This window comes from Paenibacillus sp. cl141a (assembly GCF_900109305.1).
Taxonomy (GTDB): Bacteria; Bacillota; Bacilli; order Paenibacillales; family Paenibacillaceae; genus Paenibacillus_AQ; species Paenibacillus_AQ lautus_A.
This window is the reverse complement of the sequence record NZ_FNZO01000005.1, coordinates 173,015-288,357: the sequence shown is the minus strand read 5'-3', so window position 1 is coordinate 288,357 and position 115,343 is coordinate 173,015. Positions and strand designations below refer to the sequence as shown.

The window sequence follows — 115,343 nt, the reverse complement described above, 5'->3', positions numbered from 1 at the left end:
ACATTATATAGGACAAGTGTTAAGGAATGTGCCCGAATCGTGTTAATCCTTCGTAAAAATGGGATAGTCAATATTTTAGATTTTAAGCATTGCTTTAGGAAAACGCCGCTTCCGGCCTTCCATCCAATGAAAGGCAAGACATCATTAAAATGGTCAATACCCCTCATGCATTCGGGTCGTTTATGATGCAGACGTGGACCTTGGGACACAAAGGAGACGCATAGACGAAAGAGAGGGGATTGCCGATTTTGCAACGTCAGCTAAGCAATGTGGAAGCGCATTCAAAAATTCAAAGGAAAAGTGTCTGGCGAAGAACCATGATGCAGATGCGCAGAAACTGGCAGCTATACGCTTTATTTGCACCGGTTCTGTTGTACTTCATTGTATTTCATTATGTACCCATGTACGGCGTCCAGATTGCATTCAAGGATTTTATGGCCAACAAAGGGATCATGGATAGCCCATGGGTGGGCTTCAAACATTTTGAACGCTTTTTTGACAGCTTTTATTTCTGGCGCATTATTAAAAATACGATGGGTATCGGGTTATATGAGCTGGCGGTCGGATTTCCGATTCCGATCATTCTGGCCCTAATGATTAATGAAGCCAGATCGGGCCGGTTCCGCCGATTCGTACAAACGGTAACTTATGCACCTCATTTCTTGTCCACGGTCGTTGTTGTCGGAATGATCATGATGTTCCTGTCGCCGGTAAGCGGCCTCGTCAATTTGATTATCACCTCCTTCGGCGGAGAGCCGATTGCATTCATGACGGAGCCCTCCTGGTTCAAGAGCATCTATGTGTGGTCCGGCGTGTGGCAAGGCATGGGCTGGAGCTCCATCATCTATTTGGCGGCACTCGCCGGGATCGACCCGCAGCTGCATGAGGCGGCCAAGGTGGATGGTGCGGGCTGGCTCCGGCGAATCTGGCATATCAATCTGCCGGGGATCGCGCCCACGATGACGATACTGCTCATTCTGAACATCGGTTCCGTTCTTGGCGTCGGCTTCGAGAAGATCTTCCTGATGCAAAATTCGCTTAATATGGAAGCGTCCGACGTCATTGCCACGAACGTATACCGGAGCGGCATATTGGGCGCCCAGTACAGCTTTTCGGCTGCGGTCGGCCTGTTTAACTCCATCGTCAACTTTATCATGCTGATTACCGTAAACCGGATTGCCCGAAAAGTCAGCGAGAACAGCCTATGGTAAGGAGGAATGATGGCATATGCCGCAAAGCCGCAGTGAACGAATAGCCGGAGTATTTATTTACATTATACTATCATTTATTACGCTCCTTGTGCTCTATCCTTTATTTTTTGTTCTGATTGCTTCCATTAGCGCCCCGGAAACGGTGATGCGGGGGGAAGTATGGTTATGGCCGAAGGAATTGTCGTTTGTCGGTTACGAGCGGTTATTCGCCAATTCGGAGCTGATGCGGGGATTCTTGAACACGCTGCTGTATACCACGACCGGAACGGCCTTGAATGTACTGATGACGATCGCTGCCGCCTATCCGTTATCCAGGGCCGATTTTAACGGACGAGGCATTTTTACGGCGATCATCGTATTCACCATGTTCTTCAGCGGGGGGATGATCCCGAACTACTTGCTGGTGAAGGAACTGGGAATGCTCGATACGATCTGGGCAATGATCATCCCTTCGGCGGTCTCGGTATGGAACATCATTATCATGAGGACCTTCTTCCAGAGCTCCATTCCGAAGGAAATGCAGGAGGCGGCGTTTATTGACGGAGCTTCCAACATGCGGGTGCTTTGGCGCATTGTCCTGCCGTTATCCGGCCCCATTCTGGCCGTGATGGTGCTGTTCTATGCCGTGGGTCACTGGAATTCGTATTTCAGCGCGCTGATCTACTTGTCCGACCGAGCGAATTATCCGCTGCAGCTGTTCCTGCGCGAGATTCTGGTTCAAGGTCAGATGCAGGAAATGGTGGATATCAGCGATGATTCGCTGGCTCGCAGCCTGATGGATGCGGAGGCGATCAAATATGCGGCGGTCATCGTGACAAATCTGCCGATGCTGCTGCTGTATCCGTTCCTGCAAAAGCATTTTGTGAAGGGTGTTATGATTGGTGCAATTAAAGGTTGATTACGGACAATCGATGAGGGGGATATGAAATTTATGGTGATGAAAAAATGGACTTCGCTTACATTGGCTGCCGTGCTGGCCGCCGGATTGCTGGCTGGTTGTGGAAGCAAGAGCGGGGAAGGCGCAGCCGATAAGGGCGAAACGCCGCAGGCTAATGTTAACGAGACGGGTATGCCGATCGTGAACGAGCCCCTGAACCTGACGTTCTTCACCGGCAAATCGCCGACGAACGGAAGCAAATTCGAAGAAACCCTTGTATGGAAAACCTACCAAGAAATGTCGAACGTGAACGTGACTTGGAACCTCATTCCGTTCGAGACGCTGACCGAGAAGCGGAATCTCGCATTGGCCGGCGGCGATTACCCGGACGTATTTTATTCGGCAAGGGTCGGCTCCGCGGAATTGACGCGTTATGGCGAGCAAGGAGTATTTATACCGCTGAATGATCTGATCGACAAGTATGCGCCGAATTTCAAGAAGCTTATGGAGGAATACCCCGATATTCGCAAAGGACTGACGATGCCGGACGGCAACATCTATTCCCTGCCTTCCTTCTATGATCCTGCCCTGCTGTCCATGCTGATCGGCACCCCGCTGTGGATCAATCAGGAGTGGCTGGATCAGCTCGGAATGAAGGAGCCGCAGACGACGGAAGAGTTCTACGCCTATCTGAAGGCTGTGAAAGAAACCGATTTGAACGGTAACGGACAGCACGACGAAATTCCATTCTCCTCGGCGGGCATTACCGGAATCATCGACCATCTGAAAGGCTCATGGGGGCTTGGAACGAGCGGACTCGGCCATAAATTCGTGGACGTGGATCCGGATTCGGGAAAACTTCGCTTTACCAAAGCGCTGCCGGAGTATAAGGAAATGCTGGAATTCGTCAACAAGCTCTATAAGGAAGGACTGCTTGACAAAGAGATCTTCACCATTGAAGGCGGTGCGCTGAACGCGAAGGGACAAGAAGGCTTGCTCGGCTCCACGATCGTGCCCAACCCGGAGACCGTGATGGGACGCAAGGAGTACATCGGGCTTGGAGCCCTGAAGGGTCCTCATGGAGACCAGCTCTACTCCCATGTGAAAGTACCGATGGTTCACGTGGGCGCATTTGCGATTACCGATAAGAACCCGAATCCGGAAGCAACGATCCGCTGGATGGATTATTTCTACGGGGATGAGGGAGCCCAGTTCTATTTCATGGGCAAGGAAGGCGAGACCTATACGAAGAATGCGGACGGCCAGCTGGAATACGTGAAAGAGATTACCGAGAATTCCAATGGCTTGACGCAGGATCAGGCGCTTGCCAAGTACTTTACTTGGCTGGGCGGAAGCTACCCGGGACTGGTGCGCGAGAGCTGGTTCAAAGGCTCCGAGACGCTGCCAAGCGCGATGGCCGCTGCCGAAAAAGCAGAGCCTTATGCCGTGAAGGAAATTCTGTACAACTTCAACTTCACGCTTGAGGAAACCGACGTCATGTCCTCGATCGGCAAAGACATTCAGGACTACGTCACGGAGATGGAAGCCAAATTCGTGAACGGCTCGGCTTCGTTCAGCCAATGGGAAGAGTATGTGAACACGCTCAACAAAATGGGGCTGGACCGATACATGGAAGTCTACCAGGCTGCATATGACCGCTATCAAGCGGAGTAAACGCAAGATATGTAAATCCAAGGCGCGATTCGGGGAGATTCCCGGATCGCGTTATTTTATTCAGTTGGTGAAATCCCAAAAGTGATGATAAGGTCGCAGCAAGCGTATAACAAACTGGGAAAGCGGCCCGTTCAAGGAAAACATCCTTGCTAGCGGGCCGCTTTTGTCATGGTTTTAGTCGAGGTGAATCAGAGCTCTTCCACATGGATGGTACAGAACAGCAGGGCGCTCCTGCCGGGCCTCAGCACCTGCATGCCGGTGATTGCCGGATCCATCCCCAGGTTGAAGGCATTGGTAGCGCAAGTATAAGGCTCGGGACATAGGTAACCGCTCGCCCCATCGCCATTGTGCAGCACCCAATGCTTGAAGGCGTCATCCGCGCGGTAGGTAACCCTGAGGCCAGCCGCCGGATCCGTCAATACGGCTTCGTTACGGTCTTCCGGCATGGCAAGGAATAGATCATCGAGCGGGAACTGACTGACGGAAATTCCGTCCCGCAAGCCTCTGCTGCGGAAGTCATGAGCGAGCTCCCCGGTCGGCAGCACCCGGTTGTTAAGCACCCATCGTTTCCCGACAGGGGCCCGCAGCGTGCAGCGCTCCTGATCTTTCGCATCCCCGAAGGGAAAGCGGAAGGTGGTATGATACCCCAATCCCCATGGAAAAGAGTGTTGGCTTTTGTTGCGGATTTCTGCCGTCTGCCTGAACGAAGCGCCGTCAATGCTCATGCGCAGAAGGATCGAGAACTCATGCGGAAATTGCGACATGACCGCAGGGCGGCCTCTTGAAGAGAACACGGTTTCAATCACGGCCCGATTCCCCTTGGTCCAGCAGCGTCCGACTTCCCATGCTTCGTCATGAACAAGTCCGTGCGCATGATTGTGATGCTGCGGCTCATTGATGCGGAATTGATAGGGACGGCCTTCAAAGGTAAAGCTGCCATTCTCGATCCGGTTGGGCGGAAATAAGACAGGCATGCCGTATAAAAAGGGTGTCCGCTCATATTCCGTCATGGAAGGCGGCGTGCGCAGCAATTCGGTGTCCGATGGTTTCCAGCGCAGCGAGATGACGCTGCTCCCCCATCCCGGAACCACCGTCATGGATAAGCGATCATTTTCGGCCCTCACTGCAGGCATGTCAAGAAAAGTGCATGATTCAACCGCTGGGCATGCCTCCATGTCACACCTGCTCAACCTGTCCGCTTAAGACGGAGCGATGGATGGCATGTACCAGCTTGGTATTCAGCAGGCCGGCAGCTGCTCCGGATTCGGGCATCGTATCCAAACGGATATGATCGACAAAGGAATGGAGCATATAATGGGGCGCCGCGGTATATTGGCCGTTGATGGGCGTGCCGAGCGTATGGACATGACTGTAGACGCTGCCGCCCTTACGGACCATTTGATCGGATAAGTCGACATACAATGCCCCGTCCTCGCCGATGATCTCGACTTTGAAGTCGTAGATCAGCGGCATCGATTCGGGCAGCACCCAGCTGGTCGTGAATGTTGCATGCGTGCCATCGTCGAAGGATACGATCGTTTGCATGGAATCGTAGGTGTCGATCCCCATCCCGGCCAATTTCTTCTTCGTCCCTACCGCGTAGACGCTAACCGGCAGAACCCCGCTTTTGAGCCATAGGGCAATATCCGTCGCATGCGGGAATAGGAACCAGCCCGGCGTGGATTCCCCGGCCCATTTCAGCATTTTGGTAGGCACGTAGATGGTGTCATTCAAACGGGTGTTGATGGTCAGAATATGGCCGATGTCCCCATTCCGGACGGCTTCCTTAACCGCAACAAAAGGAGAATTCCAGCGATTCTCGAAAGCGACGAGGCATTTGATGCCCGCTTTCTCTACCGCGGCGTACATCTCCTTGGCCTCCTCGACGGAAGTGGAGAAGGGTTTTTCGACCATGATATGAATGCCTTGCCTTGCCGCGAGCATAACGGGCTTTTTATGCAGGAAATCCGGCGTGGCAATCACGATGGCATCCAAAGCCTCGCTTTCGAGCATATCCTCAACTTGCAAATAGCCGGGAACCCCGTATTTCTCTATGCTCGCGTTCAGGGTAGTTTCGTAAGCGTCGCTGACCGCGGCCAGCTCCGCATAAGGGTTTTGGCTGAGGGTATCGGCGAACATGCTGCCGCGAATCCCCATGCCTACGATTCCGAATTTGATCATTGTGACCCCTCCTTGAATGGTTATCTTTATTTAACGGCTCCGGCGGTCATTCCGCTGACCAGATGCTTTTGCAGCAGCCAGAACGCAATCACGATCGGAAGCGTGGTTATGACGGAGCCCGCCATGAGGTAATCCCAGTTGACGACATACTGTCCCTGAAAGCTGGCGATGCCGACTGACAGCGTCCATTTATCGTAATCGCTGATGAACGTCTGGGCGAACATAAACTCGTTCCAGCTGGTTAAGAAAGAGAAGATGCCGGTTACCACGAGTCCGGGAAGCGTGAGCGGAAGCAAAATCCGGATAAAGGTTGTGAAGCGGTTGGCCCCGTCAACGCTCGCAGCTTCATCGATGGACTGGGATACGCTGTCGAAGTAGCCCTTCAGCATCCAGGTACAGAACGGTACAGCAAAGGTGGTATAGGCTATGACGAGGCCCAGATGGGAGTTCAGCAAGTTGTAATCCTTCATGATCAGGTACAGCGGAATAATGAGCAGCGAGCCGGGGAGCATCTGCGTCAATAAAATGATATATCCGAGCGACATCCGTCCCCGGAAACCGAACCGGGACATCGCATAGCCGCCAAAGGCGGAGATGATAAGAGAGAATACCGTCGTTAGCAGCGAGACAAACGCCGTATTGCCGAACCATTTCATAAAGTTGGCGCTGTCGTCCGCATGGGGATTCAGCATGCCCTTGTAGCCCTCCCAATGAAGCTCTTGAGGAAGATATGTCAGCGGCGTACTGTAGATTTCGGCCTGAGGCTTCAACGAAGTCAGGATCATCCATAGGAAAGGGGATACGGCAAACAACGAAATGAGAATGGCGCATGCATATACGATGATTTTGCTGATCCCTTTGCTCATGACATCTCACCTGCCTTCGTTGCTTTCATGTACATTACGGTGAATACGATGGAGATGGCCAGCAGGATCATCCCCGCAGCGGAAGCCAAACCGAAGTCAAACGATTTGAACCCTGCCCTGTAGATAAAAATGGTGAGTATTTCGGTTACCCGGCTCGGTCCGCCCCCGGTGAGGACGTAGACGATGCCGAAATCCTTGATGGTCCAGATGATCAGCAGCAGGAAGACGATGACGGATACGGGCTTTAACATCGGGAAGGTAATGCTGAGAAACTGGCGCCATTTCGAGGCGCCGTCGATTTCCGCCGCTTCGTACAAGCTTTTGGATATGCTCTGCAGACCGGCGAGCAGCATGATGGCGGCGAACGGGAAGCCCTTCCATACATTGACGAACATGGCTGCCCAGAGCGCGGTGTCGGCTTCGCCGAGGAAAGCGACCGGATTGGACAACAGGTTGAGCTTCAGCAGGAGATCGTTGATCACGCCGAATTGGTAATCATACATCAGAATAAATACGAGACAAGCAACGACTTCAGGGACGGCCCATGGGATGATCACCAGCGCTCTTACGAGCCCTCGGCCCTTAAAGGGAATGTTCAGCAGGACGGCCGTACCGATTCCCAGCAGGAAACGCAGAACCACCGTCACGATAATGTATAGAAAGGTAATGCCCAACGATTTCAGGAAATGCCCCGACTGGATGGCGGCTGCATAGTTGTCCAAGCCTACATAGGGATTGCCTTCGGCAATCGGCTTCGCAACCTTCCAGTACTGCACGCTCATGAGCGCCGATTTCAAAATCGGATAGAGGAGTACAAGAGCAACGGTAATGGCCAGCGGCGCAATAAATAAATAGGCGGCTGTATTTTTTTTGAAATGCCGTTTTTCCTCCAGCCATAATCGCTTGGCCTTCGAAGCTCCCTTCAACGGCAAGGGAGTTTGCCTGCTTGTCACATCCGTTCGCGTTGGATTCATTCCCCCACCTCCTTATGATGTAAGTGCTGCCCGGCAGTGGAGCCGGGCAGCTTCAATCGTTTGATGTATTCGAATCCCTCTTAATGCATCGTGTCTTTCATCTGCTCAGCCGCGCTATCCAGCGCCGTCTTGGCGTCTTTCATGCCAACGAACATCTCCTGCGCGGCATTGATCAGGATTTGGGACAGGGAGCCGAGTTCAGGGATGGGCGGGTCCATCACGGCCGGGGCGTATACATTCTCCTGGAAATCGAAGAATTGGGCAGCCAGCGGATTCTCCGTTTTGTATTCTTCGGATTCGGCGTATTCCTTGCTGCTCGGGATCATGCCGGAACCGGCGATAATCTGCTGCGCTTCCCGGGAGGTCATCCATTCAAGGAACTCCCAAGCTTCGTCAGGATGCTTGCTGTCTTTGGAAATCATCGACACGATCGGATAATTGTGCGGGTTCGGTTTATAGGTTTGGCCTTCGTATTCGACGGAAGGCTGCGGCATGAGCCCCAGGTCGTCCATTAAAACTTCATCGCGTTCTTTGGTCATGCCGATAAACCAGGGACCATCCATCATCATGCCGGCCTGACCGTTCCAGAACATCTCGCGGCTGACCTTCTTGTCGCGGGTTCCCGGAGGCGTGGCCTGCGGGTTCTTGATCAGATCCTGCCACCACTCCGCTGCCCAAACGTTTGGTGCGGAATTGACGTTAATCCGGTCGGCCTCGTAAGGGCCAGCTTCGCCGTCCGGGAAGTAAATGCCTCCCGATACGGGACGGGCGAGCAGCCGGTACCATTCCGAGGCGATAAAGGGATGGGTGCCGATGACGCTGGAGAACCCGTATTGTCCGTCTTTAACACCGCCGAGCTGTATGGCGGCTTCTTTGAAATCATCCATCGTTTGAATGGAGGCCGGATCGATTCCGGCGGCTTCGAACATCGATTTGCTGTAGAAAATGCCGGTTGATCCCCATGCGTAATTGGATAAGGCATAATAAGAGCCGTCCACCTTGCTCAGTTCCTGTCCGACAAGCTTGTCCTCCAGTCCGCTCGCTTGAATCTTCTCGTCGAGATTCACGAAGGTGCCCCCGCTCTGCAGCGCATTATAGGTGGCAATATTCTCCGGGTATACCTGAACGATGTCGCCCTGCGTACCTGCCAGAATCTCGGTGGTCAGCTTATCCCAGTAATTCTCGTAGTCTGTTCCATGAACTTTGATGGTGACGTTAGGGTGGGTTTCATTGTATTTGGCAATGAGTGCATCGATTGCCTTCTTATGAGGTTCTTCGGCGTATACCGACGTCTCGAACGAGATCGTAATCGGATCGCCGTCGGACGGGGCGTTGCTTGCGGAGGCCGGTTCCTTGCCACCCGAGCAGGCGCTTAATACGGTTGATAACGTAACGGCTGCAGCGATCAGAGCCGTCCATCCCTTTTTCTTTCTGTTTCTGTCTACCATTGCTAGTTCATCCCCTTCTGGTTTTTTGGTTATGGTGGAAAGCGCGGTGAGGCGCCGTTCCTTGCCCTTAATAAAAACACCTGCTGCCAGGCCAGACAACAAACACTTTTCACTTAACAAACCGAAAGGCGAATCTAGTGTTAGTGTAAACGTTACCGCGATGGCAATTTAAATAACACTGGAAAATGTATGTAATATAAATCACAAAAAACTTTTCTCTACCCGGAACTATTTTCTACTTTGCGGCCGATGGGCATGGCTGCGCGGGCAGGAGCCGCTACGGCATAAACGGGAAAAGGCCGAGGGAACATATTATGTCCTTCTCGGCCTTCGTTTGATGTTTAGGTTCTGCGCCGTTTTATTTGCCTTTGCGGTAATCCATCGGGGGAACGCCGGTAATTTTTTTGAAAGTCCTGGCAAAAGAAATCGGGCTGCTGTAACCGACCCTCTCCGTAATTTCCTGTACAGACAATGCGCTTTCCGTAAGGAGCCGTTTCGCTTCCTGAATTCGTAAATCAATCAAAAAGTCCACGAATTTCAAGCCGTACTCTTCCTTGAACAATCTGCTCAAATATTTGCCGCTGATCCCGAACTTGTCCTGCAGGTAATCAAGGGATAGTTCCGCCTTCGTGTAATGCTCTTCAATATAAGCCTTAACCTCTTGGACGAGGTTTCCCTGGCTTCGCAGATTCCGCTGCGTATCCAGCCGTTCGGCAAATTGCTCCAGAAGCTGAAGCACCATCTGCGTCCAATCTTCCGGCAGGTCGATTTCTTTTTGAACCCGGTCGAGTGCCGGCATCGTTTCTGTTTTCCAGAGCAGGTAGTATTCGTCGTTCATTCCGGAAGCCGTTTTGTTCAGATGGTAGGTCAGGTAATGCAGCACGCTGCTTGCGCCGCGGCGCGATATGCCTTCTTCCAGCATGTTCTGAAAGAGCGCCTGCATTTCCGTCTTCCACTTGGCTTCTTGGAGTCGGAAGCCGTCAACGATCCGGTCAACCTTTTGAAAATAATGAAAGCTATGATCCCTCGACAAGGGATCGGACGAATAAGGAATGATCATGGCACTTCGATTGACGGGCTTCGTTTGCAGCGCATCCAATGCCTCATGGTAGGAATCATGCAGATTGTCCGGATGCTCGACCGGCTCCCCGAGGCCGACGGATACGGTGAACGATAAGGCATCGGCAAATCGGCGCTGGCATTCTTCCGCGAAGGAGAGTGGCTCGAAGGCCAGCTTCTCCGCTTCTGGCGATATGACCAGAATGCAAGCAAGCTGGTGCAAGGATACCCAGAGCAGCTTCACCTCGCAGGCATGATCCGATGCCGCTTCCAGAATGATGGTTTCAATGGCTTTTTGCTGAGTGCCATGCTGCATCTGACCGTAGTTTGCGCTCCACTCGGAACGGTGATCCACTTCGAGGACAAAAACCAGCTGCTTGCCAAACAGCACCGGCAGGCCGTGCTTGGCCGCTTCCTTCTCCCATTCCTTCAAATCGAAGGAGCGCGTCCCTTCCAGCAGCTCGTACATGAAAAAATTTTGCTGAGCCTTTAAATCCTCCTCGAACTGAAGCTGGAACCTTGCGTTCTGATCAATCATGTTTTGCAATTTGGAATTGATGAACGTAAATTCGTTTTTATGGATTTCCTCCGGGGCGTCCTCCTTGGAGGACAGCTGCTGCAGCTGGTTGACCAGGCGCTGAATGGGCCTGTAATTTTGAAGCGTCACGTAGACGATCCAGGCGACCGAAACGGCACAGAGGAGCAAGCCGGCAATAAACCATATATTCGATAGGCTGATGATAAAATTGAAGGTATCCGCTCCTTGAACGCTGCTGACGATGCGCCAGCCCGTATAGTCGGAATTCGCTTCCGACTGAAGGGCGCCGTTGCTGGTTCCGCTCTTGCTGCCGGAAGTCTCCGATTTTGCCATATCGAACACGCTGCTCCCTTGTGTATCATACAGGCTTAGTATGCGGGAAGATGGATCGTGCATTTGAAGAAGCATTCCCTGCAGGGCGTCAGCGCTTACATTAACGACGATTAACCCATGATGCTTCGAGAAGATGGAAACGCTGCGCGTCAATGAGACGACGGGGACCCCTTTGTCGGACGGCAGCTCCCTGTACAGCCTGGTATCCGACCAATGGCTGTTGGGTGCTTCCAGCTTGGAGCGAATGAAGGCGTTATCGGCATATTGGTCTAAGGAATAGCTTGTGCTTTCATTGAGGACTTGATTATGATCCGCTTGAACCATGTAAATGGAATGAATCAGGGGATTGGTCATTTTTAAATCGCGCAAAAGATTCATCACGTCCACCTGAAGGGGCAGATCCTTTTCCGTGCTTCTGGAGAAAAAGGAGATGACCTTTCGATTGCGCAGCATCTCAAGCGATATTTTCTGATCCAGCGAAGACAACGACGTATCGATCATCAGCATCGCTTGCTGGGTTACGAAAGCATTGGAGCGCTCGGCATCCTTCCGGTTGCTTTCGCTCAATGATTGGAAAAAGACGAAAAACAAAAAGGCGGGGACGATCAGAAAAGCAGGGATATACAGCATAAGCATCCGCGTAAACCAGTTACGATTCATGTTGGTTCCTCTTTCCTAGGCAAACATAAAGGATGTGCACAACGTTATGGCCTCGAATAGTCATGGATAGATCTTCAGCTGTTATTCTTGTGAAGTGTTTGTGTTACAAATAGCAATTATTTATGTTAGTTTATCAGACATCATGTCGATTTGACTACAATATTGTCGGAAATGTGACCAAGAAACATGATGTATGGTGAATTTTTCCATTAAACATGATAAAATTCAAGAAACGGTTCAACCGAAGACTTGCGTTGTATATCCGACATGCTAATCGATGGATAATGGAGGAGGACGCAGCCAATGGAGCCAAAGACAACTTTCAGCGATGTTCCCAAAGGATTCGCGGCGTGGTTTTTTAAGCAGAGGCGCAGATATACGTCAAACAAGAAGATCGAATGGATGGTTGAGCGACTGTTCCAAGGTCTTCTAATCGTTTGGGGGATCATTCTCATTCGGTGGTTCATCCTGATCACGATTGCAACGTTGCGGCATTTCGGGGTCTTTGATTGAAGGGGTGAGATGATCCGAGGCCAGGCGCATGTTATAAGCAGGATACCGGGATATGGAAGAAAAGATTAGGAAGCCGCCAGCTCGAATGCAGGGCTGCTCCGGGAAGCCCGACTTGGAGGTCGAGGCTTTTTTTGTTGCTTGGAGCCATTTTACATAAACCGCGACTGATATTGAGCATACGTTAACACTTCCTCCTTACACTTGAATGTAAATAAGGTAGAAGAGGGGATATGGAGTTGAAGCATAAAAGCATGAAAGTAGTCTCGCTGTTGATGGCAGCGGAAATCACGATGGCCTCTCTATTTTCGGGGGGCAGCGTGTATGCTGGCGAGGGGCAGGAATTGCTCCAGACCGCCAGCATGGAGACGACATCACAAGATGCAGCTATAGCTGCCGTGGATTTGGGCATTACCGATATGATCTTTCCGGATGCATATGCGGATGAGCCGTATGCGGTCACCGTAGATGTATATGGCGGACAAGCGCCGTATACGTTCTCGGCGACAGGTTTACCGTCAGGCTTGACCCTTGCTTCTGATACGGGAGCCATTTCAGGTACGCCTGCGGCTGGGCAAGAGGGTGAGCATACGGTTGAGGTAACGGTGCAGGATAGTGCAGCCTTACCTGCTACGGCCCAATCGGTTGTGAAATTGCAAATATTGGGCAAGCGTCCATCACCTGTGGCCGACAAGCTGGCGATGAAGATGATCGGACATTATTCCGTAGGTACTTCCAACAAGGATGGCGGCGTAGCGGAGATTGTAAAATACAACAAAGATAACGGGAAGCTCTATTTGGTTAACGGATCGACCCAGCCGGCCAGTCTCGAAATCGTGTCTTTAGGCGCCGATGGCAGCTTGGTTAAGGACAAGCAGATCTATGTAGAAGATTTGGCGAACACGGGCGGTTTCCTGTATGGAGATTTGACCAGCGTGGATATCAACACCATGACGAAGCAGGTCGCGGTTGCTGTTCAGGAGCAAGATCATACGAAAGCCGGCAAGGTCCTGGTGCTCGACTATGACGGCGGATTGATCGGATCCTATGAAACCGGCGTCCAGCCGGATATGGTCAAGTATACGTCCGATGGCCGTTATATCCTGACGGCGGATGAAGGCGAGCCCCGCACGGAGACCGCACCGGATCCGGAAGGAAGCATCACGATTATCGATGCTTTGGCTGGCGAAGTAAGCCATTTGAAGTTTGATGACCCGTCGATCATTGACGATCGGGTGCATATCCGCGGGAATGTGGAAGCGGACGGTCAAATTCGCAGCACCGGAACGAAAAACGATGCCGTCCATGATCTGGAGCCCGAATACATCGCATTGTCGGAAGACGAGCTGACAGCCTACGTGGCCCTGCAGGAAAACAACGCGATAGCCGTGGTCGATATCGCCTCGAAGCGGATTCAATCGGTCCGGGGACTCGGATATAAGGATTTCAATCAACCGGAGAATCAGCTCGACCTCCTGAAGGATGGACAAATCAAGTTTGAGAACGTTCCTTTTTACGGCATGTATATGCCGGACGGAATTGCGACCTACAGCGTGAACGGGCAGCAGTATATCCTGTCCGCGAACGAAGGGGACGCTACCGGCTGGGACGACCGAAGCAATGAAAGCGACATCGGCAAAATGAAATCCAATCTGGATCCATCGTCGCCGGCAGCCCAATTCCTGGCTGGCAAAGGGACAACCTATGACAAGGTTGAAGTTGCGAGCGATATGGGCAATGAAGGGCTGTATCTGTACGGGGGGCGTTCTTTCTCCATCTGGAACGCGGCGGATTTGTCCCAGGCATACGACAGCGGCAGTGATTTTGAGAAGATCACGGCGGAGCGCTTGCCGAATCATTTCAATGCAAGCAATGACAAAACCGATCTGGACAGCCGCAGCGCCAAGAAAGGCCCGGAGCCGGAATATGTTGCCGTGGGCACGGTCGGACAGAAGGCGCTGGCTTTTGTCGGACTGGAGCGCATTGGCGGCGTCATGACCTATGACGTAACGGATCCATCCGCGCCGGCGTTCCTGAACTACTTCAACTCGCGGGATTTCAACGGAGGCATCCAATCGGATTCCGGACCGGAGGGACTGGACTTCATTCCGGCTTCGGACAGCAAAACAGGACGCCCGCTGCTGCTGGTTGCGAATGAAGTTAGCGGAACGGTGGTGCTGCTGGAGCTTCAGGTGACCAAAATTACGGTGGATAAGCCATCGCTCAGGTTGAAAACGGGCGGGTCCCCGGAACCGTTGCAGGCAAGCGTTGAGCCCGTTCAGGGCGGATCGGCCGAGCTGGCTTGGCGTTCCTCCGACGAAACGGTAGTCGCGGTGGACCAGAACGGCCTGGTTACGCCGGTATCTGCAGGTGAAGCCGTGATCACCGTCCTGAGCAAGGATGGCTACGGTTCGGCGGAAGTATCGGTTAACGTAACGGACGGTTCGCCGGATGGAGAACCGTGGAAGTTAACAGTGATGCATACCAACGATACCCATGCGCATCTGGCGGAAGTGGCCAGACGGGCTACGCTGGTTCAGGAGATCCGCAGCGAAGGCGGAAACAGCCTGCTGCTGGATGCTGGGGACGTCTTCTCCGGCGATCTGTATTTCACCAAATGGTTTGGACTGGCTGATCTAGCCTTCATGAACTATATGGGTTATGACGCAATGACGTTCGGTAACCACGAATTCGATCAAGGCACCAAGACGCTTGCGGATTTCGTGAGCAAGGCGCATTTCCCGCTCGTCAGCGCGAACGTGGATCTTAGCCGAGACGGTAACATTTCACATTTGATTAATAAGCCGGCGGTTATCGATACCGATCAGCCCAAGACAACGGCAAATAGCGGGGTATACCCATACGTGACACTGCCGGTTGACGGCCAGAAGGTCGGGGTGTTCGGCTTAACGACCGAAGATACCGCGGAAACCTCCAGCCCGGGTAAAGACGTGGTCTTCCGTGATGCGGTGACCTCGGCTCAGGCTACCGTTGAGGCGATGGAGAAGGAAGGGCTAGACAAGATCATCGCACTGTCCCACCTGGGGTACGCCAAAGATCTGGCGCTGGCCGAAGCCGTCGAAGGCATCGACCTCATCGTCGGAGGTCATACCCATACGACGCTACACGCGCCGGAAGTGGTGACGGACAGTCAGCATCATACCCCTACCGTCATCGTTCAAGCGAATGAATGGGGCAAGTTCCTCGGCCGAGTAGATCTGCAGTTTGATAAAAACGGCGTCGTTCTCGTGGGAGAAGGGGAACTTGGCGGGAAGCTGATTCCGGTAGACAACACGGTCCAGGAAGACACGCAAGCGAAGGATATGCTGGTTCCGTACAAAGCGGAATTGGAAGAACTGATGAAGCAGGTTATCGGCATTGCCGGAGTCGAGCTTGACGGCAAACGCGAGAATGTCCGCTCCAAGGAAACGAACCTGGGCAATCTGATTGCCGACGGCATGCTGGCTAAAGCCAAAGAGCTGAAAAACGCCGATATTGCCCTCACGAATGGCGGAGGCATCCGCGCCGCGATTGATGAAGGTGATATTACGATGGGCGAGCTGCGTACGGTGATGCCTTTCGGAAATACGCTGTTTGTTATGGACGTCACCGGACAGCAGCTGAAAGACGGGCTGGAAAACGGAATAAGCGGTGCGAAACTGGCGGATCTGCCAGGGAAGTTCCCGCAAATCGCCGGGATGAAATTCAAGTGGGGTCCTAGCGCTCCGGCGGGAGATAAAGTGTTCGACGTACAGATCATGAAAGACGGAAGCTACAAACCTCTGGTATTGACCGAAACGTACCGGATGGCAACGAACAGCTTTGTAGCCAAGGGCGGAGATGGATATAAATCCTTTGCCGATGCAATTGCCGAAGGAAAATACAACGAGGATCTGGGTTACCCGGATTATGAAATTTTCATGGAATATGTGAACAAGCTGGGCGGTAAGGTATCGCCGAAGGTTGAGGGCCGAATTACGGAGCAGAAGAAACCGGCGAATCCTGGCGACGGCTCTTCTCCCGGATCAGGATCAGGCAGTTCGGGCGGCGGTTCGGTAACGCAGCCGACAACGCAGCCTAATCCTCCTGCTACTGGCGGAAATGCATCCGAGCCAAACGTGATGACAGGCAATAGTTTGAATATTAGCGCTGCTGCAGGCGGAACGATGGACCGCATTACGGTAAAGGAAGAGGCGTGGAAAAAGGCCGTGACCGGCTTGTCCGCGAACGGGCAGCGGGAACTGATTATTCGGGCTCCTGAATCGAACCGTGCCGCGGAGCTGTCCCTTCCGGCAGCAGGCCTGAAGCAGGCCGTGGAACGGAATCCGAATGCGGTCCTGGTGCTGGAGACCGCACTTGGAGCCTTCCGTCTTCCGATAACGGCTCTGCCTCTGGATGAGGCTCCGGAGACGGCGCAAGGGTCCGGCGGCATCCATGTGAAGGTGTCGGTGGCTCCGGCAGCAGGCAAGGTTGCGGATGCTATGACAAGAAAGGCAACTTCCATGGGCGCCTCGTTGGCAGCGAATGGAGGACTGCGGTTCGGTGCAGCGGTTGGAGCGCCTGGCGCAGAGCAGGAACTGAAGGATTTCGGAAAGCGCGTCATCAGCCGTATCATGCCGCTGCCGGCAGGGATGAATCCGGATTCGCTTGCTGCCGTCATTTATGACGAAGCGGCGGGGACTTTCCGGTTTGTACCGGCCGTAAGGACGACATGGAACGGTAATGCGGCGATCGAAGTCAAGCATGCCGGAAACGGCGTTTATGCGCTGCTGCAGTACAAGAAGACGTTTGCGGATCTTGACGGCCACTGGGCGAAAGCGGAAATCGAATCCATGGCTTCCAAGTTGCTCGTAAACGGCGTCGACGCTAGCTCGTATGCACCGGGCAAGGCGATCACGCGAGCCGAGTTCACGGCAATGCTGGTTCGTGCGATGGGACTTAGTCCGGCCATCGAAAGCGGCGCGTTCAAGGATGTCCGGGATGACTCCGCGTATGCCGGCGAGATTGGCGCAGCCTCGCGCTACGGCTTGATCGAGGGCGGCAACGGCGGTGCCTTCTCGCCGAATGCCAGCATGACCCGATCGGAAATGGCTGTAATGATCACCCGGGCCATGGAGGCGGTGAATCCGGCAGACCTATCCAACCAGGGCGCGAATGACCATGCTGGATTCAAGGATCAGGCATCCATCCCGGCATGGGCGGCTGCCCATGTGGCCAAGCTTTCCCGGCTAGGGATCGTGCAGGGTGACAACCATGGCAATTTCGCAGCATTCGATGCGGTTACCCGCGCACAAGCGGCGCTGGTTCTGAACCGTGCTCTGGTCCAACTGAAATTCGTGGACTAGAATGAATTGAAGCCATCAACCGAAAAGACCGTCCTTAAGGCTCTCCATGAGCCTTGGGACGGTCTTTTGTGATAGGTTTGACTAGAAAGCAGCCTGCAATATGAAATTAAGCATAAGAGCTGCCGGAAGACAGCAAGGAGATTAAATAGTTGATTGGCGCGGTAATATGTTTGTTTTTGGATAAGAGAATCTGCGAAAAGAAGGGCTGTATGGGTCCTTGTTTGATCGAAAAACCCGAAAGTGAATTGTGCTGCAGCTGCTCGGCCGCTGCAATCCTCGGAATCATGGCAATTCCCATCCCATAGATTACGCATTGCTTGATCCCCTCGATGCTTCCCATTTCTGAGACGGTTTCATAAGTCACGCCATTGTCGTTCATGGACCTCTCCAGCGCTTCCCTGTATGTACATCCTCTTTCCGTGAAAATAAACGAGCTGTTGTGCAGCTCATGAATCGATACATCGTTTCTTCCGCTTAATGGGTGATCCTTCGGGCATATGAATACGAAATCCTCGTGCCGGATCGGCAAGGAACGCAGATCAGGTGCCGTGATGGGCGTGTTCAGAACGATGGCTAGATCGATTTCCCCATTCTTCAGCTTACTGATATTTTTACCGTCTGATGTCGGGAAAAAGGTGACGTTGAGCTTGGGATATTTTTTACGGAACATTTGAAAATAGGGCGGCAGCAAGAAAGCAGCGAGAGTCTCCGTCGTCCCGATCGTTAAGTCCACAACCGCATCAGGGATAAACAGATTCTCCGCTCCTAGGTAGCCATCTACGATCTTGTCCGCATAACCCAGTAGTCGAAGTCCTTGCTCCGTAAGCTTGAGTTTGTTGCTGTGTCGCTCAAACAGCTTGGTTCCAAAATGGTTCTCGAGCTTCTTGATTTGAACGCTGACGGTAGGCTGAGCATAGTTCAGCTGTTCAGCAGCCTTGGTCAGGCTTTGGCAGCGGGCGGCTTCCCGGAAGGTGATGAAATACTGGATGTCCATATTATTCCTCCGCACGTTGAGATATTAATAATCGTAATAGACTCTATTACGTTCCTTAGAGATGAGTCTCGGTTAGCTTATGATATATTATTATATAATTCCAAGCGGAATACTAGTGTTTAAACAAAAATAATCGTTCATCAAGGAGTGGAGTCGAGGTATGAGATCAATAAACAGATGGATCGGCAAGGGATTGCTGATCGGTTTCATTGCTGTGCTTGCCGCTTGCGGCGGTAGTCCGGAATCGGGCAACGGGCCGGCCGCGGACCCTGGAACAGAACCGGCAAATCCGGTATCGGGCGGTACGCTGAATGTGGCGTATCCCGCAAATCCGGCAACGCTGGATCCCCATTTAACGACCAATCAGGCGACAAGGGACGTGTCGCGAAATATTTTCGAACAGCTGCTCACACTCAACAAAAACTATGAAGTCGTGCCTCAGTTGGCTGAATCGCTCGATATCAGCGATGATGGCAAAACCTACACGTTCCATCTGCGTCAAGGGGTTCCTTTTCACAATGGCAAGGAGATGAAGGCTGAAGATGTGGTGGCTTCCATGGACAAGTGGCTGTCGACATCAACACAAGGACAAGCCAATCTGCAAGGTGCGAAATTCAAGGAGGTGGATCCCTATACCGTTGAACTGACGCTGGAGCGCCCCTCATTAGTAGGTTCATACATTCTGGCTGACACGGCACCGTTCCCGGGAATTATGCCGAAGGAGGTCATTGAATCGGCTTCTGCGGAGGGCATTAAGGAGTATATTGGGACAGGTCCTTACAAGCTGGAGGAGTGGAAGACCGACCAATACGTGCATTTGACAAAGTTTGCCGATTATGCGGCTCAAGAGCAAGAATCCAGTGGGCTTAGCGGGAAAAAAAATGCCTATTTGGATGAAATCTATTTCCGTTACGTGACCGATGAATCGACGCGCGTAGCTGGAATCATGACGGGTGAGTACGATGTCGCCTTCGGCATTCCTTTCGATAATGCCAACCAGATTGACGCAACTGACGGGGTTAGCAATTACTTTAGCGAGGGTGGAATCGTAACCTACGTATTTAATAAAAAAGCCGGACCATTCGCGGATCAAAAGTTAAGGCAGGCGTTCAATACTGCGCTGAGCTATGACGAAGCTCTTACCGCCGCCTATAGTGACAACCGCTTCTATGAGCTCGATTCCTCCCTGGCTTTGACTTCCCAAACCGATTGGTACAGTCAAGCCGGCTCGGATCGATACAATGTGAACGATCTGGAAAAAGCCAAGCAGCTTGTGGCCGAGTCCGGTTATAACGGCGAGAAGGTCGTTATCCTGACGACGCGCGACTATCCGGAGCAGTACAATCTGGCCGTTGTTGCGCAGGATGTTCTGAAATCCATCGGTGTGAATGCGGAGCTGGACGTATACGATTGGCCGACCGTGCAGGAACGTCGTACAGATGAGCACAATTTCGACCTGTTTGCTATGACGTTTGCAACGCGTGCGACCATTCACCAGTATCCATTCCTTGAATCCAGTGCCAATTATCCGGGATGGTCCAACAGCCCTGAGCTGGACGATTTACTGGCTCAAATTCAGGCGGCTCCTTCCATTGAAGAGGCTAAACCATTGGTGGATCAGCTGAATGAAGTCAATTGGGACTACCTGCCGATTATCAAGCTGGGAAACATTCAGAACCTGATTGCCGTCCGCGATAACGTGAAGGGATTCGAGGATTTGATCGGTCCCATCCTGTGGAATGTAACGCTTGAAAAATAAATGTACGGCGGCCCGGGGCTGATGAAGCATCACGGAATCGTCATCATCGTTCATCGGGTTGGGATGCGAGAGCGGTCTGCTCCTTCTGAGACAGGCCGTTTACATGTATGAGGGAAGTTCTCGACACTGAAGGAGTGCCATCATGACCAAGTATATTGTTCAGCGAATATTGTCGCTGATCCCCATATTGTTAGTTGTGGCCGTTGTCGTATTTATGCTGATCCATCTGACGCCGGGTGATCCGGCAAGCGTGATCCTAGGGGATGAGGCCAGCGAAGAAGCCATCGCTCAACTGCGAGCCCAGCTTGGGCTGGATCTGCCGTTATATCAGCAGTTCATATCCTGGTTCGGTGGTGTGGTGACAGGAGATTTGGGCCAGTCCATTTTTATGGATATGAGCGTTGCTGAGGCGTTCTTTAGCAGAGTTCCTCCTACGCTGTCACTCGCCATTCTGGCTCAGATTTTTGCCGTGATCATTGCGCTGTTTCTGGGTGTTATAGCCGCCCGCAAAAGAGGTACGTTGGCAGACCAAGCCGTCATGGGGTTCTCGCTGCTCGGCATTTCGGTACCCAGCTTTCTGCTCGGATTATTCCTGATCCTGTTCTTTGCCGTAAAGCTGCAATGGCTGCCCGTTGCGGGATATCAGCCGCTGAGCAGCGGGCTATGGAATCATCTTCGTTATTTGCTGCTCCCTGCGATCGCCCTGGGTGCCATGCAGGCCGCATTAATTGCGAGAATGACGCGTTCCTCGCTGATTGAGGTGCTCAGTGAGCAGTACATCAAAACCGCAAGGGCAAAAGGGCTTAAGGAGCGAATCGTTGTTTACAAACATGCGCTTAAAAATGCATTCATTCCGATTCTTACCGTAATCGGGGAGACATTCGGCACCTTGATTACCGGGGCCTCGGTTATCGAAACGGTATTCAACGTTCCCGGCATCGGGCAGCTTATTATCCGTTCCATCGAACGCCGGGATTTTGCCGTCATTCAAGGCAGTATCCTGCTCATCACGGTAACTTATGTGCTGCTGAATTTGCTAATAGATTTGCTGTACGGACTTCTTGATCCCCGCGTCAAGCTGAACCGTCGGTAGGAAGGGGTGAAGATGATGTCTGAAGTGAAGCTTGCCGCTGACGCTGCGGTTCCGCCGAAGCGGGGGGCGCTGAAGTGGCGGCGTTATATAACAAGCCCTCTTCTGATGACGGGCACCGTCTTGGTGGCCTTGGTGTCATTGGCCGCGCTGATGGCACCGTGGATTGCTTCCCATGATCCTTATGCGCTGGAGGCGATGAATCGGCTAAAGGCCCCGAGTCCGGAGCATATTTTCGGAACGGATAATTTTGGCCGGGATGTGTTCTCGCGGGTGCTGTATGGCATGCGTGTATCTTTGCTGGTAGGAGCCGCAGTCACGCTGATTGCCGGAATGATCGGGCTCGTCGTGGGTTTGCTGTCTGCTTATTACGCCCTATGCGATCATATTCTGATGCGAATATGTGACGGACTCTATGCGTTCCCGTCCATTTTGCTGGCCATTTCGATTGTAGCGATCATGGGGCCGCAGACGAGTAATGTCATCATTGCACTGTCCATCGTGTATATTCCATCCATTGCGCGTATCGTGAGGTCCGCTGCGCTGGTAGTCAAGGAGAAGACGTATATTGAGGGGCTGCGTGCACAAGGTGCAGGTCCTGTCCGGATTATTGCTTTGCATATTTTACCGAATGTGTTGTCTCCGTTAATCATACAGGCCTCCTTTATCTTCGCGGTATCCATCTTGACGGAAGCGTCCTTGAGTTTCCTTGGGGCAGGCATTCCTGCACCGGCTCCCAGTCTTGGCAACCTGCTGCTGGATGGGAAGAACGTGATCTTTAACGCCTGGTGGATGACGGTTTTTCCCGGGATATGCATCATACTGATGATCCTGGGCTTGAATCTGATGGGAGATGGGCTGCGCGATTTTTTGGATCCGAAGATGAAGAAAAAACATGTGTTTCGCAAAAAACAGACGCAAGGTATCGATAGGAGTGAACTTAAGTGAGCCAAACTCCTTTGTTGGAAGTGAAGAACTTGATCACTACCTTCGCGACAGACGACGGTACGGTCAATGCCGTGGATGGGGTGTCATTTCAGGTTTACCCGGAGGAAACGGTAGGCATTGTCGGGGAATCCGGATGCGGAAAGAGTGTGACGGCAGAATCGATTCTGCGTTTATTCGACGAGACGACAACCCGATATGACGGAGAGATTCGGTTCGCGGGACAGGATCTGCTTCAATTGAGCGAAGAAAAGATGCGGAATGTGCGCGGTAATGATATCTCGATCATCTTTCAGGACCCAATGTCCTCTCTGAATCCGGTGTATACGATTGGTGACCAGATTATAGAAGCGATAATCCTGCATCAAAAGGTATCTTCCGGGCAGGCCCGGGATCGGGCAGTGGAATTGCTTCGGCTGACTGGCATTTCAGATCCTGAGACGCGCCTGCGTGCTTATCCCCACGAACTGTCCGGCGGCATGCGCCAACGAGTGATGATTGCGCTGGCCTTGTCCTGCGAGCCGCGGCTTCTGATTGCGGATGAGCCGACCACGGCGCTGGACGTCACGATTCAAGCCCAAATCCTGGAGCTGATGAACGGGCTGAAGGACAGGCTCCGGATGGGGATTATGCTCATCACCCATGATCTGTCGGTGGTTGCTCAGATGTGTTCGCGTGTGATCGTGATGTATTTGGGTGAGGTCATCGAAGAGACCGATGTGGTGACCCTGTTCGATCATCCGCTTCACCCCTACACCATGGGGCTGCTGCAATCGGTGCCAAACATGGAAGGACAGCGTAAAGAGAAGTTGTATGAGATCAAGGGCTCGGTACCGGCGATGCAGGATGTTGCGCATTGCTGCCGGTTTGCCCCGAGATGTCCGTTTGCCACGGATGTATGCAGATCAGAGCCGCCCGTATTGGAAGAAGCGGCAAACGGACATCGGGTCCGCTGCTGGCATTTCAAGGAAATCGCAGAAAGCAGAGGTGAAGGAGATGCCTTCAGTTACATCGGTTACGAAGCATGAGCCTCTGTTGGAGGTGAAACATTTAACGAAATATTTTGCAGTGAAGTCCGGTTCCTCGTGGAGGAAGCAGCAGGTGAAAGCGGTGGAGGATGTATCCTTTGCGATCTATGAAGGGGAAACCTACGGCTTGGTGGGGGAGTCCGGCAGCGGGAAGAGCACGACCGGCAGAACGATCATGCGATTGACGGATCCATCCGCCGGAGAGGCGTTCTTTCAGAATCAAGATGTCTTCTCGTTACGCTCCAAGGAGCTGCAGAATTTTCGCCGCGAAGTTCAGATGATTTTTCAGGATCCGAATTCCTCGCTGGATCCGAAGAAAAGGATCGGTTACAGCGTAGCCGAGCCGATGATCATACATGGACAAGGAACCAAAGCAAAGCGTAAGGAGCGCGTGCTGGAGCTCATGAGCCGGGTTGGATTTTCCCCGCATCATCTGGAGCGGTTCCCGCATGAATTCTCCGGAGGCCAGCGGCAGCGAATCGGCATAGCCAAGGCACTTGCGCTGAATCCGAAGCTGATAGTATGCGATGAACCGGTGTCCGCGCTCGATGTGTCCATCCAATCGCAAATTCTGAACTTGCTGGTGGAGCTGCAGTCGGAATTTCAGCTGTCGTATCTCTTTATTGCGCATGATCTAAGCGTGGTGAGGCATATCGCGGACCGGATCGGGGTGATGTATTTGGGGCATCTGGTGGAACAGGCACCTACGGACGAGCTGTTTGCCCATCCGCTGCATCCGTATACGCAGTTTCTCCTCTCCGCGATTCCGGCACCTCATCCGAAGTTGAAGCGGGAACGGATTATTCTTCAAGGGGATATTCCCTCGCCGCTGAATCCGCCACCCGGCTGCGTATTCCATACCCGCTGTCCGTTCGTTATGGATGTATGCAGGCAAGTGAAACCCGTCAATCGGGAAATATCGACAGGACATACAGTGCAGTGCCATTTGTACGAGGAATCGGCAAGCGAAGATTTAACGATATCGAGAAGGAAAGGGGATTGATGGTATGGCTGCGGTAGATTGGAAGCAGAAAGAGACGGAAATGTTAAAGGATATTGAGGAGATCGTGAACATCGAGAGCGGCACATTCCTCAAATCGGGCGTGGACCGCGTAGCTTCCGTGCTAGGGCGCCTGTATGAGGAGATCGGATTCCAGGTCGCTGTACAGGAACAGCCGGAGCGGGGAAACAATCTGCTCATCACCCATCCTGAGGCCGTTAATCCGGAAATATTGATCATTGCGCATATGGATACGGTGTTTCCGGAGGGGACGGTGGCGGAGCGTCCATTCTCCAGGGATGAGAAACGTGCTTATGGGCCGGGCGTGTTCGATATGAAGGCGAGCCAGATTACGACGCTGTATGCGATCAAGCATCTTATCGAGTCGGGCAGCAAGAGCTACAAGAATCTTCGCATTATCCTCAATTCGGACGAGGAGGTCGGCTCCGTTCATTCGCGGGCTTTGATCGAAGAACAGGCTAAACTCAGCCGATACGCCCTGATCGTCGAGCCGAGCGACGAGGACGGAACGCTGGTTACGGGACGAAGAGGCGGCGGCAAATATTATTTGACGGTGAAAGGGATAGCCGCCCATTCCGGAGCTGAACCGGAGAAAGGTCGGAGCGCCATTGGCGAGCTTGCTCATAAAATCATCAAGCTCCACGCACTGACCGATCCGTCGGTTGGGATCAACGTCAATGTTGGCGTAATCAGCGGGGGAACCTCGAGCAATACGATCGCTCCCCATGCGAATGCCTTTATCGACGTAAGAATGAGTACGAAGGAACAGGCGGATGAGCTGGACCGAAAAATTCGCGAGATTTGCTCCACAGTCGATATTGAAGGGACATCACTCGAACTTACCGGTGGCATAACCCGGCCGCCGATGATCAAGAATGAGGCGTCTGAACGGCTGCTCCGCATCGTGCAGGAAGAGGCGCGTGAGCTGGGCGAGGATATCGGCGATAAGAGCGTGGGTTCCGGTTCCGATGCCAACATAACTTCCGACATGGGCATTGCCACCATCGATGCGCTCGGGCCGCGCGGCGGGAATGCTCATAGCAAAGACGAATATCTGAATATCGACACATTGGTACCGCGTACCCGGCTTCTCGCGAATGTCATTGAGCGACTGAGCCGTGGACAACAGCAAGGATAAGGGAGGACGATGGCAACATGACAAAAGCATACATTATACATGAGAACGAGAGCTGGATCGTGCCGCTCCGCCACGCGCTGGAAGAGCAGGGGGTTCCGCATGAGTTCTGGCATCTGCACGAGGGAACGCTCGATTTGGGCCAGCTGCCGCCGACAGGCGTCTTTTATAACCGGATGAGTGCATCCTCCCATTCCCGTAACCATCGCTATGCGGCGGAATATACTTCGAACGTGCTGGCATGGCTGGAGCATAACGGGCGTACGGTCCTGAATAACAGCCGGGCCCTGGAGCTGGAGATCAACAAAATCAAGCAGTATCTGGAGCTGCAAAAATTCGGCATCGAGACCCCGGCTACGGTGGCCGCAGTAGGGAAGGAAGCAGTCATTCAAGCGGCGAGGGAATTTCCTTACCGCTCCTTTATTACGAAACATAACCGTGCCGGCAAAGGGCTTGGCGTCTACTTGTTTGATAGTTTAGAGAGCCTGGAGACCTATGTAAACGGACCGGGCTTCGAGGAATCTGTGGACGGCGTAACCTTAATCCAGCAATACATCAAGAACGAAGATCAGTTTATTACCCGCTGCGAATTCATCGACGGCAAATTCTATTATGCGGTTCGGGTAGACACTTCCGAAGGATTCCAATTGTGTCCGGCCGATGCTTGCCAGATTAGCGACCAATTCTGTCCTGTCGGCGAGGAAGCGGTTATACGGCCGAAGTTCGAAGTCATTAACGGATTCGACAGCCCGCTCATTGCCAAGTACGAGGCGTTTCTGCAGCAGAATGGCATCAGCTTTGCGGGAATTGAATTTATTACCGATTCGGCTGGCAAGACCTATACGTATGACGTGAACACCAATACGAACTACAATCCCGATGCTGAAGCGCTTGCGGATGTATCCGGCATGAAAGAGATCGCCAGAACGCTCTCGGAGTATTTGAAGCGGGAGCTCGTGCTGCGGTGAATGGTTAATGCTAACCTGAGTTAAGGAGAAGTGCCCAGGTTCCGATAAGAATGAATAAGCGGATAAGGATGTGGCCTTATGCGTATCGAATCGAGTACCTTAATACGGAGAAAGCGTTGGATTTGCTGAATCTCCAGGCAGGAGCGGCTGCTGTTCAAGACAGAAGGTATTCGAGATAAACGCGTGAAGATGGTAAAAAATCATACTGGTAACAAATCGATACTTGCTGTATAATTCTCAGTAAGTCTTGGTTGAAGGTGAGATTTTTCATTGTATTCAAGTCAAATTTCATTTATTTTGAAAATAGATGTATTTACATGAAAGGATTCATGTTATAATTTCAATATATCAACCAAACAAATCGGAATTATCGGTTAATCAGTTTGATGGCATGACCAAAATAAAACATGAATATGGATCTTCGGGGTAAGGTGAAATTCCTGACCGGCGGTGATGGTTCGTTCCTCCGCGAACGAACCCAAGCCCGCGACTCGCTGCGTTCTGTATCCAACATGAATGCAGCGACTGACTTGGTGCAATTCCAAGGCCGACGGTAAAGTCCGGATGGGAGAAGATCAAAGATGAGTTTGCCGTGAATGCGAATATTCCATTCGGCGCAGGCTTATTTGATCAGCCCCCGTATACGTCGGCCATGCCGATGACGGGGGCTTTCTGCTAGTAAGACCTCCGTATTCAAGACAGGAGAGGGCAAGATGAGTAATATGAATACCGGGATCAAGGTGAAACCTTATGGTTCCGACACACAGGCAAGTCGACGTTTTAAAGGAGGGTTCTGGCTCGTTGTTTTGGGGGCCGCCCTGTGGGGCGTTGACCCGTTATTTCGGGTCATTCTGCTCAAGAATCTGACTTCGGCTCAGATCGTTTTGCTTGAACATATCATTATTTCCTTGATTGCGATTCCTGTATTGTGGAAGAACCGGGAGGAACTTAAGAGCCTGGGCTGGAATCATGTCGGCGCGCTGCTGTTTATATCCTGGGGCGGTTCGGCATTGGCTACCGTATTGTTCACGATGGGGCTGTCGAGCGGCAATCTGAATGCCGTCCTGCTGCTGCAGAAGCTGCAGCCGCTGTTTGCCATCATTCTGGCTAGCCTGCTTCTGAAAGAGAAGCTTCCGCGCCATTTTGGAATCCTGCTTATCATCGCTTTGGCAGGCACGTATTTGCTCACCTTCGGCTTAACCCTGCCGATCGGCCATTGGAACGAGTTTGTTCAAGTCGGCAGCCTCCTGTCCTTAGGCGCAGCAGCCTTATGGGGCGGCTCAACGGTCATGGGACGCTTGATGGTAGGCAAACTGAAGTACGAGACGGTAACCTCGCTTCGTTTTGTGCTCGCGCTGCCGCTCCTGACCGTCATTACTTGGAGCGAAGGGGCAGCTTGGAATATGCCGGCATGGGGCACAGGCGCCTTTGCCTTGGTATCGCTGAACCTGATCGGTCAGGCACTGCTGCCGGGTCTGCTGAGCTTGCTGGTGTACTATAAAGGGCTGACCACGACCAAAGCCTCTGTCGCAACGCTGGCTGAATTGAGTTTTCCCATGGTGGGCGTGCTCATCAACTGGATTGTATTCCAGCAAATCGTGACAGGGCCTCAGCTCCTAGGATTCCTGCTGATTTGGATCGTGCTGTTCATTATATCGAGACAGCAATCCGAGGCTTCTCCGCAATTGCAATAAAATCATACGTTTGTAGAAAAAGCCGATCCGATGGGGTCGGCTTTTTTTGCCGTTACTCCAAGCCAAGCTACTCCAATCGGTTTGCATGGCGAAACGATTATTTTTTCAAAAGATGTGTAGGGTTTCCGGAATTAAAGGTGTCTTATATAGTAGCACGGGATTTGTGGCTTCGTTCTACCAACAGAGAAGATTATAAAAGAGGGGGAGGATCCCATGGAGGATCGGACATTGCTGGATGGGCTGGCGAGGAAAGATCCGCGATGTTTTGAAACATTGGTTGACCGCTATTCACGCTACATAGCCGCGGTGGTTGCTAAGGTGGCAGGAGGACGGTTTAATTCCTTCGATGTGGAGGAGATCACCGGGGACGTGCTGGTCAAGCTGTGGACAGACGGGACAAAAATCATGCTGCGGGGAGATAGTCTCAAGCCTTTTCTGGCGATAGCCGCGCGGAATCATACCTTGAATGCATTGCGAAAGAGGCAGCGGGTCATTGAATCCGAATTGGAAGATGACGCCGTTTCTTGTCCCTCTGCGGAGGCACTGGCTATTCTACGGCAGGAGAAGGAAACGATAAGCGGCATGGTACAGGGGATGGGCGAACCGGATCGCGAAATATTCATCCGCAGGTACTTTTATTTAGAGAAAGTCCGCGATATTGCAAGCCGGCTGAATATGCAGGAGAAAGCCGTCACCGCCCGGATCCGCCGGGCAAGGGACAAATTGCGCATACATTATGAAACCGAGAATCCGTAGGATTTCTATAAAGACCGTGTCTATAGGAGTGAAGCTTCAAATCGATTGCGAAAGGGGATGGATGCAAGTGAAGCGGCGAATTGTAGATATCATGGCCAATATCGACAATCAGGAGCTGGACAACCTCCTCCTTACGGAGGAAGAGGAACGCGAGTTGACGCAGCAGATCAGTATGGAACGGATTAAGAACCGGGCGATGAACCGTATTCAAGAGGAGGAAACGATGGTGTTTAAAAATAGGAAAGTGAAAAAATATAAAGCCAGTATCGTTATCGCTGCCGCGATGATCATGATACTTAGCACGACTGCTTTTGCGAGCCAATACATGGATAGCTTGAAGCAGTTCTTCGGTCAATCCGCGTCCATTGCGGAAGACGAACGGTCACCTATACAAGGGACGGATACAGCGTCCGGGGTAACCATGAATGTTGAAGAAGGGGTTTATGTCGGCAACAGCGGTTATTTGGTGGTCAGTTTCATGAAAGAGGATGGCATGCCATTCCCCGAGGGTGCTTCGATCCCCCTACTTGAACTGAAAACGGAGCAGAGTGTGAATTATATGGTGGGACAGCAGCTTCTTGACGATAACAAAAAGCTTGTCGGCGTGTTTGAGATGGATGCGGTAAATGACCTCGAGGGGCTGAAGGCACGGATCACAGCCGATCGAATCACGTCAGGGGACAACACCCAAGCCGTTGAAGGTCCTTGGAATGTGCAATTCACCATTTCTCCCGGCAAGCAAAGAGAACAGAGTCTGAATCTGGCGATTGATGAGGGTAAGGAAGCACTGTCTCTCCGCACCATTAGTGTTTCATCCATCGGTGTGGCCATCGAAGGCAAGCGTACCGACGGTGAGCTGGATAAACTGCCGGACTATACGCCGGAGGTTAAGGTCATCGCCGCGGACGGATCGGAACTGAAGCTTCACGCCAGCTCGACAAGCACCACAAAGAGCGGATTTCAGTGGCTGTATAATCTGGACAGCAAGAATAACCTCGTATTTCTGGGGGATATGGACATTAAAAGCGTCAGCATTGACGGCAACGTGACGGAGCTGAAATAAATATAAAGCCGGCATGGGGAAACCTCAAGGGGCAGAAGCGAAGGCTTCTGCCCCTTATGCATGATGAATACCTAAGCAGGCATCGAGTTCGAAAACCGTGACGCAGCAGGCCATAGCCTGAATGCTCACATTTTTTTGCAGCTTGGGATCCGAATTTTACACATGAGCAAAAAATGTGTTGAAATTGAAGAAAACGTCCATTACAATGAAAACAACTACCATACTAGTATACAAACTTACGGCTCTCTACATAAGTGAAAGCAGCAGCGGAGTCTTTTGAATCTAACGCTGAGGGAGTCTATTTTTCAAGCTAAAAATGTAAACGCTTAACTTAGGGAGGTGGCTGAATAAAAGGGTGGCGGACATCCTGCTGAACGTTGAATAGCAGCAAACGGAATGCATTATAGAAGGTTGAATGGAGATGAATGATGAAACATGGGCTTAGTCCATGAATGAAGAAGTATGAGGGAAGGCCTTACGGATTGGAGTGAAGAACGTAATGGAGCCAAAAGTTGCAAATCATTCCTTGCCTGCCGCGAAAGCGGCTAAGAAGCCCAGTGCCCGACGGCATAGAAGAGAACCATGGTTATAAGCAGGACTGGATGCTTTTTGCTAAACTAAAAGAAATGACAAACGTGACCTTGAAGCCGGCATGAGCGAAACGAAAACGGTTGTGAAGCCGGAGCCGCCGATTCCATACTCTGTTGAAGAGCGCGAGCGAGTGACGCTTTTGAGCACGCCGCTGAAGGACTACACCGATCAGAACACGCTGAAGTTCATTCTGGGCGACCGCGATCTCGCCGAGTACGACAAGTTCGTGAAAGAGCTGGATAGCCAGGGCGTGGGACAATACCTGGAGATTGCTAATAAAACGTATAAAAAATATAAAGAGCAACAATAACCAACGGATCGACAGGCTGCCGTTTCTTGATGGAAGGGCAGCCTGTTTTTCGGTTCGGCCGTTTGCGTTGGTTCCCAAGGAGGGCATTCCAGATTGCGAGTCACCGTTCAAGACATCATCAACCGGTTAACAGAGCCAGCAGGGTTCCTTGAATCCAAGGTGGACAGGGTTACGGCGGGAAGCGCCGATGCGGTGGTCCACGGCATTGCCGTCACGTTTGCGGCATCGTATTCGGTTCTGCAGAGAGCGGTCGAAGCTGGGGCCAACCTTGTCATTACCCATGAAGGGACGTTTTACAGCCATCAGGAGGAGGAATATGAGGGATTGGAGTCGAGTCCTGTCCTTCAGGATAAACTTCGCTTGATGGAGTTAGGGAATCTGACGATTTATCGGTTCCATGATGCGCCTCACCGATACGTTCCCGATATCATGACGCAAGGACTGGTTCAGGCGCTGGATTGGGAGGTTTATGTCGATAAGCATCTTCCGGCGGCGGCCATTGTCACCCTGCCGGAAGAGATGAGCCTGCCGGATATTGCGGAGCATGTAAAAAGAAAGCTGAATCTTCCTTACCTTCGTTATGCCGGAGATCGAAGCGGCATATGCTCCAGAATCGGCATAACCGTGGGCTATCGTGGCGGCGGCGCACATGCCATTCCCCTCTGCCTGAAGGAGTCGCTGGATCTTCTCATCGCAGGGGAAGGGCCGGAATGGGAGACGCCTGAATACATGGGCGATGCGGCGGCGCAGGGCAGGGGCCCGTCCCTGCTTCTGCTCGGCCATGCTGCCAGCGAGGAGCCCGGCATGGCCTGCGTGGCCGATAGGCTGCGGGAGTTTTTTCCGGGGATTCCTATACATTATATACCGTCCGGGCCTTTGATTCGGGTAATATAGAGGGAAGGGTAACTTTAAGCAAAGAGAACATAGAGCATGAAAGAAAGAGGTAGCGATATATGTCAACAGAGCAAAAGATTAAAGGCTCTACCAGAGAGTATTCTTATCAGCTATTGAAGGATCGGATATTTCATCTGGAACTGGAGCCGGGTACGAAAATCTCGGAAAAAGAAATTGCGGATGAATTGAACGTCAGCCGGACACCGGTCCGGGAAGCGTTCATGAAGCTTGCGGAGGAAGAGCTGCTGGACATCATTCCGCAAAGCGGGACGATCGTATCCCGTATTAATCTTCGGCATGTTGAGGAAGGCCGATTTATCAGGGAGAAGATCGAGAAGGAAATCGTGGCGCTTGCCTGCGGTTTTTTTCCCGAAGAGTTCCGCTTCCGCCTGGAAACCAATATTGCGCTGCAGGACGTCTGCGTGGGCAACCATAACTTCTATAAGCTGTTTGAGCTGGACGAGGAGTTCCACCAAATTCTGTTTGAGGGGACGGGCAAAGAACGGACCTGGAAGATGCTGCAGCAATTGAACATTCATTTCAACCGTCTGCGGCTGCTTCGCCTGTCCAAGGACTCCAACTGGGAGAATATCATCTCGCAGCATAAAGAAATGTATCAGCTGATCGTCAATCGGCAGGCGGAGCAAGCCATGAACGTGATGGAGCGTCATCTGCGCCTCGTCGTTGTGGAGCAGGATATTTTGCGAGAGAAGTATCCGCATTATTTCATCTAACCATCGATATACATTCATCATAAATAATGGCCTGCAGGAGAGTCGCCTTGGAATCTAGCGACTTGCCTTGCGGGCCATTTTTCATTAAATCGATCTGCGGATGACACCGTCCAGAATTTGGGCCACGTGGGATGGCCCCTGGGCCAGATCCTGCTTGTCGAGGGTTACCCAGGAGGGCTGTTCATCCATATCGAGCGAACGCTGGAGCCAGCCTGAAACGCCTCTGCCTCTCCGGTCGACTTCGACCAGGATGGAAATCCCCTCCTGCTCCGGATAGAGAATCAATTCAAGCTCTTTGATATGACCGGCATAGGAGGAGCCGGGATAAAATTCAATTTCCTGCACGAATGGAACACCCTGGCCGAGCCGCGGATGATATTCGCATGTTGCTATTTTGAAGCTGAAGCCAAGCGATTCGACGGCGTCGAACACAATGGAAGCGTCCTCGTTCGGTTCGACATCGATGAAATCGCGGTCCTTCGGATCGATGGCATTATCGATATCGAGTCCGGTGTGGATCCAGACCGGCTGCCGCGAAATGGTGAGCGGCGTTTCCAGCGGCAGAGGAAAAGCGAACGGAATTTCCTGCTGATCGCCAGGCTTCAACGTGAGGCGGCTTGAGACGTTGACTTTTGCAATGGTATAGGATTCTATGTATTTCTTGTCGTCGCTTTCTCTGGTATATTCCGTCATCAGTTTCAAATAGATGCGGTCGACCGTCTGCTCTACGTTGCCTCCCTTAATGTGAATGATTCCGCGTACTTCTTCACCCGGATAATAGGAGGATTTTTCGAGGTGCGTATCGATCTGGGCGGCTCCAATTCCTACACTGGCTAGCATTTTGTTAAAAAACGACATAAAGGATACCTCCATAAGAGAATGTATGATAATGGAATTATACGCTGGAGGATCGTCTCTGGTTTCCATATCGAAAAAATATTTTTTGGGTTTTTTGCGGAGTCAAGATGTTGGCGCCAATGAAGCGAAAGAATCCCCGTATGACACCAGGAAAAAGTACATGGCTCGTTCGCATTCGCGGGTCCAGCATGGTATATTGGACACGATACCATTAAGGATGGAGCAATCAAGGCATGAGTGAACAACGGCGTTCCGGACAAGGAACCAACAACAGCAAATCAGCGGCATACGGGAAGAAGCCTGGTGAGCGGACTGCAGCGAACAAAGCAGGGGCAAAGCCGACTTTTCAACGTGACCGTATGAAGAACAGCAATTCGTCGTCGGCATCCCCGCATGCGAAGGGGAGACGAGCGGATCAATATAAGCAAGGGGTACGCGGACCGAAGCCGTCATCCGGACGCGAGCATGCAGATGAGCTGCAGGCCGGGGACGTGATTGTCGTTACGATCAAACGCCTCGGCATTAACGGCGAGGGAGTGGGTTACTACCGCCGCAAGGCGGTGTTTATCGATGGAGCGATCACGAATGAGGTGGTCAAAGCGAAGGTGAGGGAGGTTCTGCCTAAATTTATCAAGGCGCAGCTGCTGGAAGTGGAGAAGCGTTCGCCTCACCGGATAGAGCCCCCTTGCCCGGTATTCGGCATCTGCGGCGGATGCCAAATTCAGCATATTTCCTATGATGGACAGCTGCAGGCGAAGACGGATATCGTGCGCGAGGCGTTCAGCCGCTACGCGGGATTGGACGATGTCAAGTTTAAGCCGATTCTCGGGATGGAGCATCCATGGGACTACCGGAACAAAGCACAGCTGCAGCTGAAGCGGAAGGGCCATGAAGTGATTGCAGGGCTCTATGAAGCGGACAGCCATACGATTGTGGATATCAGCGGCTGCCCGATTCAGCATCCGAAGGTCAATGAAGCGGTGGAGAAGGTGAAATCCGTACTCGAGGAATTGCAGATTCCGCTTTATAAGGAGAATGGTGCCAAGGATGGCGTACGGACGATCGTTGTCCGTCACGGCTTCCAATCCGGGGAAGTTCAGGTGACGCTGATCACGGCTGGAAGCAAGCTGCCAAGGCAGGACGATCTCGTTCGTATGCTGCGCCTTACCATTCCGGAGATAAGCGGAATTTCACTCAATATCAATCCGAAGAAAACCTCGCTCATCTTCGGAGACCGTACAATCTCGCTATGGGGCGCCGAGAGCATGCAGGAATCGCTGAGCGACCTGCAGTTCTCGCTGTCGCCGAGAGCGTTCTTCCAGCTGAATCCGCAGCAGACGGTCAAGCTGTACGAGTCGGTCCGGGCGGCAGCGGCGCTGACCGGGAAGGAAACCGTTATCGACGCCTACTGCGGCACCGGCACGATCGGCCTGTGGCTTGCACCGTATGCCAAGGAGGTGCGCGGAATCGAGACGATCCCCGAAGCCGTCGAGGACGCCAAGGCGAATGCGCAGCGGAACGGAAGGGCTAACGCCAGCTTCCACGTCGGCCAAGCCGAAGAGCTGCTGCCGCGTTGGGTCAAGGAGGGCATGAAGCCGGACGTCATCATTGCCGACCCGCCGCGCACCGGCCTGGACCCGCGCTTCCTGGAAACGGTGCTCCGCACCAAGCCGAAGCGGTTTGTATACGTATCCTGCAACCCTTCGACCTTGGCCAAAGATTGCAAGGTGCTTCTGGACGGCGGCTACGAGCTTGAATGGGCGCAGCCGGTCGACATGTTCCCGCAAACCAGCCATGTAGAGGCAGTCCTATTGATGAAGCTGAAATCATAGAAGCCATAGGATGGCTTCATGTAAGCGAGGTTCCATTTTTCGCATTGGTCGACAACGCCCCCTTTCTATGATATGGTAACAAGTAATTAGGCATTTCGTTCCCATGGAACGAGGTGCCTTCTCGCATATATAAAGGATTTTTACATTAAATGTCTATCTGGAGGTGATGCAATGGTGCTCCTGATTTCCCCGCTACGGGGGGAGAAATCCGTAGTTCATCATGGACGATCGATGGAGAGTGCACCCAAATAACGATAATCTGAGGAGTGTTGTTGAGATGAGAGTAAATTTACGAGCAGAAACGCGCGCTGCGATGAACAAAACCGGACTGAAGCAGCTTCGTCTTTCGGGACGAATTCCGGCGGTTGTATTTGGCACAGGGGAAAACAATATGATGATTCAACTGTCCGCCAAAGAGTTCGGCAAATGGGCACGGAACGGCAAAGGAGGGATCCTTGAGCTTCATTTTGAAGATCGGGAGCCGATTTCGGTTTTGCTGGAGTCCGTTCAGCGTGATCCGGTAACTCGTGAATACATTCATGTCGACTTTTTACGTATCAATATAAATGAAGTTGTGCGGACGAGAGTGAATCTCGATTACATCGGCACCGCAAAAGGAGCCAAATTGGGAGGAGTCGTCCAAATCCAAAGCACGTTCATCGAGATCGAGTCCTTCCCGGACCAAATTCCTGCCACGATTCCCGTTGAAATCAGCGGACTAGAGATCGGGAATTCGCTGCATGTCGGGGATCTCCAACTGCCCGATGGCGTCGTGCCGATTTCTTCGCCAAACGAACTGCTTGTATCGGTGGTAACGCCGAAAGTCCAATCCGAACAACCAGAGGCTATGTAGCTTCTGCTGCCGGCAATTGCTTCCCCGATATCGGGAAGCAATTGCCGTTTTTTTTCGTTGAAACCCTTGATCGGAATCCAGGTTGGCAGAAGAAAGCTGTGTACCCGTGGGTTTCTTCCATAATTCCCCTGGGAAGTAGGTAGAAAGACCCCTGACCTTTTCAAGGCGGAACCCTATAATGGAATTGCGGGAAGTCGGACATCGGAATCCCGGTTAAACACGAATTGATCAGGAGCTTGCCCTAAGGAGGACGCGATGGATATAACCGAGGTTTCATAGATGAACGTTTCAAAGCTTATGTGCTCGAAACCTATTGCGGGAACCGTGAACGGATTCAGGCGGGCGATGTGGAACATATCGTATCACTGCAGCTTTCAAACCATGGATATTCAAGCCTGAAGGGGATCGAACATTTCGCTTCGCTGGAAGAGCTGGATTGTTCGTCCAATAGCCTGACGGAACTTGATCTCAGCAATAATAGCAACTTGAAAACGCTGAATTGCGGATTTATCCGAATATTTCGATATATGATTCATGTTATAAACGTTAACAAGTTTTTATTCGAGTTTTCGAGGTGATTTTCATCGAAATTTTCATCGAAGTTATAGACCATACAGAAGAAGAGGAGATCCGCATCAGGTGTCACCAAGTAGACGAAGAAATACATGAGCTCGTTAATAAAATCAAAACCGAAACGCTCATTATACTTGGTTACCATGAGGATAAGATCAGCCGCATCAAACTTAGTGATATTTATTATTTTGAAGCTGTTGACGGCAGAGTGTTTGCGTATGGTAAGAACAACGTTCATGAAGTCAAACAAAAGCTTTATGAACTTGAGGAACTATGCAGAGAGAAGCATTGTTTTCGCGCCTCCAAATCCACCATCCTAAATATAGCTAAGATTACCAGTGTTCATCCGTCGATTAGCGGCCGTTTTCAGGCATTATTGGATAACGGGGAAAAGGTAGTCATATCACGGCAGTATGTGCCCATGCTTAAACACATGCTTGGATTATAAAAGGGGGACCTATATGAAGTATTTTGGCCTCATCAAAGAAATGATCAGAGATTTCTTAATTATATTCGCCTCCATCATGATAATCATCGCTATATTACGGCAAATCTATGCTCCTGATTCTAGTTTCGAGTTAAATACGATTTTTACAATTTTGGCTTTCTCTTTTCTGGGTGCTTTAACTGGAATCATTTTATATATACCGCATTCGATTAGCGAGAATAAAATGCGCTTGTGGGTGGTTTTTCATTTCCTCTTTCTGGAAGCTGTTTTAATTTCTCTCGCTGTCATATTGAATTTCGTATACACCACTTCCGGTATATTATTATTGGCTTTGCAAATTGCCGTAGTATATGCGATCGTTCGCCTGCTGGCCTATAAGAGCGACAAAAAAGAAGCTCAAATGATTAATGAAAGATTAAAAACATTTAAAAACGAGAATTAGAAGGTATACACAACCTAAAAAGAGTATTTGCAGCGTAAATACACTTCATTGCGTTGTTTTTTACAACTTAGGTGCCCTCAGCTACAGCTTATCGTTTATGTGTATACACATCCTCTACCAATTCTTATGATGAACTCATAAAAAGTTGGAGGAGGAGAGAAGACTTATGGGGATTTTAATACTTATTGTTATGTTGGTTTTAGAGCTTGCAATTGCCGTTTATTCCATTGCAACCAAGCAAAGCGACAGCAAGATAAAGAGCTGGATGAGAATCGCAACATTTATAGTATTCATAATGCTGATCTTTGGGAAAATCGTCGTATGGGAGTACACTTGGGGGCTGTTTGCAGGCTTGCTCTTTATATTAGCTTTCAAAGAAATGGTTGCACTCTTGCGCAAACAAACACATACTCCGGGTTACAAAGTTTTTTCTACGATATGGAAATTCCTTGTGCTCGCACTGACTATCGTTGTCACTCTTGTTCCGATTTTACTTTTTCCACAGTATAAATTGCCGCAAGTGACAGGTCCGTATGCAGTGGCGACTGCCACTTACAGCTATGTGGACAAGAATCGTATCGAAGAATTTACAGATCAGGGAGACAATCGGTTTGTTAACGTGGAATTTTGGTATCCTGAACAGGCAGACGGAACCTATCCTTTGCTTGTGTTCTCCCATGGAGCATTTGGTATTAAAACCAGCAATACTTCTACCTTTACAGAGCTTGCGAGCCATGGTTATGTCGTCGTTTCGATTGACCATCCCTATCATTCTTTTTATACCGTTTCCGAGGATGGGAAGGTCGTGACAATTAATCCCGAGTACATGCAAGAATTCAACAATGCAAATAAAGGGGCTTATTCGCTAGGTGAGTATTTCGAGCTTAATCAAAAATGGATGAAATTGCGAACGGATGATATGGATTTTGTCATGGATACTATCCTAGAACAAGTAGGGCAGAATAAAGATTCTGTATATGAGCGAATCGATACACAGAAAATAGGCGTGTTCGGTCATTCTATGGGGGGAGCGGCAAGCGTAGCACTGAGCAGGGAGCGCGATGATATTGACGCCGTAGTGAATATAGATGCTCCGTTCTTTAGCGAGCTTGTATACGATAAAGTTACGAACGAATTAACTGCAAAATCCGAAGCTTTCACCATCCCGCTTCTTAACGTTTATTCGGATGATGTGTGGATACAGCTGGACAGCAGTCCTCCGTATATTGCGAATCGCATTTCGAATGAAAGTTTTAAAGGTGCATTCAACGTTTATTTTAAAGGCGCAAAACATTTAAGTTTAACCGATCTACCTTTATTCTCGCCTATATTGGCAAACCTATTGAATGGTGGAAAAGCAGATATCGATAAGTATTATGCGATTGAAACCCAAAATGAACTTATCCTTCGGTTTTTTGACTCTGCGCTAAAGAATCAAGGTCAGTTTGATCCAAAAGCGACGTATTGAGTATCTGTCGAATTAATGAATTTAAGTAATATGGGCAAGAAGGTCCCTACTACCGAAAATGTGCAAAAAGTGCCCGTTTCAGGATTTATGAATGGAAAATTACTAAAAATGACAGAAAGCTCCGTCTCCTGGAGGCCTCTGCCAAAGCGGACATGAACCGGCTGTCCCCGGTCATCCGCAATGCCTGGGCGACTTTTGGGGAGCTGAACGATCAGGCGCTGGATCTGATTGCCGGGATGCACCCCGACGAAGACGTGAACGAAGTGGTTCTATCCGAGCTTGCCTTCGACAAGGACGGCACGTTTCGGCTAGGGTATGATGCAGGCGATACGCCGGCCGGACAACTATACGTATACGTCCTGTTTCATGACAAGCTTGAAATGAACGGGGATCTCGTTTATGAAACGTATTAACCTGCGAAAGGGCTGTTATATCTGATGAAAGATGACAAAATCGTATACGGGTCGATCGACGAATACATTTCGAGCTGTGCTCCGGAGGTCCAGGAAACTCTGCAGACATTAAGGCGTGTGATTCAGGAAACAGCCCCGGAAGCCAAGGAAAAAATCAGCTACCAGATGCCAACCTTCGACCTCCACGGGAACCTGGTGCATTTTGCTGCATTCAAGAAACATATCGGCTTTTACCCCGCGCCCAGCGGGATCGAGGCGTTCCAAGATGAGCTGAAGGTATATCATACGTCCAAGGGCACCCTGCAATTTCCGATCGATCAGCCGCTGCCTTATGACCTGATACGCCGAATCGTCCAATATCGGGTTCAGCAAAACCTGGAGAAGGCAGAAAGTAAAGCGAAAAAGAGGAGGTAAGCGGAGTGCTCGGGAGGGGAAGGCAGCCTCGCTGCCTTCTTTTATCTTATAGATTTTTCTTCATATAGTAGTGGGTATGCCGCCCGGCGTTCTCGATTTTGCCATACACTTCGTAACCCTGCTTGAGGTAAAAATCCAAGGCTTGAAAGCTCAGCGTATCCAATTTAACGAATTCGCATTGCTTCTCCTTTGCGATGTTTTCGGCCTTGTTTAACAGCTTGGCACCGTACCCCGATTGACGGAAGGATTCATCCACGAACAAATAGTGGATCTCCAGCCAGTTCCAGCATATTTCACCAACGACCCCGCCCAAAATCTGACCGTCCTCCTTCCTTAACAACAAGTTGATTTCCTGGTAACGGCCTTTTAAATCGTCAGGGAAATGCTTCAGATTATACGCTATCATGTGGTTTCTTACGTAATGTTTGTCCACGCTATTGGTTTCATTCGATTCGTTCGTGAAATAGATATTCATATGTTTTACTCCTTTACTCCTTCTGGTATGCCGAATGCGAGGGGTTTGCTGGATTCGAATACAGTTATGCTAGCAATCATCCTCAACATACCATATCTATAGCATGTACCGACGGTAAAAAATCCTTTTAACAGAATGTAACCGTGAGGAAGCGGGGTGACTATGTTATACTGTCAGTGTTATTTTATCCGTTTCATCTAAGGGAGGATTGTCCTGACATGTGCTGCATCGCATTCATACGTATTCGTTAATGAGGGTACAGAACATCTAGATCCATCCATTTTCATGTAAAAATGCGAAGGATTATTTGTGCTGTGCCTTTTTCATTACTATACGAATGAATGAGGTGCTTTTTTGTGTCCAAATATCATAAAACCCATCGTGAAAAGCTGAAGAAACCGTCCAACTTTTCCGCGCAGCATCTATTAATCAGCAAAAGGCTGATTTATGATATGATCGACTTGGCCCGGATTCGCTCCACCGATACCATCCTTGATATCGGCGCGGGTACAGGGGCGTTAACGTTTCCGCTTGCAGAGAAAGCGGCACACGTGCTCGCAATCGAGACGGATCCGGCATTTGTGGATAAATTGCTGGGCAAGATGAAAGATAGAAACAACATTCGCGTCAAGCAGTCTGATTTTCTGGAAATCTCGCTGCCGAGAAATCCATTTGCCGTCGTGGCCAATATTCCGTATTCGATCACTACGCCGATCATGGGGAAGCTTTTGGAGTGCCGCGGACTCCCTCTGCAGCGAGCCGTACTGCTTGTGGAGATGGGGGCAGCCAAACGTTTTACGGCCGTTCCCATTCAAGATCCGCGAATTCTCAGCTGGAGGATGCAGTATGACATTCGGCTCGTGCGGACCGTTTCGCCCCGTCATTTTGCGCCGCCTCCCCAAGTGGATTCAGCCATTCTGACCATTCACCGGAGGAAGAAGCCGTTTATTGCCGCTCCGCATCAGCCCAAGTTTACGGCGCTGGCCGCCTATGGGCTGCGGGATGCCCGCCTGCCGTTATTTGCGGCTCTATCGGGCGTGTTTACGCCTCCCCAGATGGCGAAGCTCGTTAACGTGCTGAGAGTGGATCGAGAGCTCCCCATCGGTCGGCTGAACGAAGAGCAGTGGGGGACCGTTTTTCATACGATGCTCCGGCATGTGCCGGCGAATCGCTGGCCGAAGCTTCGCAAGGGCGCCGGTAGCAAGTCCGAGAAAAGAAAGCGACTTTGAAGCGTTAGCCAACACTCCGAATCCTCGCTTTTTGAAAAAAATCGCGAAATCCTCTTGACCCTGACACTAGTGTCAGGGTTTACAATGAAATCGAATCGTTCGTCCAGGAGGTGTGAAAGCATGAAAATCGGAGAACTCGCGGCCCGTACCGGCGTCAGCATTCGTTCGCTGCGGTACTACGAGCAGCAAGGATTGCTGACGCCGGTCCGAAACGAGAACGGTTATCGGGAATATTCGATGCTTGCGGAAGAGCAGGTGCGTACCATCCAGTTATATCTCAACCTTGGATTGACCACCGAGCAGATCGCCGGTTTCCTGCATTGCGTCCTGAAAAACAAAGAGGCGTTTTGCGCGGAGGTGTTCCCGATTTTTCGTCAAAAAATCGCAGAGATCGAAGCGCAGATTCACCAGCTGAATCATATCAAGATGAATCTGGAGGAACGCATGCAATCGATTCTGGATGAACGGGAATCGGAGGAAGCGGAGGAATGAAAATGAGTTTACCACGATTAGACGCAGGGAGCTTTCAAAGCGCGATTAACCACGACGGGGTCACGCTTGTTGAATTCGGAGCCACATGGTGCCCGCCCTGCAAAGTGCTGCTCCCCATTCTGGAAGAGCTGAGCCGTGAGGAGGCGGGGCGTCTGGACATCTATCAGGTGGATTGTGACGAATCCCCCGAGCTTGCCGCCCAATTCGGCATCATGTCCATGCCGACGGTGATTGTGTTTCATAACGGAGAACCGGCAGATAAATTGATAGGGCTCCGGCCAAAAAGTGTATACCAAGCGGCGCTGGGCCGTTATGTATCATAAAATGAATGAATAGAGAAAACGCCTCTGATGTCGTGATGTCAGGGGCGTTTTCTTCTATAGTAGAGGGCATTACGCCCTGCGTATCGAACTCTAATATATGGAAGATGTATGGATGTAACCTGTTTAAAGGAGATACTTTCAATGAGATCAAGAAGGAAAATCGTTTCTCTTATGGCCATCATCGTATTTAGCTGTCTAGCCATGAGCTTGGTCGACGCGGTGATCCGTCCGGATTACGCCGTCAAATCCGCCATCAAAATCATCCTCTTTCTGACATTGCCGATTGGCTACGCCATCATCGCCGGCGGGGTGCCGTTTCGCAGGCTGTTCGCTTTCGAGAGAAGGGGTCTCCTAACCTCCCTGCTGCTGGGATTCGGCGTATTCGCCTTCATACTGGGTGCTTATTTTGGGCTGGGGCCTTTATTCGACTTTACCAAGGTAACAGGGGCACTGGAGGATAATATGGGAGTCAATGCAGGCAATTTTGTATTTGTCGCCCTTTACATATCCATCGTGAATTCATTGCTGGAAGAGTTCTTTTTCCGCGGCTTTGCTTTTTTTACGCTGAAGGAGCAGGTCGGGCGCAGATTTGCTTATGTATTCAGTGCCGGGGCTTTTGCCGTGTATCATGTTGCGATGATGTCCAGCTGGTTCTCGATAGGATTGTTCCTCTTGTTAATCGCGGGACTGGTTGTCGCGGGCCTGTTGTTTAACTGGCTGAATGAGCGAAACGGCAATATTTACGCGTCCTGGATGGTGCATATGTTTGCCAATTTTGCGATCAACGCGATCGGTTTGATGCTGTTCGGGATAATTTGAGTGTGGGTTTCGGGTTCAGACCGATATGGGGGGAGCAGACGCTCCGTTAACCGTTGCCGATAGGGCCGATACGGCGGTATGGCTGGCGACGATGGAGGATGATGAACCCAGCGGGAATTTTTTTCGTGAACGGCAACGAATCGCTTGGTAATGCGGAGGATATTTCTGCTAACAAGGGATAACATCTATCGTATGGTATACCGATGACTCTACTAATGATTAGCAATAAAAAATTACTCTAAAAAAACGCCTATTTTGACGACGCTGATGTATAATAAGCGGTATCAGGAGGTGCAGAGTATGAGTGATATCAACATTTTCGGCCATCAAGCTCTGTTTGAACATGTCTACAAAAGTGCTCCAATTGGCATTGCCCTGGTTACGATCGAAGGAAGCTGGATCAGCGTAAATCCTGCGGCGTGCAAAATGTTTGGCTACACGGACGAAGAATTAATGGCACAGCCGGCAACCGATTATATTTATTCTGAATGCATTAACAATAAAGACAAGCTGTTACAATCTCTGGATGAAGAGTCCTCAACCATTTCGATGGAGAAACAATTTGTACATAAGGATGGCAATGTCATTTGGGCATCCATGCATGTTTCTCTGGTTCGCGACGATCAGGATCAAACCCCCTTGTTCTTCATCTCGCAAATTGTTGATATTACCGACAGCAAGGTAGCCGAGCAGAGACTCCAGGAGAGTATTGAGCGATACACCTCGCTGAAGAAGTATAACCATGATGCGATTATTTCCTTCAATCTGGAAGGAAGGATTATAAACGGAAACCAGATGGCGGAGCAGCTGACGGGATTTAAGATCCCGGAGTTAATCGGAACCAAAATCTCAAATTTGATCGGCGAACGCAATCTTGCCCGCGTGCTCTCCTTTTCACCCGATTATGTTGCCGTCGAGAAGGAAATCAACTGCATCCATCACAAGGGCGGTCATCAGGTCGAAGTGCTCGCAACGCTGGCACCCATTGTGATTTCAGGCAAGAATGTGGGTTTCTACATTATAGCCAAGGATATGACGGAACAGAAAAGGCTTATCATCGAGAAAGAAGCAGCCGAGAAGACAAATAACGCCAAAAGCGAGTTTTTGGCGATGATGAGCCATGAGATCCGGACGCCGATGAACGGCGTAATCGGGATGACGGATTTGATACTGGATACCGAGCTTGATGAGGAGCAGCGCGAGTACGTACAGATCATCAAGAAGAGCGGGACAACCCTGCTGAACATCATTAATGATATTTTGGATTTCTCGAAGATCGAATCGGGTCGAACGGAGCTGGTAGAGGAAACATTCAGCTTAAGAACGGCCCTGTCCGAGACTTTGAATATGATTCTCCCGAAGGCGCTGGACAAAAATATTGAGGTGACCACCTCTGTAGCGTCCGATGTGCCGAATCAAGTATATGGGGATGTGACGAAGCTGCGCCAGGTATTGATGAACCTGCTGAGCAATGCCATTAAGTTTACCCCGAACGGTGCCGTTTCCATCTCGGTTCAGTGTGTTAGGGACCAGGCTAACTCGGCGCTCATTCAATTCTCCGTTACGGATACGGGCATAGGGGTGCCTAACGAGAAGGTTGCGCAGCTGTTCGAACCCTTCTATCAGGTGGATCATTATATGACACGGCAGGTGGAAGGAACGGGACTCGGGCTGGCCATATGCAAAAAACTCGTTCAGTTGATGGGCGGGGATATCTGGTATGAGCGAAATCCGAATCAGCAGGGGTCCGTCTTTACGTTTACGGTCGATTTTTCGTTTAGTGCTAACGCGAGCAACATGCCGGAGGCCGGGACGGTTCACGAGAATTACTCTGACGGCAGCGATCTGAAAATTCTGATTGCTGAGGATAATGAGGTGAACCAATTAGTCCTCAAGAAAATGATTGAGAAGCTGGGGTACAATTCGACTACCGTTCTGAATGGGCTCGAGGCGGTAGAGGCCTTTAAGCGATATCCGTATGATATGGTGTTCATGGATATACAGATGCCCTTCATGGATGGCATGGAAGCGGTCCAGCTCATTAAGGAATCGGCCCCGTCCGATCATCAACCTTATATCGTGGCCGTGACGGCACATGCAATCAAGGGGGATCGCGAGAAATATTTAGGAATGGGCATGGATGAGTATGTAAGCAAGCCTGTCAGCTTGAATGTCATCTCGGCCATTATTGATAAGTTTCTGGCAGAACGAAATATTGTGCAAGCCTAGATAGACAAAAGCTCAAGTGATCTCACTTGAGCTTTTGTTATTCCCATGCAACATAACCTATGAGGTGGTACCTGTCACGCTGCTGCCGTTCTTGGTTAGGTTGTAGGTGATGACTTCGCCGCTCCAGAAATGAAACTTCAGGATGACTTCTCCGTCTCTGACCTCGTTAAAAAAGACAGGTTTAAGCTTGATTTCATGGCTGGCGTAGGATGGGGAAAACGTGTATTCAAATTCCTTGAAGGAGGTCCAGTCCTGCGGCCCTGCATTGCCTCCCGATGCGTAAACAGCCTCCATCGTGGCCAGCTGATCCCCGTTAAACGTCGCGGGAATGCTGAACGAATCAGTGGTTCCCTGCGTGCTGCGCAGCACAGGCGTATCATGATAAACAACCCTGAAGTTCCAGTCCGCGCCTCGGTTGAACTTGGCCGTCAGTACGGCATTCACTCCGAATTGTCCGGATGAGGTCAGCCTGGACAGCAGGCTGGATGTAAACGTAATCGTATTTCCGTTCAGCGTATAATCCTGCCCGGCGACTAACCGCTGTCCGTTTGAGCGGATTTCGGTCAGTGCGTTGCCGTTCAAGTTCAATGGGATGCTATGATCCAGGACAGCCGCTCCTTTTTTCACAAAAATCAGATCGGTATCAGCCGTGGAAGAACGTCCGCTCCAACCTGCCTTCATGATGTTGTACAGCTCCGGATCGGACCAGGTAAAGGCGGTTCGCTTAAAGTGCTGGCCGTTGTCCCATAACATATGGGTAATGTTCTTCTGTTTGAGATAATAGGTTAGATATTCGAAGAACTTCAGTTTCTCGCCCTGCTCAATGACCCCTGTGCTTTGATCGAAGCCAAGCAGCCCGTATTCGCCAAGGATAACGGGAATCCCTCTAGCGATAAAGGTGTCATATACATGGTTGAACGTCTGATCGATATCGTTTCGGGTATCCGTCTCAAAACGGGTATACCCCGCGATGTTCACGCTGAACGGCCAAAACCCATAATAATGGACGGTGGCGATGAGATTGGCATCATTCAGCTTGGTCATGGTGTTGTAAAGCTCGTTCATTCTAGCTTGAGTAGGGGATGCCTCAAGGGTAGAGAGCACAAGCGGCCGGGTTGCGTTGCGTGCTCCAGATCCGCGGACGATCCGATGGAACGACGTTTGAAGTTCATCCAGCATCTGAAAGGCTTTGGACTCGTCGGTGGTCCCGCCATCCGAGAAGCGGGGTTCATTGACGCTTTCAAACATCAGCTTGTTCGAATGGGTGCGGAAGCGCTGGGCAACTTGAGTCCATACGGCGTTGTACTTGGCAACGACTTCGTTGCGGTTGTTCTCCATATGGCTGATCCACAGCCACGAATCGTGATGGACATTGATCATGACGTACAGATCGGCGTCCAGCGCCCAATCGACAACCTCCTCGACCCGGTCCATGTAAGAGGCGTCGATTGCATAACTCGGTGCACTGCCGATGTGATGGTTCCAGGTTACCGGAATGCGGATGCTCTTATATCCCTGTGCCGCAATTTGGTCGATCAGCGCTTTGGTGATGCGCAGATTTCCCCATGCCGTCTCGTCAGCTCCCACGGCATCCAGCGAATTACCCAGGTTCCAGCCGGGCTGCATATCATTGACGTAGGCTTGGAGATTTTTCTTTGGATGCTTTGGATGTTCGTGTTTCGCTGCGGATGCGTATGAAGGGAACAATGAGATGACCAGAGAAACGATGAGAGCCAAGGAACAGATGGATTTCTTATTGAGGTTTATCATTAGCATCTCCTTTGTCATGAAGTTGTGAAGCGGTATTTTCACTAGATTCATTCAATAACCGTTATCCGTTGTTGAGGACCTAGATGCAACATTGGCTTTTAAGGTCAGGATTCACCTCCAAACGATATTTTTGAAAGCGCTTTCTGAAAATAAATTATCATATTTTTCCATGGGGAAGTACCCGGAAAATTCATCTTAAAATCATGTGGAAATTAGTTATGAGATGCAAGAAAGAGTTCTAATATGGGGGCTTGATGGAAGAAGCGGATAAAAAAGCTGCTCCTCCTGTCAAATTTGACAGGAGGAACAGCTTTCTTGGGACTGAAGCGTTTTGAAGTATGATGGGGAACTTCTACACTATAACTCGAATATTACGGAGTTTTTATAGGTAATTTCAAGGTATTAGATGGTTTAGAGAGCAGAGTAGTTGTCTGCACACTTGTTTGATTTTTTAATTCCGATAATACAAATACACCGTACTCCGTATCATTTTGAATAACTAGATTTAGCGTATCGATGTCGATAATTTCTGAGATGTTTTTTCCCATTGGTGTTATCGTTGCTTTAGCATCTTCTATCGCAGCAGCTATCGTTGCTTTTGGAAGATCGAAGTTTTTGATTTCTTCTTTTGGCACAAACAACAATCGATAATGTTTGATGTTTGCCTCGTTGATCGCTTTCGTGAAATCAACTTGAAGCTTCCCGTCTTTATTCAAACTGGCTTTAACGGCCGAAGCTTGAAATGGGGCGGGTATGGTGAAGTTTTCGGATGCTGGAGATAAGCCGTTAGATTTTTGCGTTTTCCCATCCGCAACGACTAGAATGTAAACTTTATATTCCTTACCCTCAGAAATGGCAATATTGTTCACGTCTTTTGAGCTGGTTAATTTTTGCACTATTTCGCCTGCTTTAGGGTCAACTACAGTGTAAAGATTGTTATCCTTTATTCCTTCTGCTCCTTTTATTTCCAAGGTTTTATCCGAAGGAACAACCATAATCCGATATTCATTAATCCCTGTAGTTGTTCCCGTGAACTTGACGGCAACATCACTGGCATTACCATTTCCGCTTACAATTTCTGCTTTCACAGTGGAGGGAATCTCCAGAGCTGTTTTGTTTTCCAATGTTACTGAATTGGAAGCTTTTGAGAGCGTGTTTTTAATATTCTTATTGTTGCTAACAGATAAAACAAATACACGGTATGTTTGTTGATTAGCAATTTGTTTTCCGAATGCATCTAGGGTACCGTCTATAAGATTGCCATCATAGTTAGCACCAGGAAAGACGGTAAAGTAGCTTTCTGCTGGGAGTCCATTAGCAATATCTAGATTGAATTTGCTCAAGTCTGATTCATTTACAACGATTATTCGGTATTCACTAATGTTTTGTTCGTTTGCAGATTTAGTGAAGGATACTTTCAGGTCACTAGCGTTGCCTTCTTCACCAGCATCTTTCACTCGAACATTATTTGCTTCTCCTACCTGACTTACTCCTTGCAACTTGATTTCGTCGGATGGAGCGGAAAGAGCATCGCTGTAATTAGAGGATCTGTTGCTTACCGATAAGACATACACGCGATAGCCTTGATCATTCCGAATCAGCTCACCGTCTGTGTCTCGGGCATTAGCGCCTAAATTTTGACTATAATTGTTCGCTTTAGTCACTTTAGTGTAATAATCGTTTGATTGAGCTTGGGATAATGTCAGACTCTTGGATGATTTGACCGCAAAAATGCGATAATGATCAATATTACCTTCTCCGCTGGCATGGGAGAAAGTTACTTTCAGATCACTTCCGTTGCCTTCATTGCCGTCATCCGCTACTGTAACGTTTGTAGCCTTACCAACTTCAGTCACGCCTTGAATCGTTACGTCACGAGAGACGGATGAAAGTGCTCTGCCGTTATTCGAGTAGCCTACCGACAAGACATACACCCGGTAGCTTGAACCTCTTTGAATGAGATCCCCATCAGAATCCTTGGTCGTGTTGGTCAAATCTCGAGTGATAGTGCCGCCGGTTTTGTAAACCGTGATGTAATTCTTGTTGTCATAAGCTTGGGACACAGTCAGGTTCTTAGAGGACTTCACAACGAGAATCCGGTAATGGTCAATGAAATTTTCGCCATTTGCAGGATTGAAAGAGACTCTCAGGTCGCTTCCGTTACCATTATTGCCGATAATGGACAAGGTTGGCGTGGAAACAGGGTTTACATTGCCCTGATTGTTGTTTCCAAGCGTAATCGATGAGTAATTGGATAATGCATTGTTATTGCCCGAATATCCTACCGACAGGACATATACGCGATAGCTGATGCCATTGCGAATCAGCTCTCCATCGATATCACGGCTGTTGGAATTCAAGGTTTGAGTAATGCTGTTACTGCTGTTGTTCTTATTGATTTGAGTGTAATTATTGCTGTTGTTTAAGTTGTTGGCTCTGTACAGATCGAAATAACTATCGGATGATTTTACAACGAATACTTGGTAATAGCTGATGTTAGAACGATCCGACGGCTGGGTGAATGACACCTGCAAGTCGCGTCCGTCATTGTAGTTGTTTACGTCAGTGACGGACAGATTGGTGACTGCGCCCAGATTGGTGCTGGAACTCAAGATAATGGAGCTCGATGGAGCGGACAACACGTTATTATTGGAGTTATTGTAGTCCACGGCCATGACGAATACGCGATAGTACACACCGTTACGAATTGTTGCTCCGTCTATGTCTCTGGCACCGGACGCCAACGTCAAGTTGTTGATGTTATTCCCGGTTTTGTTGACTTGGGTGTAGTTGTAGCTGGAGACAGCATTGGCTTTGCTCAAGTTGAAGCTGCTGTAATTGCTGTCCTTTACGACAAACACGCGATAAGAGTGAATGTTGGATTCGTTGGATACCTTGTTAAAGCTTACGCGAAGATCGCGGCCATCACCATAATCGCTGATATCCGTTACCTGCGTAATGGATGGGACCGTTGCATTGCCTGTGCTGAGGGTGATGGAAGCCGAACCTGAGGACAGGTTGCTTGCAAGCACGTTCTCATTGCTGCTCACAGACTGGACGAACACGGTGTAAGCGACTCCGCTGCGGATGAGCTCGTTTGAAGTATCGCGAGCAGAAGAACTCAGCGTCGTGGACAGCGTTGTATTCGTCGTACTGGTTTTGCTCACCGTCGTATAATTCTGGCTAGCTACAGACTTAGCTGCTGCCAAGTTGAAGTTAGCCGCATCCTTCGTTTTCACCACGAACACGCGATAGTTGGTTACATTGCTCTCGTTCTGGGCGCGCGTGAAGCTGACCTGAAGATCACGGCCATCGCCGTAGTCGCTCACATCGCTCGCTTTTACGTTGGTTGCTCCGTTCACCGAATTGGTGTTGGTCAGCGTCAACGACGGGGAAGCCGAGGAAAGGGCATACGTGCCGCCTGTTTTGCTGACTGCCAATACATAAGCTTTATAAGCCTGGTTATCGCGGATAAGGTCACCGTCCACATCCTTTGAGCCGGATGTAAGGGTCAGCGTCGGATCCGAGCCGGACGGATATACCGTGGCGTAAGCAGCGGAGGATACGCGCTGTGCCTCGGTTTGGTTCAATGTCTTGGACTGCTTTACAATCATGACGCGGTAATGCGAGATTAAAGGTTCGGTCGACGATTTGGAGAAGCTGACCTGCAAATCACGGCCGTCTCCGGCATTGCCGATATCCCGAAGAGTCACATAATTCACCGGCACGATGCCAGTAGTATTTCCACCGCCGCCGGAATTGTTCGTCGTGGTGACGGTAACGGTTTTCGTTTTGGAATTCCAGCCGATTTTTTGGCCAAGGGCTTCGCTTACGAAGCGGACCGGCACCATGGTGTTGCCTTTTAAGTTCTTCGCCGGTACATCCAGCGCTACCGTCTTGTTATTGATGGTGGCCGTTTTGGAGTTGATTTTTAGGATGACGGTTGTGCCATCCTTGACCGCCGTGACGGTTTTCGTCTTTTGATTCCATTTGACCGATGCGTCCAAGGCTTCGAAGATGGATCGCATCGGAAGCATGACGCGCCCCTGGATCATGACAGGCGCTTGAGGCGTATACAGCTTGACGCCGTCAATCAAGACGCTGATGTTCACTGCCGCTTGGGCCTGCGATTGGAATGTCATGGGGATTAACAGTATAGCTGCTAGCAAGGCAGTCCATATTCTTTTCACACACTCAACCTCCTGAATTTGCTTTGTTATTATTTTCCTCTACAATATGACGCATTCGTTCATAATAAAGTTTCAACTATTACATCGGCATTCCGAAAATATTTTTTAGTACCAGATCATAAATAAGGGAAGAAACAGCAAATATTTGCTGTTTCTTCCCTCGTTATTGTTGATCAATATTGGGTAATGGGTTCGGTGCCGCCTGCGATCGACCGTGTTACCGCATCATAGATATTCGGCGGGTGCTCGGCGATTCGGTGGCACAAGTACAGGAACCACTCCTCGCTCTATGTCAGGTAGATTCGGACGGGGAAGCCGTCCTCCTTCAGTTGCTTGGCAAGGTCCGTTCGTATGCCATACAGCACTTCAATTTCGACGGCTGCGCGGCGATACACTTCGTTGCGGGTCATATGCCACAGGATAGGTTCATCATGAGTGGCGACCGATACCGGCCTGCCTGCCTGAACGCATAAATCCACCATTTGAATATACCTGGTGGTAAGCGTCTCGGAACGAGGAATATAGTGTCCCTCTTGTTCCTGATAGGCGCCTTTTACGATGCGGATCGTGCCAGAACCGTAGGCAAGAATTTGTTCGAGATCTTCCAGGGTTCGGGGGAGCTGGGCTTGCAGCGTGATGCCGACATTCGTGAACCGGGCCGATATTTTGCGATGCAGCGCAAGGATGGCATCCGTTTTGGCGGACTCCTCCATGCTGATGACCAGCTCTAAATCGGCCGCCTCCGCTTGGCTGGCAAGCCCTTCAAGATGCCGGTAAGCCAAATTCTCGTCTACCGATAATCCGATATGGGACAGGTCGAGCGAAATACGGGTGCCCGGCCGGCCTTTCGAACAGGCTTCGATTAGCCGGGAGAACTCCAGGAAAGCCTGCGTACATTCGGCTTCGGTCAGGGTGTTCTCCCCGATATATTCCAGCGAAGTCCGATAACCTCGGGCATCCAGTGCATCCCGGCAGAACAAACCTCGCTCCAGCACGTCTCCCGCGACAAAACGCTCCGCTGCACGCAGCAGGTTCGGATACCATTCGGCGGATTGCCGGACGTATTGTTTGAGCTGCAGGTTACGGGCAACTGACTTCAGAGCGTCGGCAAAAGCCTGTTCAGATAAAGAATCGTTCAAGTGAAACACCTCGCAACATTGGGATCTTCATGATTCTATCAGCGTCTGCGCGAGGCGGTATTGTATAAAATTGCGGTTGGTTTAAGATGACGCTGCTTTCGCATACCGAAGAGGCGTTGTCCCCACGCACCCGGCAAAAGCTCTCGTGAAATGGCTCTGATCGTAAAACCCGGACTCGGCAGCAACGTCTGCGCTGGTCTTCCCCTGTAACAGCTGCTCTTTCGCATAATTGATGCGCAATAAATTTTGGTAGGCATGCGGAGCAAGATGATAGGTTTCCGTAAACATCCGAATGAGGTGGAATTTGCTGATCCCGGATATGTCCTGCAGGGTATCGAGTGTAATGCGGTCTTTGTAATGATGATCCAAATACTTCTTCGCTCGCAGCATAGCCGGGGATTCAGGCACATTGCCGCCAGGCACCGAGGCGCTTTCCTCCTGAAGCAGGCCCGTTTCCCGCATTAATGTCATCAGCATGGATTCAATCTCCAATGGAGTGGCATTTTGCTGAAGCCCTGTTCTGCAGGAATGAATCAAATTTCGGGCGTTTCCCGGCAGACCATACGCGGGTAGCCCCTTGCTCAATGAGACCAATGGAGATTTCTTCGTGAAAATGCTTTTTGTAGGCCAGATGATCCAAAGCATCGCATTGTTTGATTTCCAAAAACGGCAGATCAGGGTCGCGTAAAAATAAAATATCGGGCATTTCCGTCATTCCTCCTTCTTGGCTGGGGCATTTCCGTATCACCGTGTTAAAACCGGACATCAATAGCTACATTATAAAGAAGGTGATATGTTTGTTCAAAGACGGCGTAAGCCTATTATATAACTTTACGGGAATATAACTGTATGGTAATATAATAAACATGTTGAACGATAACCTTTTTGAAGTATTGGCAGAGCCGAACCGTAGGACGATATTGGACTACCTGCGCGGGAAAGAGTGTACGGTCGGGGAGATTGTAGATCTCATGCAGCTCAGCCAACCTGGCGTGTCCAAACATCTGCGTATTTTGCGGGATGCAGGCCTTGTCTCGCTGCGCAAAGAAGCACAGAGGCATGTGTACAGCCTGAATGCCAAGCCTCTGGAGGAGATCCACGACTGGCTGGAGCCTTATCGGCAGTTCTGGACGAACAAGCTGGATGATCTGGAGAGGCTGCTGGATGAGGATGAAGCTCCGTAATCATCCTAAGGCGCCAGATTGGATGAACCATTTTTGAATCAACATTCCATGAGGAGGATGAGTGATGCTGGCTGTTGTACAGCAAGACGAGTTCGGAACGACCGTCCGATATGAACGCCGCCTGAAACATTCGGTTGAGAAGGTGTGGTCCTATCTAACGGATAATGACAAGCTGAAGCAGTGGTTTTCGGAGCTGAAGGTGGAGGATTTGCGCCAAGGCGGGAGAATTACCTTTGACATGCAGGACGGAACGTTCGAAGAGTTTGAGATTACGGACTATCGGGAGTTATCGGTACTGGAGTATACGTGGGGAGAGGACCGGGTGCGTTTTGAGCTGCATCCCGAAGCCGAAGGTTGCCGTCTGGTGTTGATCGAGACGATAACGAACATCACGGATCATACGCCGAAGGATATTGCCGGTTGGGACGTATGCCTGGACGTCATGGAGGCACTGCTGGATGGCAGGACGCTTGAATCGCGCAAAGACGCCTGGTCCGAAAAATACGAGCAATACGTTCACGTATTTGAACAATTGCCCCGAGCATAAATTTTGCTCCTTTCCAGCATGCAAACATGCGGGGTTGGAGCTTTTTTTATTGGAAGAAGGATAAATTCCATCTATAATCGGGTGAGGGATATATTCCCATATGGACTACCGTCTGGGTGGAGGGATCAAAATGCCGGATTACAAGGTAAACATCTTGCAGCTTAGAGAAGATAACTATCATAACGGGCTTAGGCTGGGCCGCAGCCTGCGAAATCAGCCCATATTGAAAGCTTTCGAAGCGGCCACCAAACCGGAGATCGACATGGAGCAGCTGAAGAGCATCTATAACGAGTTTGCCCCGCAGCTGCTAACGGAGCTTGAAGGACTGGCAGAAGGTTTGGAAATGTCCTTTCCCAAAACCGCGGCGCTTCTGGGCGGATACGACGTCCCGAAAATCGCGGCCATGGGCTGCTCGGCGATGATCACGGCTTCGTATTACGTAAGAAATTACGATTTTACGCCTGCGTTGTACGATGGTTATTTTACTGTGGCTCAAGCCGATCAAGGCCTGGCGACCGCGGGCTATAATTTGCAGGCCATAGGCAGGCATGACGGGGTGAATGAGCAAGGGCTTGCCGCCGGGCTGCATTTTGTCAGCTTTGACGGATACCGGACGGGACTGTCGCCTTGGGTCGGCGTTCGGATGATACTGGAATCGTGCGGAACGGCAGAAGAAGCGTCTTATATGCTGCGCCATATTCCCCATGCGGCTTGTTATAACTTTTCAATAGGAGATGCACAGGGCAACATGGCCGTTGTCGAGGCAAGCCCGGACCAAGTGATTTCCCGTGCGGGCGGGGAGGCGGCAATTGCCTGCGTTAACCATTATGAGGCGTTGACGGGCAAAAACAGGCCTGCCATCGAGCATTCCCTGCGGCGTAAACGTTACCTCGACAGCCTGGATGCGGAACGGTTAACCCAAACCGAGGCTTTCGGTTTGTTTAAGGATCCAAAATCCCCGTTGTTTTTTACGGATTATGACGATTTGTTCGGAACGCTGCATACCTTTTCGTACGCCTTCGAAGATGGAAGGGTCATGACCTCGCTTGCTCAGGGCGGCGTGCTTGATTTTTCGTTCAGGGAGTGGATCCGGGGCCAAGATATCCCCGAAGCGGCGTTGACGGGACATATCGATGGATATCAGGACGGACAGCGTGTTTAAAGCTCGGGCAGCAGGATTGCGCATGGGTGCAATCGCGGTGTTGTTAGTCCTCCTGTTGCTTTGTGCGGGAAAAGCCGATGAAGATATGACGCTTCATAACGAGATCAACATTCCTTTTTTATATCGATTGCTAATGTCGTATGCCCCGGATTCATATACAGTAGAAAGCCAATACGGCAAACCGGATATCGTAAGAAAAGAACGGGACTATACGTATGAAATTCACGAAATGGCGGATGGCAGCAAGCTGGTTTCGTTCTTTTATCCCCGAGGCGGACATCTCACGGATCAATGGCGGCTTAGCCGACTCCCGGAACGGAGCGAGTTTGAAGTTTTGGTTCCAGGAGAAGCCCATGCTCAAGATGTCAAACGGATCGATCCCTATTTTAAGCTCATGACCGACGCGACCCATGAGACGGGAACCAGCGAGCATCGTCTCCGGGATACCGGATTGGCAACGATTCAATACAAGCACGCGGGGGGCAGATGGATCGTGGATTCGATCGGGTACACGGCTCAGGACCCTTCCGGTTTCGTAACGAAGCTTCGTGCGGAGGACCGGGCGATCTTCTGGAAATCATAGGATGTTGATCATGGCTTTATTATGAGCGCTTCTTCCGGGTGAAGGAGCGTTTTTTGTGCCGTTCGTGCATGCCGAATTTGGAACATTCTGTGACTTAGCCGTCTGGGGCGGTTCAGCGTTTTCATTGGCGGATTTGTTTATGCTACACTGGTTTTAAGGATGGATTCACGGATCAGGACAAGCGAAACAAGTGAATCTAACAACGAAGAACACGCAAATAGAATAGTCCGCTGAACAGGTTTAGGCAGACGCCGCAGTACGTATCCGTATAGACATTAACCATCCTGCAGCTGACGCGCTTATAGACCGCTTGGGTTACCTAATTTTCTACATAACGTTCCAGGCCGAAACGGCAACGATGAGTTGGGAGTGGAGTGACATGGCTTTTGTGAGCATTAAGGATGGATATAAGCGCTATCGGATGGGCGAGACCACCATTGTAGCCAACGACGGAATCAACCTGGAGATCGAAAAGGGCGAGTTCGCGATTATCGTCGGTCCCAGCGGGGCAGGAAAATCCACGGTGCTGAACATATTGGGCGGCATGGACACCGCCGATGAGGGGCAAGTGGTGGTGGATGGAACGGACATAGCCAAGTTCAACAGCAAGGAGCTGACGGGATATCGGCGCAATGACGTCGGATTTGTGTTCCAATTTTACAACCTGGTTCCCAATCTGACGACAAAAGAAAACGTGGAATTAGCCTCGCAGATTTTGCCCCGAGCTCTGGATGCGGAACAAGTGCTGCGGGATGTCGGCCTGGAGCAGCGCCTGAACAATTTTCCGGCACAGCTGTCCGGCGGCGAACAGCAGCGGGTGGCGATTGCCAGGGCGCTTGCAAAGCAGCCGAAGCTGCTTCTCTGCGATGAACCCACGGGTGCGCTTGATTACCATACCGGGAAGCAGGTGCTCAAGCTGCTCCAGGATACCTGCCGCTACACGGGAACGACCGTTATCGTCATTACGCATAATTCTGCCCTGGCACCGATGGCCGATCGCATCATCGAGATCAACAATGCCAAGGTTCGGAAGACGGTGGTGAATCCGAATCCCGTTTCCGTAGACAGCATTGAGTGGTAGGGAGACATAGATGATGAAGAAGAAAGCGTTATGGACTGATATTTTCCGGGAAATATCGCGGACGAAGGCACGGTTTCTGTCCATTTTTGCGATTATTATGCTCGGCGTCGGCTTTTTCGCGGGGATCAAGGCCACCGGGCCTGATATGCTGGATACGGCGGATCACTATTATAAGGATTTAAAACTGATGGACCTTAAGGTTCAATCGACCTTGGGTCTTGAACCAAGCGATACTGAAAAGCTGAAACGGGTTGCCGGCGTGGATGCGGTTCAACCGGGGTACAGCGCGGACGTATTTCTCGGCGACAGCGGGCGGATCGCGAAGGTGCACTCCTATGACCCAGGAAATAATCTGAATCAATATGTGCTTACAGAGGGGCGGATGCCAGAGGCAGCAGGCGACATCGTCATCGATGCAGGAGAGAGAGGAAACGAATTTAAAATAGGGGATCAGGTCACCTTTACCAATCCGGATCAGGAAGTGGATTTAGGGGAAACGTTTGATCATCTGACGTATACAGTCGTGGGAAGAGCGAAAAGCCCGCTGTTCATAAGCAGCATGAGCCGGGGAACGAGCGGCATCGGCAAAGGGACGGCGGATGTGTTTGCCGTTATTCCGGAGAAGGATTTTAAACTGCCTGTTTATACGGAAGTCTACTTGACCTTTCAAGACACGGCGGAACCTGCTCCTTATACAGCCGAGTATGACGAGAAAATCAGCCGGCACAAAGAAGCGGTTGAACTGGCGCTGCAGGCCATGCCGCAGGAGCGGCTGGCTGAAATCCGTGCAGAAGGGCAGAAGAAGCTGAACGAGGCAACGGACAAAATAGAGGATGCCAAGAGGCAGCTTGCCGATACGGAGCAGGAGTTAACGGATGCCAGGCTCAAACTGAATGAAGGCGAGCAAGCGTACCGCGATGGGGTGAACAAGCTTCAAACCGAGCTGGCCCAAGGGCAGGCTAAACTGAATGCGGCGGAAAAAGAACTTTCGCAAGGCAGAGCAGAACTGAAACGCAATCGGCAGAAGCTGGAACAGGGCCGGAATCAGCTCAAGACGGGTCAGAGCCAATTGGATCAGCAAAAGGCGGAGTTTGCGCCGAAGCTGGCACAAGGACAGCAACTGGCCAAGGCGCTGCAGCAAATCTCCGGCTTGGACCCGGAGGTCATCCCGGACGAGCAGAGGCAAGAGCTGCTCTCGGCAGCTCAGTCAGCCGATCCGAAACTAGCGGTCGCCGCCGCAGGTTTCATGGACGGAGCATTGGACGGCGCTGCTTTGCGACAGGCGGCTTCCGCTTTCCAGCGTGGCCTGGACGAGGCATCACTGCAGCTGGATCAGGCTCAACAGAAGCTGGATGCAAGCGAAGCAGAGCTCAAGGACGGGCAGACTAAGCTTCGGGAAGCCGAGCGTCAGCTCGCGCAGGGAGAGGCTTCGTTGAAGCAAGGAGCGGAAGAGCTTGCAGCCGCCAGACGGGAGGGGGAAGCCAAACTCGCGAATGCGAAAGCGGAACTTGCCCAAGGACAGGCGGACTACCGGGAAGGTCAGGAGAAATTTCAAGAGGAGAAAGCAAGGGCTATGCGGGAGATCGCCGACGGCGAGAAGGAAGTGGCCGAGGGCCGGAAGGAGCTGGATCAGCTAGAGCTTCCTAAGGTCTATGTCATGGACCGCAGCGTCAACCCGGGATATACGGAGTACAGCGATAACGCGGACCGCTTATCATCCATTGCCACGGCGTTCCCGGTATTCTTTTTCCTGATTGCGGCCCTCGTCAGCCTGACAACAATGACCCGTATGGTTGAGGAGCAGCGGCTGCAGATCGGAACCCTGAAAGCCCTCGGATACAGCAACCGGGACGTGATGAAGAAGTTTCTGGTCTACTCGACGCTGGCGAGCGTTGCCGCATCGGCTGCCGGACTGGCCGTCGGCTTTACCCTGTTTCCCGCCATCATCTATGATGCTTACGGCGCTTTATATAATCTGCCCGATGTAAGAACCAGCTTCTATCTCAGCTATAGCGTCGTCTCGGTTGTCGTGGCTGTGCTCTGTACCACCATGACGGCTTATGTGGCCGTGCGGGTGGAGCTTCGAAGCAACGCCTCGGTCCTGATGCGTCCAAGGGCGCCCAAGAACGGATCCCGCATATGGCTGGAGCGAGTGCCATGGGTGTGGAATCGGCTCGGCTTTATTGGAAAAGTAACCGCGCGAAATCTCTTCCGCTACAAGCAGCGGATGTTCATGACGGTCTGCGGCGTGGCCGGGTGCACGGCCCTCATTCTGACCGGTTTCGGTCTTAAGGACTCCATCGGGGATATCGCGCCGATGCAATACGGCAAAATCATGCAGCACCAGGCGACCGTGGTATTCCAAGAAGATAACGGCGAGAGCGGCGGGCTGGAGGACTATAACAAGCGCCTAGCGGGAGTTCCGGAGATTACTGGAATCCTGAACGTGACCCAGGAGGCGATGACCGCGGCGGCCCCCGGCGTGAACGGCCAGGATGTGAATTTGTTCGTGCCGCAATCGCCGGAGAAGACCGATTCGTTTATCGTGCTGAAGCCCCGCGAACAGGGGCAGACGCTGTCTTTGACGGATGACGGCGCGATCATTACCGAGAAGCTGGCCAAGCTGTTCGATCTCGGCATTGGCAGCACATTCACCGTCCAGAACAGCGATAATGAACCCTTTGAAATACGCGTGGCGGGGATCACGGAGAACTATGCCTTGCACTACGTGTACATGACGCCGAAGTACTACGAAGACATTTTTGACGCAGCGCCCGAAGTAAACAGCCAGCTGCTGACTTATGACCGAAACGATCCGGAGTGGGAGGATCGGCTCGGGGAATCGTTAACCGCAAGCGAACGGGTCGCCATGGTGAGTTTCACGAGCGGCGTGAGCGACGCCTTCAGCGATACGATGGACAGCATGAACGTCGTGGTGGTCGTCCTCATTGTGTCCGCTGCGGCTCTCGCGTTTGTCGTGCTGTACAATCTGACGAATATCAACGTATCCGAACGGATACGCGAGCTATCGACGATCAAGGTGCTTGGCTTCTATGACAAGGAAGTAACCATGTACATTTATCGGGAAAACATGATCCTGACCGTGCTCGGGATCATAGCGGGCAATCTGGCAGGCATTTTCCTGCATCGGTTCGTGCTCCTGACCGCAGAAGTGGATGCGATGATGTTCAGTCCCACCATCCATGAAATCAGTTATGGCTACGCGGCGCTGCTGACGCTGCTGTTCTCGGCCATCGTCATGGCTTCCATGCATTACAAGCTGAAGCGGATCGACATGATCGAAGCGCTGAAGTCCGTGGAATAACATATAGCTCGGCAAGAGAGCCATTTTCGCGGGAGACGATCCTTGTGAACGGGCTCTCTTTTTCGCTGCCTGTTCATCCTGGTTTTTATGTTGCGCGCCATGCGTGAAGAGGTAATGGAATGCGATTTCCCGCGATAATTTTCATCCGCCGGCAAGATCTAGGAGAAAATATATTATAATAGACATATCCAGCCATTGTACGAACTAATATTGCTACTACATGAAGACCTGTGGGTAAATGATGTAAGAAATAGGATAACGGTCTTCGACACTCGGAGGAATGCATATGGGAATCGTCTTCTCGATCTTGAAAAAGTACCGCGTTGCAGCGATTGCGGCACTTGCCATGATGCTGATCGAGCTCACCGTCGAGCTGATTCAGCCGCTGCTTATCTCCAAAATCATCGACGACGGCATACAGAAGCAGGACATGTCCGTCGTATGGATGTGGGGAGCCGTTTTGACTGGAAGCGCTATTATAGCCTTCATCGCCGGGATATCCAGCTCTTTTTTTGCGGCGCATACGAGTCAGGGGCTCGGTTATGATCTTCGCGATCAATTGTATGACAAGGTCCAGTCTTTCTCTTATTCGATATTTAACCGGTTCGCCACCTCATCGTTGATTACCAGGCTTACGGGTGACGTTACCCAGATTCAGGACACGGTGTTCATGGGCCTGCGGTTCATGACGCGCGTCCCGCTGGTGGTGCTCGGCAGCATTATCATGGCACTGGTCGTGAATGTGAAGCTGGGCTTGCTGCTTGTGCTGACCGTGCCCGTATTGTTTATTTTCATCGCTTGGATCATGAAGCGGGCTGCCGATGCGTTCCGCAGCGTCCAGCAGCGGCTGGATGCGGTGAACGGCGTCATCCAGGAGAATCTGACCGGGATTCGCTTGATCCGCGTATTCGTGCGCATGGGCCATGAGATTGAGCGCTTTGCCCGTACCTCCGGCAAGCTGATGAGCACCACCGTCTCGACCTTGCGATTAACGGAGACAACGATGCCGTTCATTCTTCTCGTTATGAACGCCGGAATCATGGCGGTCCTGTGGTTCGGCCGCAAAGATATTGCGTCCGGCAGTGCCAGCGTCGGCGAGGTGGTCGCCGTCGTCAACTATTCCCTGCGCTGCATCGGCGCCATGTCCGCCCTGTCTTGGGTCGTCGTTGCCTTTTCCCGCGGACGGGCTTCCGCCCAGCGTGCGCAGGAGGTGCTGGGCACGGAGGATGCGGCGGCAGGCGCAAACAAGGACCTAGCCGGGAAAGTGGATATTCAAGGGGGCGTCAAATTCGAGCAAGTGAGCTTCAGTTATCCGGGCAGCGACATCGACGTCCTGACGGATATTTCCTTTGAAGCGAAGCCCGGTGAGCGCATCGCCATCATGGGAGCCACGGGTTCCGGCAAATCCTCGCTGGTCCAGCTGATTCCGCGGCTTTACGAGGAAGAGAAGGGGACCGTGTTCGTAGACGGCGTGGACGCCGCGTCGATCGAAGAGGTGAACCTGCGCAGCAGCATCGGCTATGTGCCGCAGGAAGTGCTGCTCTTCTCGGGGACGGTGCGGGAGAATATTGCTTGGGGACGCGAGGATGCAACGATGGATGAAATTCAGGAGGCGGCTCGCCGAGCTCAAATTCATGATACCATTGAGCATCTGCCTAACGGGTATGACACGATGCTGGGACAGCGCGGGGTCAATTTGTCCGGCGGACAGAAGCAGCGCCTGTCGATTGCGCGGGCGCTCGTGCGAAAGCCCGCCATCCTCATCCTGGACGACAGCACCAGCGCTCTTGACGTCCGAACGGAAGGCGCCCTGCTGGATGCCCTCAAGGATCTATCCTGCACGACGTTTTTGATTACGCAGAAGATCAGCTCGACCACTTCGGCGGATTTGATTCTGCTGCTGGATGACGGGCGTTTGATCGGAAAAGGGAACCATGACGCTTTGATGGAAAGCTCCGCTCTGTATCGGGGCATCTATGAATCCCAGTATGGAGAGGAGGCGCAGCATCATGCTCAAGGCATTCACTGAACCGTTTCGTCACCCAAGACCGAAGCTCGATCTTGACAAGAACAAGGATGGCGGCAGCCGTGGCGGCAAGCCGAAAGCCAAGGCCAAAAACTGGTCGGGCACCCTCTCCAGGATATGGACCTATCTTGCCCGGCGCAAAGGGAAACTCGCGCTCGTGCTGCTGATGGTGATGTTCAGCTCGGGCCTGGCGCTGCTGGGTCCCTACCTGCTCGGCGTCGGAGTGGACAAATTTCTGGATGATGTAAGAAATCCCGACAGCTCCATCGATTCCGCCTGGCTGTACTTTCTGGTTGGCCTGGCCGTCGTATATGTCCTTCAGGCTTTAACCACCTGGCTGCACAATGTCTGGATGATCGGCATCGCTCAAGAGACCGTGTACCGTATGCGGATGGATCTCTTCACGCACCTGCACCGGCTGCCGATTCCGTTCTACGGCAAGCGCCAGCAGGGCGAAATCATGAGCCGTCTGACGAATGACATCGAGAACGTGAGCTCGACGCTCAACAGCTCGGCCATTCAAATCTTCTCGAGCGTGCTGACTTTAATCGGCACGTTAACCGTCATGTTATGGCTTAGCCCGCTGCTTACGCTGCTGACGTTCCTGGTCGTGCCCCTGATGATGATGGGGATGCGCTGGATTACCCGCCGGACCGGCCCGCTGTTTAAAGAGCGTCAGCGCAATCTGGGGGACCTGAACGGTTACATTGAAGAAACGCTGTCCGGGCAGCGGATCATCAAGGCTTTCTCCCAGGAGGAACGGGTGGTCCGCGAATTCGATGACCGCAATCAACGGATTCGTCTATCGGGCTTCTGGGCGCAGAGCATATCGGGCTTCATTCCGAAGCTGATGAACGGGCTCAATAACTTGAGCTTTGCGATCGTGGCGGGCATTGGCGGCATTCTGGCGATTCAGGGGCATATTACGATCGGCGTCATCATTATATTCGAAAGTTATGCGCGGCAGTTTACGAGACCGCTGAACGACCTGGCGAACCAATGGAATACGCTGCTGTCCGCCATTGCGGGAGCGGAACGCGTATTCGAAGTGCTGGACGAAGAGGTTGAAGCGAAGGATGAAGGAGCGGCCGTCACGCTGAAGAGCGTGGAGGGGGCGGTCAAGTTCGACAACGTCTCGTTCTCTTACGATAAAGAGGGGGACACCCTGGAAGGCATCAGCTTTGAAGCGAAGCCCGGCGAGATGATTGCGCTGGTCGGTCCGACCGGTGCGGGAAAAACCACCTTGATCCAGCTTCTCTCCAGGTTCTACGATCCGGACAGCGGAAGCATTACCCTGGACGGCCGGGACATTTCTTCGATCCGCAGGGAAAGCCTGCGTTCGCAGATGGCTTTCGTGCTTCAGGATTCGTTCCTGTTTCAGGGCACCATTCGTGAGAATATCCGTTTTGGCCGGCTGGATGCGACCGATGCAGAAGTGGAGGAAGCCGCAAAATTGGCTAACGCCCACTCGTTCATCGTGCGCATGAAGGACGGTTATGACAAAATGCTCAAGCCTGACGGCAGCGGCATCAGCCAAGGGCAGAAGCAGCTGCTTGCGATCGCAAGGGCGATTCTGGCCAACCCCTCCATGCTGGTGCTGGATGAAGCGACAAGCAGCATCGATACCGTAACGGAGATCAAGATCCAGGAGGGGCTGCAGCGGTTGATGAAGGGGAGGACGAGCTTCGTGATTGCCCATCGTCTGAATACCATCCGCTCCGCCGACCGCATCCTGGTGCTGAAAGACGGACGCCTGCTGGAGCAGGGCTCCCATGAGGAGCTGCTGAAGCAGGGAGGGTTCTACAGCGACTTATATCATGGACAGTTGAAACGAGCCGCCATGTAACCTTAGAGTCGGCACCAAGAGGAAGAAGCGCATGTTCTTCTCTGCCCGCAGCCGCGATTGGTCGTATTTGGTTGGACCAGGTATAGGCAGGTACCCTAGTATCCGCAGCATCGTTATCGCATTTAACAAATTAGAGGCATCAGGACATCATCAAAACCACCGGAGCGGCTTACAGCCAAGCGTTGCTCCGGTGGTTTTTGTTTGGCATGCGCGGATTCAGAAGCAGCGCAGCCTGTATGCGAGCCCCGGATCATAGTCGGATGGGCAGGCATGTTTTCATCTTAACGACTCTGCATGGGCTGTCGTACCTTATTTGGAACCGGTGGTTTGAACCTGCAGCTTACGCTGTGCCGTTCTGCCAAATTGCAGTACGAACAGCAGAAGAATCCCTGCTTGCAACGCCACCAAGACGATATAGATGTTGCTGTAGGTCGAAGCTCCCTGTACCATGTTCAGCGGGTTCCAGCGGGTGCCTGCGCCAAGGTCGACGGCTTTGCCGTAAACCCCGGTGGCAATCGCGCCGGACAGGAAGTTAAGCAGCGAGAACAGTCCCATGCCAACGCCGGTTTGCTCTTTGGGCAGCGATAAGGATATCGTCTTGGAGAGCGAGATTTGCATAAACATGATACCGACATTGCCGAAGATCAGGAACAGTGCAATCAGGAGCGGCGATACGCCAGCAAAGGTGGACAACAGGGCAAAGCACAGCAGCAGCAGGGTGGAAGCCGCATAGAATAAATAGCGGGTTCCCTTGGTATCCGCGAGCTTGCCGCCTCTTCCGCCCAGCATGGCCGTGACGACGGCTCCGGGCACCATGACAAATCCGATCCATCCCGGAGCCAGACCGTTCAAATCCGACAGCAGCTGCGGAGTAAGAAAAGGCAGCGCATAGCCGACGCTCATGATGAACATGCCGAGGACAAGTCCGACCGTGTAGCTTGGGTTGCGGAACAAACGGGGCTGGACAAAAGGCGCTTTAGCCGAACGAATGCGCAGAAGGAACGCAAGGAACAGGATCAGGCTGCTTAAACCGAATATCCAGCCGCCTTGGGTCACCGCCAGGAGCAGCAGCGCGACCGTTCCGGCCAGAAGGCCGCCGCCAAGCCAATCAATCCGTGCGCCCCGGCCCTGTTCATTGCCCAGATATTTGCGATAGAGAGGGAGGGTGACCAGGATGAGCAGCGGAATAAAGAAGAGCCATCTCCAATGGAACGTGCTAACGACCAATGCGGAAACCACCGGCCCGATCGCGTTGCCGATGGCGAGCCCGGTCGCCGTTATGCCGAGTGCGCGGCCCCGGTTTTCCGCAGGGAAGTAACGGACAGGAATGATCATGGCGATTGCCGGAATGACGGCTGCCCCCGCTGCCTGAAGGATCCGTCCCAGCAGCACCATCCAGTAGGCCTGTGCGGCCAAGCCCGTGATGGAACCGACAAAGAAGAGAAGCAATCCGAAGGTGACCAGATTTTTGAGTTTATAGGTGTCGGCCAATTTTCCGTACAGGACGGAGCCTATGGCATAGATGAGCATGTAAATCGACGATACCCAGCTGACCTGGGCGAAGGAAAGCCGGAATTCCTGGCTGATTTCCGGAAGCACGATATTAAACATGGTTGCGCTCATCGACGAGAGAATCATCGTAAACGCCAGAATGCGTATTAATTTTTCAGCCGACGGCTGTTGCGGTTGCTGATGTTCGTTCATGTGATTTCCCCCTTTCCTTTGGTTACGATTTATTCTACAATCGATAGTTGATAAATAAAAATATATATTATGACATGCATTCATATACTCAAGGATATCAATTAAGGAGGAAGAACCGCATGGAACTGCTTCAGCTGCATTATTTTCAGACGGTGGCCCGAATGGAGCACATGACCAAGGCCGCGAAGGAACTTCGTATTGCCCAGCCAGCGCTAAGCAAGACGATTGCCCGCTTGGAAGAAGATTTGGGGGTGCCTCTGTTTGATCGGCAGAGCCGGCAAATCAAGCTCAATTCATTCGGAAAGGCTTTTCTGAAAAGCGTCGATACAGCGTTATCGGCCCTAGAGGAAGGCAGGAGGGAAGTCTCCGATTTGGCAGGCATGGAGCGGGGGAGCATCCGCATAGCAACGACGGCGTTGCCCCGGCTGTCCAAAGCCCTGGGCGCTTTCCGCGCGCGATATCCTGACGTGAATTTCCGCATCATTCAGATTCCGCCCGACTCCACGATGGAGATGGTGCAGATGCTGGAAAACGGAGAAGTCGATCTTTGCTTTACCGCGGCAGCCCTGGACGAAGACCACATTCGGGAGATTCCGGTCCTCCATGCGGAGGTGTTTCTGGCGGTGCCTCACGGCCATCGATTGGCGGGACGGTCCCGCATTTCCCTTCAGGAGGTGGCGGGGGAGGCCTTCATCGAGTACAAGGCAGGCCATCCGTTTCGGAAAATGAACGAGGAGTTTTGCCGATTGGCGGGGATCAGCCGGGAAGTCGTGTGTGAAGTCGATGAGCCGGCCGCATTGTCGAGCCTCGTATCGGCCGGGCTTGGAGCCGCATTTGTACCCGGATGCAAAGGGGACGACATGCCCCCGTACGCGATGGTGCGCATCGAGAAGCCTTCCTGCTACCGCACCTTCACCGTAGCCTGGCTGGAGCGGCGCTACTTGTCCAAGGCCGCAACGGAGTTCCAGTCATTCCTGGTAGACTATTTCGGCGAGTTTCAGGAGCCGATGAAGCATAAAGACGTGATCTGACAGATCACGTCTTTTTTCTGTCCCGGCCGCCTCCCTTCTACATAAGCCGAGCATCCCCTTCATACCGTTTTATAGACCAATGAACAGGGAGAAGTGGATGGCCACGCCCGTTGGTTACTCTTCATGACAACGAAGTCTTCGCACGCCCTTGCCGGTTGTTCTCAACCGGCCTAGGGAGAAGAAGGCTTTTTTGCATGCCGGATTTTCGGCCCGATATTCACCCGCTGTTCCTTGCGAAAAAATCCTTGCCTGAAATGGAACGTTCTGGTATGCTATTGTCCTTCTCTCATTTTTGCCTTGTCTGAAGTGGATGGGTCCGCCATCTAAAATGCTTATCGGAGGTGCTTCATGGTTTATTTCACATTGGCTTCCAAAGCCTATGCCCGCAATTTGCAGTACCGCGGCGCCCACATGGTGCACAATGTCGCCAGTGCGATGTTCGGCTTCATGTATGCCTGTATCTGGCTCGGTCTCGGCGCCGATTACGCGCTCGGAGATTACGGAACGCAGGGAATGGTCGGCTACATCGCCTTTACGCAAGCCGCGCTCTGGGTTTCCAGTTTCGTCACGAATGGCCTCGGCATTCCCCAAGCCGTGCGAACCGGCCATATTTCCCTGGATTTGATGCGTCCCGTTCATTTGTTCAGTCATTTGATGGCCAAGGAGTGGGGGCAAATCGCCTACCAATTCGTTTACAAATCCATCCCGATCTACCTGGTGTATTATGTTGCCTTCTCGCTGCAGCTGCCTGGAAAAGCAGTCACCTTTCTCTACGTTGCCATTGCGCTCGCAGGCGCCGCCTACTTATCGATTTGCATCAACTATCTCATCGGCGCATCGGCATTATGGACAACGGAGTCGTCTTGGTTGTATTGGGGCAACCACGCGATGATCAATCTCCTAGCCGGTTTCTTCATTCCCATCGAATGGCTGCCGGGCTGGCTTCAGACGATTGCCTGGTGGTCGCCGTATCCGTACCTGCTCTATGTGCCGACCCGGATCTATCTGGGCTTCGATGACGTTTCCCATCTGTGGGGCACGTTGTCATGGTGCGTGCTGCTGTCGCTGGCAAGCCTGCTGGCTACCGGCTTCCTAAGGCGGAAAGTGGAGGTGCAGGGAGGATGACCGTGAGATCCTGGCTATCCCTGTATGCGCTGCTGATCCGTACGAGCATCAAAAGCCGCATGCAGTACAAATTCAATTTCATCCTGGCTTCGTTTCTTGCCGCATTGATCCAAATTTCCGAGTTTCTCATGGTCGCCATCGTCCTCTACAAGTTCGGAGCCATTCAGGGCTGGTCCATGCATGAAATCGGGTATTTGTTTGCCGTCATGACGCTGTCGAAGACGCTCTACCGGACGCTTGCGGATGAAGTGCATCATCTTGAGAGATATCTGGTCAACGGGGAGCTTGACCAGCTGCTGACCCGCCCCATGCCGGTGCTGCTGGCGCTCATGCCGCAGAAATTCCGGATCATGCTGGGCGAAGTGCTGCAGGGCGGATTTCTGCTCTGGTGGTCGCTGCATGGCATGATGGCGGCAGGTCAGGTGGGATGGAGCGCGGTGCCGCAATCGCTGTACATTATCGTCACGGGTGCCGTCATCCTGTTCTCGATCGGCCTTGCGACCGCAACCTTCGGTTTTTGGACGACCCGGATCACCGAGCTTCAGAACCTGACGGAGGATGCGGCCCGGACGGCGGCCCAGTACCCGCTCACGCTGTATCCCAAATGGATGTCGTCGATCCTGCTGATCGTGGTCCCGGTGGGTTTGGTCAATTATGTCCCGTCGCTATACATACTTCGGGGCGAGCTCGGAGCCTTGGTGCTGCCTGCATTGGCTGGAGCGGCCCTGTTATGTCTCATCTTAAGTCTGAAATTCTGGCAGTTTGGTTTGACGAAATATCAAAGTACAGGGAGCTAAAGGAGGAATGCGTCCATGATTGAAGTGAGCAACATACGCAAGGAGTTCAAAACGCCGGTCGTGAAGGAGGGGCGCTTCTCCGGGCTGCGAACCCTGTTTACGAGAGAATACCGGACGAAGGAAGCCGTAAAGGGGATCAGCTTTCATGTAGAGCCGGGGGAATTCGTCGGTTACATCGGTCCGAACGGCGCCGGCAAATCCACAACCATCAAAATGCTGACCGGCATTCTCCACCCAACCTCGGGCCGCGTCTCGATCGGAGGTTTGAATCCGCACAAGGAACGGCGCAGCGTCGTGAACAATCTGGGCGTCGTATTCGGTCAGCGCAGCCAGCTGTGGTGGGACTTGCCGGTGAAGGATTCCTACGATATTTTGGCGAAAATGTACAGCGTGGATCAGGCTGACAAGGAGCGCAGACTCGGACAGTTTGCAGAACTTCTGGATTTACGGGCGTTCTGGGAAACGCCTGTGCGCAAGCTGTCGCTCGGGCAGCGCATGCGCGCCGACCTCGCGGCCGCGATGCTGCATGATCCGGACGTGCTGTTCCTGGATGAGCCGACGATCGGCCTGGACGTGAACGCCAAGCGGAACATCCGCCATTTTCTCAAGCTGATCAACGAGCAGTTCGGCAAGACCATCCTGCTCACGACGCATGACATGGATGATATCGAACAGCTCTGTAATCGCGTGATGGTCATTAACAACGGCGAGCTTTCTTATGATGGAACGGTGAAGTCCCTGCGCGAGACGATCGGGCTGCCTACGGTCATCACCGTGACCTTCCGCGGACCCTTTGTTATCCCTGAGCAGTTTCAAGGGGAAGGCAATCTTTCCGTCCCGATCCGCGTGACAGGTTCTCTGGATAACACCGTCACGATTGAGGTGAACCGCCGCGAGATGAACACGCTTGATATTTTTAAAGAGCTGGGCCGCTGGGGCGAGCTGGATGATATCGATATGGAAGATCCCGATTTTGAAGACGTGATTCATAAGGTATACTGACAAAAACAGGAGAGGGCTTCAAATAGGAGCCCTCGTATCTCTCCAATATTGCTAAACTACCAGTAGATTTTTTAATCGAACTTGGCTATAAAGGCGATCTGGAGGACTTCAGGTCATGATGTTATGGAAGTTTTCGGAAGGAGCGGCCTGGTCATACTGGACATCATGATCCCAGGATCGGATGGCTATACGATTGGACAGCGGTTCAAGCAGCGCCGTCCGGATGTGCCGATTTTAATGCTGACTGCCAGAACGCCGATAGAGGATAAACTGCAAGGGCCATCCTTTGCCGATGATTACATGACCAAGCCGTTTCATCCCGACGAGCTGGCTGGTGCACTCAGGTGCTGTTAAGGCGTTCTGGTTCGATTGCTTCGGATAACCTCCAGGTGAACGCGTTCAGTGGGCCCCGATGCACGCTGCCCAAGATGCAAGCCCGAATGGAAGAGCATGTCACTAAATAATCGGAAGTAATATTTGGGATTGCACATTTTTGGTATCTTTATACAATATAATAGGATATACACCGAAAGAGGAGCCTGCAGGAGGTTCCTCTTTAATTTGGGTGCAAATGGACATAGAGGAAGTATAATATAGAGATAAGGCGAAAGCTGCCCCGGCTCTAATCATACGAGCCCAAGAAACCGAAAGAATAACATCTACATACAAAGGATGAGCCACCATGAAGTTGATGAAGCGGATCTGGTTCCGTATCGGTAACCATTACAGGAAGAAGCGGGATTTTGAGCAAGCCCTTAAATATATGAGAAAAGGCGAGAGCGCCATTACAAGTTTTAATGACAAGCTGCACTATGCGGAACTGCTGCACAACAGCGGCTATTCGGATGAGGCCGTAGCTTATCTGGGACGCGTGATCGAAACGAGCGGCAGCCATCGCGCGTACGAGCGGCGCGCCCACATTCTGCGCGAGCTGAACCGGGAGCGCGAGGCCATCGAGGATTTGGATGAAGCGATTCGATTGAATGCGGACAATTATATGAATTGGTATACCCGGGGCATTGCGCACAAGGATTTGAACCAGTACGACGAGGCGATCCGGGATCTGAAGGAAAGCATTAAGCGAGAGGACGACAGCACGGTAATTTCGACCTACTATGAGCTGGGCATGGCCTATTACGAGAGCCGGAACCCGGCGGAAGCGGCGCACTATTTTCGTTTAAGCATCCAGAAGCCGGAGCGCGCCATTCCGATGTATTACTACATGCTGTCGGTGTCGCTGGATCTGATGGATCATGTGCAGGAAGCCGTAGGAGTCCTGCAGGAGGGAATCCAGCTGGCTGACCGGTATGAAGCGGAAGCGGATGGCGGATATGCGCTGTTCGCGGGAAGCACCAACTACAGCTATGGCGCATTCCAGACGTTTCAGCGGCAAGTGCGCGAGGCGTATTCCTTCCGGAAGCCCATGGCGGATCTGTACGTTCAGCTGGGGGATTTGGGGCAGGCCGAGCACTATCTGTCGGAGGCCATTGAACGCTATCCGGATGCGTACGAACTTTACTTAAAGAGGGCGGAGGTCTTGAACCGGTCCGGCAGCAAAGCTGCGGCCAAAGCCGATTTGGAGTGGGCGATCGAGGCGGAACCGGACGATTACCGCGCTTATTTCGATTTGGCTCGTATCTACCGCGAGGATGCCCGGGAAGAGGAAGCCTTCGAGCTGATTTCGAAGCTGTATGCGAGACAGCCGGATTCCCCGCTGGCTTGCTACTGGATGGCCGACTGCTACTACCGGCTGGGTCGCCAGGAGGAGGCGCTGGCGATCAATGACAAGCTGCTTAAGCTTGAGCATGATGACGCGCCCAATTATGTGCAGCGTGCCGATATTTATATGGAGATGAACGATCTGCCGTCTGCGGAGCAGGCTTTGAAGGAAGCGGCCGCGCTCCAGGACGGGACCGAGATCCGCAACAAGCTCAGCTACGTGCTCTATCTTCAAGGACGCAACGAGGAAGCGCTACTGGAGCTGCAGGAAGCGGTTAAGCAGGAGGAAGCATTCTCCGAGCACCCGACGTACCTGGCGGCCAGCGGTCATATTTACAAGGAGATGGGCATGTGGGATCTTGCCATCGATGCGTATTCCCAGGCGATTCAAGCGCATCCGTCCAATCCGCGATTCTATGAATTCCGTGCCGTTTGCTTCGTGGAGACCGGCCAGCTCGAGCGGGGACTGGCGGACTGCGCTCAGGGGCTCAGCTTGAACCCGGGGCAGGGAAGCCTGTACAGCCTGCGAAGCGGAATTTATTATTCGATGGGAGACTACGCGCGCGCGAAGGAGGATACGCTGCAAGTGCTGGAGCTTTCGCCGGGTCATCCCGGGGCATATTTCAGGCTGGGGCAGATTTATTACAAGGATCAAGACGAAGATGCGGCATTGGCTGCATTTGACGAGGTGCTGAAGGTGGTGCCCGAGCATGCCGAGAGCTATCTGTACAAAGCGCATATCTATTACGGCCAGTTAGAGCATGAAGATGCGGTGCAGGCGATCGTGAACTGGAGTTTGCATCTTCAGAAGGAGATGCCGGCTGCGGAGAAAATCCAAGCCATCGAAGGCCTGGAGGGTTTTGAGGAAGGTTTGCTGGATAAGGCGGTTGAACGCTTAACGGGCATGTATGGACATCAGCTTTATCTATCTTGAGAGCATGCACTTTCTGGCAGTGAGCAAGGGGTGTCACATTTTGTCTAAAATTATGGTATGATTCAATTGTTGTTGCAGCATCATGTGCTCGCAGGCGGTATCGCCACGCGGGCTTTCTTCATGTGGCAAGGAGGGGGATTATAGGATGATCTCGCTGCAAGAGGTCAGTAAAAACTTTGGCAACGGCACGGACCGTTACCTGGCAATCGATGCCGTCTCTCTCGATATTGAAGAGGGCAGCATACACGGCATCATCGGCGCAAGCGGAGCCGGTAAATCGACGCTGCTGCGCATCATGAACGTACTGGAGAGACCGGACGCCGGCAAAGTCTCGGTGAATGGGCGGGAGCTGACCGCCCTTGGCGGCAGGGAGCTTCGGGAGGCAAGAAGGTCCATCGGCATGATCTTTCAGCTGTTCCAGCTGGTCAGCAACCGGACGGTATGGGGGAACGTGTCCCTGCCGCTTGAGCTGGCAAAGGTACCGAAGGCCGTCCGTGCGGAGCGCGTTCAGGAGGTCCTGCGCTTTGTCGGGCTGGAGGATAAAGCGAAGTCATATCCTGCTCAGCTTAGCGGCGGCCAGAAGCAGCGGGTAGCGATTGCCAGAGCTTTGGCCAATTCGCCGACCGTCTTGCTGTGCGATGAGCCGACGTCTTCCCTGGATCCGCGGACGACGGCGGATATTCTGGATGTGTTAAGACATATTAACCGGACGCTGGGGGTTACGATCGTCATTGTCTCACACGAAATGGACGTGGTGAACGGCATCTGCGACCATGTGTCCGTGATGGAGGACGGCCGCTTGACCCGAACGTACCGTAATAGCCAACAGGATGGAGTGGTTCCTCAAGATACCGGAACTCCAACTAACGGTGCTGGAGAAACGGGAGGATTGGGGCTTCTATGAATGACATTATTCAATACGTGAACGATTATTTGGCCTATGTCCTCCAGTATCAGCATGAAATATGGCGGGCGATTGGCGAGACGTTCATTATGGTGGGCATTTCGATCGCTGCTGCTATAATACTGGGTCTTCCGGTCGGAACACTGCTATTTCTGTGCCGAAAAGGACAGCAGTATGAGAACCGGCTATTGTTCTCCATTCTGAATGCTCTGGTCAACGTTATACGGTCATTTCCGTTTCTGCTGCTCGTTGTTGCCATGATTCCGGTCACAAGGTGGATTGTCGGTACATCGCTCGGAACGGTGGCCGCTGCCGTGCCGCTATCCGTCGTAGCGGTAGCCTACTACTCCAGATTGGTTGAGCAATCCCTGCTGGAGGTGCCGAAGGAAGTGATGGAGGCCGCCGCTTCCATGGGGGCCTCCACGATCCAGATGATATTCAAGTTCCTGTATGTGGAGGCCAGGTCGGGCCTTGCGCTCGGACTGACAACCTCCACGATCAGTTTTATTTCGTATTCCACGGTCATGGGGATCGTGGGCGGGGGCGGCGTCGGGGATTTCGCGATCCGCTACGGGTACCAACGATTCGAGGAAGAGATCATGACGTTTACGATCATCATCATGATCATTCTGGTACAATCGATCCAGTTCGCCGGGAACCTGGCCTCCAGGCTGCTGGACAAAAGAAAAGTATAATTGCGGTTTTGAACGTGCTTGCACAGATTCTATTTTTTACCTGGAGGTAACCTAAAATGAATAAAAAATTATCGCTGCTTCTGCTGACCCTCATGCTTGCGCTTGCGGGCTGCGGGCAGCAGCCAGCCAAGGACGAAGCCCCGGAGAGCGTGGTGCCCGAAGCGAAAGAAGAAGTGACGCTGAAGGTTGCAACGCTCATTCCGCCGATGACGGAAGTGCTTGAGCTGGTGAAACCGATGCTGAAGGAAGAAGGCATCAATCTGGACATCCGGATTCTGTCCGATAATGTGCAGCCGAACAATGCGCTTGCCCATAAAGAGGTGGATGCGAACTTCTTCCAGCATGTACCGTACATGGAAGAGTACAATGCGAACAACGGGTCGGAACTGGTTCCGGTCACGCCGATCTATAATGCCGTTTTCGGTGCGTACTCCAAAAAATACAAAACCATCGAAGAGCTTCCGGACGGCGCAACGATAGCCATTCCTAACGATCCTTCCAACATCGGCCGATCTCTGGTGATGTTTGAGAAGAACGGTCTGATCAAGCTGAAGGAAGGCGTCGGCATCAAAGCGACGCAGGCCGACATCGTGGAGAACCCGCATCAATACAAGTTCACCGAGGTGGATCTGCTGATGCTGGCCCGTACCCTCGACGACGTCGATATGGTGGCCATGACGCCGGCCTATGCCAAACCGCTGGGACTGACGCCTAAGAAGGATGCCCTGGTAACCGAAGGCAACGACTCCGATTTCACGATTACACTGGTGGCCCGCAAGGATAACGTGGATTCCGAACCGATTCAAAAGCTCGCCCAGGCGATGACCAGCCCCGAAGTGAAGAAGTTCTTCGAGGAGAACTATTCCGAGATCGCGTTGCCGGCTTTTGAATAAATCAACGTTTCATTTTGGCCATAGCCTGACCGTTCCCCTGATTTTCGGGGAGCGGTTGTTTTTTTGAGCGCAGGCAAATATGGTATACTCTTGATGGATTTGAGAGAGGGCATCTTACATACCATACGTATTGGAGTTGAGAATTTATGAAAAAAGAAGTAATCGACAGACTCATTACCTATGCGCAGATGGATACGCAATCCGATGAGAACAGCCATACTTGTCCTTCTACGCCCGGACAGCTGACGCTGGGCCGGCTGCTGGTGGACGAACTGAAGGGCATCGGCATGCAGGAAGTCACCATGGATGAGAACGGCTATGTGATGGCCACGCTTCCGGCTAACACGGATAAATCCATCCCGACCATCGGCTTTTTGGCCCATATCGATACGGCGACCGATTTTACGGGTGCCGGCGTCAAACCGCGGATCGTCGAACAATATGACGGACAAGACATCGTTTTGAATCAAGCGCAGAACGTGATCCTCTCCCCGCAAGATTTTCCGGAGCTGAGCGGTTACAAAGGACATACGCTCGTGACAACGGATGGCACGACGCTGCTGGGAGCCGACGATAAAGCGGGCATTGCAGAGATCATGACGGCAATGAATTACCTGATCCAGCATCCGGAGCTGAAGCACGGCAAAATCCGCGTGGCCTTCACGCCCGACGAAGAGATCGGCAGAGGACCGCATAAATTCGACGTGGAGGCCTTTGGCGCCAAATATGCGTATACGATGGACGGGGGGCCGCTAGGAGAGCTGCAATATGAAAGCTTTAATGCGGCAGCCGCGCTCGTGACTTGCAAAGGCAAGAATGTCCACCCCGGAACGGCCAAGGGCAAAATGGTCAACGCGGCGAAAATTGCTATGGAACTGAACGGCATGCTCCCTGCGGAAGAAGCGCCTGAACATACCGAGGGGTATGAAGGCTTCTTTCATCTCACTTCCATCGAAGGCGATGTGGAGGTGACCGAGCTTCGTTATATTATCCGCGACCATGACCGGGAGCTGTTCGAAGGCAGGAAGGCCAAGCTGGCTTCCATCGTCGAAGTGCTTCAGGACAAGTATGGAGCCGAGCGGATCGTGCTTCAGATGAAAGACCAATATTACAATATGCGGGAGAAAATCGAGCCGGTCAAAGAAGTGGTCGACATCGCGCAGACCGCAATGGAGAAGCTGGGAATCAAGCCGATTATCGAACCGATCCGCGGGGGAACCGACGGTTCCCAACTGTCGTACATGGGCCTGCCGACACCGAACATTTTTACGGGCGGGGAGAACTATCACGGACGATATGAATACGTGTCCGCCGACAACATGGTACTGGCCGTCCAGACGATTATCGAGATTGTGCAGCTGTATGAGGCGCAGGCCTAAGTTAAAAGGCAGTTGGTGTTATTTAGAGAAGAGCTCCCGGCATGCATGCCGGGAGCTCTTTTCATTTGCAGGATCATGTTGTATTCGAGCTTTTTTCCAGGCTGTACTTATATTCGCTGGGGGTCATGCCTGTCCATTTGCGGAACTGCTTGGAGAAATAGAGAGCGTCGTTGAAACCGACGGAGGAGGCAATTTCATGGATGGAGAAAGATGATCTCATGAGTGCTTTGGCCTTCTCGATGCGTACCTTCATGAGGTACTGCATGGGCGAAAGGCCCGTATGCTGTTTGAACATCTTGGACAGGTGGGCCCGGTGATAGCCGAGTGCCTTCGCCATCTGATCTATGGACAGCTGCTGGTGATATTGGGTCGAAATCCAGCGCTCCGTCTGTCTCACGCCCCGCTCAATATCCGGCACGTCATTGGAGTTCGACGGAAGAAACTCGCGGTTTAACATCGCCAGCTTATGGAGCAGCAATCGGAGCCACCCGGAAGCCTGAAGATCCTCCAGCCAAGGGTGATCCGATTGGTTAAACCCGAGACGCAGATGACGGTACATCTCGGCCAGGGCGTTCAGCTCGGTTTCTTCCGTGCAGCGGATAATCGGCCTGACGGGTGTAACGCCCATATCAGCCAGCAGCAGGTTGGTGCCTTTCTCCTGCAGAGCCACCCAGTTGTAGTGCCAGGGGTTCCGGTCGTCCGCTTCATAGCTGAACAGAACGCCGGGAAGGATCACGAAGGTATCGCCTGCCCGGCAGTGATGCACCTTGCCAGCGCATTCGAACACGCCTTGGCCAGCCAGGACGGTGTGAATAAGGCAGTAATCATGGATGATGGGCCCGATTTTGTGGCGGGGTACGGGCGTGCCTTCGCCGCTGAACAGAATGTTCAGGTCATGGCCGCCGGGCGAAGGGTTCATGCCAATCGCGTAAAGGGTATGGTCCGGCAAAATGGACATTTTATTCGCTCCTCCTTAAACGTGTGCGATATCGATTCATGATGAGGATATGGGTTAGAGTTAGATTACATAATCGCACGACAAATGTCCATATGGCACTTGTTTTGCTCCATATTCAAAAAAGGCCGATTATCTTATAGTTAGTCATGTGAAAGCGTATTAATTTATGGAGTTTAAGGAGGGCATTTATTGATGTCTAAGATTACATTCATCGGAGCAGGAAGTACCGTATTTGCCAAAAACGTCCTGGGTGATTGCATGCAGACGCCGGCTTTGCAGGGATTTGAACTTGCTTTGTTTGATATTGACCCCGTCCGTTTGAAAGACTCGGAGAACATGCTGAATAATATAAAGAAGACCAGCGGGAGCACCTGTGTCGTAAAATCATACGGCGACCGCAAGGAAGCGCTTCGCGGAGCAAAATACGTCATTAACGCGATTCAGGTTGGAGGTTATGACCCGTGCACGATCACGGACTTCGAGGTTCCGAAGAAATACGGGCTAAGACAAACGATAGCGGATACCGTGGGAATCGGCGGGATATTCCGCAACCTCCGTACCATCCCGGTGATGCTGGATTTCGCGGCTGATATGCGGGAGGTTTGTCCAAACGCCTTATTCCTCAACTATACGAATCCAATGGCAGTGCTGACCAATGCCATGAACACGCTGGGCGGCGTTCAAACCGTAGGTCTGTGCCACAGCGTTCAGGCATGCATCCCGCATCTGTTCGATAATTTGGGAATAGACAAGGAAGGCGTGCAGGCCAAAATCGCCGGCATCAATCATATGGCATGGCTGCTTGAGGTAACGAAGGACGGCGTGGACCTGTATCCGGAAATCAAGAAGCGCGCGGCGGAGAAGCAGAAGGAGAAGCACCATGATATGGTCCGTCTCGAGATGATGCTGAACTTCGGTTACTACATTACCGAATCGTCCGAGCATAACGCCGAATACCATCCGTATTTCATCAAACGCAACTATCCGGAGCTGATCGAACGCTTTAACATCCCGCTGGATGAATACCCGCGGCGCTGCGTGAACCAAATCGAGGGCTGGAAGGCGATGCGCGAGGATCTGGTCAACAACCAGGATCTGAAGCACAACCGCTCCCATGAATATGCCTCCTACATTTTGGAAGCAATCGAGACCGATGTGCCGTTCAAAATCGGCGGCAATGTGATGAATACGGGACTGATCACGAACCTTCCGAAGGAAGCCTGCGTCGAGGTTCCGTGTCTGGTCGATGCCAGCGGCGTGACGCCAACCTATGTTGGCGATCTGCCTCCGCAGTGTGCCGCGCTGAACCGCACCAATATCAACACCCAACTACTGACGCTGGAAGCCGCGGCAACCGGCAAGAAGGAGCATATCTATCATGCGGCGATGCTGGATCCGCATACGGCTGCCGAATTGTCCATGGATGACATCAAGAGCCTGTGCGACGACTTGATCGAAGCGCACGGAGACTGGCTTCCTAAATACCAGTAAGGAAGAATGGATGAACGAAGTAACGCAAGGAGCAGGGGATCCTCCCCGCTCCTTGCGTTTTTTTGAAGCGCAAGTGGACAGGCCGATGTTACACTAAACCTAATGATGATTCGTTTTGACTGTCACTTTATGTAAACTGCTTAAGCAGATATATGGAGGTGCGGTATGAAGCTGAGGCTATTTAACCAGAGGCTATTTATGTGCCTGCTGTTCCTGTTTACGGCAGGATGTGCCCGTGATGTAACGGTGTTCGAGTCTGCGGTTTATTCGCTGGGAGACGACAGGATTACCGTGGATTGCTCCAACGAAGTGAATCGTAACCGGAAGAATCATACGGACGAGGGGTACCACTGTGAGGTGCTGGTCACCGAATCGACTTCCCTGAAGGCAAATGGAGGAGAAGCTATCACGCTGGATGAGCTAAAGGAAGGCGATCTTATCCGGATCACGTTAAAAAAGCCCTTGAACATAAGCAAAAACAACAGAAGTTTTGAGGCCAAAGTAATTATGCTGCAAACCCAATAAAAGAGAGACGTCTTTCGCTGCGAAAGACGTCTCTCTTTTTCGTAAAACGGACCACGTGCGTCATCGCTTACGGGCTCAGTTTCGCGCGCGGGAGCGTGATGAGAAACACGGTTCCCGATCTTGGCGAGCTTCGTACCGAGACACTTCCGTTCATGGCGCGGATGGCTTGATAAGAGAAGGTGAGCCCAAGTCCGGTGCCGCTCATTTTGGTGGAATAGTAGATCGAACCGAGACGGCTTAGCTGCTCGGGGGTCATGCCGATCCCGTTGTCCTTGATTTCCACGGCCACCTGATCCGTTTCTTCAAAGACGGTAATGTTGACCATGCCGTTGGCGACGTCTTTGCACGCCTCGATCGCATTCTTGATAAAGTTGACCAGCAGCTGCTTGAGCTCTGCGGGACTCCCCGAAATATAGAGATTAGACACGGGAGAGTCCGTGCTGAGGGTGACGTTACTCATATTGGCATATGAAGTCATAAGCTCAACGACGGACTTGATTTGGGCGGTTAGCTCGATTCGCTGCTGAAACGGCAAGTGAGGCTTGCTGATCGAGAGGTATTCGGACAAGATCTGTTCGGTTCGGCGAATTTCCTCCATGCTGATTTCTAGGAATCGTTCGGTTTTTTCCGGAGGGAACGTGCCGCTTTTGATCAATTGCAGGAACCCCAGCACGGTGGTCAGCGGATTGCGGACCTCATGGGCAAGGGAGGCGGCGACATGATTTACGGCTTCGGCTTTTTCATTCTGGATATATCGCAGATAAAGCTCCTTGTCGGATACGGACTTGTTAAACAGGGTCACGAGAAGCCATATCCCGAGCGAGTTATGAACCGGCATGGCAAAAATATTAAAAACAAAGTAATTCATGATGTAGTCGGGTTTGGTTATATAGAGTACCAGGAGCGGAAGAACCGAGAAGCTGATGCCGGCTATAAAAATGATCCATAATTTGTGTTTGCTTCGGTGATACAGGAATGACAGCAGAACGGACAGCGGGAACGTAAAGATCAAGATGATAATGGCGTCGATCATGCCGGATCCGCCAATGTACAGCCTGTAGATCAGAAATTCCACGAGCAGAATTGCCCCTGTCAGGAACCCTCCGAACAGCATGCCGAAGAACATAATGACATACCGCACGTCAAAGATCAGCCCGCTTTGGACAGACGAAGCAAAGGTCATGGACAGCAGCATGCACAGCGAACAAATGACCATGATGAAATTACGGGAATAGTTGACTGTCAGTTTTCTGTAATAGATGTTGTATGCAACAAAAGGCATCAATGCAAACAACAGCTGCAGCAAAACATCTTTGATCACAGGCAGTAGGCCCACCCCTTTGAAGAGTATCGGATCGTCCGCTAGATTTCCATGTCCATTCAAGTTCGACGTCAAATGGAAAAATCCTTGAGGCTTGAATAAAAATGACAAAAAAAATAATTCGTACTCAGATTGAACCAAGGTACATATAAATCCATCAAGAAAGCGCTTGCAGACAACCGATGTTCGACTCGGATACTCAGCACTTAAGTGAGAACACATTTCTATGAAGGGGAGGGTTCACAAGTGAAGCTGAAAACCGTTCTGAGACCCATGTTCATTCTATTGTTGGCCGCGTCTTTTTTTGTTGCCGGGTGCCAAAGCGTAACGCCGCCGCCGACAGCATCAGAAACACCGCCGCCTAATGAAGAAGTTAAGACGCCCGGAGGAAGCGAAGAACCGGCACCGCAAGGCGATGCGAAAGCAACGCCGAGAAACGAAACGCTTTACGTGAACGGCTTGCAATGGGGAGCGCCCACGAATTTCAACCTGCTTAGCGGAAACCCGGCGTTTCCGATCAACTACGGAAATTCGAGGGAACTGGTGTACGAAACGTTGTTTATGGTCAACCAGCTCACAGGCGAGTTAGAGCCGCTGCTTGGGACCAAGTACGAATGGATCGACGATCTCAACTTGCGGATCGAGCTGAATCAGGATGCCAAATGGAGCGACGGCAAGCCGTTCACATCCGACGATGTCGTCTATACCTACCAGCTTGGCAAAAAGTATGACATCAACTGGAGCAGCTTCTGGACGTACATCGAGGACGTAACGGCGGACGGACCGCAAACGGTGAACATTGCACTCAATAAAGATAATCCGAACAAGTTGACCGTGCTCGACAGCATTGAGATTATGCCGATGCTGCCCAAACATGTCTGGGAAGAGGTCGAGAAGAAAGCCAATAACGATCTTGCCACCATTCGGAAGGAAGTCAACGAGGACCCGATCGGAACAGGGCCTTATAAAATGTATTTTTACAATGACCAGAAAATCACGATTATACGGGACGATAACTACTGGGGCCAGGCGCTCTTCGGCAAGCTGCCGGCTCCAAAGTACATCACCCATGTCATCTATAAAGATAATGCCGCGGGCGATCTGGCGTTCAAGAGCGGCCAGGTCGACGTATCGCAGCAGTTTATTCCGCAGGTATGGAAAATGTGGGAAGGCGGGGCTCCGGTCAAAACCTATATCAAAGAAGCGCCTTATTATGTGCCCGGCTCCATGCCGTCGATTTTCTTCAATATGACAAAGGAAGGGCTCGACAATGCGGATGTCCGCAGAGCGATTGCAATGGCAATTGACTACGGCAAAATCTCCGAGCTGGCTATCAGCGGCTACTCCGCCCCGATGGAACCGTCGTTGACGCTCAATACGGAAGCCGAAGCGAAATATGTGGACCAGGCGGCCATCCAACCGCTCCAGTGGACAACGGACGTGGAAGCGGCCAATGCGCTGCTCGATTCCATCGGCGCCGCGAAAGGGAAAGACGGCATCCGCGTTCTGAACGGTACCCGACTCGGTCCGTTTGAGATTGAATGTCCGTACGGCTGGTCGGATTGGAACGCTGCGCTTGAGATCGTCGCCCAGAACGCGAAAGCGATCGGCATCGAGATTCGGACCAAATTCCCGGAAGCGCCGGTATGGACCAATGATCTTCAGACCGGCAAGTTCGACATTATCATGAACACGCCTGCGGGCGGAGTCAGCCCGAGCCAGCCGTGGAACCGCGCCATGACCATCATGTACTCCAAAGGCGTTGCGCCAATGGGCGAAATGGCATTCTACAACTGGGGCCGATACAAGAACGATCAGGCGGATGCCATCATCGAGAAGATTCCTACCATTTCGGACGAAGCCGAATTGAAAGCCCTCTACACCGAACTGACCCAAATCTGGTTGAAGGATATCCCGTCGATTCCGCTCATGTATCGTCCATGGGTATTCGATACGGTTAATGAATCGGTCTGGAAGGGCTTCCCGACCGAAGGGGACGGCAGCAACATTCCTCCTCAAATTTCAATGGATGGGGCCGGCATCAAGTCGCTGTATCAGATTCATAACTGAGGATATAACTCAATGAACGAAGACCTGTATTGGTGGATTAGCACCCCTGATATAGGTCTCTTTTCCACCAAATTCGAAGGTGCGATTCATGGGGGTGAGCTGCTTGAGTGTTTACGGAAAATATATCGTCAAGAAGTTCTTCTGGTATTTTCTGACGCTGGTAATCGCCGTTACGCTGAACTTTCTGTTGCCCCGGATGATTGAGGGGAATCCGGTCAGCATGATCGTGTCCGAGATGACGCAGGGGATGACCGACAGCGATACGATCAAGCGGGTCTATGAGACCTTTCTTGTGGAGTTCGGCATCGACAAGCCTTTATGGGAACAATTCTTCATCTATCTGAAAAATTTGGCGACCGGCAATTTGGGCACTTCGTTCGGGCTGTATCCGAAACCGGTCACGGAGATTTTGGCCTCGGCAGTGCCGTGGACGATCGGTCTCCAGCTTCCGGCCATCCTGGTTGGCTGGATCATCGGCAACGTGCTGGGCGCCGTTGCGGCATACCGCAAGGGCGTGTTCGATAAAGTGATTTTTCCGGTGGCTTTATTCGTGAATTCCATTCCGTTCTTCACGCTGGCCATTATCATGCTGTACGTGTTTGCGCTGTCCCTGAACTGGTTTCCGCTGCATGGCGGCTACGACTATCAGATGGTGCCGACGCTCAGCTTTGAATTCTTTGCTTCGGTGCTTCGGCATCACACGCTTCCGTTCCTGTCGATCGTCCTGGTGACCATCGGCGGTCAAGCCATCGGCATGCGCGAGATGTCCATCTATGAGCTGAATTCGGATTATGTCCTGTACAGCAAGCTGCTTGGGATACGGGATTCCAAGATCGCGAAATATGTATTCCGGAATGCCATGCTGCCCCAGATAACGGGACTGGCGTTATCCATCGGCACGATGGTAGGCGGCTCTCTGATTTGCGAGATCGTGTTCAGTTATCCTGGAATCGGCACCTGGATGTTCACGGCGATCCGTCAGCTCGATTATCCGTTAATTTCTGGCTGCACCCTCTTGATCGCCCTGGCTGTGCTGCTGGCTAACTTTACGATCGACTTAATCTACGGCTGGATCGATCCGAGAATCAAGGCCGCTCAGATGGAGGATCAATAATATGAACAGTTCCTTTCGCATATTGATCAAATCGCCAAAGTTTATGTTCGGAGCCTGCATGCTGCTGGCCATGATCGGCATGGTGCTGATCTACCCGCTCTTTAACCGCAATGATCCGCTGGAAATGATCGCCCTGGCGTATCAACCGCCGGACTCGAAGCTGCTGCTCGGGTCGGATAACTTCGGCAGGGATTTATTTCTTGAATTGATCTACGGCATTCGGACCTCCCTGCAGGTGGGGCTGATTGCCGGCGTATTTGCTACCGTTATCGGCCTTGTAATCGGTTTAGCCTCAGGTTATATCGGAGGCATCATCGATAACCTGCTGACCGCGATCACCAACATTTTCATCGTGATTCCTTCCTTTGTCATCCTGATTTTGATCTCGGTCAGCATCGATTCGCGAAGCTCGTTTGTCACGGCGGTCATCATCGGCATCACCAGCTGGCCCTGGACGGCCAGGGCCGTAAGGGCGCAAACCTCCTCTTTGCGAAACCGGGATCACGTGAACATCGCAAAAATATCCGGGTACAGCACGCCGCGCATCATTGTCTCGGAGATTTTGCCGTACATCGCCTCCTATGTCGTAATGGCTTTCGTGCTGCAGACGGCATCGGGCATTCTCTCCGAGGCTTCCATTTCGATGCTGGGGCTCGGCCCTTACAACACGATTTCCCTCGGCATCATCATGAATTGGGCGCTCGTCTTCGAAGCGCCGGTTGCCGGGGCATGGTGGGCTTTTATCCCGGCGGCGATTTCCATCGCCATCATCACCTTCTCCTTGTACATGATGAACACCGGCATGGATGAAATATTCAATCCGAAGATTAGGAGCTGATGGGGCCTTGAGCACAAATATACTGGAAGTTAACGAATTGAAAACCTTTTACCGTACCCGGCTGAAGGAGCATGTATATGCCGTAGACTGCGTCAGCTTCTCGCTCGAGAAGGGGAAGACGCTGGGCATTGCCGGCGAATCCGGCTGCGGCAAATCGACCCTTGCCCTCAGCCTGATGGGATTCTATTTCCCGCCGCTGCATTTCGGCAGCGGTTCGATTGTCATCAACGGCACGGACATTATGAAGCTCGGCAAGGAACAGCTTCGTTCCCGGGTGTCGGGAAGAGAGATATCGTATATTCCGCAAGCGGCCATGAATGCCCTGAATCCTACGCTCAAAATCATTCGATTCATCGAGGATATCATGAAGGAGCACCGCCCCGAGCTGAACAAGAAGCAGGTGTGGGATATGGCGGCGGAGCGGTTCGAGACCTTGAATTTGTCGACCAAGGTGCTGAACTCCTATCCGAATGAGCTGTCGGGGGGAATGAAGCAGAGAACGGTCATCGCGATTTCCACCATTCTGAATCCGAAAGTGCTGATTGCGGACGAACCGACCTCGGCCCTGGACGTAACCTCGCAGAAAGCGGTAATCAAACTGCTTAAAAGTCTGCTGGACCGCGGCTTTATCCAATCCCTTGTCTTCATCACGCACGAGCTGCCGCTGCTCTATCATGTAACGGATGACATCATCGTCATGTATGCGGGGGAAATCGTGGAGCGGGGAACCGCAGAGCAAATGATTTTTGACCCGATCCATCCTTATACGAAAAAGCTGATGGGCTCCATCATCGTGCCCGAGGAGGGCATGAAGGGCCATAAGCTTGCCGCCATTCCGGGGACCCCGCCCAATCTGAAGAACGTGCCGGAGGGCTGCCGGTTCGCCGACCGCTGCTCCTATGTGCAGGATGCCTGCCGGAAGGGCAAGATAACGAGCCGGACCGTGGAGGATCGAATCTATCGGTGCATCGTGGAGCCTGATGTGCTTAAGGAGTGGTATGCGAATGAAGGGGAATGACGTGCTGATTCGGGGAGAGCATCTCACGAAGGTGTTCGGTTACGGGAAGCAGAAGACAACCGCCGTAGAGGATGTCAGCTTTACCTTTCATGAAGGCGAAATCATATCGATTGTCGGCGAGAGCGGAAGCGGCAAAACGACGCTGGCAAAAATGATTATGGGCTTGCTGAAAGAGACCAGCGGGACGATTGAATATATGGGCAAGCCGAGACGGCTGAAGCGGCATGGAGACCGCAAGCGCTATTGGAAGAACATTCAGGCGATTTTCCAGGACCCGTTCTCTTCGTTCAACCTGTTCTACAAAGTCGAGAAGCTGCTGCTCGACTGCATCAAGCTGCAGGGAGATAAACTGACGAAGGAGGAGCAATTCCGCAAGATGAAGGAAGCATGTTCCTTCGTCAATCTAAAATTCGAAGAGCTGCATAATAAATATCCGTTCGAATTGTCCGGCGGGCAGATGCAGCGCCTGATGATCGCCCGGATTTTCATGCTTCATCCGAAGCTGCTTATTGCGGATGAACCGACCTCCATGGTCGATGCGTGCTCGCGGTCCACGATTCTTGATATGCTCTTGAAGCTGCGGGATGAGAACAACATGACGATTATTTTTATAACCCATGACGTAGGGCTTGCTTATTATGTCAGCGATACGCTGTATATCATGGAACAGGGGAAAGTCGTGGAGCGCGGACCGGCGGAAGAGGTTATCCTGAATCCGCGGCATCCGTATACGCAGCAGCTGATATCGGATGTGCCCAAGATCCATTCCGAGTGGGATTTGGCATAAGGTTAGCTATGGAAAGCTTATGGAAGGCTCGAAGCGAGAAACGGCTTCGAGCTTTTATTTTGGCAAGAGACAAGGAACGGGGGCACCTCCATAGACTTACCCACCTGGACACGCAAGAAAACTCCCTTCGATACGTAGTCTGTCATCTTGGCATGTACGTCGATCGACCATTTTCGCTTAGGGCATGCACATGCATAGGACCGCTGGCGCTTCCTGTATTTTCGCAGATATGACACTCAGAAACGTGACATAAAATTTCTTAGTCCTTGATCTTCGCATTTGTGAAGGATCTGCCGATAAATGATATGGCTGCCATTGGGTTCGTCCCGCAGCCTGCATTCGGCATAACGCAAAGCCCTGTCGTGGCTTGCGTGTATGCTTCATAAGGAGACTATCAAACATCATGCACAGCTACTTCTTGGGGGCAACCGTTTTGGTGTTGGCCGCCATGACGTTTCTTTTCTTGATTATCTTATACAGATGTGGTTATCAGCGGAAGTTAAGCCATCGGGCCTTGGACATGGCCGAGAGCAGGTTCCGCATGCTTGACGATATGCTGCTTACGCTGGATGTCGGGATTTGGTCATACGATGTCGGCACCAGGACCATACAAAATACATCCTTGGCTTTTCATAAAATCACGGGTTACTCGCATCGCGATTTCTCGGACGGGCTCTCCTGGGAAACGATGATCCATCCCGAAGATATGGCATTGTTCCGATCCTTGGTTGACAAGCTTCGGCAAGGCGAGGCGGTCCATACCGAATACCGCATCCTCCATGCGGATGGCGACGTACGCTGGGTTCAGGTGAAAATGATTCCGACGATGAATGAGTATGGGCAATTGATTCGTACGGACGGCATTGCCGTTGACATTACTTCGCGCTTCCGCATGGAGGAGGCGCTGTATGATATCACGCAACGCAAGAAGATGGAGCAGGCCCTCAAGGAAAGCATGGACCGGTATCGACGGCTGGTGGAGCAATCCCCCATTGCCATTGCGGTTTGCAAGGACGACAGGCTGATGTATGTGAACCCAGCCGGACTTCGGATCCTAGGGGCTTTCGGACTTGACAATATCCTGGGCACCAATCCTTGGGATTGGGTGATCAATCCTTATGAGGAAACTGCGCGCAATCGGCTTAAGCGGCTTATTCGGGCAGGGGAAGTTGTCGCCGAGGAACTATCTGTAAGGCGGGTTGACGGCGAGCAGGTCGATGTTGTCGCAACCGCCCTATTTGATGCGGAATCGGATGCGACTGAGATTTTTTTCGAGGACATTACTGCCCGCAAATCGGCGGAACGGGCTTTAATGGAGAGCGACCGAATTAACCGCCACATTCTGGATATCGCACCGGTCGCGATGTTCCTGCACTCCGATTTTTCTTACATTTACGCGAATCCCGCTGGCTTATCCTTATTGGGAATTACGGACATCGCGCAATTGGACGGCACCTCCTTCCAAGACGTGATTCCTTCCGACCAACTCGAGTTCGTGACGTCTGAGGTTGAACATGTGTACGAAAGCGGGACTACCTCCGAGCTCGCGGGAAATAAGCTGGTCCGGCTGGATGGAACGATCATCGATATCGAGGCCATCACGACGCCGATCCCTTATATAAGCGATAATACGGCGCTTACCATTATTCGGGATGTAACGGAACAGAAGCAGGCCGAACGCGAGCGGATTGCGGCAGAGCGCCTTGTCCGGGAGAGCGAGGACCGGTATTTCAGGCTTCAGATGAGCCTGGACCAATTCTCCTCGGATCTGTTCGGGATGGTGAAGATCAGCGAATTGAACGCCCGGATCGTGCAGGAGATCAGGAAAGTGCTGGGAACGGACCGGGTGAGCCTGATTCGGATCAACCACCACAGCCTGCATATCAAGATTCAAGGCGGCAGCAAAGAGCTGCCGCAAAGGGTGCTTCACGTGATCCATAAATGCGGCCCCGAGCATATTCCGCTTTGCAAGCTGTTTGAGACGTGCGACGGATATTTCGTCAAGATCGGGGAGATGAACGGGGACAGCAGCATCGTCTGCATCGCAGGCGAGGCTCCGCTGCTCATGATTCAGGCCAAGAAAATATGGCTGGAGACGATTACCCGCTATGCAAGCGTCCTGTACGATAATTTTCGCGTGATTGAGGACTTGACGAGGGAGCTGGAGAAGCTGGGATCCTCACAGCAGATCATGCCCCTTTGGCTGCTGCGGCTGATGCTGCATCTCTCCGAGAATGAGCGGAAGCGACTGTCCCAGGATCTTCACGATGCCGCGCTCCAGGAACAGATTATCTGGTACAGGAAATTGAATCAGATTACATCGGATCTTGATCTGCCGGAACATCTGCGTCCACAGCTGGAGGAGATTGAGCAGGGGCTTCTGGATGTCATTTATCAGATCCGAATCACGTGCAATGAGCTTCGCCCACCGCTGCTGAAGGAAGAGGGGCTGGAACGTTCGCTTGAGGCATTGTTTGAATTCACCCAGCTCCGCACCAATTACTCCATACAGTTCGACTGCTCGAACTTTGTTGATGATATCAGTGACGACCATTTGATCGGGTTGTACAGGATCGTTCAGGAGCTGCTGGCGAATGCCACGAAGCATTCCAATGCGACGGAGGTAAAGCTTCGTTTGTCCACCCAGTCGGATGAGGTCAATCTGAGTTATGAAGATAACGGAGTCGGAATCGATCCCAGCCAGAAGCCGGATCAATTCAACAGTATGGGTATCGGCGGCATGAAGGAAAGGGTGAGAAGCATGAACGGCATAATCCAGTTCGACTCATCGGAGAGCGGGGGGGTGGCTGTCTATATATCGATAACGGCAAAGTAAGCATGGGTACCGGCAAAGCAGCAAGCAAGATACCAGACTAAAGGAGTCATGAGGGTTATGAAGATCGATATTTTATTGGTGGATGACCATCCCTCGGTGATGGAGGGAACCAAGGTGCTGCTCGAACAGGAAAAGGATATGTTCGTCAAGCTTGCCAATACGCCGGAGCGCGCGCTGGAACTGGTCAATACGGAGCGCTTTGACGTGATGCTGATCGATATGCATATGCCGGGGATGAACGGAATCGATTTGGCCAAGCAGATCCTCCGGATCGCCCCGAACGCGGTGATGCTGATCTACACGGGCTTTGAAGTCAGCAATCATTTTAACCTGATCATGGAGGCGGGACTGGCTGGTTTTGTCTCGAAAACGTCAGGCAAAGAGCAGCTGGTGACGGCTGTTCGATGTGCACTGCGAGGCGAAGTGGTTCTTCCGTTGACACTCGTGAAGCAGCTCCGCCGCGTGACCGCGAATGGCCCGGAACGGACGGCGGGTACGCCGGCAGCCCAGTCTATAACCGATAAAGAATACAGCATTCTTAAGGAGATCGCTCGAGGAAAGAGCAATAAGGAAATTGCGGGGACGGTTATTATGAGCCAGCGGTCACTGGAGTACTGCTTAACCAACCTGTTTCAAAAGTTGAATGCGAAGTCACGCATAGAGGCTGCGCTGAAAGCAAAGCAAATGGGGATTCTGTCGGATTCCGATTTTGTCCAAATGAGCTGATAACCTCGGTCTTTTTCTATAAGTTCAGACGATATCAAAAGCATGTTTCGACATGACTCCGATTCATTTCGTAAAGATTCGACAATAAACCGCAAGGCATCCCGCAAAATTCTTGCGTGAGCACGCAAGAGAATTTCGGTTACGAACGGTAAGCAAGTGTATATGCTTATGTTACTGGATGGATATAGTCTGTAAGTAGGAAGGGTGGTAACTTTCGGCATGATAAAGGACCTATTTGAATATGGCGCCGATGATCTCTTGTCACGGGAAGAGATTGAGGAAGTTTTGGCGCAGCTTGAAGAAGAGTGGAATGAATTTAACAGCCGGAAGAAGCGAGGGTGACACATAATGAAACGATGGAATTCTCTGTTTGCGATGAAACTTCAAAGTCGCATGCTGCTTATTATTTTGGGAGCAATCACGATATTTTTAGGCAGCATGATGACCTATATCAGCATGACGACAACGGAAGAAGCTCTGGATTCGGCCAAGACGCTTGCGGTGACGACGAGTGAGAAGATCGGCGCGCTGGTTCAGGCCGAGCTTGACGATGTCATGAACTCTGCACGTACTTTGGCCGTAAGCTTCGCTGGCATGAAAGAGACCGACACAACGAATCGTCAAGCCGTTAATGAAATATTGAGAAGAAACCTGGAGGATAATCCGTCCTGGAAAGGAATCTGGACGTTATGGGAGCCGGATGCTTTCGACGGCCGGGACAACGATTACCGCAACAAACTCGGCAGCGACCATTCGGGCCGCATGATGTCCTACTGGGCAAGGACGGAAGCGGGTCTGGAGCGTACGATTATAGAGGATTACGATCAGGAAGGGGAAGGCGACTTCTATCTTCTGGCGAAGAACAGCGGCAAAGAGATCATTATGGATCCGTACGAGTTCAAAGTAGGCAACGAGGATGTCATGATGACGTCGCTCGTCGTGCCGATTATCGATAACGGCAAGACCGTCGGCGTGGTGGGCGTCGATGTATCCCTCGCACATCTGCAAAGCGTCATGGAGCAATTCCGGTTATTTGATACGGGGTATGCGCATATTTATTCGAATACCGGCGTGATCGTAACGTCGCCGGAGGACGGATTGATGGGACAGAAGCTGGAAGAAGCATATCCTGGCAAGACGGTTCCCCTCATACTGGATGCTATTCGGGAAGGGGATGTCTATACCGAGGAAGACTCCGCGCTGTACAAGCTGTATACGCCGATTAAGACCGGGTTGACCGAAACGCCATGGTCGGCCGCCATCATCATCCCGATGGACGAGATTACGGCGGATTCGGATGCCTTGATCATCTCCATCATAGCGGCAGGTGTGATCACCTTGGCAGCCTTGGCGGCTATCGTGATCCTGTTAACGAGATCCATCGTGAAACCGCTGGGCGTTTCCGTAGCGATCGGCGAATCCATGTCCATGGGAGACTTCACGCAGGAGGTGCCCGCGGATTATCTTCGCAGGGCGGATGAAATCGGAACGCTGTCCCGGGTATTTGCTCAGCTGCTGGAGAGCATGAGGGAAATGATCGGCAAGGTGAATATGAATGCATCCTCGGTTGCCGCCGCTTCGCAGCAGCTGTCGGCCGGTGCCGAGGAGCTTGCGGTGGGCAGCAGCAGCCAAGCTGAATCCGTGCAAACGGTCAGCGAATTGTTCCAGGAATGGTCCAATGCCATCAATTCCGTTGCAAGCGATGCATCGGCAGCGTCCGAGCTCGTGAACCAGACTTCCGGGATTGCAGCGGAAGGCAGCGGAATCGTCCAGAAGTCGGTGGAAGGCATGAATCGGATACGAGAGCATGTTGCCAAGCTAGAGACAGACTCCCAGCGGATCGGCGAAATCATCGAGGTCATCGACGATATCGCCAAGCAGACGAATCTGCTTGCGCTCAACGCCACGATCGAGGCTGCACGCGCAGGGGATCAAGGGAGAGGATTCGCCGTGGTGGCGGATGAGGTGCGCAAACTAGCCGAACGAAGCGGAGGAGCCACGAAGCAGATTGCCGACATTATCAAAGGCATGCAGAAGAATACGGCCGATAGCGTGGAGGCGGTGCATCAGGGCGTCATCCATACGGAAAAAGCCGGCGAAGCCTTTGCCCATATTACTGGCATGGTGAATGAGTCGGCAGGCAAAGTCATGGATATTGCCGCCGCCAGCGAGGAGCAGGCGGCCCAGGCTGAAGAGGTGGCGACGGCTATCGAGGCGATCTCTTCTTCCACGGAGGAAACGGCGGCTACAAGCGAGGAATCGGCCGCAACGGCACAATCGCTTGCCGAGCTTGCCGAAGAGTTGAACCATACCGTCTCTGCTTTCAAAATCTCATAGCACCATTACCATAATGATGATAAGCTTGGCCTAAGGGCCAAGCTTTTTTTATATGCGCGTAGCCGTGGTTACCGAGTTCTGTAAGTTTATGGCGCCGATGGGCGTTTTTATAAACCGAATGCTGTTCTGCTTATGACAGAGGGGAGGAGGTGTGGTTGTGAACGGCAGCTTGTTTCAGCAAATGCTGGAAGAGGGGGATTATGTCCCGCGCTTTTATGCCTATTATTATAAACAGTGGATGAATTATGAAATGCCTTACCATCAACATGATTCAACCGAAATCATGTACATGATTTCCGGGGTATGCCGGATTGACGTGAGGGCAGGCGATACGGAGAAGAGCGTCATTTTGAAGAAAGGGGAGTTCATGGTTCTGGATGCCGGTGTCCCGCATCGGTTAATCGTGGATCAGGCCGCCTCATGCCGAATGCTGAACGTGGAATTCGGTTTTATGGAAAGTGAAGGGAAGGCACCATCTTTAAGGCATATCGCCGGAGAAGAAGAAGAGGTCTCCTTTCTCTTGAAGCGGCCGTTCTGCTATTTGGTGCTGTCCGATCAGGAGGAGGTATATCCGGTGCTGAAAAGCCTCGTGCTTGAGCTCGATCAGAGAGGTACCGACAGCAGGATGATGACGCATGCGCTGTTTGTACAGCTGCTTGTATGCATCGCTCGTTTGTATGAAGAAAGAGAGCGCAGCGACATGCAGCAGAGCGACTTCTATATTAAACGCAGCGTCGATTACTTACATCAGAACTATGACCGCCAGATTCAGGTGAAGGACGTAGCCGCGGAAGTGAATCTGCATCCCGGCTATTTGCATCGGGTATTCCGCAGAGGGACAGGCAGGACGATAACGGAGTACCTGACAACGATCCGAATGGAAAAGGCGAAGATGCTGCTGGAGCAGACGGACATCCCCATCCATGAAATATCGGATTATGTGGGTGTGGGCAGCAGGCAGTATTTTCATATGTTATTCAAGAAGTATACGGGCAGCACGCCGGTGGAATATCGTCTTCGGAAAGATCGGAATGCCTGGAACTACGGTGAAGACGATGCCGAAGATAAGAAGTGAGGATTTTTGACTCCGAAGGGTCCAAGAGGTCATGATTTTGATAACGCTTACCGCCCCTCCATTGCTACAATGGGTACAATCTAATTAGTAGCTTAGGAGAGGATAAAATGTCATTTAAGGTTGCTTTTATCGGAGCGGGAAGCATCGGCTTCACCCGGGGGATTCTTCGCGATTTGCTGACCGTACCGGAGTTCCGGGATATCGAGGTCGCTTTCACCGACATCAGCCGGCATAACCTGGAGATGGTCACGGAATTATGTCAGCGGGACATTAACGAGAATGGGCTGTCGATTGCGATCCAGTCCACCACGGATCGAAGGCAGGCACTGCAGGATGCCAAATACGTCATTTGCACCATCCGCGTGGGCGGTCTGGAGGCATTCCGCACGGATGTGGACATTCCGCTGAAATACGGCATCGATCAATGCGTGGGCGACACACTCTGCGCAGGAGGCATCATGTACGGCCAGCGGGGAATCCCCGAGATGCTGAACATCTGCCGGGATATTCGCGAGGTGTGCGCGTCCGATGTCCTGCTGCTTAATTACTCGAATCCGATGGCCATGTTGACATGGGCATGCAATCGGTATGGAGGCGTGCGGACGGTTGGTTTATGCCATGGCGTGCAGCATGGGCATCACCAGATTGCCGAGGTTTACGGTTTAAAGAAACAGGACGTCGATATTGTCTGTGCCGGAATCAATCATCAAACTTGGTATATTCAAGCTTCGCATCAAGGCAAGGACTTGACGGCCGGGCTGCTGGAGGCGTTCGAGCGCCATCCCGAATACAGCAGGACGGAGAAGGTCCGCATCGATATGCTCCGGCGTTTCGGATATTACAGCACCGAATCCAACGGTCATTTAAGCGAATACGTGCCTTGGTACCGCAAACGGCCGGAGGAAATTCCGGAGTGGATTGATCTCAGCAGCTGGATCAACGGAGAGACGGGCGGGTATTTGCGAGTCTGCACCGAGGGGCGCAATTGGTTCGAGACCGATTTCCCGAACTGGATGAAGGATCCGGCAATGAAATTCAAGCCGGAGCACCGGGGAGAGGAGCACGGCTCCTACATCATTGAAGGCTTGGAGACCGGCAGGGTATACCGGGGACATTTTAATGTGGTGAATGAAGGCATTATCGCCAACCTGCCGGAGGATGCCGTCATCGAAGCGCCCGGATACGTTGACCGCAACGGCATTTCCATGCCGCTTGTCGGGAATTTGCCTCTTGGCCCGGCTGCCGTATGCAGCGTAAGCATATCCGTTCAACGGCTGGCGGTTGAAGCGGCGGTTCATGGAGATGACAAGCTGCTTCGGCAGGCGTTTATGATGGATCCGCTGGTCGGGGCAGTATGCAATCCGAAGGAAATCTGGCAGCTGGTCGATGAAATGCTGGTAGCCGGTGAAGCATGGCTTCCTCAATATTCGGCTTCGATCGCCGAGGCGAAGGAACGCCTGGCGGCCGGCAATCTGATCCCGACCCGCTCGTATGAAGGCGCAGCCAGACTCAAGGTGAAAACGGTGGAGGAGATGCAGCTCGACCGGGAGAAAGCGAATCAAAACGCAGGTGAATCCGATAAAGGGAAAGATCGCGAAAAAGTGTAAGCCGATTGCACATCAGCGAACGCAATGAGAGATGACAAGGCAAGTCTTTCATGTATGCGCAAGTATGGTATCACTTCTGACAGAGGATGGTATAACGGACAAAAATCCGTTATAATCCGTCTGCCGGGAGTGATTTTTTTGTATGCCGTTCCTCTTGTCCCGGCATATACTACGGATATATAAATAAATATTCGGATGGACAATCCCTGACCTGAGTCAGGCGCGCAGTTTGAGTAAAAATGGGTACAATGCAATTAGATGGGCAAAGCTGACTACGAAGGAGGCCATGGCAATGATTATTGGGGTTCCCAAAGAAATCAAAAATAACGAAAACCGCGTCGGCATGACGCCGGGCACCGTTATCAGTTTCAGGAATGCGGGGCATGAAGTGCTAGTACAATCCGGAGCGGGTCTGGGGATCGGTTTTACCGATGGAGATTATGAGGCGGCCGGAGCCAAAGTGGTTGCAACGGCTGCGGAGGCTTGGAAAGCCGAGATGGTGGTGAAGGTGAAGGAACCCTTGCAGGAGGAATATGATTACTTCCAGGAGGAAATGATTCTATACACTTACCTGCACCTGGCCCCCGAACCGGAGCTGACCCAAGCGCTGGTGGACCGTAAGGTGAGCGCCGTTGCTTATGAAACGATACAGCTGGCGGATGGCAGCTTGCCGCTGCTGACCCCGATGAGCGAAGTGGCGGGAAGAATGTCCATTCAGATCGGGGCGCACTTCCTCGAGAAGGCGCATGGCGGCAAAGGCGTGCTGCTAAGCGGCGTCCCGGGGGTTGCTCCGGGCAAGGTCGCCGTTATCGGGGGCGGCATCGTCGGCACCAATGCGGCACGAATTGCACTGGGACTCGGTGCGGACGTCAGCATTCTTGATATTAATCCCGTCCGGCTTCGTCAGCTGGATGATCTCTTTCAAGGGCGTGTCAAAACGATCATGTCCGATCCGTATCACATTGCGGAAACGGTGAAGGCTGCCGATCTCGTCGTGGGTGCGGTGTTGATTCCCGGCGCCAGGGCTCCGCGCCTCGTCACGGAAGAGATGGTGAAAGAGATGAGCCCGGGATCGGTCATCGTGGACGTGGCGATTGATCAAGGAGGCTCGATTGAGACAATCGACCGGATCACCACCCATGATCATCCGACCTATGAAAAACATGGCGTCATCCACTATGCCGTTGCCAATATGCCGGGCGCCGTAGCCCGTACCTCCACCATGGCATTGACCAATGTAACGGCACCCTACGGGTTGAAAATAGCAAGCAAAGGAATCCGGTCTGCCGCCCGCCATGACATGGCGCTGGCCAAGGGCATCAATGTCATCGGAGGCAAAGTGACCTATGAAGCCGTGGCGGCAGCTCATGGTTATGCGCATACCAGCATTGACGACTATCTGCTGGCATAGTGAAAAAATGAAAAGAGCCATTTTTCAAAAATTTGACACGATACCGGGGCTTATTGCGTATACCTTGGGGACGAACCATTTAGCCGGGCGTGAGCAAAGTTGAAAGATGGCTCTTTATGTTGGCCTGGATATCCGATATATATAGAAGGGTTTTGTTTGTAGGAATGGGGGAGACGGCTTGAAATGAAACGTATGCGATGGTTGATTGTCATGCTGGTTCTGATGATTGGGACCGGCACATCGGTATGGGCTGCGGGTATTCCGTCCAAACAAGGGCTGGTGCGAGATACGGCCGGCTTGTTTGATTCGTCGCAGCGGCAGTATTTGAGTAAAATCGCCAAAGGGGAGCAGATCCATGTCTTTGTATTGACGGTTCCAGGTTTGGATGGTCAAAGTCCGACGGATTATGCCAATGCAGCGTACGATGCTTGGAATCTGGGCACGGCGGATGTTTTGCTGCTGATCTCCTCGGGAGATCGGAGCGTGGAATTCAACTTTAACAACCCGCGGCTGCAGCAAGCCATCGACGAATGGAGCAGGAGTAAGGGGAAGGGTACCGGCAGTTCCGCCATAACCGCCATGCTGGACGCTTATTTCATACCGCATGCGAAGGAGGGAAGTTTCTCGAAGGCCAGCGCGAGCATGATCCACCAGGTCCATCGCCTGGCAGCTCCGCCCGCCGGTGAAGTTCCCGTTCAGGGAGATGATCATAGGGCCGAGGCGGTATCACCGCTACCTGAGAACAAGGGGAGTGTCAAATCCACGGATGATACCACCCCGTCAACGTCCACGGCGGATAGCGCCGCTCCTCTGAAGCTCGAGTTTCCGAAGCTTCCGTGGATCGAAATTGGTGCCGGAGGACTGGGAATCGCGATAGTCTTTATGCTGGCCAGGGGCTTCCTTAAGAAGCGCAAACTGTCCATGATATCGGAGCAGTTCGCTGAATTGCTGGTCAAATGCAATGCCGGTCTCGAGAAGGTAGGCGCCTATCAAGGAATTGCTCAAGGCAAGACGGGCAGAGCGGTGCAGGAAATCGCAGATCGTTTGTCCGAGTTTATGGTGGCTGCCGCAGAGAGTAAAGCACAGCTGCAGGAGACCCGGATTTTCATCCTGCGTTATTCTTCCATGGATGAAGCCATCCAGCGGTTTTCGAAAATCGCCGATCGGCTGGATCGCGGGATCAAGGCTGAAGATAACCGGATTACCGTCATCGAGCATGCCGATAAAACGGCGAAAGGGAGAACCACGGAGCTGCACGCGGATTACACGGTGCTTAAGCAAACCCTTGACCGGGCAGCAGCCGATAGGGGATATCCCTTCCCGATCTTGTACCAAGAGCTTGAAGGGCTGGAACAAGATATTCAGCGCGCCGTCGAGCTTCAGCTGTTTGACCCGCTGGAGGCGCAGGAGGTTCTAAAGGCAGCTGAGCAGAAGCACCCCATGAGCAAGAGCAACATCGAAGACGTGGCTGTTTATGTTAAGGAAGCTCATGAATTTTCGGATCAGTCGGCGGCTATTCGCGCCGAGATTGTTAAGATCATAGAGACCCACCAGTTGTATCGGATCAAGGTCCGGCCTTTTGAGCGGCTGGATGATGCCAGGGAGCAGATGAACCAACTGGAAAATTTTCTCCGTCAAGGGAATATGGGTGAAGTTCGCAAGTCTTCCGAACGTGCGCACGCTATGCTGAAAGAGGCGCTGGGCATGACCAGACGGCAGGCGGAGCTGAGAAGGCAGAATCGAAACGGTCTGGACCGGTTGTATGAGCACATACAACAATTTCATAACGAAAGCTCCGTGCTGCAATTGATGCTGAATCATTGCAGAGGCCAGTATGTGCCGAGGCATTGGCAAAGCTGGGAGCAGGCCTTGGTGAAGGAATCGCAGGAGGTCCGCATGGCGGACGGTAAACTCCCGGAGGCCGAACGCTTAACGCACGACGAGGTGCAGGAGTTCGAAGAGGCGAGCGAGATCATCGAGAACGAATCGATGACGATGGCCCGCGTGCTGCAATGGGTACGGGAAATGAAGGAAACGCTTGAAGGCCTGGATGATCGGCTCCAGGCTGTACGCCATGAATTGGAAGCGGCTCAAGAAGTGTTTGTCAGTCAGCAGAAGACTCTGCAGATTCATAACGTAGTCACGAGCAACCACTCCCTTCTGTTAGGGCTGCCTGATTCATTTTGGAGAAATGTACAGACCGTGGGCGCTGCGCTCTCATCTCCGTTGTATGATCTGGATTATCTGGAGAGCGCAGCGAGGAGCTGCACCCAGGATGCCGAGCACTTTGCCTACGGGGTTCAAGACATTGTACGTCAGAAGGAGGAAGCTGAACGATTATCCGTGCAGGTCGAGCAGCGTTTCAAACAAGTTTCGCGGAGGGCCAGCAGGGGATTCAAGAAAAATTACAAGTCTTATCGACTCCGGGTCGAGTCGTTGTTTGAGCAGGGGATGTATGCGGAAGCCTCGCATGAACTGTTGAATATCGCGGAATATATCGATCGGGTAGAAAGGGAGATTCGCCATCAGGAAATGCTGGAGCAGCAGCGCAGGGCGGCCCAGCAGCTCCAAAGAGCGGCCGATCAAGCGAGAAGAGCGGCGGCGGACGCCCGTAAAGCGGCAGCACAGAGCAGCAGCCGGTCAACGAGCTCCAGCCGGGGAAGCTCCTCCGGTTCCTCGCATTCCTCGGGCGGTTCCGGCTGGGGGGATTCGTCATCCGGAAATTCGTCCGGCGGATCAAGCTGGGACAATAACAACTCGTCCGGCGGATCGAAGTGGTAACCGGAGGGCAGCCGACCTAGTAATCATCCTGCGACATGCTCTCTTCGTCGGCAACCGCCTGGATTTCCTCGGAACCGATGCTGATGAAGCGGTAGCCGTCGGCGGCTTGCTTCTTCAGCGCGCGTTCTTTGATGAACCTGGGACTGGCTTCACCGCCGTCTTCGTCGTACACGAGCAGAATGCCGTCGGTTTTACGGAGGAGCAAATCGTCTCTGGCCGTGAACTGCCATGGCCCCTGGTAGGGACTCTTGCTGACCGGCGCATAGAAGTCTACCCCCTTCATGACTTCCTGAAAATAAGCTTTTTTATCATCGTTCCATTGTTCTTCGGGATTCTGGTACGCCGTCAAAATGGAGCATTTCAGGTGAGGGTATTGGGACTTTAGTTCTATTGTCGCCTCAATGGCCCACAGGTCCACGCCGTATTGGCCGGGGGTGATTACCCACTGGAGGCCTTCCTCCAGAAGGGGAACCAGACGATTGGCGATCGCTTTGCGTATATAAGGAATGCCTTGATGCTTGTTATTGTAAATACCGAGCTCATGGGCTCGATATCCGGTAATCAGAATGTTTTCCAATCGAGCACGCCTCCTGAACAGAATTAGGTCTAGTGTACCTTTTTCGGAAATTTTGATCAACGGATGTTACAAATCGTATAGAATGGGTAAGTAATCCGGAATACATATTTTAGGAGGAAATTCGATTGAAGAAGTGGACAGCAGTATTACTAGGGGCAATTTTGGTAATGAGCATGACGGCATGCGGCAAAGACAACAAAGCAGCAGATGATGCCGCAGCAACACCGCCTGCAGCGGAACAAGGGACGACGACTCCGGCAGAGACGCCGCCGGCTAAAGAAGAGCCGAAGGAGGAGGCTTTGCCGACCGCTGACGAGCTTCTTCAAAAATCGGCCGAAGCTTCGAAAAACTTGAAGAGCTTTGCCATGAAAGCCGATGTCAAGCAGCACATCGTTGTTGAAGGCGCAGAGAAACAGGAGCAAAACGTTGATATGTCGCTCGATTCTGAGCTTACGCTAGAGCCGGTGGAGTTGATGCAGAACGTCGTGATGGATTCGCCGGAAGGCAAGGTCGAGATGAAGCAGTATATAACGGAAGACGGCATCTACATGCTCATGGATGGTCAATGGATGCAGGTTCCGAAGGAATCGGAGCAGGAGATCCGCGACAGCCTGGATCCGAGCAGTGCGAGTCCTGAGCAGCAGGTAGAGCAATTCAAGACCCTCGCTAAGGACTTCAAAGTAACGGAGGACGGAGACGCTTACGTCCTGACGGCGGATGTCTCCGGCAACAACCTGAAGGAGCTTGCCAAGTCCATGATGAGCCAAGCGGGCAACGATCCGCAGATGGAAGCCATGATGGACCAAATGGATATCAAGAGCATTCATATTACTTATGGCGTGCAGAAGGAATCTTACCTGCCTGTAACAACGGATTTGGACATGGTGATGGCAATGGAAGCCGAGGGTCAGAAGGTATCCTTGGACATGAAAATGAAGAGCGCCTACTCCAAGCATAACGAAATCAGCAAGATCGAAGTGCCGAAGGAAGCATTGGAAGCGAAATAATGCGCCTTGGGTAATGGAACAAGAGGAATATGAACCGTCATATTCCTCTTGAATAAAAGGCTGCCCCGGTTCTCTGTAGATGTTCTACGGACCGGGGCAGCCTTATTTAATGGAATCCGTTTCATTACAACGGCAGGGTCAAGGCAACGGCTTCCTCCATGATTGCACGAGGAGGCTTGCCATGAGGCGTGCTTGCGTTAACGGCCGCGGCTCATGCATATCTTGCGGCATCGCCAAATCTAAGGTTTAGCAACTTCGACAATGACGCTGCCGAACAATTGACCGTCGATCGAGACCATAATGCGCCAAAGTCCAGGCGAAGGAAGTAACATCGTTGTCGGCAGTGAGGCATCGGCACCATTATGAGGATAAGGAGCGACGCGAGATTTAAATACATCGATGATTTCGGACGAATTTTGTTTCACGGCGGTGATGACCAGATCCCCCGTTAATTCTTCGTCAAGCCCCCAGAAATGCCACATGTATTTGTTCGGCTTGCCAGCGATAAGGCCCGGGTGTATAAAGCCCAAGCGCCCTTCGATGCCGGTCATGGCATAACTGCCGGACACGAAGCTCGGGCTCGGCTCCCAGCTGCTATCCGGCACATCAATAACGATATCGCCGTATTTCTCATGATCCACCGTCACGTCGAAACGCCATAAACCGGAAAGCGGCAGAGCGAAACGGGAAGAAACTCGCGTCAAGTCATTGTAAGCCATATCGGAGGTAATCTTTGTCTCGGCAAGCTCCTCGATGGTAGTTCCCGTATCCCGGTGAACGGCGGATATGCTGATCGTTTTCCCTTCAAGCTCTTGAATCGGGGTTAATAAATTCCACCAGGCTCCGGCCGGAGAGCCCGCGGCAGCTTCCCCGCCCGGAAAAACCTGAAGTTTATCCACGCCATCCACCGTGTATACGCTTCGGGGAGTCCACTTGGCAGCGTATCCCCAGCCCCGGATGGGGATCATCCGTTGAAGCGCAGGGGACTCGCGCCATCCCCATACCGCCGCTATGAGAAGCAGCGCCAATACGCCTGCGGTCATGCTGATAAGACGCGCTGGAGCTCTTCTTTCACGGCTTATGTCGCCGTTTGCGGCGCTCTGCGATACATCGGATTTCATCTTCGCGGTGAACATCGGCTCGTTGAACGGAGGGGAAGCAAGCTCCTGCATCCAATCCGGCTGCGGCTCTTGTTCGGTTTTCATCGGATATCCGCTCCTTTCAACATCGTTTCCATCCGGGCGCGCGCCCGGTGCAGTCTGGACTTGATCGTTCCTTCGGATAGGCCGAGCAGCCGGGCCATTTCTTTACGCGGCAGCTGATAGTGGAATTCCAGGATCAGCACTTCCCGGTATTTGGGCGGCAGCTCCATTACGCATTTCCAGATCTGCGAGACGGCCGCGGCATCCATGAACTCTTTTTCCGCGGAAGACTCGGTCTGCTTGGAGGTGATCCAACCCGTTAAAGACACCCTTGTCATGAAGGAGGATTTGAGATAGTTCAGGGAAAGATTGCGGGTGATGGTTAACAGCCACGTTCTGACCGAGCTTCGGCCCTCAAAATCATTCCAGTGCTTATAAGCCCTAAGGAACACGTCCTGACTGATATCGTCCGCCGCATCTTTTCGTTTCGTTAAGAAGAACGCATAGTTCCACACGTCCTGGCCGAAGGACTCCATCCAGCCGCTCAGCAGCGTGCTTGGATCATTCACGGCTACCATAGATTTAAGGGTCTCCAATAGCATCACCTCGAATATTAGACAATCGAAACATGGATCGGTTCCCGAATTTCCCGCAAAAATTTGAAACAATTTAACCTGCAAATCGTTGTATGAATAACAGGGATGCAGGAAATCGAGGAAGGGGAGCAGGGGCATGCATTTGTATTTTAAGGATAACTTTTTTAGCTCGGGGATAACAGATATTATGGATAGGGAAGGCCGTGTAATAGGAAGCTTGGACTTGAAGAGCGCTTTCGGCTCCTCGCTGGACGTGTATAACGCCGGGGGAGATGCCGTATGCAGCGGCTCGTTCCGATTCTTCTCGAACAAATGGAATATCACGGGCGGCAATGGGGAAGAACTGGGTCTGCTGCGCATGCGGATGAGTTTCTTTACGAAAAAATTCGAATACGATGCGAGGGCGCGAGGTGTGTATGAGATCACTTCGCCTGCCTTTTCCAATGAATATGAAATAACGGATGGGACCGGAAGGGTCATCGCCCAATTTACCCGCATTAGCGGCTGGCTCCAAGCCGGAGCCTATCAGCTGCAGAATGAGAGCGATGTTCTCGATGACTGGGAGCTCGTTGCCGTCGTGATGGGCATTCACCAAATACGCAAACGCAACAACAGCGCCGCCGCATCGAGCTCTCATTAAGCTTAAGGGAACCCCGATTAGATGGTGAGGAGGAATCAAGCATGGACGAAGTCAGCGATCATCTGGATTATGGATTAACCCTTGTATTTATCGGCTTTAACCCGAGTCTGCGATCGGGCGAAATGGGGCACCATTACGCAAACCCGCGCAACAATTTTTGGAGGATACTGCATAAGTCCGGTTTGACTCCACGCTTGTATGAAGCCGCAGAGGACGGGGAACTGCTTAAACTGGGGTATGGATTCACCAATATTGTAGCCAGGCCCACCCGGGGCGCGGAAGACATTACCCGCGAAGAGTACAGGCTCGGAAGAGAGACGCTGCGGAAGAAGCTGGAGGAATACAGACCGGAGGTTGCCTGTTTTGTCGGCAAGGGCGTGTATACCGAATACAGCGGCAAGGCCAAGTCGGACTGGGGAATCCAGCCGGACTCCGTCGTAGACGGCGTCCGTGAGTTTGTAGCTCCATCGTCCAGCGGGCTGGTGAGGATGCCCATGGATGAAATTATCGGAATTTACAGGCAGCTGCATGATTTGATATCGAGGAACGAGTTCTGATTTGGAAAGTTCGGATGAAACGATTCGCGGGCAGGAAAAAGAGGAACGCCAAAAGAGAAGCCGGACACGGTTGGTCGGGCTCATGGGCATTCCTCTATTTTTAGAGAAGTACAGTATTGACTTCGGAGGGAGCCTCTCCTACTCTCGCTGGAAAGACTTCCGCTGCCATAGTCGGTCTTTCGAGAGAATATGTCGTTAGACGGTTATCTTCCGGCTATTCCGGACGTTTCAGCAGCGCGGGATCGATCCGCGGCACGAGCCCTTCATCGGCTGCGCGGTTCAGCAGGGCGGAAATTGCTGCATAGCCGTCTTCGCCCAGCTCTGCGGTAAATGGATTGACATATAAGTCAATGTGGGCATCGGCGACGTCCGGGTCCATTTCCTGTGCGTGCCGGAGGACATAATCCCGGGATTCTCCGGGATGTTCCCAGGCGTATTCGACCGAGGAGCGGATCCAGCTCGAGATGCTGGCCAGATCCAGCGACCTGCGGGCCACGATCGCTCCCAGCGGGATCGGCAGATTCGTATCGGATTCCCACCAGCTGCCGAGATCGGTCATCAGCTTCAATCCGTAGGACGGGTACGTGAACCGCGCTTCGTGAATGACCAGCCCGGCATCGATGGCACCGTCGCGGACAGCCGGCATGATCTGGTCAAACGGCATCACCACGATTTCGCCGAGTCCCCCGGGTACGTTTTGGGCGGCCCACAGGCGAAACAGCAGATAAGCCGTGGAGCGTTCGCTCGGAACGGCTACCCGCCGTCCGGACAGCGCAGCCGGACTGTCCGGGGTCTTTCCGTCCGTCAGCTTGTCCGCCGTCAGAACGAGAGGCCCGCAACCGCGGCCGAGCGCTCCCCCGCAGGGCAGCAGGGCGTATTCATCCAGCACCCAGGGCAGCGCGGCATAGGATATTTTCAAGATATCGTGTTCCCGATCCTCAGCCGCCCAATGATTGGTAATATCGATATCCGCATAGGATACATCAAGCTCGGGTGCACCGGGAATAAGACCGTGAACCCAGGCATGAAAGACAAATGTGTCGTTGGGGCAAGGGGAAAAAGCGATTTTCATCGTAGCACCTCCGGTAGTAATGAACTTGCTGTCTCAAGCGCCTGCAGCGCCTCCTTGATCTTCCATGCGCCGCGGTCCCGCGGACCGACCTGATTGGATATGGTACGGATCTCAAGCACGGGCACCCCAGCTGCATCGGCAGCGGTGGCTACGCCGAACCCTTCCATCGCTTCGGCGCAGGCGTTCGGCACCCGGCGGAGAAGGCTGGCGGCCGTCGCCGCCGTTCCCGTCGTGGTGGATACGGTCAGCACGGGACCAAGGGTCACGGCGGCGCCGGCATCCTCCAAGGCCTCGGCAAGCTTGCCGGCAGCTGCAGCATCGACCGGAATCCGATCCGTTCCGAAGCCGAGCTCCTGAACGCTGCTGAAGCCGTCTTCGGTTTCGGATCCGAGATCCGCCGCAAGGATGAGGTCTGCAATGACGATGGAGCCAACCTCAGCCTGACCGGCAAAACCTCCGGCAATGCCTGCGCTGACAACGAAATCGTAGGAGGCTTGCATCAAACGGCGGGCCGTCGCGGCCGCCGTGGCCGCCGGACCGACTCCTCCCGCGATAACCTCGAATCCGGACGCATTCTTTAGCCCGCGCAACACGGCATCTTTTTCGGCATCAACCGCCGTGACGATAAGCACGCGCCTAAAGGAATGCGGGGCCGAGCTATATGACCCGATTGTATCTGCCGAGTTGGATGGGGTATGTTTCTGCATGTGATTAATCTCCTTTTTGGCTGAAACGTTAAGCATCTCATCCCTTTTACGTTATAACGTTCCGGGGGCGATGTAAAGTCTTCGGTCCAGGCGGGACACTTTATGTGTAGCAGCAACTTTCCGATATAGAGTATAATGAAGGGTAACTAACATACATACATCATGGGTAGATTCGGAGGTTGGATAGCTTTGCGGAAGAAGGGTGCGAACGGACAAGAAAGCCGGGCGAGACTACTGATTGTCGCCGCCAATGAATTTGCGAAGTCAGGATACCATCAGACCAAGATCAGCACCATCGTTTCCCGGGCAGGATTGACGCAGCCGTCATTCTATTTGTATTTTGAGAGCAAAGAGGCGATTTTCAGGGAGCTGATGGAGAAATTTCGTTCGGAGCTTAAAGGCCTGATCGAGGGAAGCCGGTTGGAGAGCGGAATCGACGAGGCCCATGTGACCGGGCGTTTGCTTGGCGTGCTTACGGGGTTGTTCACGTTTCTTGGCAAGGACCCGGATTTGACGCAAATCGGTTTTTTCATCGGGGATGATTCCGTCATCGTAAAGGCTGAAATGGCAGCCATGATCGAGCAAAATCTGAAGGAAGAGCAGCGGGACGGGTACTTTGACCGTGAGTCCGACATGCACATCGTTGCGGAGTGCCTGGTCGGCGTCATCGAAAGGCTGACTTCCCAGCAGCTGTTGACACGCAAGCGGACTCCTGAGGATCTTGCGCGTCACGTGGTGAGTTTATTTATGCACGGCATTAGCATCTATCCGGCTAAGTGATCAGTACGGGCACCCCCCTGCCTCGTTCATGCAGGAACGATATGCAGATGCTTGATATCATAGAAACAGGCTGTGACATGGTTAAGGGGGACCTGGAACAGCCTGTTTTTTGCTGCTGTCCGCTGCCAAATTCCAGCGAGGGTTTGATCTTTTTCAGAGAATTGCAGTATATTCATAATACGATATGTAACCGGTTGCAACTGGTGAATGGCACACGAAGGATCAAGAATCGGGGGACTCATTCATGAAGAAGATGATGCTGGTGTACGGCGTCCTTATATTGGCTTTTCTCACCTATGTGTTCATGTACAGGCTGGAAGACAAGCGTTCCTCGGCCTGGGGGGAAGGCGGGCTGCACGGCAGCATGGGCGAGAATTACGTCATGGTCACATTTCAATCGGGGATGGAATATTGGAAAAATATATTGAAGGGATTCGAGGATGGTGGGGATGCGCTCGGCGTAACCGTCGATTATCGCGGGTCCACGCAATATGACGTGGAGGAACAGATTACCGTCCTGGAGCAGGTCATCGCGAAGCGTCCGGCGGGCATCGCCTTGTCGGCCATCGATTCGAAGGCGCTGACGTCCACGATCAATAAGGCCGTGGATGCCGGGATTCCGGTCGTCCTATTCGATGCGGATGCACCTGACAGCAAAGCGTATTCTTTTCTTGCAACCAACAATTACAATGCAGGGGTTGCGGCCGCGGACAAGATGGCGCAGCTACTCGGCAGGGAAGGGGAGATCGGGATTGTGACCCAGCCCGGGCAGCAGAACCATGACGACCGCTCGGAAGGTTTCCGGGACACGTTGGCACAGAGATATCCTTCCATGTCCGTGGTGGAGATCCGGGAAGGAAAAGGGGACACCCTCGTTGCCAAAGAGGCTGCGGCGGACATGCTGGGCAAGCACCCGGATCTCAAAGGAATCTTCGTGACGGAGGCCAGCGGCGGAATGGGCGTCGCGGATGCCGTTATCGGCGCGGGTAAGGCGGGCCGGGTGACCATCATTGGATTCGATACGAACAAAGGGACGCTGGACCGGATTTCCGACGGAACCATCGCGGCAACGATCGCCCAGGGTACTTGGAATATGGGCTACTGGTCCTTGCAGTATTTATTTCACCTGCATCACGGACTTACCGTGCCGGCCCCGACGCTTGGGAATGATGTGTCGCCGCTTCCCGCGAGGGTGGACACCGGAATCTCGATTGTGACCCGAGAGAATGTGAATGATTATTATGCGAAATAACAGAGTGGAATCCTGGCGCGAGGGTTTTTGGCGTTGGCTGCGGTTCGGGGATTTGCCGCTGAGATACAAGCTGGTCATCCTGTTCCTCATGGTTGGGATCCTTCCCTCAATTGCCCTTGGCGTTCTTGTTAATTGGACGGTAAATCGCATTGTGGACCAGCAGGTCACCTCGAATACCATTCAACTGATCGGAAAGGTCAACCAGACCCTGGACAATGATATGGAGAATCTGCAGAACATTACGTATTTGATCGGCTTCGACCCTCGCACGGAGCGGTTTCTGCAAGGGGACATTCAAGGGGATAAGCCGGCGGCAGGAGCCGATATTCCTTCGGGAACCTATCGCCCGCAAACGTCCCCGGTCAAGCAGGATAATGAGGAAAATTACGAGATTAAGCGATACCTTCAAGGCTTCACGACGCTGTATCCGGAAATTGCCTCCATTCTTCTGGTCAATCGCGAAGGAGCCTATATCAGTAACGAAATGTACGCGCGCAGTCCGGCGAATTTGACGGAGGAAGAATGGTACCGCGAGGCCGTTTTAAACGAAGGGATCTTTACCGTGCTCGGCCATCCGGCAGACCGTAACGTCACCACCCACGTTCATTACGCCAACGAGGAGCTGGTGTCGGTCGTACGCTCGTTTGTGGATCCGGATACGAGGGAAGTGACCGGTGCGGTATTGATCGACTTGAAGCTGCGGGCGGTCGCCAGGGCAGTCCGGGATGTCACGCTCGGGAAAAGCGGATATTTGATGGTGGCAGAGGCCGGCGGCTCCAGCATTTATACCCCGGAGGATTCCATCATCCCGTCCATTCCGCCATCGTGGTTTCCCGAAGAGGAGAGCGGCGCTTTGATCCGCGAGGTAAACGGGGAACGGCTGCAACTGATATACGGCACCTCCTCCTTTACTGGCTGGCGGACAATCGGCGTATTTCCAACCAGCGAATCGGTGTATGAAGTGCGGGAGATTCGTTTTTATATGATCTGTTTCTTGTTTATAGTGTGCTTGTTTGGGGTTACGGCGTCCTACACGCTTTCGCAGTCCATATCCAGGCCGATCTGGCAGCTTATGTCCTTCATGCAAAAAGCCGAATCCGGGGATTTGACGATCCGCTACTGGGGAAATCGGCAGGATGAGGTGGGCATGCTCGGCCGCAGCTTTAACCGCATGCTCCAGCAGATCCGCAAGCTGATGAAGCTGAGCGAGCTGCGGGAGAGGCAGAAGCGCGAAGCGGAGCTGCGCAGCCTGCAGGCGCATATTAAACCGCATTTTCTGTACAACACGCTGGATACGATCCATTGGATGGCCCGCAAGAAAGGGGCGGATGACGTATCGGATCTGGTAGAATCCTTGTCGCGGCTGTTTCGGATCGGGCTCAGCAAAGGCGAAGATATCATTCCCATGTCCGACGAATGGACGCATATCAGCAGTTACCTGCAGATCCAGAAGATGCGTTACCGCGACAGGCTGCAGGTTGAGATGGAGCTTTCCCCTGAAGCCGAGAGACTGCACGTCCTGAAGCTCATCCTGCAGCCGATGGTGGAGAACGCGATATACCACGGCATTAAGGCCCGGAGAGGCCCGGGGCGAATCTGGATCCAAGCGGATGTTGAGGAAAATGTGCTGGTGCTTACCGTACGTGATGACGGGGCAGGTATGCCTGTGGAGCGGCTGGACGCGCTTCGCAGGCAGCTTGCCGATCCGGTAACGGCCATGGAGGCGCCTCGGGAAGAAGGGCCGGGCGCAAGCCGAAGCTACGGCATGCTGAATGTACAGGCACGTATCAAGCTAACGTTCGGGGAGACGTACGGAATTATGATTGACAGTATAGAGAACGAGGGAACCACGGTACGGATTACGCATCCGCTGCTGCATGCCGTTCCTTCGTCCTCCGATCATGATAGGAGAGACTCACGATGAAGAAAGCGTATCAAGTCTTGATTGCCGACGATGAGCCGATTATCCGCGAGGGGATTCGGGATGCGGTCGATTGGGGGGCGCTCGGCATGGAAGTGGCTGCCGAAGCGGAGGATGGCGAGGAAGCGTTGGAGCTTGCGCTCAGCCGGCCGATTGACATTATGCTGGTCGATATGAATATGCCGTTCCTGGACGGCATCGGGCTCATGAAGCGACTGAAGGAAGAACGCCCCGCGTGCCGGTTCGTCATTATTACCGGCCATGACGAATTTGCTTATGCGCAGGAAGCGATCAGGCTCGGGGTTAAGGATTATATATTGAAGCCGGTAAATGCGGAGCACCTGATCCAGGTGTTGGGGGGCGTTCGGGATGAGCTGAACGACCATCAAATTCAGGAAAGCTACCTGAAGAAGGCGTCCGAGCAAATCGAGAAGAACATTCCGCTGCTGCGGGAACGGTTTTGCCTTGAATGGATGCACGGCTTGCTGGATGAGGAGGAGGCGATCGAGCAGCTGGAGTTCCTGGGACTGCCGCCTTGCCGTCCCACCCGGATCGGCATCGCCAGATGGCCTGAGGTGACGGCTCCGCAGCCGTTGATGAAGGAAAGCGACCGCCAGCTGTATCTGTTCGCGATGGAAAATATAATCGCCGAGCTGTTTCATCCCGCCCCCTGCGTTTTGTTCCGGGACCATACCGGTTGGATCGGAATTTGCTGCTGGGGAGAAGCGGATTTGGAGATTGCGGCCGATGCCGAGCAATTGATCCAGAAGTACTTGAAGCTGGTCGTGAATGTACATTTGGAGCTGGTTTCGGAAGGGACGGACGGCGCCGTTGCGGCCGCCTACGAGGCTTGCCGGGAAGGGGTATTCAAGGAGGCGCAGCTGTCTCCGCTGGTGCGGCGTGCCCGGCAGCTCATCCAGGAACAGTATGCCGTTCGGGAGCTGACGCTGGAATCTTTCGCCCAGGCCCTGCAGGTATCGCCGGTCTATCTGAGCCGGACGCTAAAGAAAGAATTGGGCATGTCCTTTATCACGCTCATGACCCAGACGAGGATTCAGAAAGCGATCCAGCTGCTCAACGCCACCGAGCTGAGCATCCTGGACATCGCGGAGCGGGTGGGGTATGACAGCCAGCATTATTTCAGCACGGCCTTTAAGAAGGTGATGGGGGTGTCGCCGAACCGGTATCGGAAAGGGGCGGCGGTTCTGGAAGAATAGAAGAGATGAAGGACGGAGCCCACGACAGGAGCAATAAAAGGCGGTGATTGCGTTCCATGGCAATCTCCGCTTTTTTGCCTGCAATCCGAGGGGGATATCCGAGATGAATTTTTTGTCGAATCGTTAACGTTTGTTAATTATTATTGACGTCCTTTTTTGTTAGAATAGCGGTCAGGACCGAGGAATCATGGACAACATGCAACAGAGTCTTTATTCCTTAATGTTCACTATTTATTTCAAGAAGGGGAGGTTTCATTGCGCAGATTGAAAAAAATCGCGATGCTTCTGCTCGCATTTCTGATGATCATGCCGAATCTGCCGCAGCCGGCACATGCCGCATCCGCGGCGCCCGCCGGCATCAAAGGAATCGGAACGGGATACCTTCATTCCTTGCTGATTGCCGGAGACGGCACGGTTTGGACGATGGGGGACAACGGTGCGGGAGCACTGGGCAACGGCACAACGGATAATGCATTCCGTCCCGTACCGGTGACCAAATTCGACGGTACGCCGCTGGGAAACGCGAAGTTCGTGACGGGAGGAGGCTATTTCTCGGTCGCGCTGCTGAATGACGGCACCGTATGGTCCTGGGGCAAAGGAACCTACGGAAAGCTGGGCAATGGTGCATCGGCCGATCAGTATCGAGCCGTGCAGGTAACGGAGTCCGGCGGCGGGCCGCTAACGAATGTACGCAGCATCGCCGCGGCTTACGACCATGTTCTGGCCATCAAGGAAGACGGATCGGCTTGGGGGTGGGGATCCAATTCGAGCAGCATGCTTACCGATTATTATGACATCAGCAACCCCCGGGCCGTACGTATCAAGGCATCAAGCGGATCCTATCTCAAAGACGTGAAGGCCGTAGGGGCAGGCGATTACCATTCCGTTGCGCTCCTGAACGACGGAACGGTATGGGCCTGGGGCTACGGAGGCTTTGGAGGGTTGGGCAACGGGTCAACGGCCGACTCCGTGTATCCGGTACAGGTGATCGATTCCTCCGGACAGCCGTTAACCGGCATAGCCGATATCCAAGGCAGTCGATTTGGCGGCATGGCTTTGAAGGGAGACGGCACCGTTTGGGCTTGGGGATACAATGAGAATTTCAACTTGGGCAACCCGGGGCTGACTTCTTCCAACACGGCGATTCAGGTTCAGCAGACGGGTTCCGGACCGCTTACGGACGTGGTCCGGATATCCGGCGGCGGCCGTTTGAGCATGGCTCTTAAGCATGACGGAACCGTGTGGTGGTGGGGCATGCAAAACCGGAACCTGCAAGTGGCAACGAAGCTGCTCGGCGACGTAGGCCAATTGGCAGCCGGAGACAATCATGCCCTTGTGATCAAAACGGACGGCACCGTTTGGGGTGCGGGTTGGACCAGCAGGGGAGAGTTGGGCATATCGGACGCCAGTCCCTTAATATATTACACGACTGCGCTGCAAGTATATCCAGCCCGGACGCAAATCAGCGCCAGTCCCGCTTCCATCGATGCGGACGGGGCGAGCAAGACGACGGTCACCGTAACGCTCAAGGAAGGAAGCAACTATAACATCGGCAGGAGCGAAGGGACCGTTCAGCTTAGCACGACAGCGGGCACGCTCGGTCCGGTCACCGATCACGGGGACGGGACGTATACGGCTGAACTGACGTCGTCCAAGACGACCGGAACCGCAACGATTACGGGCATCATTAACGGTTATCCCATGAGCGCAAGCGGCACGGTGAAGTTCAATCCGCTTGGCGCTTCGGCCCTCACTTCAACGGTCACCGCGAGCCCGGCATCGATTCCGGCGGACGGCAGCAGTATCTCCACCGTGACGGTGCAGCTGAAGGATAGCAACGGAAATCCGTTGACGGCGAGCGGCGGCGCCGTGCAAATGAAGACGACCGCCGGTACGCTGTCCGGCGTGACGGACGGGAAGAACGGGACGTACACGGCACAGCTGAAAGCGCCCGTTTCCGTCGGTACGGCAACCGTAACGGCGGAGCTGGGCGGAACGCCGCTCGCGCAGAAGGCAGCGGTCACGTTCATTCCAGGAGCCGCATCGGCTTCGGCATCCACGATCAGCCTGGGGCAGAACACGCTCACGGCCGGAAGCGGCAGCACGGCGGTGACCGTCCGATTAAAGGATTCGCACGGCAATCTGCTGGTGTCCGGAGGCGACATGGTAACGATCCAGTCCTCACACGGCACGGCCGGGAGGGTAACCGACCATGGGGACGGGACCTATACGGCTGTGCTGACGGCAGGCACGGCCGCAGGCAGCGGGACCGTCAGTGCCGCGGTGAACGGGGCGGCGATGCAGCAGAAGGCCGCGATTCAGATTCTTCCCGCGGGAGCGTCCGCGCAAACCTCGGAACTGTCAGCGGCTCCCGTCTCGATCGTTGCGGACGGCAGCAGTAAAACGATGCTGACGGTACGGCTCCGGGATGCCTACGGCAACGCGTTGACGGCCTCCGCAGGTACCGTGTCCATGAGTACAAGCGGCGGCACCATCGGGGCCGTGTCCGACAAAGGCAACGGAACCTATACCGCAACGCTGACCTCGGCCTCTATGACCGGCACCGCTGAAGTATCGGCCAGATTGAACGGTTCTTTGATCAAACAAACGGCCGTGGTCTCGTTCGTCCCGGGGGCTGCCTCCGCGGACAAGTCCAGCCTTGCCTCTGCTTCAGGCAGTCTCCAGGCCGGATCGGGGGCCACGACGTTAACCGTAAAATTGAAGGATGCGCGAGGCAATGATCTCGTGACTGGCGGCGATGCCGTGACGATGCAGGCCAGCATCGGCTCGATCGGTACCGTGGCGGATCAAGGCAACGGAACGTATACCGCGACGCTGACGGCGCCGACGGCAACGGGCATATCGGTTGTGTCCGCTTCGGTTAATGGCGTGAGGCTCGCGCAAACGGCGAACGTTAGCATTGTGCCCGGCCCTGTGTCTCTGTCGGCCTCCACGATCAGCGCTGCGAACGCAAGCGTTCCGGCTAACGGAACCGGCACGACCAGGGTTACCGTGGAGCTGAAGGATACGCATGGCAATCGTTTAACTGCTTCGAGCGGTACCGTAACCTTGTCGGCTACTGCAGGCAGCCTGAGTGCGGTAACGGATCACGGCGACGGGACGTACAGCGCGACCTGGACGGCGCCGACGACCGCCGGAACCGCAACGGTGTCGGGTTTTGTCAACGGCTCGGCACTTGCCGGCAAGGCAAGCTTGAACTTCGTTGCCGGAGCGGCATCGCCGTCAGCGACGAGCCTTTCGATCAACCCGGCCTCGATTACGGCAGACGGCGTCAGTACGGCCGTCATTACGGTGCAAGCGAAGGATGCCTACGGCAATCCGGTGACGCAAGGAGGCGACGCGGTATCCGTCGAAACAAGCGGAGGCACGCTCTCCGTTGTCACGGACCGCGGTAACGGCATCTATACGGCTACCGTTAAAGCGCCGACGGCCGCCGGCAAGGCCGTCATCCGGGCCGAGTTGAACGGCAAGACCGTCACGCAGACGGCGGACATTGCGTATGTTGCGGGCGCCGCTTCTCCGGCGACATCGCTCCTCACGGCGGGGGCGTCCGCGCTCCCGGCTGACGGGTCAAGCACAATGGCGCTGACCGTGCAGCTGAAGGACATCCACGGCAACAACCTGACGTCCGGCGGCGACAGGGTGAGCCTGAGCGCGACCGCCGGCTCGATCGGAGCGGTAACGGATCATGGCGACGGCACATACTCGGCTGTGCTTACAGCACCGACGGTTGCCGGTCCGGCAACGATCACCGCGACCGTGAATGGTGCGAAGCTATTGCAGACCGCGTCCGCTGATTTTGAGCCCGGAGCGGCTTCGGCACGGGAATCGCTGCTGACGGCAGCATCCCCGGCGATGCCGGCTGACGGCGCCAGCACAACAACCGTGACGCTGCAGCTGAAGGATGCCTTTGGCAACGAATTGAAGACAGGCGGTGATACGGTCGTGTTCACCACGACTTCCGGAACGTTGGGCAGCGTTCAAGACCATGGCGACGGCACGTATTCAGCCATGCTGACAGCCGGTACGGTTTCCGGTTCAGCCGTCGTATCGGGTGCGGTAAACGGTGTGCCGTTGGAGCACCCCGTATCGGTGGAGCTTCTCACCGGGGCGGCATCCGCGGCCGAATCGATCATCGAAACGGACAGCAAAGCAATCACCGTGGGCGGCAGCACGTCAACGGTTGTCACGATTCGGTTGAAGGATGCCTTCGGCAATGCGTTGACCGCAGGGGGCGACAAGGTCTTGCTGCAGACGACGGCCGGAACGCTGGGTCTGACGACGGATCATCATGACGGCACGTACACGTCCATATTGACGGCTGGCACGGCGGCAGGCGAGGCCGTCATCACGGGAACGGTCAACGATGTACCGTTGGCGCACACGGCGTCGGTGCA

Annotated in this window: 94 protein-coding genes, 1 pseudogene and 1 riboswitch (1 of these 96 cut by a window edge); of the genes and pseudogenes, 73 read left to right on the top strand and 22 right to left on the bottom strand. The window is 52.6% G+C overall.

Annotated features, from left to right (window positions below; genetic code table 11):
- Positions 1-320 precede the first annotated feature (320 nt).
- The 3 genes from BMX45_RS16650 to BMX45_RS16640 are packed head-to-tail and all read left to right on the top strand — an operon-like array spanning position 321 to position 3,762.
- Positions 321-1,211, top strand: a complete 891-nt coding sequence (locus BMX45_RS16650) for an ABC transporter permease (RefSeq protein WP_254778116.1) — start codon at positions 321-323, stop codon at positions 1,209-1,211.
- Between the two features lie 16 nt (positions 1,212-1,227).
- A complete protein-coding gene (locus BMX45_RS16645; RefSeq protein ID WP_090910638.1) occupies positions 1,228-2,109 on the top strand; it encodes a carbohydrate ABC transporter permease in 882 nt (293 codons plus the stop codon).
- 33 nt (positions 2,110-2,142) lie between these two features.
- Positions 2,143-3,762, top strand: coding sequence for an extracellular solute-binding protein (locus BMX45_RS16640; protein ID WP_090910637.1), 1,620 nt, complete (start codon positions 2,143-2,145; stop codon positions 3,760-3,762).
- Between the two features lie 188 nt (positions 3,763-3,950).
- Here the strand turns inward: BMX45_RS16640 and BMX45_RS16635 are convergent, their stop codons facing one another.
- The 6 genes from BMX45_RS16635 to BMX45_RS16610 all read right to left on the bottom strand — a co-directional run bounded on the left by BMX45_RS16635 (position 3,951) and on the right by BMX45_RS16610 (position 11,821).
- On the bottom strand, positions 3,951-4,895 hold the full coding sequence (locus tag BMX45_RS16635; RefSeq protein ID WP_175495127.1) for an aldose 1-epimerase: 945 nt from the start codon (positions 4,893-4,895) through the stop codon (positions 3,951-3,953).
- Positions 4,896-4,938: 43 nt separating this feature from the next.
- Positions 4,939-5,943, bottom strand: a complete 1,005-nt coding sequence (locus tag BMX45_RS16630; protein WP_090910635.1) for a Gfo/Idh/MocA family protein — start codon at positions 5,941-5,943, stop codon at positions 4,939-4,941.
- Positions 5,944-5,969: 26 nt separating this feature from the next.
- The gene (locus BMX45_RS16625; RefSeq protein ID WP_090910634.1) at positions 5,970-6,809 is read right to left on the bottom strand and encodes a carbohydrate ABC transporter permease; all 840 of its coding nucleotides are present in this window, start codon (positions 6,807-6,809) and stop codon (positions 5,970-5,972) included.
- Positions 6,806-7,783 carry a carbohydrate ABC transporter permease gene (locus BMX45_RS16620; RefSeq protein ID WP_175495126.1) on the bottom strand — a complete coding sequence of 326 codons (978 nt, stop codon included), beginning with the start codon at positions 7,781-7,783 and terminating at the stop codon, positions 6,806-6,808. The genes BMX45_RS16625 and BMX45_RS16620 overlap by 4 nt, the downstream gene beginning before the upstream one ends.
- A gap of 80 nt (positions 7,784-7,863) precedes the next feature.
- A complete protein-coding gene (locus BMX45_RS16615; RefSeq protein ID WP_090910633.1) occupies positions 7,864-9,231 on the bottom strand; it encodes an ABC transporter substrate-binding protein in 1,368 nt (455 codons plus the stop codon).
- A gap of 358 nt (positions 9,232-9,589) precedes the next feature.
- Positions 9,590-11,821, bottom strand: a complete 2,232-nt coding sequence (locus tag BMX45_RS16610) for a helix-turn-helix domain-containing protein (protein WP_090910632.1) — start codon at positions 11,819-11,821, stop codon at positions 9,590-9,592.
- A gap of 303 nt (positions 11,822-12,124) precedes the next feature.
- Between BMX45_RS16610 and BMX45_RS16605 the strand changes: the two genes are divergently transcribed.
- Together BMX45_RS16605 and BMX45_RS16600 are read left to right on the top strand one after the other, a co-directional pair.
- On the top strand, positions 12,125-12,334 hold the full coding sequence (locus BMX45_RS16605) for a hypothetical protein (RefSeq protein ID WP_090910631.1): 210 nt from the start codon (positions 12,125-12,127) through the stop codon (positions 12,332-12,334).
- A gap of 251 nt (positions 12,335-12,585) precedes the next feature.
- Positions 12,586-17,676 carry a choice-of-anchor I family protein gene (locus tag BMX45_RS16600; protein WP_254778108.1) on the top strand — a complete coding sequence of 1,697 codons (5,091 nt, stop codon included), beginning with the start codon at positions 12,586-12,588 and terminating at the stop codon, positions 17,674-17,676.
- Between the two features lie 106 nt (positions 17,677-17,782).
- Here the strand turns inward: BMX45_RS16600 and BMX45_RS16595 are convergent, their stop codons facing one another.
- A complete protein-coding gene (locus tag BMX45_RS16595; RefSeq protein ID WP_090910629.1) occupies positions 17,783-18,670 on the bottom strand; it encodes a LysR family transcriptional regulator in 888 nt (295 codons plus the stop codon).
- A 160-nt stretch (positions 18,671-18,830) separates the two neighbouring features.
- Between BMX45_RS16595 and BMX45_RS16590 the strand changes: the two genes are divergently transcribed.
- The 14 genes from BMX45_RS16590 to BMX45_RS16530 all read left to right on the top strand — a co-directional run bounded on the left by BMX45_RS16590 (position 18,831) and on the right by BMX45_RS16530 (position 32,658).
- The gene (locus BMX45_RS16590) at positions 18,831-20,429 is read left to right on the top strand and encodes an ABC transporter substrate-binding protein (protein ID WP_090910628.1); all 1,599 of its coding nucleotides are present in this window, start codon (positions 18,831-18,833) and stop codon (positions 20,427-20,429) included.
- A gap of 142 nt (positions 20,430-20,571) precedes the next feature.
- Positions 20,572-21,522: an ABC transporter permease gene (locus tag BMX45_RS16585; protein WP_090910627.1), complete on the top strand. Its 951-nt coding sequence runs from the start codon at positions 20,572-20,574 to the stop codon at positions 21,520-21,522.
- A 12-nt stretch (positions 21,523-21,534) separates the two neighbouring features.
- Positions 21,535-22,467 carry an ABC transporter permease gene (locus BMX45_RS16580; protein WP_090910626.1) on the top strand — a complete coding sequence of 311 codons (933 nt, stop codon included), beginning with the start codon at positions 21,535-21,537 and terminating at the stop codon, positions 22,465-22,467.
- Positions 22,464-23,492: an ABC transporter ATP-binding protein gene (locus BMX45_RS16575; RefSeq protein ID WP_090910625.1), complete on the top strand. Its 1,029-nt coding sequence runs from the start codon at positions 22,464-22,466 to the stop codon at positions 23,490-23,492. The genes BMX45_RS16580 and BMX45_RS16575 overlap by 4 nt, the downstream gene beginning before the upstream one ends.
- Complete coding sequence (locus BMX45_RS16570; RefSeq protein WP_090910624.1) at positions 23,461-24,495, top strand: ABC transporter ATP-binding protein; 1,035 nt, start codon at positions 23,461-23,463, stop codon at positions 24,493-24,495. Before BMX45_RS16575 ends, BMX45_RS16570 begins: the two co-directional genes overlap by 32 nt.
- A gap of 4 nt (positions 24,496-24,499) precedes the next feature.
- Positions 24,500-25,651, top strand: a complete 1,152-nt coding sequence (locus BMX45_RS16565) for a M20 family metallopeptidase (protein WP_090910623.1) — start codon at positions 24,500-24,502, stop codon at positions 25,649-25,651.
- Positions 25,652-25,668: 17 nt separating this feature from the next.
- Positions 25,669-26,616 (top strand): ATP-grasp domain-containing protein, encoded by a 948-nt coding sequence (locus BMX45_RS16560; RefSeq protein WP_090910622.1) that lies wholly within the window; start codon positions 25,669-25,671, stop codon positions 26,614-26,616.
- Between the two features lie 50 nt (positions 26,617-26,666).
- Complete coding sequence (locus BMX45_RS32150) at positions 26,667-26,795, top strand: hypothetical protein (protein WP_302847917.1); 129 nt, start codon at positions 26,667-26,669, stop codon at positions 26,793-26,795.
- A gap of 234 nt (positions 26,796-27,029) precedes the next feature.
- Positions 27,030-27,196, top strand: a riboswitch (FMN riboswitch).
- A gap of 142 nt (positions 27,197-27,338) precedes the next feature.
- On the top strand, positions 27,339-28,310 hold the full coding sequence (locus tag BMX45_RS16555) for a DMT family transporter (protein WP_175495133.1): 972 nt from the start codon (positions 27,339-27,341) through the stop codon (positions 28,308-28,310).
- A 213-nt stretch (positions 28,311-28,523) separates the two neighbouring features.
- A complete protein-coding gene (locus tag BMX45_RS16550) occupies positions 28,524-29,066 on the top strand; it encodes an RNA polymerase sigma factor (protein WP_090910620.1) in 543 nt (180 codons plus the stop codon).
- A gap of 61 nt (positions 29,067-29,127) precedes the next feature.
- Entirely contained in the window at positions 29,128-30,129 is a 1,002-nt protein-coding gene (locus BMX45_RS16545; RefSeq protein WP_090910619.1) for a DUF4179 domain-containing protein, read from the top strand.
- A gap of 652 nt (positions 30,130-30,781) precedes the next feature.
- On the top strand, positions 30,782-31,030 hold the full coding sequence (locus BMX45_RS16540; protein ID WP_254778107.1) for a hypothetical protein: 249 nt from the start codon (positions 30,782-30,784) through the stop codon (positions 31,028-31,030).
- 93 nt (positions 31,031-31,123) lie between these two features.
- A complete protein-coding gene (locus BMX45_RS16535) occupies positions 31,124-31,924 on the top strand; it encodes a Nif3-like dinuclear metal center hexameric protein (RefSeq protein ID WP_090910618.1) in 801 nt (266 codons plus the stop codon).
- Positions 31,925-31,983: 59 nt separating this feature from the next.
- Positions 31,984-32,658 carry a GntR family transcriptional regulator gene (locus BMX45_RS16530; RefSeq protein ID WP_090910617.1) on the top strand — a complete coding sequence of 225 codons (675 nt, stop codon included), beginning with the start codon at positions 31,984-31,986 and terminating at the stop codon, positions 32,656-32,658.
- An 84-nt stretch (positions 32,659-32,742) separates the two neighbouring features.
- Here BMX45_RS16530 and BMX45_RS16525 read toward each other — a convergent pair whose 3' ends face one another.
- The gene (locus tag BMX45_RS16525; protein WP_090910616.1) at positions 32,743-33,516 is read right to left on the bottom strand and encodes a sporulation protein; all 774 of its coding nucleotides are present in this window, start codon (positions 33,514-33,516) and stop codon (positions 32,743-32,745) included.
- A 233-nt stretch (positions 33,517-33,749) separates the two neighbouring features.
- Here BMX45_RS16525 and rlmD point away from each other — a divergent pair, with 233 nt between their 5' ends.
- The 7 genes from rlmD (at position 33,750) to BMX45_RS16480 (ending at position 39,959) form a co-directional block, all read left to right on the top strand.
- Complete coding sequence (rlmD, locus tag BMX45_RS16515) at positions 33,750-35,348, top strand: 23S rRNA (uracil(1939)-C(5))-methyltransferase RlmD (RefSeq protein WP_090910614.1); 1,599 nt, start codon at positions 33,750-33,752, stop codon at positions 35,346-35,348.
- A 277-nt stretch (positions 35,349-35,625) separates the two neighbouring features.
- Entirely contained in the window at positions 35,626-36,201 is a 576-nt protein-coding gene (locus BMX45_RS16510) for a 50S ribosomal protein L25 (RefSeq protein WP_090910613.1), read from the top strand.
- Positions 36,202-36,775: 574 nt separating this feature from the next.
- A complete protein-coding gene (locus BMX45_RS16500; RefSeq protein ID WP_217648117.1) occupies positions 36,776-37,222 on the top strand; it encodes a LytTR family DNA-binding domain-containing protein in 447 nt (148 codons plus the stop codon).
- Positions 37,223-37,235: 13 nt separating this feature from the next.
- On the top strand, positions 37,236-37,664 hold the full coding sequence (locus BMX45_RS16495) for a DUF3021 family protein (protein WP_175495125.1): 429 nt from the start codon (positions 37,236-37,238) through the stop codon (positions 37,662-37,664).
- A gap of 166 nt (positions 37,665-37,830) precedes the next feature.
- Positions 37,831-39,132 carry an alpha/beta hydrolase family protein gene (locus BMX45_RS16490; protein ID WP_090910611.1) on the top strand — a complete coding sequence of 434 codons (1,302 nt, stop codon included), beginning with the start codon at positions 37,831-37,833 and terminating at the stop codon, positions 39,130-39,132.
- A gap of 152 nt (positions 39,133-39,284) precedes the next feature.
- Complete coding sequence (locus BMX45_RS16485) at positions 39,285-39,545, top strand: hypothetical protein (RefSeq protein WP_175495124.1); 261 nt, start codon at positions 39,285-39,287, stop codon at positions 39,543-39,545.
- A 24-nt stretch (positions 39,546-39,569) separates the two neighbouring features.
- Positions 39,570-39,959: an iron chaperone gene (locus BMX45_RS16480; RefSeq protein WP_090910610.1), complete on the top strand. Its 390-nt coding sequence runs from the start codon at positions 39,570-39,572 to the stop codon at positions 39,957-39,959.
- A gap of 46 nt (positions 39,960-40,005) precedes the next feature.
- Here BMX45_RS16480 and BMX45_RS16475 read toward each other — a convergent pair whose 3' ends face one another.
- The gene (locus BMX45_RS16475) at positions 40,006-40,434 is read right to left on the bottom strand and encodes a GNAT family N-acetyltransferase (RefSeq protein ID WP_090910609.1); all 429 of its coding nucleotides are present in this window, start codon (positions 40,432-40,434) and stop codon (positions 40,006-40,008) included.
- A 356-nt stretch (positions 40,435-40,790) separates the two neighbouring features.
- Between BMX45_RS16475 and erm the strand changes: the two genes are divergently transcribed.
- The 6 genes from erm to BMX45_RS16445 all read left to right on the top strand — a co-directional run bounded on the left by erm (position 40,791) and on the right by BMX45_RS16445 (position 45,526).
- Positions 40,791-41,663 carry a 23S ribosomal RNA methyltransferase Erm gene (gene erm, locus BMX45_RS16470; RefSeq protein WP_090910608.1) on the top strand — a complete coding sequence of 291 codons (873 nt, stop codon included), beginning with the start codon at positions 40,791-40,793 and terminating at the stop codon, positions 41,661-41,663.
- A gap of 120 nt (positions 41,664-41,783) precedes the next feature.
- A complete protein-coding gene (locus BMX45_RS16465; protein ID WP_090910607.1) occupies positions 41,784-42,155 on the top strand; it encodes a MerR family transcriptional regulator in 372 nt (123 codons plus the stop codon).
- A gap of 2 nt (positions 42,156-42,157) precedes the next feature.
- Positions 42,158-42,478, top strand: coding sequence for a thioredoxin family protein (locus tag BMX45_RS16460; protein WP_090910785.1), 321 nt, complete (start codon positions 42,158-42,160; stop codon positions 42,476-42,478).
- Positions 42,479-42,619: 141 nt separating this feature from the next.
- On the top strand, positions 42,620-43,297 hold the full coding sequence (locus tag BMX45_RS16455) for a CPBP family intramembrane glutamic endopeptidase (RefSeq protein WP_090910606.1): 678 nt from the start codon (positions 42,620-42,622) through the stop codon (positions 43,295-43,297).
- Between the two features lie 25 nt (positions 43,298-43,322).
- On the top strand, positions 43,323-43,448 hold the full coding sequence (locus BMX45_RS32145; RefSeq protein ID WP_302847916.1) for a hypothetical protein: 126 nt from the start codon (positions 43,323-43,325) through the stop codon (positions 43,446-43,448).
- 149 nt (positions 43,449-43,597) lie between these two features.
- Complete coding sequence (locus BMX45_RS16445; protein WP_090910605.1) at positions 43,598-45,526, top strand: PAS domain S-box protein; 1,929 nt, start codon at positions 43,598-43,600, stop codon at positions 45,524-45,526.
- A gap of 57 nt (positions 45,527-45,583) precedes the next feature.
- On the opposite strand, the gene BMX45_RS16440 is transcribed toward BMX45_RS16445, so the two are convergent.
- The 5 genes from BMX45_RS16440 to BMX45_RS31820 all read right to left on the bottom strand — a co-directional run bounded on the left by BMX45_RS16440 (position 45,584) and on the right by BMX45_RS31820 (position 53,331).
- Positions 45,584-47,296 (bottom strand): cellulase family glycosylhydrolase, encoded by a 1,713-nt coding sequence (locus BMX45_RS16440; protein WP_090910604.1) that lies wholly within the window; start codon positions 47,294-47,296, stop codon positions 45,584-45,586.
- A gap of 371 nt (positions 47,297-47,667) precedes the next feature.
- Positions 47,668-51,486, bottom strand: coding sequence for a copper amine oxidase N-terminal domain-containing protein (locus tag BMX45_RS16435; protein ID WP_254778106.1), 3,819 nt, complete (start codon positions 51,484-51,486; stop codon positions 47,668-47,670).
- 287 nt (positions 51,487-51,773) lie between these two features.
- Positions 51,774-52,625, bottom strand: coding sequence for a proline dehydrogenase family protein (locus BMX45_RS16430; protein WP_254778105.1), 852 nt, complete (start codon positions 52,623-52,625; stop codon positions 51,774-51,776).
- An 81-nt stretch (positions 52,626-52,706) separates the two neighbouring features.
- Positions 52,707-53,102, bottom strand: coding sequence for a helix-turn-helix domain-containing protein (locus BMX45_RS31825; RefSeq protein WP_254778104.1), 396 nt, complete (start codon positions 53,100-53,102; stop codon positions 52,707-52,709).
- Between the two features lie 4 nt (positions 53,103-53,106).
- Complete coding sequence (locus BMX45_RS31820) at positions 53,107-53,331, bottom strand: hypothetical protein (RefSeq protein WP_254778103.1); 225 nt, start codon at positions 53,329-53,331, stop codon at positions 53,107-53,109.
- Between the two features lie 160 nt (positions 53,332-53,491).
- Here BMX45_RS31820 and BMX45_RS16420 point away from each other — a divergent pair, with 160 nt between their 5' ends.
- The 8 genes from BMX45_RS16420 (at position 53,492) to BMX45_RS16385 (ending at position 64,379) form a co-directional block, all read left to right on the top strand.
- Positions 53,492-53,809 (top strand): ArsR/SmtB family transcription factor, encoded by a 318-nt coding sequence (locus tag BMX45_RS16420; protein WP_090910603.1) that lies wholly within the window; start codon positions 53,492-53,494, stop codon positions 53,807-53,809.
- Positions 53,810-53,873: 64 nt separating this feature from the next.
- Entirely contained in the window at positions 53,874-54,356 is a 483-nt protein-coding gene (locus BMX45_RS16415; RefSeq protein ID WP_090910602.1) for an SRPBCC family protein, read from the top strand.
- Positions 54,357-54,486: 130 nt separating this feature from the next.
- On the top strand, positions 54,487-55,518 hold the full coding sequence (locus tag BMX45_RS16410; protein WP_090910601.1) for a C45 family autoproteolytic acyltransferase/hydrolase: 1,032 nt from the start codon (positions 54,487-54,489) through the stop codon (positions 55,516-55,518).
- On the top strand, positions 55,511-56,101 hold the full coding sequence (locus tag BMX45_RS16405) for a hypothetical protein (protein WP_254778102.1): 591 nt from the start codon (positions 55,511-55,513) through the stop codon (positions 56,099-56,101). The genes BMX45_RS16410 and BMX45_RS16405 overlap by 8 nt, the downstream gene beginning before the upstream one ends.
- Positions 56,102-56,480: 379 nt before the next feature.
- The gene (locus BMX45_RS16400) at positions 56,481-57,182 is read left to right on the top strand and encodes an ABC transporter ATP-binding protein (protein ID WP_090910600.1); all 702 of its coding nucleotides are present in this window, start codon (positions 56,481-56,483) and stop codon (positions 57,180-57,182) included.
- Positions 57,183-57,195: 13 nt separating this feature from the next.
- Positions 57,196-60,507 (top strand): ABC transporter permease, encoded by a 3,312-nt coding sequence (locus BMX45_RS16395; protein WP_254778101.1) that lies wholly within the window; start codon positions 57,196-57,198, stop codon positions 60,505-60,507.
- Between the two features lie 286 nt (positions 60,508-60,793).
- Positions 60,794-62,536 (top strand): ABC transporter ATP-binding protein, encoded by a 1,743-nt coding sequence (locus tag BMX45_RS16390; protein WP_090910598.1) that lies wholly within the window; start codon positions 60,794-60,796, stop codon positions 62,534-62,536.
- Positions 62,517-64,379: an ABC transporter ATP-binding protein gene (locus tag BMX45_RS16385; protein WP_090910597.1), complete on the top strand. Its 1,863-nt coding sequence runs from the start codon at positions 62,517-62,519 to the stop codon at positions 64,377-64,379. The genes BMX45_RS16390 and BMX45_RS16385 overlap by 20 nt, the downstream gene beginning before the upstream one ends.
- 309 nt (positions 64,380-64,688) lie before the next feature.
- On the opposite strand, the gene BMX45_RS16380 is transcribed toward BMX45_RS16385, so the two are convergent.
- Complete coding sequence (locus BMX45_RS16380) at positions 64,689-66,083, bottom strand: MFS transporter (protein ID WP_090910596.1); 1,395 nt, start codon at positions 66,081-66,083, stop codon at positions 64,689-64,691.
- A 119-nt stretch (positions 66,084-66,202) separates the two neighbouring features.
- On the opposite strand from BMX45_RS16380, the gene BMX45_RS16375 reads away from it, so the two are divergent.
- The 10 genes and pseudogenes from BMX45_RS16375 to pepT all read left to right on the top strand — a co-directional run bounded on the left by BMX45_RS16375 (position 66,203) and on the right by pepT (position 76,562).
- The gene (locus BMX45_RS16375; protein ID WP_090910595.1) at positions 66,203-67,114 is read left to right on the top strand and encodes a LysR family transcriptional regulator; all 912 of its coding nucleotides are present in this window, start codon (positions 66,203-66,205) and stop codon (positions 67,112-67,114) included.
- Positions 67,115-67,462: 348 nt separating this feature from the next.
- Positions 67,463-68,239 carry an ABC transporter permease gene (locus BMX45_RS16370; RefSeq protein ID WP_090910594.1) on the top strand — a complete coding sequence of 259 codons (777 nt, stop codon included), beginning with the start codon at positions 67,463-67,465 and terminating at the stop codon, positions 68,237-68,239.
- A complete protein-coding gene (locus BMX45_RS16365) occupies positions 68,236-69,036 on the top strand; it encodes an ABC transporter permease (protein ID WP_090910593.1) in 801 nt (266 codons plus the stop codon). Before BMX45_RS16370 ends, BMX45_RS16365 begins: the two co-directional genes overlap by 4 nt.
- Before the next feature lie 15 nt (positions 69,037-69,051).
- A complete protein-coding gene (locus BMX45_RS16360; RefSeq protein ID WP_090910592.1) occupies positions 69,052-70,038 on the top strand; it encodes an ABC transporter ATP-binding protein in 987 nt (328 codons plus the stop codon).
- A 147-nt stretch (positions 70,039-70,185) separates the two neighbouring features.
- Positions 70,186-70,371 (top strand): annotated as a pseudogene (locus tag BMX45_RS16355) (response regulator transcription factor); the annotation flags it as partial.
- A gap of 349 nt (positions 70,372-70,720) precedes the next feature.
- Complete coding sequence (locus BMX45_RS16350) at positions 70,721-72,691, top strand: tetratricopeptide repeat protein (protein WP_090910591.1); 1,971 nt, start codon at positions 70,721-70,723, stop codon at positions 72,689-72,691.
- A gap of 145 nt (positions 72,692-72,836) precedes the next feature.
- Positions 72,837-73,595: a methionine ABC transporter ATP-binding protein gene (locus BMX45_RS16345; protein ID WP_090910590.1), complete on the top strand. Its 759-nt coding sequence runs from the start codon at positions 72,837-72,839 to the stop codon at positions 73,593-73,595.
- Positions 73,592-74,290: a methionine ABC transporter permease gene (locus BMX45_RS16340; RefSeq protein WP_090910589.1), complete on the top strand. Its 699-nt coding sequence runs from the start codon at positions 73,592-73,594 to the stop codon at positions 74,288-74,290. Before BMX45_RS16345 ends, BMX45_RS16340 begins: the two co-directional genes overlap by 4 nt.
- Positions 74,291-74,346: 56 nt before the next feature.
- Positions 74,347-75,183, top strand: coding sequence for a MetQ/NlpA family ABC transporter substrate-binding protein (locus BMX45_RS16335; RefSeq protein WP_090910588.1), 837 nt, complete (start codon positions 74,347-74,349; stop codon positions 75,181-75,183).
- A 146-nt stretch (positions 75,184-75,329) separates the two neighbouring features.
- Positions 75,330-76,562, top strand: a complete 1,233-nt coding sequence (gene pepT / locus BMX45_RS16330; protein WP_090910587.1) for a peptidase T — start codon at positions 75,330-75,332, stop codon at positions 76,560-76,562.
- 73 nt (positions 76,563-76,635) lie between these two features.
- On the opposite strand, the gene BMX45_RS16325 is transcribed toward pepT, so the two are convergent.
- Positions 76,636-77,520 (bottom strand): helix-turn-helix transcriptional regulator, encoded by an 885-nt coding sequence (locus BMX45_RS16325; protein ID WP_090910586.1) that lies wholly within the window; start codon positions 77,518-77,520, stop codon positions 76,636-76,638.
- Between the two features lie 192 nt (positions 77,521-77,712).
- On the opposite strand from BMX45_RS16325, the gene BMX45_RS16320 reads away from it, so the two are divergent.
- Positions 77,713-79,011, top strand: a complete 1,299-nt coding sequence (locus BMX45_RS16320; RefSeq protein ID WP_090910585.1) for an alpha-glucosidase/alpha-galactosidase — start codon at positions 77,713-77,715, stop codon at positions 79,009-79,011.
- A gap of 165 nt (positions 79,012-79,176) precedes the next feature.
- Positions 79,177-79,536, top strand: a complete 360-nt coding sequence (locus BMX45_RS16315; RefSeq protein WP_090910584.1) for a hypothetical protein — start codon at positions 79,177-79,179, stop codon at positions 79,534-79,536.
- Between the two features lie 67 nt (positions 79,537-79,603).
- On the opposite strand, the gene BMX45_RS16310 is transcribed toward BMX45_RS16315, so the two are convergent.
- Entirely contained in the window at positions 79,604-80,857 is a 1,254-nt protein-coding gene (locus tag BMX45_RS16310; protein WP_254778100.1) for a sensor histidine kinase, read from the bottom strand.
- A gap of 246 nt (positions 80,858-81,103) precedes the next feature.
- Here BMX45_RS16310 and BMX45_RS16305 point away from each other — a divergent pair, with 246 nt between their 5' ends.
- The 13 genes from BMX45_RS16305 (at position 81,104) to BMX45_RS16250 (ending at position 99,457) form a co-directional block, all read left to right on the top strand.
- On the top strand, positions 81,104-82,927 hold the full coding sequence (locus tag BMX45_RS16305; protein ID WP_090910583.1) for an ABC transporter substrate-binding protein: 1,824 nt from the start codon (positions 81,104-81,106) through the stop codon (positions 82,925-82,927).
- A 103-nt stretch (positions 82,928-83,030) separates the two neighbouring features.
- Positions 83,031-84,041: an ABC transporter permease gene (locus BMX45_RS16300; RefSeq protein ID WP_085981266.1), complete on the top strand. Its 1,011-nt coding sequence runs from the start codon at positions 83,031-83,033 to the stop codon at positions 84,039-84,041.
- A 1-nt stretch (position 84,042) separates the two neighbouring features.
- A complete protein-coding gene (locus BMX45_RS16295) occupies positions 84,043-84,879 on the top strand; it encodes an ABC transporter permease (protein ID WP_090910582.1) in 837 nt (278 codons plus the stop codon).
- A 7-nt stretch (positions 84,880-84,886) separates the two neighbouring features.
- Positions 84,887-85,897 carry an ABC transporter ATP-binding protein gene (locus BMX45_RS16290; RefSeq protein ID WP_090910581.1) on the top strand — a complete coding sequence of 337 codons (1,011 nt, stop codon included), beginning with the start codon at positions 84,887-84,889 and terminating at the stop codon, positions 85,895-85,897.
- Positions 85,884-86,684 carry an ABC transporter ATP-binding protein gene (locus BMX45_RS16285; RefSeq protein WP_090910580.1) on the top strand — a complete coding sequence of 267 codons (801 nt, stop codon included), beginning with the start codon at positions 85,884-85,886 and terminating at the stop codon, positions 86,682-86,684. Before BMX45_RS16290 ends, BMX45_RS16285 begins: the two co-directional genes overlap by 14 nt.
- Before the next feature lie 403 nt (positions 86,685-87,087).
- The gene (locus BMX45_RS16280) at positions 87,088-89,520 is read left to right on the top strand and encodes a sensor histidine kinase (RefSeq protein ID WP_090910579.1); all 2,433 of its coding nucleotides are present in this window, start codon (positions 87,088-87,090) and stop codon (positions 89,518-89,520) included.
- Between the two features lie 57 nt (positions 89,521-89,577).
- A complete protein-coding gene (locus BMX45_RS16275; RefSeq protein ID WP_090910578.1) occupies positions 89,578-90,246 on the top strand; it encodes a response regulator transcription factor in 669 nt (222 codons plus the stop codon).
- A 219-nt stretch (positions 90,247-90,465) separates the two neighbouring features.
- The gene (locus BMX45_RS32140; protein WP_302847915.1) at positions 90,466-90,588 is read left to right on the top strand and encodes a hypothetical protein; all 123 of its coding nucleotides are present in this window, start codon (positions 90,466-90,468) and stop codon (positions 90,586-90,588) included.
- Between the two features lie 33 nt (positions 90,589-90,621).
- The gene (locus BMX45_RS16270; RefSeq protein WP_254778099.1) at positions 90,622-92,583 is read left to right on the top strand and encodes a methyl-accepting chemotaxis protein; all 1,962 of its coding nucleotides are present in this window, start codon (positions 90,622-90,624) and stop codon (positions 92,581-92,583) included.
- A 157-nt stretch (positions 92,584-92,740) separates the two neighbouring features.
- Positions 92,741-93,658, top strand: a complete 918-nt coding sequence (locus BMX45_RS16265; RefSeq protein ID WP_090910576.1) for an AraC family transcriptional regulator — start codon at positions 92,741-92,743, stop codon at positions 93,656-93,658.
- Between the two features lie 107 nt (positions 93,659-93,765).
- The gene (locus BMX45_RS16260) at positions 93,766-95,265 is read left to right on the top strand and encodes an alpha-glucosidase/alpha-galactosidase (RefSeq protein WP_090910575.1); all 1,500 of its coding nucleotides are present in this window, start codon (positions 93,766-93,768) and stop codon (positions 95,263-95,265) included.
- Positions 95,266-95,557: 292 nt separating this feature from the next.
- Positions 95,558-96,676 (top strand): alanine dehydrogenase, encoded by a 1,119-nt coding sequence (gene ald / locus BMX45_RS16255; RefSeq protein ID WP_090910574.1) that lies wholly within the window; start codon positions 95,558-95,560, stop codon positions 96,674-96,676.
- 183 nt (positions 96,677-96,859) lie between these two features.
- On the top strand, positions 96,860-99,457 hold the full coding sequence (locus BMX45_RS16250; protein ID WP_090910573.1) for a TPM domain-containing protein: 2,598 nt from the start codon (positions 96,860-96,862) through the stop codon (positions 99,455-99,457).
- Between the two features lie 16 nt (positions 99,458-99,473).
- Here BMX45_RS16250 and BMX45_RS16245 read toward each other — a convergent pair whose 3' ends face one another.
- Complete coding sequence (locus BMX45_RS16245; RefSeq protein WP_015733877.1) at positions 99,474-100,034, bottom strand: SLOG family protein; 561 nt, start codon at positions 100,032-100,034, stop codon at positions 99,474-99,476.
- Between the two features lie 125 nt (positions 100,035-100,159).
- Here BMX45_RS16245 and BMX45_RS16240 point away from each other — a divergent pair, with 125 nt between their 5' ends.
- Positions 100,160-101,041, top strand: coding sequence for a DUF6612 family protein (locus BMX45_RS16240; RefSeq protein WP_090910572.1), 882 nt, complete (start codon positions 100,160-100,162; stop codon positions 101,039-101,041).
- A 239-nt stretch (positions 101,042-101,280) separates the two neighbouring features.
- On the opposite strand, the gene BMX45_RS16235 is transcribed toward BMX45_RS16240, so the two are convergent.
- Together BMX45_RS16235 and BMX45_RS16230 are read right to left on the bottom strand one after the other, a co-directional pair.
- Positions 101,281-102,246, bottom strand: coding sequence for a DUF4871 domain-containing protein (locus tag BMX45_RS16235; protein ID WP_090910571.1), 966 nt, complete (start codon positions 102,244-102,246; stop codon positions 101,281-101,283).
- Complete coding sequence (locus tag BMX45_RS16230) at positions 102,243-102,761, bottom strand: RNA polymerase sigma factor (RefSeq protein ID WP_090910569.1); 519 nt, start codon at positions 102,759-102,761, stop codon at positions 102,243-102,245. The genes BMX45_RS16235 and BMX45_RS16230 overlap by 4 nt, the downstream gene beginning before the upstream one ends.
- A 154-nt stretch (positions 102,762-102,915) precedes the next feature.
- On the opposite strand from BMX45_RS16230, the gene BMX45_RS16225 reads away from it, so the two are divergent.
- Together BMX45_RS16225 and BMX45_RS16220 are read left to right on the top strand one after the other, a co-directional pair.
- Positions 102,916-103,419: an LURP-one-related family protein gene (locus BMX45_RS16225; protein ID WP_090910568.1), complete on the top strand. Its 504-nt coding sequence runs from the start codon at positions 102,916-102,918 to the stop codon at positions 103,417-103,419.
- A gap of 41 nt (positions 103,420-103,460) precedes the next feature.
- Complete coding sequence (locus BMX45_RS16220) at positions 103,461-103,976, top strand: mismatch-specific DNA-glycosylase (protein ID WP_090910566.1); 516 nt, start codon at positions 103,461-103,463, stop codon at positions 103,974-103,976.
- Between the two features lie 214 nt (positions 103,977-104,190).
- On the opposite strand, the gene BMX45_RS16215 is transcribed toward BMX45_RS16220, so the two are convergent.
- Both BMX45_RS16215 and BMX45_RS16210 read right to left on the bottom strand, forming a co-directional pair.
- The gene (locus BMX45_RS16215; RefSeq protein ID WP_009591617.1) at positions 104,191-105,048 is read right to left on the bottom strand and encodes a 1,4-dihydroxy-6-naphtoate synthase; all 858 of its coding nucleotides are present in this window, start codon (positions 105,046-105,048) and stop codon (positions 104,191-104,193) included.
- On the bottom strand, positions 105,045-105,755 hold the full coding sequence (locus BMX45_RS16210; RefSeq protein WP_090910564.1) for a futalosine hydrolase: 711 nt from the start codon (positions 105,753-105,755) through the stop codon (positions 105,045-105,047). Before BMX45_RS16210 ends, BMX45_RS16215 begins: the two co-directional genes overlap by 4 nt.
- Before the next feature lie 189 nt (positions 105,756-105,944).
- On the opposite strand from BMX45_RS16210, the gene BMX45_RS16205 reads away from it, so the two are divergent.
- From BMX45_RS16205 to BMX45_RS16185, 5 genes are all read left to right on the top strand, one after another.
- Positions 105,945-106,535, top strand: coding sequence for a TetR/AcrR family transcriptional regulator (locus BMX45_RS16205; RefSeq protein ID WP_090910563.1), 591 nt, complete (start codon positions 105,945-105,947; stop codon positions 106,533-106,535).
- Positions 106,536-106,779: 244 nt separating this feature from the next.
- Positions 106,780-107,787 carry a substrate-binding domain-containing protein gene (locus BMX45_RS16200; protein WP_090910561.1) on the top strand — a complete coding sequence of 336 codons (1,008 nt, stop codon included), beginning with the start codon at positions 106,780-106,782 and terminating at the stop codon, positions 107,785-107,787.
- Complete coding sequence (locus BMX45_RS16195; protein WP_090910782.1) at positions 107,777-109,711, top strand: cache domain-containing sensor histidine kinase; 1,935 nt, start codon at positions 107,777-107,779, stop codon at positions 109,709-109,711. Before BMX45_RS16200 ends, BMX45_RS16195 begins: the two co-directional genes overlap by 11 nt.
- Positions 109,708-110,925, top strand: coding sequence for a response regulator transcription factor (locus tag BMX45_RS16190; RefSeq protein ID WP_090910559.1), 1,218 nt, complete (start codon positions 109,708-109,710; stop codon positions 110,923-110,925). The genes BMX45_RS16195 and BMX45_RS16190 overlap by 4 nt, the downstream gene beginning before the upstream one ends.
- Positions 110,926-111,180: 255 nt before the next feature.
- Positions 111,181-115,343: the 5' portion of an invasin domain 3-containing protein gene (locus BMX45_RS16185; protein ID WP_090910557.1), read on the top strand. It continues 2,680 nt past the right edge of the window; 4,163 of the gene's 6,843 nt are visible here — the first part of the coding sequence; it begins with the start codon at positions 111,181-111,183; the stop codon falls past the right edge of the window.

Bases quoted from the DNA above. Each gene is read 5' to 3' on its own strand.
- BMX45_RS16650 (WP_254778116.1), top strand. From the start codon at position 321: ATGCAGATGCGCAGAAACTGGCAGCTATACGCTTTATTTGCACCGGTT.
- BMX45_RS16645 (WP_090910638.1), top strand. From the start codon at position 1,228: ATGCCGCAAAGCCGCAGTGAACGAATAGCCGGAGTATTTATTTACATT.
- BMX45_RS16640 (WP_090910637.1), top strand. From the start codon at position 2,143: ATGGTGATGAAAAAATGGACTTCGCTTACATTGGCTGCCGTGCTGGCC.
- BMX45_RS16635 (WP_175495127.1), bottom strand. From the start codon at position 4,895: ATGCCTGCAGTGAGGGCCGAAAATGATCGCTTATCCATGACGGTGGTT.
- BMX45_RS16630 (WP_090910635.1), bottom strand. From the start codon at position 5,943: ATGATCAAATTCGGAATCGTAGGCATGGGGATTCGCGGCAGCATGTTC.
- BMX45_RS16625 (WP_090910634.1), bottom strand. From the start codon at position 6,809: ATGAGCAAAGGGATCAGCAAAATCATCGTATATGCATGCGCCATTCTC.
- BMX45_RS16620 (WP_175495126.1), bottom strand. From the start codon at position 7,783: ATGAATCCAACGCGAACGGATGTGACAAGCAGGCAAACTCCCTTGCCG.
- BMX45_RS16615 (WP_090910633.1), bottom strand. From the start codon at position 9,231: ATGGTAGACAGAAACAGAAAGAAAAAGGGATGGACGGCTCTGATCGCT.
- BMX45_RS16610 (WP_090910632.1), bottom strand. From the start codon at position 11,821: ATGAATCGTAACTGGTTTACGCGGATGCTTATGCTGTATATCCCTGCT.
- BMX45_RS16605 (WP_090910631.1), top strand. From the start codon at position 12,125: ATGGAGCCAAAGACAACTTTCAGCGATGTTCCCAAAGGATTCGCGGCG.
- BMX45_RS16600 (WP_254778108.1), top strand. From the start codon at position 12,586: ATGAAAGTAGTCTCGCTGTTGATGGCAGCGGAAATCACGATGGCCTCT.
- BMX45_RS16595 (WP_090910629.1), bottom strand. From the start codon at position 18,670: ATGGACATCCAGTATTTCATCACCTTCCGGGAAGCCGCCCGCTGCCAA.
- BMX45_RS16590 (WP_090910628.1), top strand. From the start codon at position 18,831: ATGAGATCAATAAACAGATGGATCGGCAAGGGATTGCTGATCGGTTTC.
- BMX45_RS16585 (WP_090910627.1), top strand. From the start codon at position 20,572: ATGACCAAGTATATTGTTCAGCGAATATTGTCGCTGATCCCCATATTG.
- BMX45_RS16580 (WP_090910626.1), top strand. From the start codon at position 21,535: ATGATGTCTGAAGTGAAGCTTGCCGCTGACGCTGCGGTTCCGCCGAAG.
- BMX45_RS16570 (WP_090910624.1), top strand. From the start codon at position 23,461: ATGCCTTCAGTTACATCGGTTACGAAGCATGAGCCTCTGTTGGAGGTG.
- BMX45_RS16565 (WP_090910623.1), top strand. From the start codon at position 24,500: ATGGCTGCGGTAGATTGGAAGCAGAAAGAGACGGAAATGTTAAAGGAT.
- BMX45_RS16560 (WP_090910622.1), top strand. From the start codon at position 25,669: ATGACAAAAGCATACATTATACATGAGAACGAGAGCTGGATCGTGCCG.
- BMX45_RS32150 (WP_302847917.1), top strand. From the start codon at position 26,667: ATGAATAAGCGGATAAGGATGTGGCCTTATGCGTATCGAATCGAGTAC.
- BMX45_RS16555 (WP_175495133.1), top strand. From the start codon at position 27,339: ATGAATACCGGGATCAAGGTGAAACCTTATGGTTCCGACACACAGGCA.
- BMX45_RS16550 (WP_090910620.1), top strand. From the start codon at position 28,524: ATGGAGGATCGGACATTGCTGGATGGGCTGGCGAGGAAAGATCCGCGA.
- BMX45_RS16545 (WP_090910619.1), top strand. From the start codon at position 29,128: ATGCAAGTGAAGCGGCGAATTGTAGATATCATGGCCAATATCGACAAT.
- BMX45_RS16540 (WP_254778107.1), top strand. From the start codon at position 30,782: ATGAGCGAAACGAAAACGGTTGTGAAGCCGGAGCCGCCGATTCCATAC.
- BMX45_RS16530 (WP_090910617.1), top strand. From the start codon at position 31,984: ATGTCAACAGAGCAAAAGATTAAAGGCTCTACCAGAGAGTATTCTTAT.
- BMX45_RS16525 (WP_090910616.1), bottom strand. From the start codon at position 33,516: ATGTCGTTTTTTAACAAAATGCTAGCCAGTGTAGGAATTGGAGCCGCC.
- rlmD (WP_090910614.1), top strand. From the start codon at position 33,750: ATGAGTGAACAACGGCGTTCCGGACAAGGAACCAACAACAGCAAATCA.
- BMX45_RS16510 (WP_090910613.1), top strand. From the start codon at position 35,626: ATGAGAGTAAATTTACGAGCAGAAACGCGCGCTGCGATGAACAAAACC.
- BMX45_RS16495 (WP_175495125.1), top strand. From the start codon at position 37,236: ATGAAGTATTTTGGCCTCATCAAAGAAATGATCAGAGATTTCTTAATT.
- BMX45_RS16490 (WP_090910611.1), top strand. From the start codon at position 37,831: ATGGGGATTTTAATACTTATTGTTATGTTGGTTTTAGAGCTTGCAATT.
- BMX45_RS16485 (WP_175495124.1), top strand. From the start codon at position 39,285: ATGAACCGGCTGTCCCCGGTCATCCGCAATGCCTGGGCGACTTTTGGG.
- BMX45_RS16480 (WP_090910610.1), top strand. From the start codon at position 39,570: ATGAAAGATGACAAAATCGTATACGGGTCGATCGACGAATACATTTCG.
- BMX45_RS16475 (WP_090910609.1), bottom strand. From the start codon at position 40,434: ATGAATATCTATTTCACGAACGAATCGAATGAAACCAATAGCGTGGAC.
- BMX45_RS16465 (WP_090910607.1), top strand. From the start codon at position 41,784: ATGAAAATCGGAGAACTCGCGGCCCGTACCGGCGTCAGCATTCGTTCG.
- BMX45_RS16460 (WP_090910785.1), top strand. From the start codon at position 42,158: ATGAGTTTACCACGATTAGACGCAGGGAGCTTTCAAAGCGCGATTAAC.
- BMX45_RS16455 (WP_090910606.1), top strand. From the start codon at position 42,620: ATGAGATCAAGAAGGAAAATCGTTTCTCTTATGGCCATCATCGTATTT.
- BMX45_RS32145 (WP_302847916.1), top strand. From the start codon at position 43,323: ATGGGGGGAGCAGACGCTCCGTTAACCGTTGCCGATAGGGCCGATACG.
- BMX45_RS16445 (WP_090910605.1), top strand. From the start codon at position 43,598: ATGAGTGATATCAACATTTTCGGCCATCAAGCTCTGTTTGAACATGTC.
- BMX45_RS16440 (WP_090910604.1), bottom strand. From the start codon at position 47,296: ATGATAAACCTCAATAAGAAATCCATCTGTTCCTTGGCTCTCATCGTT.
- BMX45_RS31825 (WP_254778104.1), bottom strand. From the start codon at position 53,102: ATGCTGATGACATTAATGCGGGAAACGGGCCTGCTTCAGGAGGAAAGC.
- BMX45_RS31820 (WP_254778103.1), bottom strand. From the start codon at position 53,331: ATGCCCGATATTTTATTTTTACGCGACCCTGATCTGCCGTTTTTGGAA.
- BMX45_RS16420 (WP_090910603.1), top strand. From the start codon at position 53,492: ATGTTGAACGATAACCTTTTTGAAGTATTGGCAGAGCCGAACCGTAGG.
- BMX45_RS16415 (WP_090910602.1), top strand. From the start codon at position 53,874: ATGCTGGCTGTTGTACAGCAAGACGAGTTCGGAACGACCGTCCGATAT.
- BMX45_RS16410 (WP_090910601.1), top strand. From the start codon at position 54,487: ATGCCGGATTACAAGGTAAACATCTTGCAGCTTAGAGAAGATAACTAT.
- BMX45_RS16400 (WP_090910600.1), top strand. From the start codon at position 56,481: ATGGCTTTTGTGAGCATTAAGGATGGATATAAGCGCTATCGGATGGGC.
- BMX45_RS16395 (WP_254778101.1), top strand. From the start codon at position 57,196: ATGAAGAAGAAAGCGTTATGGACTGATATTTTCCGGGAAATATCGCGG.
- BMX45_RS16390 (WP_090910598.1), top strand. From the start codon at position 60,794: ATGGGAATCGTCTTCTCGATCTTGAAAAAGTACCGCGTTGCAGCGATT.
- BMX45_RS16385 (WP_090910597.1), top strand. From the start codon at position 62,517: ATGCTCAAGGCATTCACTGAACCGTTTCGTCACCCAAGACCGAAGCTC.
- BMX45_RS16380 (WP_090910596.1), bottom strand. From the start codon at position 66,083: ATGAACGAACATCAGCAACCGCAACAGCCGTCGGCTGAAAAATTAATA.
- BMX45_RS16375 (WP_090910595.1), top strand. From the start codon at position 66,203: ATGGAACTGCTTCAGCTGCATTATTTTCAGACGGTGGCCCGAATGGAG.
- BMX45_RS16370 (WP_090910594.1), top strand. From the start codon at position 67,463: ATGGTTTATTTCACATTGGCTTCCAAAGCCTATGCCCGCAATTTGCAG.
- BMX45_RS16365 (WP_090910593.1), top strand. From the start codon at position 68,236: ATGACCGTGAGATCCTGGCTATCCCTGTATGCGCTGCTGATCCGTACG.
- BMX45_RS16360 (WP_090910592.1), top strand. From the start codon at position 69,052: ATGATTGAAGTGAGCAACATACGCAAGGAGTTCAAAACGCCGGTCGTG.
- BMX45_RS16350 (WP_090910591.1), top strand. From the start codon at position 70,721: ATGAAGTTGATGAAGCGGATCTGGTTCCGTATCGGTAACCATTACAGG.
- BMX45_RS16345 (WP_090910590.1), top strand. From the start codon at position 72,837: ATGATCTCGCTGCAAGAGGTCAGTAAAAACTTTGGCAACGGCACGGAC.
- BMX45_RS16340 (WP_090910589.1), top strand. From the start codon at position 73,592: ATGAATGACATTATTCAATACGTGAACGATTATTTGGCCTATGTCCTC.
- BMX45_RS16335 (WP_090910588.1), top strand. From the start codon at position 74,347: ATGAATAAAAAATTATCGCTGCTTCTGCTGACCCTCATGCTTGCGCTT.
- pepT (WP_090910587.1), top strand. From the start codon at position 75,330: ATGAAAAAAGAAGTAATCGACAGACTCATTACCTATGCGCAGATGGAT.
- BMX45_RS16325 (WP_090910586.1), bottom strand. From the start codon at position 77,520: ATGTCCATTTTGCCGGACCATACCCTTTACGCGATTGGCATGAACCCT.
- BMX45_RS16320 (WP_090910585.1), top strand. From the start codon at position 77,713: ATGTCTAAGATTACATTCATCGGAGCAGGAAGTACCGTATTTGCCAAA.
- BMX45_RS16315 (WP_090910584.1), top strand. From the start codon at position 79,177: ATGAAGCTGAGGCTATTTAACCAGAGGCTATTTATGTGCCTGCTGTTC.
- BMX45_RS16295 (WP_090910582.1), top strand. From the start codon at position 84,043: ATGAACAGTTCCTTTCGCATATTGATCAAATCGCCAAAGTTTATGTTC.
- BMX45_RS16285 (WP_090910580.1), top strand. From the start codon at position 85,884: ATGAAGGGGAATGACGTGCTGATTCGGGGAGAGCATCTCACGAAGGTG.
- BMX45_RS16280 (WP_090910579.1), top strand. From the start codon at position 87,088: ATGCACAGCTACTTCTTGGGGGCAACCGTTTTGGTGTTGGCCGCCATG.
- BMX45_RS16275 (WP_090910578.1), top strand. From the start codon at position 89,578: ATGAAGATCGATATTTTATTGGTGGATGACCATCCCTCGGTGATGGAG.
- BMX45_RS32140 (WP_302847915.1), top strand. From the start codon at position 90,466: ATGATAAAGGACCTATTTGAATATGGCGCCGATGATCTCTTGTCACGG.
- BMX45_RS16270 (WP_254778099.1), top strand. From the start codon at position 90,622: ATGAAACTTCAAAGTCGCATGCTGCTTATTATTTTGGGAGCAATCACG.
- BMX45_RS16260 (WP_090910575.1), top strand. From the start codon at position 93,766: ATGTCATTTAAGGTTGCTTTTATCGGAGCGGGAAGCATCGGCTTCACC.
- ald (WP_090910574.1), top strand. From the start codon at position 95,558: ATGATTATTGGGGTTCCCAAAGAAATCAAAAATAACGAAAACCGCGTC.
- BMX45_RS16250 (WP_090910573.1), top strand. From the start codon at position 96,860: ATGAAACGTATGCGATGGTTGATTGTCATGCTGGTTCTGATGATTGGG.
- BMX45_RS16235 (WP_090910571.1), bottom strand. From the start codon at position 102,246: ATGAAAACCGAACAAGAGCCGCAGCCGGATTGGATGCAGGAGCTTGCT.
- BMX45_RS16230 (WP_090910569.1), bottom strand. From the start codon at position 102,761: ATGGTAGCCGTGAATGATCCAAGCACGCTGCTGAGCGGCTGGATGGAG.
- BMX45_RS16225 (WP_090910568.1), top strand. From the start codon at position 102,916: ATGCATTTGTATTTTAAGGATAACTTTTTTAGCTCGGGGATAACAGAT.
- BMX45_RS16220 (WP_090910566.1), top strand. From the start codon at position 103,461: ATGGACGAAGTCAGCGATCATCTGGATTATGGATTAACCCTTGTATTT.
- BMX45_RS16215 (WP_009591617.1), bottom strand. From the start codon at position 105,048: ATGAAAATCGCTTTTTCCCCTTGCCCCAACGACACATTTGTCTTTCAT.
- BMX45_RS16210 (WP_090910564.1), bottom strand. From the start codon at position 105,755: ATGCAGAAACATACCCCATCCAACTCGGCAGATACAATCGGGTCATAT.
- BMX45_RS16200 (WP_090910561.1), top strand. From the start codon at position 106,780: ATGAAGAAGATGATGCTGGTGTACGGCGTCCTTATATTGGCTTTTCTC.
- BMX45_RS16195 (WP_090910782.1), top strand. From the start codon at position 107,777: ATGCGAAATAACAGAGTGGAATCCTGGCGCGAGGGTTTTTGGCGTTGG.
- BMX45_RS16190 (WP_090910559.1), top strand. From the start codon at position 109,708: ATGAAGAAAGCGTATCAAGTCTTGATTGCCGACGATGAGCCGATTATC.